Source organism: Candidatus Nitrotoga sp. BS (genome assembly GCF_927797785.1).
In the GTDB taxonomy this organism is placed as follows: domain Bacteria; phylum Pseudomonadota; class Gammaproteobacteria; order Burkholderiales; family Gallionellaceae; genus Nitrotoga.
Window position 1 is genome coordinate 1 of sequence record NZ_CAKMLL010000056.1, and the last position, 86,721, is coordinate 86,721.

The 86,721-nt window shown below is 49.2% G+C and carries 75 protein-coding genes and 3 pseudogenes; 42 read left to right on the plus strand and 36 right to left on the minus strand.

Annotation, left to right across the window (positions count from 1 at the left end):
* Nucleotides 1-353: 353 nt before the first annotated feature.
* Both MJ769_RS05980 and mutM read right to left on the minus strand, forming a co-directional pair.
* A complete protein-coding gene (locus MJ769_RS05980) occupies nt 354-758 on the minus strand; it encodes a hypothetical protein (RefSeq protein ID WP_239235197.1) in 405 nt (134 codons plus the stop codon).
* Between the two features lie 407 nt (nt 759-1,165).
* On the minus strand, nt 1,166-1,981 hold the full coding sequence (mutM, locus tag MJ769_RS05985; protein ID WP_239235198.1) for a bifunctional DNA-formamidopyrimidine glycosylase/DNA-(apurinic or apyrimidinic site) lyase: 816 nt from the start codon (nt 1,979-1,981) through the stop codon (nt 1,166-1,168).
* Nucleotides 1,982-2,208: 227 nt separating this feature from the next.
* Between mutM and MJ769_RS05990 the strand changes: the two genes are divergently transcribed.
* Both MJ769_RS05990 and MJ769_RS05995 read left to right on the plus strand, forming a co-directional pair.
* Entirely contained in the window at nt 2,209-2,433 is a 225-nt protein-coding gene (locus tag MJ769_RS05990) for an Arm DNA-binding domain-containing protein (RefSeq protein WP_239235200.1), read from the plus strand.
* Nucleotides 2,408-3,148, plus strand: a complete 741-nt coding sequence (locus MJ769_RS05995; RefSeq protein WP_239235201.1) for a hypothetical protein — start codon at nt 2,408-2,410, stop codon at nt 3,146-3,148. Before MJ769_RS05990 ends, MJ769_RS05995 begins: the two co-directional genes overlap by 26 nt.
* A gap of 314 nt (nt 3,149-3,462) precedes the next feature.
* Here MJ769_RS05995 and MJ769_RS06000 read toward each other — a convergent pair whose 3' ends face one another.
* The 8 genes and pseudogenes from MJ769_RS06000 to MJ769_RS06035 all read right to left on the minus strand — a co-directional run bounded on the left by MJ769_RS06000 (nt 3,463) and on the right by MJ769_RS06035 (nt 10,093).
* Nucleotides 3,463-3,669, minus strand: coding sequence for a hypothetical protein (locus MJ769_RS06000; RefSeq protein WP_239235203.1), 207 nt, complete (start codon nt 3,667-3,669; stop codon nt 3,463-3,465).
* Between the two features lie 197 nt (nt 3,670-3,866).
* A pseudogene (locus MJ769_RS06005) lies at nt 3,867-4,313 on the minus strand (transposase-like zinc-binding domain-containing protein); the annotation flags it as partial.
* Nucleotides 4,314-4,484: 171 nt separating this feature from the next.
* Nucleotides 4,485-5,099, minus strand: coding sequence for a shikimate kinase (locus MJ769_RS06010; RefSeq protein ID WP_320412149.1), 615 nt, complete (start codon nt 5,097-5,099; stop codon nt 4,485-4,487).
* Between the two features lie 18 nt (nt 5,100-5,117).
* Entirely contained in the window at nt 5,118-7,238 is a 2,121-nt protein-coding gene (pilQ, locus tag MJ769_RS06015; RefSeq protein ID WP_239235205.1) for a type IV pilus secretin family protein, read from the minus strand.
* A 17-nt stretch (nt 7,239-7,255) separates the two neighbouring features.
* The gene (locus tag MJ769_RS06020) at nt 7,256-7,768 is read right to left on the minus strand and encodes a pilus assembly protein PilP (RefSeq protein ID WP_239235207.1); all 513 of its coding nucleotides are present in this window, start codon (nt 7,766-7,768) and stop codon (nt 7,256-7,258) included.
* Nucleotides 7,765-8,298: a type 4a pilus biogenesis protein PilO gene (locus tag MJ769_RS06025; protein WP_320412150.1), complete on the minus strand. Its 534-nt coding sequence runs from the start codon at nt 8,296-8,298 to the stop codon at nt 7,765-7,767. The genes MJ769_RS06020 and MJ769_RS06025 overlap by 4 nt, the downstream gene beginning before the upstream one ends.
* 101 nt (nt 8,299-8,399) lie before the next feature.
* Entirely contained in the window at nt 8,400-8,996 is a 597-nt protein-coding gene (locus MJ769_RS06030; RefSeq protein WP_239235211.1) for a PilN domain-containing protein, read from the minus strand.
* The gene (locus tag MJ769_RS06035; protein WP_239235212.1) at nt 8,993-10,093 is read right to left on the minus strand and encodes a pilus assembly protein PilM; all 1,101 of its coding nucleotides are present in this window, start codon (nt 10,091-10,093) and stop codon (nt 8,993-8,995) included. Before MJ769_RS06035 ends, MJ769_RS06030 begins: the two co-directional genes overlap by 4 nt.
* A 594-nt stretch (nt 10,094-10,687) precedes the next feature.
* Here MJ769_RS06035 and MJ769_RS06040 point away from each other — a divergent pair.
* Entirely contained in the window at nt 10,688-11,206 is a 519-nt protein-coding gene (locus MJ769_RS06040) for a transposase (RefSeq protein WP_445083075.1), read from the plus strand.
* Nucleotides 11,207-11,387: 181 nt separating this feature from the next.
* On the opposite strand, the pseudogene MJ769_RS06045 reads toward MJ769_RS06040, so the two are convergent.
* Nucleotides 11,388-12,688 (minus strand): annotated as a pseudogene (locus tag MJ769_RS06045) (IS110 family transposase).
* Between the two features lie 685 nt (nt 12,689-13,373).
* On the opposite strand from MJ769_RS06045, the gene thrS reads away from it, so the two are divergent.
* The 17 genes and pseudogenes from thrS to efp all read left to right on the plus strand — a co-directional run bounded on the left by thrS (nt 13,374) and on the right by efp (nt 32,226).
* Entirely contained in the window at nt 13,374-15,287 is a 1,914-nt protein-coding gene (thrS, locus tag MJ769_RS06050; RefSeq protein WP_239235214.1) for a threonine--tRNA ligase, read from the plus strand.
* A 20-nt stretch (nt 15,288-15,307) separates the two neighbouring features.
* Entirely contained in the window at nt 15,308-15,826 is a 519-nt protein-coding gene (gene infC, locus MJ769_RS06055; RefSeq protein ID WP_239235347.1) for a translation initiation factor IF-3, read from the plus strand.
* Nucleotides 15,827-15,994: 168 nt separating this feature from the next.
* A complete protein-coding gene (rpmI, locus tag MJ769_RS06060) occupies nt 15,995-16,192 on the plus strand; it encodes a 50S ribosomal protein L35 (RefSeq protein ID WP_239235216.1) in 198 nt (65 codons plus the stop codon).
* Between the two features lie 10 nt (nt 16,193-16,202).
* Nucleotides 16,203-16,562, plus strand: coding sequence for a 50S ribosomal protein L20 (rplT, locus tag MJ769_RS06065; RefSeq protein WP_239235217.1), 360 nt, complete (start codon nt 16,203-16,205; stop codon nt 16,560-16,562).
* 189 nt (nt 16,563-16,751) lie between these two features.
* Nucleotides 16,752-17,771: a phenylalanine--tRNA ligase subunit alpha gene (gene pheS, locus MJ769_RS06070; protein WP_239235224.1), complete on the plus strand. Its 1,020-nt coding sequence runs from the start codon at nt 16,752-16,754 to the stop codon at nt 17,769-17,771.
* Between the two features lies 1 nt (nt 17,772).
* Nucleotides 17,773-20,124, plus strand: a complete 2,352-nt coding sequence (pheT, locus tag MJ769_RS06075) for a phenylalanine--tRNA ligase subunit beta (RefSeq protein WP_239235226.1) — start codon at nt 17,773-17,775, stop codon at nt 20,122-20,124.
* Nucleotides 20,125-20,134: 10 nt separating this feature from the next.
* A complete protein-coding gene (locus MJ769_RS06080) occupies nt 20,135-20,440 on the plus strand; it encodes an integration host factor subunit alpha (protein WP_239235231.1) in 306 nt (101 codons plus the stop codon).
* Nucleotides 20,421-20,792, plus strand: coding sequence for a MerR family transcriptional regulator (locus MJ769_RS06085; protein WP_239235233.1), 372 nt, complete (start codon nt 20,421-20,423; stop codon nt 20,790-20,792). The genes MJ769_RS06080 and MJ769_RS06085 overlap by 20 nt, the downstream gene beginning before the upstream one ends.
* A gap of 310 nt (nt 20,793-21,102) precedes the next feature.
* Complete coding sequence (rimP, locus tag MJ769_RS06090; RefSeq protein WP_239235235.1) at nt 21,103-21,528, plus strand: ribosome maturation factor RimP; 426 nt, start codon at nt 21,103-21,105, stop codon at nt 21,526-21,528.
* Nucleotides 21,529-21,770: 242 nt separating this feature from the next.
* Nucleotides 21,771-23,243 carry a transcription termination factor NusA gene (gene nusA / locus MJ769_RS06095; RefSeq protein WP_239235237.1) on the plus strand — a complete coding sequence of 491 codons (1,473 nt, stop codon included), beginning with the start codon at nt 21,771-21,773 and terminating at the stop codon, nt 23,241-23,243.
* A 251-nt stretch (nt 23,244-23,494) separates the two neighbouring features.
* Nucleotides 23,495-26,125: a translation initiation factor IF-2 gene (gene infB / locus MJ769_RS06100; protein ID WP_239235239.1), complete on the plus strand. Its 2,631-nt coding sequence runs from the start codon at nt 23,495-23,497 to the stop codon at nt 26,123-26,125.
* Nucleotides 26,118-26,465: pseudogene (gene rbfA / locus MJ769_RS06105) on the plus strand (30S ribosome-binding factor RbfA); the annotation flags it as partial. The gene infB and the pseudogene rbfA, both read left to right, overlap by 8 nt.
* A 112-nt stretch (nt 26,466-26,577) precedes the next feature.
* The gene (gene truB, locus MJ769_RS06110; protein ID WP_239235241.1) at nt 26,578-27,492 is read left to right on the plus strand and encodes a tRNA pseudouridine(55) synthase TruB; all 915 of its coding nucleotides are present in this window, start codon (nt 26,578-26,580) and stop codon (nt 27,490-27,492) included.
* A gap of 362 nt (nt 27,493-27,854) precedes the next feature.
* Nucleotides 27,855-28,124 carry a 30S ribosomal protein S15 gene (gene rpsO, locus MJ769_RS06115; protein ID WP_173052917.1) on the plus strand — a complete coding sequence of 90 codons (270 nt, stop codon included), beginning with the start codon at nt 27,855-27,857 and terminating at the stop codon, nt 28,122-28,124.
* A 111-nt stretch (nt 28,125-28,235) separates the two neighbouring features.
* A complete protein-coding gene (gene pnp, locus MJ769_RS06120) occupies nt 28,236-30,347 on the plus strand; it encodes a polyribonucleotide nucleotidyltransferase (RefSeq protein WP_239235243.1) in 2,112 nt (703 codons plus the stop codon).
* Between the two features lie 94 nt (nt 30,348-30,441).
* Nucleotides 30,442-31,659 carry an elongation factor P maturation arginine rhamnosyltransferase EarP gene (earP, locus tag MJ769_RS06125; RefSeq protein ID WP_239235245.1) on the plus strand — a complete coding sequence of 406 codons (1,218 nt, stop codon included), beginning with the start codon at nt 30,442-30,444 and terminating at the stop codon, nt 31,657-31,659.
* A 6-nt stretch (nt 31,660-31,665) separates the two neighbouring features.
* The gene (gene efp, locus MJ769_RS06130; RefSeq protein WP_239235247.1) at nt 31,666-32,226 is read left to right on the plus strand and encodes an elongation factor P; all 561 of its coding nucleotides are present in this window, start codon (nt 31,666-31,668) and stop codon (nt 32,224-32,226) included.
* A 182-nt stretch (nt 32,227-32,408) separates the two neighbouring features.
* Here efp and MJ769_RS06135 read toward each other — a convergent pair whose 3' ends face one another.
* The 4 genes from MJ769_RS06135 to tsaE all read right to left on the minus strand — a co-directional run bounded on the left by MJ769_RS06135 (nt 32,409) and on the right by tsaE (nt 36,950).
* Nucleotides 32,409-34,133 carry a bifunctional sulfate adenylyltransferase/adenylylsulfate kinase gene (locus MJ769_RS06135; protein ID WP_239235249.1) on the minus strand — a complete coding sequence of 575 codons (1,725 nt, stop codon included), beginning with the start codon at nt 34,131-34,133 and terminating at the stop codon, nt 32,409-32,411.
* The gene (locus MJ769_RS06140) at nt 34,126-35,091 is read right to left on the minus strand and encodes an acetyltransferase (RefSeq protein ID WP_239235251.1); all 966 of its coding nucleotides are present in this window, start codon (nt 35,089-35,091) and stop codon (nt 34,126-34,128) included. The genes MJ769_RS06135 and MJ769_RS06140 overlap by 8 nt, the downstream gene beginning before the upstream one ends.
* Before the next feature lie 117 nt (nt 35,092-35,208).
* A complete protein-coding gene (locus tag MJ769_RS06145) occupies nt 35,209-36,483 on the minus strand; it encodes an N-acetylmuramoyl-L-alanine amidase (RefSeq protein WP_239235253.1) in 1,275 nt (424 codons plus the stop codon).
* Nucleotides 36,459-36,950: a tRNA (adenosine(37)-N6)-threonylcarbamoyltransferase complex ATPase subunit type 1 TsaE gene (gene tsaE, locus MJ769_RS06150; RefSeq protein ID WP_239235255.1), complete on the minus strand. Its 492-nt coding sequence runs from the start codon at nt 36,948-36,950 to the stop codon at nt 36,459-36,461. The genes MJ769_RS06145 and tsaE overlap by 25 nt, the downstream gene beginning before the upstream one ends.
* Here tsaE and queG point away from each other — a divergent pair.
* Complete coding sequence (gene queG / locus MJ769_RS06155; RefSeq protein WP_239235257.1) at nt 36,945-38,015, plus strand: tRNA epoxyqueuosine(34) reductase QueG; 1,071 nt, start codon at nt 36,945-36,947, stop codon at nt 38,013-38,015. The two genes, tsaE and queG, sit on opposite strands and share 6 nt — an antisense overlap.
* Nucleotides 38,016-38,120: 105 nt before the next feature.
* The gene (locus tag MJ769_RS06160; RefSeq protein ID WP_239235259.1) at nt 38,121-38,354 is read left to right on the plus strand and encodes a hypothetical protein; all 234 of its coding nucleotides are present in this window, start codon (nt 38,121-38,123) and stop codon (nt 38,352-38,354) included.
* Between the two features lie 10 nt (nt 38,355-38,364).
* Here the strand turns inward: MJ769_RS06160 and MJ769_RS06165 are convergent, their stop codons facing one another.
* From MJ769_RS06165 to MJ769_RS06175, 3 genes are all read right to left on the minus strand, one after another.
* Nucleotides 38,365-39,090 carry a c-type cytochrome gene (locus MJ769_RS06165; RefSeq protein ID WP_239235261.1) on the minus strand — a complete coding sequence of 242 codons (726 nt, stop codon included), beginning with the start codon at nt 39,088-39,090 and terminating at the stop codon, nt 38,365-38,367.
* 359 nt (nt 39,091-39,449) lie between these two features.
* A complete protein-coding gene (locus MJ769_RS06170) occupies nt 39,450-39,989 on the minus strand; it encodes a DUF2147 domain-containing protein (protein WP_239235263.1) in 540 nt (179 codons plus the stop codon).
* Nucleotides 39,962-40,726, minus strand: coding sequence for an aspartyl/asparaginyl beta-hydroxylase domain-containing protein (locus MJ769_RS06175; protein WP_239235265.1), 765 nt, complete (start codon nt 40,724-40,726; stop codon nt 39,962-39,964). The genes MJ769_RS06170 and MJ769_RS06175 overlap by 28 nt, the downstream gene beginning before the upstream one ends.
* A 713-nt stretch (nt 40,727-41,439) precedes the next feature.
* Between MJ769_RS06175 and MJ769_RS06180 the strand changes: the two genes are divergently transcribed.
* The 5 genes from MJ769_RS06180 to MJ769_RS06200 all read left to right on the plus strand — a co-directional run bounded on the left by MJ769_RS06180 (nt 41,440) and on the right by MJ769_RS06200 (nt 51,802).
* Nucleotides 41,440-42,606, plus strand: a complete 1,167-nt coding sequence (locus MJ769_RS06180; protein WP_239235267.1) for an N-acetyltransferase — start codon at nt 41,440-41,442, stop codon at nt 42,604-42,606.
* A 262-nt stretch (nt 42,607-42,868) separates the two neighbouring features.
* Nucleotides 42,869-44,122 carry an MdtA/MuxA family multidrug efflux RND transporter periplasmic adaptor subunit gene (locus MJ769_RS06185; protein WP_239235269.1) on the plus strand — a complete coding sequence of 418 codons (1,254 nt, stop codon included), beginning with the start codon at nt 42,869-42,871 and terminating at the stop codon, nt 44,120-44,122.
* A 27-nt stretch (nt 44,123-44,149) separates the two neighbouring features.
* A complete protein-coding gene (locus MJ769_RS06190; protein ID WP_239235271.1) occupies nt 44,150-47,296 on the plus strand; it encodes an MdtB/MuxB family multidrug efflux RND transporter permease subunit in 3,147 nt (1,048 codons plus the stop codon).
* A gap of 10 nt (nt 47,297-47,306) precedes the next feature.
* Entirely contained in the window at nt 47,307-50,432 is a 3,126-nt protein-coding gene (locus MJ769_RS06195) for an efflux RND transporter permease subunit (protein WP_239235273.1), read from the plus strand.
* A complete protein-coding gene (locus MJ769_RS06200; protein ID WP_256445692.1) occupies nt 50,429-51,802 on the plus strand; it encodes an efflux transporter outer membrane subunit in 1,374 nt (457 codons plus the stop codon). Before MJ769_RS06195 ends, MJ769_RS06200 begins: the two co-directional genes overlap by 4 nt.
* 37 nt (nt 51,803-51,839) lie before the next feature.
* Here the strand turns inward: MJ769_RS06200 and MJ769_RS06205 are convergent, their stop codons facing one another.
* Nucleotides 51,840-52,382, minus strand: a complete 543-nt coding sequence (locus MJ769_RS06205; protein ID WP_239235277.1) for a phosphatase PAP2 family protein — start codon at nt 52,380-52,382, stop codon at nt 51,840-51,842.
* 186 nt (nt 52,383-52,568) lie between these two features.
* Between MJ769_RS06205 and MJ769_RS06210 the strand changes: the two genes are divergently transcribed.
* Together MJ769_RS06210 and MJ769_RS06215 are read left to right on the plus strand one after the other, a co-directional pair.
* On the plus strand, nt 52,569-53,255 hold the full coding sequence (locus MJ769_RS06210) for a phosphatase PAP2 family protein (RefSeq protein ID WP_239235279.1): 687 nt from the start codon (nt 52,569-52,571) through the stop codon (nt 53,253-53,255).
* A 35-nt stretch (nt 53,256-53,290) separates the two neighbouring features.
* Nucleotides 53,291-54,172, plus strand: coding sequence for a hypothetical protein (locus MJ769_RS06215; protein WP_239235281.1), 882 nt, complete (start codon nt 53,291-53,293; stop codon nt 54,170-54,172).
* Between the two features lie 120 nt (nt 54,173-54,292).
* Here MJ769_RS06215 and MJ769_RS06220 read toward each other — a convergent pair whose 3' ends face one another.
* From MJ769_RS06220 to MJ769_RS06250, 7 genes are all read right to left on the minus strand, one after another.
* Nucleotides 54,293-55,390 carry a glycosyltransferase family 4 protein gene (locus MJ769_RS06220; protein WP_239235282.1) on the minus strand — a complete coding sequence of 366 codons (1,098 nt, stop codon included), beginning with the start codon at nt 55,388-55,390 and terminating at the stop codon, nt 54,293-54,295.
* A 124-nt stretch (nt 55,391-55,514) separates the two neighbouring features.
* The gene (locus MJ769_RS06225) at nt 55,515-56,615 is read right to left on the minus strand and encodes an SGNH/GDSL hydrolase family protein (RefSeq protein WP_239235284.1); all 1,101 of its coding nucleotides are present in this window, start codon (nt 56,613-56,615) and stop codon (nt 55,515-55,517) included.
* Entirely contained in the window at nt 56,602-58,437 is a 1,836-nt protein-coding gene (locus MJ769_RS06230) for a carbamoyltransferase family protein (RefSeq protein ID WP_239235293.1), read from the minus strand. The genes MJ769_RS06225 and MJ769_RS06230 overlap by 14 nt, the downstream gene beginning before the upstream one ends.
* Before the next feature lie 7 nt (nt 58,438-58,444).
* Complete coding sequence (locus tag MJ769_RS06235; protein ID WP_239235295.1) at nt 58,445-58,594, minus strand: DUF5989 family protein; 150 nt, start codon at nt 58,592-58,594, stop codon at nt 58,445-58,447.
* A gap of 9 nt (nt 58,595-58,603) precedes the next feature.
* Nucleotides 58,604-58,999, minus strand: coding sequence for an SxtJ family membrane protein (locus tag MJ769_RS06240; protein ID WP_239235297.1), 396 nt, complete (start codon nt 58,997-58,999; stop codon nt 58,604-58,606).
* A gap of 98 nt (nt 59,000-59,097) precedes the next feature.
* Complete coding sequence (locus MJ769_RS06245) at nt 59,098-59,826, minus strand: thymidylate kinase (protein ID WP_239235299.1); 729 nt, start codon at nt 59,824-59,826, stop codon at nt 59,098-59,100.
* A 400-nt stretch (nt 59,827-60,226) separates the two neighbouring features.
* The gene (locus MJ769_RS06250; protein ID WP_239235301.1) at nt 60,227-60,367 is read right to left on the minus strand and encodes a hypothetical protein; all 141 of its coding nucleotides are present in this window, start codon (nt 60,365-60,367) and stop codon (nt 60,227-60,229) included.
* Nucleotides 60,368-60,518: 151 nt separating this feature from the next.
* Between MJ769_RS06250 and cfa the strand changes: the two genes are divergently transcribed.
* A complete protein-coding gene (gene cfa, locus MJ769_RS06255) occupies nt 60,519-61,691 on the plus strand; it encodes a cyclopropane fatty acyl phospholipid synthase (RefSeq protein WP_256445693.1) in 1,173 nt (390 codons plus the stop codon).
* Nucleotides 61,692-62,206: 515 nt separating this feature from the next.
* On the opposite strand, the gene MJ769_RS06260 is transcribed toward cfa, so the two are convergent.
* Entirely contained in the window at nt 62,207-63,622 is a 1,416-nt protein-coding gene (locus tag MJ769_RS06260; protein WP_239235304.1) for a cytochrome c, read from the minus strand.
* A gap of 271 nt (nt 63,623-63,893) precedes the next feature.
* Nucleotides 63,894-65,276: an SLC13 family permease gene (locus tag MJ769_RS06265; RefSeq protein WP_239235306.1), complete on the minus strand. Its 1,383-nt coding sequence runs from the start codon at nt 65,274-65,276 to the stop codon at nt 63,894-63,896.
* Nucleotides 65,277-65,640: 364 nt separating this feature from the next.
* Here MJ769_RS06265 and gldC (MJ769_RS06270) point away from each other — a divergent pair, with 364 nt between their 5' ends.
* The 4 genes from gldC (MJ769_RS06270) (at nt 65,641) to MJ769_RS06285 (ending at nt 67,796) form a co-directional block, all read left to right on the plus strand.
* A complete protein-coding gene (gldC, locus tag MJ769_RS06270; protein WP_239235307.1) occupies nt 65,641-65,997 on the plus strand; it encodes a gliding motility protein GldC in 357 nt (118 codons plus the stop codon).
* A gap of 313 nt (nt 65,998-66,310) precedes the next feature.
* A complete protein-coding gene (gene gldC / locus MJ769_RS06275) occupies nt 66,311-66,652 on the plus strand; it encodes a gliding motility protein GldC (protein WP_239235309.1) in 342 nt (113 codons plus the stop codon).
* 81 nt (nt 66,653-66,733) lie between these two features.
* Complete coding sequence (locus MJ769_RS06280) at nt 66,734-66,955, plus strand: hypothetical protein (RefSeq protein WP_239235311.1); 222 nt, start codon at nt 66,734-66,736, stop codon at nt 66,953-66,955.
* 22 nt (nt 66,956-66,977) lie between these two features.
* A complete protein-coding gene (locus MJ769_RS06285) occupies nt 66,978-67,796 on the plus strand; it encodes an undecaprenyl-diphosphate phosphatase (RefSeq protein ID WP_239235313.1) in 819 nt (272 codons plus the stop codon).
* 38 nt (nt 67,797-67,834) lie between these two features.
* Here the strand turns inward: MJ769_RS06285 and MJ769_RS06290 are convergent, their stop codons facing one another.
* A complete protein-coding gene (locus MJ769_RS06290) occupies nt 67,835-68,287 on the minus strand; it encodes a rhodanese-like domain-containing protein (protein ID WP_239235314.1) in 453 nt (150 codons plus the stop codon).
* Nucleotides 68,288-68,681: 394 nt separating this feature from the next.
* Here MJ769_RS06290 and glnA point away from each other — a divergent pair, with 394 nt between their 5' ends.
* The 5 genes from glnA to MJ769_RS06315 all read left to right on the plus strand — a co-directional run bounded on the left by glnA (nt 68,682) and on the right by MJ769_RS06315 (nt 74,748).
* A complete protein-coding gene (glnA, locus tag MJ769_RS06295; RefSeq protein ID WP_239235316.1) occupies nt 68,682-70,103 on the plus strand; it encodes a type I glutamate--ammonia ligase in 1,422 nt (473 codons plus the stop codon).
* Nucleotides 70,104-70,384: 281 nt separating this feature from the next.
* Nucleotides 70,385-71,920 carry a 2-isopropylmalate synthase gene (locus MJ769_RS06300; RefSeq protein ID WP_239235318.1) on the plus strand — a complete coding sequence of 512 codons (1,536 nt, stop codon included), beginning with the start codon at nt 70,385-70,387 and terminating at the stop codon, nt 71,918-71,920.
* A 225-nt stretch (nt 71,921-72,145) separates the two neighbouring features.
* Nucleotides 72,146-72,337, plus strand: a complete 192-nt coding sequence (locus MJ769_RS06305; RefSeq protein ID WP_239235320.1) for a hypothetical protein — start codon at nt 72,146-72,148, stop codon at nt 72,335-72,337.
* A gap of 246 nt (nt 72,338-72,583) precedes the next feature.
* On the plus strand, nt 72,584-74,029 hold the full coding sequence (gene glgA, locus MJ769_RS06310; RefSeq protein ID WP_239235322.1) for a glycogen synthase GlgA: 1,446 nt from the start codon (nt 72,584-72,586) through the stop codon (nt 74,027-74,029).
* Nucleotides 74,030-74,235: 206 nt separating this feature from the next.
* Nucleotides 74,236-74,748, plus strand: a complete 513-nt coding sequence (locus tag MJ769_RS06315) for a hypothetical protein (protein WP_239235324.1) — start codon at nt 74,236-74,238, stop codon at nt 74,746-74,748.
* Between the two features lie 280 nt (nt 74,749-75,028).
* On the opposite strand, the gene MJ769_RS06320 is transcribed toward MJ769_RS06315, so the two are convergent.
* Together MJ769_RS06320 and MJ769_RS06325 are read right to left on the minus strand one after the other, a co-directional pair.
* Nucleotides 75,029-75,679: a protein-L-isoaspartate O-methyltransferase family protein gene (locus tag MJ769_RS06320; RefSeq protein ID WP_239235326.1), complete on the minus strand. Its 651-nt coding sequence runs from the start codon at nt 75,677-75,679 to the stop codon at nt 75,029-75,031.
* Nucleotides 75,680-75,915: 236 nt separating this feature from the next.
* The gene (locus tag MJ769_RS06325) at nt 75,916-76,650 is read right to left on the minus strand and encodes an OmpA family protein (RefSeq protein ID WP_239235328.1); all 735 of its coding nucleotides are present in this window, start codon (nt 76,648-76,650) and stop codon (nt 75,916-75,918) included.
* Nucleotides 76,651-77,881: 1,231 nt separating this feature from the next.
* Here MJ769_RS06325 and MJ769_RS06330 point away from each other — a divergent pair.
* Genes MJ769_RS06330 through greB form a run of 3 tightly spaced genes read left to right on the plus strand, consistent with a single transcriptional unit; the run spans nt 77,882 to nt 80,609 of the window.
* Nucleotides 77,882-78,706 (plus strand): glycosyltransferase family 2 protein, encoded by an 825-nt coding sequence (locus MJ769_RS06330; RefSeq protein ID WP_239235330.1) that lies wholly within the window; start codon nt 77,882-77,884, stop codon nt 78,704-78,706.
* Nucleotides 78,707-78,747: 41 nt separating this feature from the next.
* On the plus strand, nt 78,748-79,998 hold the full coding sequence (locus tag MJ769_RS06335) for an O-antigen ligase family protein (RefSeq protein WP_239235331.1): 1,251 nt from the start codon (nt 78,748-78,750) through the stop codon (nt 79,996-79,998).
* 41 nt (nt 79,999-80,039) lie between these two features.
* Nucleotides 80,040-80,609: a transcription elongation factor GreB gene (greB, locus tag MJ769_RS06340; protein WP_239235333.1), complete on the plus strand. Its 570-nt coding sequence runs from the start codon at nt 80,040-80,042 to the stop codon at nt 80,607-80,609.
* Nucleotides 80,610-81,104: 495 nt separating this feature from the next.
* On the opposite strand, the gene MJ769_RS06345 is transcribed toward greB, so the two are convergent.
* The 5 genes from MJ769_RS06345 to MJ769_RS06360 form a co-directional block, all read right to left on the minus strand.
* Nucleotides 81,105-82,640, minus strand: coding sequence for a hypothetical protein (locus MJ769_RS06345; RefSeq protein ID WP_239235335.1), 1,536 nt, complete (start codon nt 82,638-82,640; stop codon nt 81,105-81,107).
* Between the two features lie 112 nt (nt 82,641-82,752).
* Nucleotides 82,753-82,884, minus strand: coding sequence for a hypothetical protein (locus tag MJ769_RS14430; RefSeq protein ID WP_256445695.1), 132 nt, complete (start codon nt 82,882-82,884; stop codon nt 82,753-82,755).
* Nucleotides 82,885-83,426: 542 nt separating this feature from the next.
* On the minus strand, nt 83,427-83,708 hold the full coding sequence (locus MJ769_RS06350) for a type II toxin-antitoxin system RelE/ParE family toxin (protein ID WP_239235337.1): 282 nt from the start codon (nt 83,706-83,708) through the stop codon (nt 83,427-83,429).
* On the minus strand, nt 83,705-83,971 hold the full coding sequence (locus MJ769_RS06355) for a CopG family ribbon-helix-helix protein (RefSeq protein WP_239235339.1): 267 nt from the start codon (nt 83,969-83,971) through the stop codon (nt 83,705-83,707). Before MJ769_RS06355 ends, MJ769_RS06350 begins: the two co-directional genes overlap by 4 nt.
* A gap of 581 nt (nt 83,972-84,552) precedes the next feature.
* Complete coding sequence (locus MJ769_RS06360; protein ID WP_239235341.1) at nt 84,553-86,424, minus strand: RCC1 domain-containing protein; 1,872 nt, start codon at nt 86,422-86,424, stop codon at nt 84,553-84,555.
* Nucleotides 86,425-86,721: the final 297 nt, after the last annotated feature.

The window sequence follows — 86,721 nt, forward strand, 5'->3', positions numbered from 1 at the left end:
AATGAGACAGGCACCATTGTTATTAGTTCCGTTAATTACGGTTCTCTACACTAGCGAATAAGGTTATATCGTGCGAGCGAAGCGAAGTCACTGACTGAACCGTTTGTTATACAAACACAGTCCCTGAATGTGGGTCAGCCCAACCGGGCTAATGTACTGAAAAAAGAAGGGCAAGTCTTGACCTCACCGTTATTGTCGAATGGTATCTACTCGCCTCCGATTTCACCAGCCAAAGCCATTTGGATAGCGATCATGGGACTCACCCTCCTGTAAGGAATGGTTTGCAGGATTTAGGTGGCAAGCTAATCTTCGTTTACTTTATGAAAGTGATCCTTTCATATAATTCCAACTTTTCACTTTAGCACCACCACAAATATTAAGGCAGATAGAGTGATGCCCAATAAAAAACACACATAGATTAACATCTTGATTCGAACTCGAAAAACTTCGATCACATTAACTACGCGTGCATTTTGTTCGGCAAGTGATTTGATTAATGTGGCTGATGAGTTCTGTTCTGAATTCAGTTCAACTATCTTCGCCTGAAGATGACGAACGCGACCGTCCAAATTTGCGAGTCCTTCAGCATCGAATGAAGCAGTTTCTGGTGAACTGTCAGCGGTAGGCTGGCTGTTTGTGTTAGCTTTTGCCGCAGTAAAAAGGCGCTTTGCGCCTTTCACCATGCCCGGTGCAGCTTCTAACACATCTTTCCATGGTACAAACTTCAGCGCGCTAATCCAACTTATCGCCAAAATCATTCCTCCTGTTTTTATATATCAACGGCACTACCAAACATGCCATCAGTTATGGAACTTCCAAAGAAGATACTCCGCTGCAGGTAATTTTTCCAATTTTTATTAAAATCACAATACGTGATTGACCCATAAATTAAAAAACGTTTCATGCAAATTTGTTCTCCTTTGATGATCTGAAGGTAGTATTTCGACGTGAGAACGAATTCTGTCAGGAAGCACAGGCTACGGTCATACTTATTATTTTGGCGTTATATCAAGAGCCGGACGCCATTGGTTGCGCGCTAATGATCGACTTGATGTTGAGCGCAGCAATGGAATTTCGATACGCCATTACTTGAGAAAACAACTCAAAATTTAAAGTCTTGCTTCGAAATTTAGGTGACAACGGAACGATAGGGGGAAGGTGTTGATTATTTTTGGCATTGTGGGCAATAAAAACTGGATCGCTGCCCTTGCCGAATCTGCTTGATAGTTGAGTTGCATGCACGGCAATTCTCGGTCGCGCGGCCATATACCCAGTAGTGCTGCTGGAAATAGCCAGGATTGCCACTGCTGTCCACGAAGTCGCGCAGGCTGCTGCCACCCAGCGCAATGGCTTCCGTCAATGTTTCTTGTATCGTTTTTACCAATCGGGCGCAGCGCGGTCGACTAAGTTTCGCGGCGGGTAGTTGCGGGCGGATACCAGCGCGGAATAGGGCTTCATTGGCATAGATGTTGCCTACGCCTACTACTAGATGATGATCCATGATGATCAACTTGATCGCGGCATTGCGTTTGCGTATCGCACGATAAAGATATTCGGCATTAAAGGTATTCTCTAGCGGTTCCACTCCAAGCTTCAGCAACAATGGATGCTGTGCGGGGTCGCCTTCATTCCATAGCACCGCGCCAAAACGTCGCGGGTCACGTAGCCGCATAAGCATTCCGTTTGCCAGCTTTAAATCGAAGTGATCGTGCTTTTCTGCTGCTATGTCTGCGGACAAAATACGTAAGCTGCCGGACATGCCGAGGTGGAGGATGAGCGTGCCGCTATCGCATTTGATTAACAAATATTTGGCACGGCGATACAGTGCGTGAATTATTTGGTTGTGCAAGATGGCGGCCAATTGCATGGGGATAGCCCATCGTAGATGAGATGTGCGAATGATTACGTCCGCGATGCGTTGTCCGACCAACTGTGGCTCAAGTCCGCGCAGGGAGGTTTCGACCTCGGGTAGCTCAGGCATGGTGTATTTTAGTGTTGATTGTCATTCTAATAATCCATTAATTTAATATAAAATCAATTATATGGTGTGTTCTATCCTGTTTATTGTGTTGATAAGTATTCCCCTATATAGAGAAAAACTGGTTACATGAAATTAAACCACGGGGACAGCATGGCAAAATCGATATCGAAGCGGCAAAGGTAAAATTAACAGTTGGCAGGATAGCAGCTTTCCAGTGCAAAGAAGGTGTGGCACTGTCATTCCTTTGGTGCGATGAACCTTTGGGGCTGGTCGTTCGTGCTACCGCTGCCGGTACGAAATCATACATATACCAAGCCAAGGTTAACGGTCAATCAATGCGAGTGACAATTGGCAAAGTTACAGCGTGGAGCATACCCGCTGCACAAGAGGAAGCACGGCGACTGCAAGTCCAGATTGACCTCGGCCATGACCCGCGCCAAGTTAAAGGCTGACGATGCAGAAGCTAGAGCACACGCTCTACAAGCCAAAGCAGACGCAAAGGCCGCACGAGAAAAACAGCTAGCCAGAGAATTGGTAACAATAGGCAAAGTATGGCCCGAATATGTGCAAGACCGCAAATTAAAATGGGGAGCGCATTCACTCTGCAAACACGAACGCGCCATGCAGAAGGCCGGACAGCCACAGAAACGCGGCAAAGAATTGACCGTGGCGGATGAACTGGAATCGCTGGCCGATGTGCGATTGGCAGACCTTACGCCTGAACGAGTTGATGAGTGGGCAAAAGCTGAGACGCTAATTCGTGAAGTATCCGCACGGCTTGCTTTTAAAATGCTGAGAGCGTTTCTTAACTGGTGTGGAAGACACCAAAACTACAAATTGATTGTAACGAGCAATGCCGCCGCGAGTAGCAAAGCTCGTGAATTACTGGGCAAGGCCAAGGTCAAGGATGACGCGCTCCAGAAGGAACAACTGCCCGTCTGGTTCTCCGCTGTTCAACAAATTCAAAACCCTGTAATTAGTGCTTATCTGCAAGCCCTGTTGCTGGTCGGTTCGCGCCGTGAAGAACTCGCATCATTGCGCTGGGAAAATGTAGACTTTAAGTGGAAGAGCATTACCGTCCAAGATAAAGTGAGCGGCTTGCGAGTTATACCCCTGACGCCTTATGTGGCGCACCTGCTGGCCGTCCTACCGCGCCGCAATGAATAGTATTCAGTAGTCCGGCCTCGCTTTCCGGCTATCTTGCAGAGCCTTCCGACAGGCATAATGAAGCATGTTTAAAGGCTGGGGTGGGCTTGATGAACTTGACGTACAACCTAAAGCGCATTGAGACGCTGATTCGGTTGAAGGTGTTTGACTTCGACAGGATCGGTGCGCCTGTCGCGCAGGCAATGGCATAAAAGGAGGGGATGACCACTCAAAATAGCCGACATTGGCTGGGGGAAATGAACAGACCGCCGTAGATGTTGTAGGTCTTACCGGAACATCATCTAAAAATGAAATGTGATGACGGCGGGTGGAAATTAACGGGATTTATAGAAGTGCCCCAAAGATAATTCTTGAGGGCGGAACGGACGCACACCACGGTGAAACGGGATGAGAGTTTGCTGTTGCCACTCACCCGTCAAGAGACCGTGCGCCAGACTTCCTTCGGCAATGCCTGAGCCAATGCCTTCAACGCCACCGGTTCCTTGCTGGGTTCCCGATGCTACTGCATCTCGCCCCATCATTCTGTTAGAAAAAGTTGCACTTCGTTGTTGAATCCGCGACTTTTGAATAGTTGACGCACCACAAACTAGTTCAATCTTGGCTATGTTCGCAATCCATGTTGTTAGACCGTTTCACCGGTCGCCATGGCCAGTTTCGATCCATTACCTTCTTCACGGTCGAGGGCATGAAACTAGCCGAGATAGTTGTCCAAGTAGCTGGTGGCCACACCGCGATACTTTTGTACCTCGCAATCCAAACCGCTCCGCTTTCCTTTGAACGACAACAAGAACATCGTTTCGTCAGCCTCGGCAATGACAGTCAGTACCGAGGCTGGACGGTTTTGGGCGCTGCCAGCAAACGATGTCGCCAGCGGTGTGCGGTGCTGTTGTGAATTCGCAAAGGACGGGCAATCTGTCGTAGCGTCTGACCGTCTTGCAGCACGCACGACAAAGATAGCATTGCAGTCTGTTTGCGTGGCCGTTCTGAATTACGTGCATAGACTGGCAGTGCAGGCACATCGCGCCAAATGCGAAGCGCTCCTCGATAGAACAGTCGATGCCAGTTGCGCATCCAGTGCTGCCAACTCAACCGCTACACGCTTGCGCTTATCGCGTGTCAGTTTTCTCAATGCGGCAGTGATTCGTTTTAACACAGGCCTTCTCATTTTTGCCTCCTGCATGAACTAGTGTGCATGCACCGGGGGACACAGTATGCACGTCAGAGTGGCTCATCAGATAAGCTGCCAGCATGATTTACGAATACAGCCTAATCTTCTATACCTGACAAAGGTAAGATTATCAGGCTGACTGTGCGGAATGATTGTTATTGTCTTGAATTAGATTAATTTAACTGGTTGAGATGACTGAATGTCTAAAAATCGGTTTAGCTCTTGCTGCAAATGTAAAGTTAGACTTTGCGCGCTTTGTTTGCCGGTAGGCATAACTAAATTAGCCACTTGTGCATATAGTGGATCGCGCTGCTCATACATATGTTTTAGTTTTGCATGTGGGTCGGCTGTCTGCAATAAGGGACGATTTCGGTCATGGCGAGTTCGATGCCAGAGGTCATGAACTGTACTTTTTAGATACACCACTACGCCATTGCAGCATAATGCATTGCAGTTTTTTTCATTCAATACCGCACCACCCCCAGTCGCTAAAACGATGTTGTCGAGCAGTACTAAGTCTTGAATTACGCTTGCTTCGCGCTGCCGAAACCCAGCCTCACCCTCAATATCAAAGATGTGCGGAATAGTTACGCCAGAACGCTGCTGAATTTCCTCATCACTGTCAACAAAAGCTTTGCCCAGCTGCTGAGCAAGCAATTTCCCTATGGTGGTTTTTCCTGCCCCCATCATTCCCACAAGAAAGATGTTGCCGGAATGGCGCTTGGGCTGCATATTATTAATATGATACATGGTCGGATTGTAGCTGAAAAATGCATTGTGCATCACCGATGCACTTACTGCTTATCGCAGGTTCAAGCTATCACTCAGGATTTTGGGGGAAATGAAAACCAACAGCTCTCTTTTGTTATTTGTATCAGTTTGACTTTTAAATAACCATCCAATTAAAGGAATATCACCTAACAGTGGCACCTTAGGCGTAGATTTCAGCTCATTTTGAGTATAGACACCACCAATTACAACAGTCCCTCCATTATCAACCAATACTTGTGTACTGATTTTTTTGGTATTAATGCTGGGTACTCCCCCTGCCGACGTGTTAATTATTGTGCCAACAGAATCCTGAGTTACTTCTACTTTCATGTTGATATTATCATCTGGTGTGATTTGAGGCGTTACGGTAAGGCTTAAAAGTGCCTTTTTAAACAATATGGTTGGTGCTATTGTCGCGCTGGTTGTTGTCTGATAGGGTATTTCCACGCCTTGTTCAATTGTCGCCTCAGTTCCATTTGCAGTCACCACACGAGGGCTAGAAATTTCTTTGGATATTCCATTTAGTTGTGATGCCTGCAACTCAAGTCCTAATATTTTTGTCACCGATGAGTTGAAAAGCATCGCTGATACTACGCCAGTACCAATCAGTCCAGGGGTTCCGGGCAGATTAACTGGCCCACCACCAGCACTTCCGCCAACAGAACCACGAAGTCCGCCCACAGAAAATCCGCCTCCAGGTGGTGGTACACCGGTATAGCTTAACCTTCCGCCTAAGGTTCGAGTAAAGGTATCGCTCGCCTCAACAAAACGTGCTTCAATCATCACTTGGCGCACCGCTACGTCGACTTTCTTGATCAGCTTGCGTACTTCCTCCAAACGCGATGGCGTATCTTGAACGAACACAGTATTGGTGCGTGCATCTTCCACTGCGCTCCCGCGTTTTGATAGCATGCGCTGGGCAGAATTCTGTAACAAAGCGACAATTGCTTTTCCTTTTGAATAAGCTAGTGGGTAACTTTCCGTGTGGAGAGGTTCAAGGTCGAAGATTTCTTGATTTGCTGCTAAATTAAGCTTTTCCTTGACCGCCAATTCTTCGCGTGGGGCAACCTGGATTACGTTGCCGTTTTTGCGCATGTCCAAGCCGCGCGAGTCAAGAATGATTTGTAGTGCTTGATCCCACGGCACATCCTTAAGGCGTAATGTCAGATTGCCGCTCACGGAATCGCTGATCACCATATTCAAATTTGTAAAGTCAGCAATAACATTCAGTGCTTCACGCACTGCAATATTCTGGAAACTTAACGTCAATTTTTCGCCCTTGTAACCTATCTTGCTATTCGTAGATAGTTTATCGGGATCATCCGCTACTGCTTTAATTTCCAGGATAAACTTGTTATCCGTCTGGTAGGCGACGTGCTCCCATAACCCCTTGGGTTCAATGACCATGCGCACATGGTCACCCTGCATGAATGTATCGACCCCTTGTATTGGCGTGCCGAAATCCACTACATCAAGTTTACGTTGCAGGTTGCTCGGTAGACTGGTATTCATGAAATCCACGATCAAGCGTTTACCTTGCTGCTTAACGCCTATACCTACACCAGGGTCCGATAGGTCTACCTGAATGCGTCCTCCTCCATTGCCGCCGCGACGAAAAGCAATATCACGCAGGCTATATTTCTGAATACCTTGCTTTGTCTCAGTAAACCGTGCAGCGGGTGCCACCGCTGATTCCGCAGGAACTTTGCCATGCAGGGTAATTAGCAGGTTAGCTCCCTGTGTCTGTGCGTCATAAACCAATGTTTGATTAAGGTTAACCACCAGACGGGTGCGATTACCTGATTGCACGATATTGGCGCTACGTAATTCACCTACGCCAAATTCCTGCTTCGATTTGCCCAGCTCATTCGTTGTATTGGGGAAATCAAATACAATGCGCGCCGGATTGCTGATGGCAAAATTCAAAGGCGGATTGGTAAGCCTATTCTTCAACCCCATTTTAAGTACAAGCTTACCACCTGTTGCAGTGCTGGCGCTGAGCGACTGTATGCTATTCTCCGCGTCAGAATTTTGTCTGCTAGCGTTTAATCCACTGGTATTGTCTTGCGCTTGGGCAGTTAGCGCGCAAACGGCAAATGCCGCGACAACGAGCAGAACAAAGTTGTTGACTACGTTTTTATAATGACTCATGTTTCACTCCTAATCATTCATTCCATCAATGGCAAGCTACTTATACGTTCCGCCCAGTCTCCTGCACTATCTTGCACGACTTCCTTGATTTTTATTTCGGTTTCTGTCACGGAAATAATTTGACCAAAATTTGATCCTAGATAATTGCCTGTTTTGACTCGGTGGAGCTTTCCATCCGCTGAGCGGACGATAGCATGAGCAGCTTTAGCCTGATAAAGAAAACCGACCATCTTCAAATTTTCTAATGGTGATTCTTCCAGTTCTTCGCGACGTCGCGTCATATCCGGTTGATTGAGGCCGGGAAGATCGCCACTTTTCGCTTCGGGTTTGCGAGGTTTGAATGGATCCGGGAGATTTGTAGCGTTATCATAAACAAATGGCTCATAAGGCTTAATCTCAGGAGGGGGATCCACCTTGCCGCGCATTCCACTGCCAGTGACTTTGACGAAATCGCGCAAATCTTGAAACTCTTCGCCAGCGCAGGCAGATAGCAGTAAAGATGTCGACAGTAGCAAACAAACCGATCTCATTTGTGTGCTCCAGCTGTTTTGGATGATTGCCTCTGGGCAGTTAATTCTTCTTCATCTAAATAGCGATATGTTTTAGCTATAGCATCCATAGTCAGATACCCTGCCGTTGGATTAATATTAATTTCGCTCAATGATACGATACGCGGTAATTGAGCAATATCGCTAGCAAACTTACCAAGGTCATCATAATTACCCGTTACTTTAATGGTGATTGCCTGCTCAGCAAACACGCCGGTGATAATCTCGTCGCCCGGTCTAAATAATTCAAATTGTAGGCCGCGGCCCAAGCCAGCTTGATTAATATCGGTTAGCAACGCATCCATTTCTGACTTGCTCGGTAATTGTTTCAGCAGTGCATCAAACGATTGCTTGGTTTCCATAAGTTTTTTATTGATAACATCCAGATTGATGGCTATTGCCTTTTTGGTCTTGAACTCCGTTTTTAATGTAGTCTCAATCTCCTTGGCTGTGCTCAGAGCTTCCCAGCGATCCTTCCAGTCAAATAAGGCACCCGAAATTGAAATGGTCACGAATATTGCCACAAATGCGCTGAGCTTCACCAATAATGGCCAGCCACCCGGATCTTTGGGGTTAATGTCCTTTAGTTCGTCTAACAGTCTCATGAGATTACCTAACCTTTCGTGCCAGCTGACTGCGCCGGAGCAGCAGGAATTGTCGGCACCTGAGTAGTCAAGTCAAATTTCAGATTAAACTCATTCAAGCGTGGCCCATTGTCCTTCGTGGATATCGCGGAAATTTGAACCAGCGTAGGTGATTCCAGCCATTGAGAGCCATCAATGGAGCGCATCAGAGTGGATACCCGCGCATTAGACTGAGTTAAGCCAACCAAGTTGATTTTGTTACCAGTTTGCTTAATCGATTTTAAATACACGCTTTTTGGCATAATATTCAACATCTGATCCAGCAGGTGCACCACATCTGAGCGCGTACTTTGCAGTTTTTCAACCACTGTTTTTCGCTCCATTAGAGCTGCGATTTCCATTTTTAACCGTTTTATTTCAGCGATCTGCTTGTCTAGCAGGACGATTTGATCTTTCAAATATTGGTTGCGGCGTTCTTGGTATTCAATCTGCGTAGTTATGACAGCATGCACGATACCAACAAACATTGCTGCCAACACTAGCGAGATTACGCTGAGTGCATAGAACTGAATCTGCCGCGCTTTGCGCTTTTCAGCACGATGCGGTAATAAATTAATACGTATCATGAGGGATCAAACCTCCGCATCGCAAGACCACAAGCAATCATTAGCGCTGGCGCATCAATCTGTAATTGGCGCTGTTTGATGCGCCCAGACAAAGTCATCTGAGCAAATGGATTCGCCACAAGTGTTTTTACCTGCGTACGTGTTGCTACAGCATCATCCAAATTAGACAGTGCTGCGCAACCGCCAGCTAACACGATGTAACTTACTTCATTGAACCGGGTAGAGGTAAAGAAAAGCTGAATGGCACGAAACACTTCGCCCGCCATACTTTCACGGAACGGTGTCAGTACGTCACTTTCGTAGTTCTCTGGCAATCCGCCATTAAGTTTGCCTGCTTCTGCCTCCTCGGTGGATAAGCCGAAAGCATTTTGGATATGTTGTGTTAATTGATCGCCACCCATTTGCTGATCGCGCATGTACACCGATTGTCCGTTGTGCAGAATATTTACATTCATTACATTTGCACCTATATCGATCAATGCTACGCATTGATCCGCTGCACCTCCCGGCAACTGCATGCGAATCTGGTCAAACGCCATTTCGGTGGCGTAATGCTCTACATCCATCACCACGACCTTGAGCCCCGCTACTTGTGCAACAGCAACTCGGTCTTCCACGTTAACATTACGTGAGGCAGCTAACAATATTTCGATTTCCGCAGTATTGCCAGGTGCTGGGCCTATTACTTGAAAATCTAGGTTAACTTCGTCAATAGCAAATGGAATGTACTGATTTGCTTCCGCCTCCACCTGAGATTCCATATCTTCTTCATTCAATCCGCTGGGCAGAAAAATTTTTTTACTAATCACGGCGGCAGCAGGAAGCGCAAGGCTAATGTTTTTTATACGCGTTCCCATTCTTTTCCAAGCGCGTCGCAGACATTCCGAAACTGCCTCCAGATCATTGATATTGCCGTCACTCACTGCGTTTTGAGGCAGTGCTTCTATTGCGTAATGCTCAATAACATAGCCGTTTTTCTTCGCTAATTCGCTTAGCTCCACAATTTTGATTGAAGACGAGCAAATATCGACCCCGATTAAAGGGGGTGTCTTGGTATACAAGAAATCTAACGGAATATTTAACTTGTCTTTGATCATAATTAATGATTAGAGCTTTATGTGTTGAGTGGTTTAAATAAAAAACAACGAATTGTTGAGAATGTAAATAATTTTCATTAGGATATAAAATTGCATTGCACTATTAAACTACGACAGTAAATCAAGATGACAATATTCATTAAAATAATGATCAAACACTTTTTAATTTAAAAGTTTCACCTTGTAATTTTGCGCATTGTTACATTTTACTTTACGACAAGTTGCAGAAATACTTTAGGGCGCCCCTACAAATCTCGACCAATCCCGTCAAGCTTAACTCTTGTCGGGTATCCAGCTATTTGCGGGTAAATATAAACTCGGCAATTAAATATTAAACTTAATCGATAATGCCTTGTCAGATTGAACACGGAACGACAAGTCGGGAGGACACTTTCGATACAGGCATTAGGGTACTTCTATCAACCCCCCCAATTTTCACAAGCGCCGAAAGTCCACTACGCCTAAAACAGACATAGCCGTATTCGACGACCCCCACCCCATGCAAACGGCCTGTTTGACCTTCAAAACCGTTACGCCAGCCTGTCTGAAGCAGGCGACCCTCTGGAGCGGCTCAACGCCGTCATTGACTGGGAGATGTTTCGCTCCATTCTCTCCCGCATCGACCCCACAGAGCGCAAAAGCGCAGCCGGACGCAAGCCCACCTGCCGTGTGCTCATATTCAAGATGCTCATCCTTCAACGCCTGCGCAACCTGTCAGACGAGCGCTTGCAATACCCAGTCAGCGACCGTCTGTCTTTGATGCGTTTCCTCGATCTTGAACTGGCAGGCAACGTACCCGATGACCGCACCTTGTGGGCATTCCGTAAAGCACTCAAACAGCACCCACTGACTGATGCCTTATTCGAACGACTGAATCAAGCACTGAGCAACACAGAGAAATTGCACGTTCGTGCACAGGTCGAGCATGTCTTGGGTGCGATGGAAAACGACATGGTCGGTATCTTCCTGCGCAGTATGGGTGCAGCGCGCGCCAAGGTGGGGGTGGGCTTGATGAACTTGACGTACAACCTAAAGCGCATTGAGACACTGATTCGTTTGAAGGTGTTTGACTTCGACAGGATCGGTGCGCCTGTCGCGCAGGCAATGGCATGAAAGGGGGCACTCAAAATAGCCGACATTGGCTGGGGGAAATGAACAAACCGCCGTAGATTTTGTAAGTCTCACCGGAATATCATCAAAAAATGAAATTTGATGACGGCGGGTGAAAATTAACGGGATTTATAGACGTGTCCTTAAGAAACACCTCCCAACCAACTGGTTTTATAAAGCGGAATTAAGAGGGCTGTTCATTGACGACGAGTTTCATCCCCATTTTTTCAGCACGTTGTGCCAGTTGTCGCAACACTCTTTCGCGATAGCGTTCTTTATAGTAGTCCTGCCCCTGATCGGTATACGCTTCACCTTTGGTAAGCATGCTGTAGATAAGACGAGCCAGTTTGTGCGCGGCGGCGGATACGGCTTTAGGTTTGTCCATGCGCCCGCACATCCTGCGGAAATATGCGCCCAGCGCCGACTGGCTGCTGCGCAATGCTGCTGCGGCCAATCTCAAGGCTTGGGCTGCCCGGTTGGCTTCGCGCTTGGTCTTACCGCTCATAACGACGCCTCCGGTAATCTTGGTGCCGGGGCATAGCCCCAGCCAACTCGCGAAGTGCCCTGCCGTGGCGAAGCGTGACATGTCCGCCCCGGTCTCGGAGATCACCGCAAGTGCGGTGGTGAGGTCGATGCGCGTAAGATCAACTCCGCACATCCTGAACAATTGCGTGCGCAGATCAAACTTCGGCGCATGCGGGGGCGACCACGCTTCTTTCCCTTCGCCGGTTCGCCATCATGAACTTGCAGGCTTTGCAATTGCCCCTCGATCTTATGGTCGGACTCGACTAGCTGTGTGCCGAGGAAATCGAACATATCCAGCGCTTGCTTGAGCGCAAACAGATGCTCCGCGCCAGTTGCCTTGCAGGCTTTTTGCGATTTCATCAACGGTAGCGCGAATGCGCTCATTCTTTATCGCGGCCAGCACTTGACCATCGCGCTCCCCAGCGACAATGGCGCACAAAATCTTCTGCCCCGTCTCACCGACCACGCCCGAAATGACGTTGGTGAGCTGGATGTTCATCTGCGTGAGCGCCTTTTGCATGCGCTGCACATGCGTGCTTGGCATATCAAAAGCATCCCGCGCTGGCGCCACAGAGAGCGCAATACGCACACAGCTTCGGTCGGGCGAAATGCGCCGCGAAGCAAACCGTAGGTCATGAGTTGCTGCAACCATTGGTAGTCCAGCACGTCAGACTTGCGGCCAGAGACATTTTTGACGTGGCGCGAATTGACCAGAAACACTTTGAAGCCGCGCGATTCCAGAAGTTCGAACAAAGGGATCCAGTACACGCCCGTGGATTCCATCGCGACCGTGTCCACGCCGCAAGCGTCGAGCCAATCGGCCAAGGCGTTGAGGTCAACCGTAAAGCTTTGAAATTCCCGGACAGGCTCGTCGTCCCTGTCCGGTGGCACAGATACGTAATGGGACGAACTACCGATATCGACTCCAGCCGCATGGGGATGGGTGATCGTTAAAGGCACTCTATGATTGGCCGGGTTTGATACTGATTTTCTGCTTGCGTTGCACCATGATTGTCCCCATCATTCGTTTTGGAATGGGGTGCCACATCGGGTACGTCGTCAAGCTCACTCTCTGAAACGGGGTATCGGCCAAGCGTCCCAACAACGCCAAGCCAATTCACCTATGTCGATGACGTCACCCATGAACACGCTAACCCTCGGGCAATATGCACCATTGCTATTCCGGTCTTCCGTGGCACCGCATTCCACTTTGACACAGTCGGAAAGCAGCGTGTTTCTTCGGCGCGATTTGAGGCACAGAGCCGATTACTACGCTAACATATCGCCCAGTTTTTGGTAGCCATTCCATTTCCAAATAAATATGGAAATGTGTACTGCATCTGCAAATTGAAACAGAGCATAGAATGCATCACATAGTTATTCCCGCTTAAAATACAAATGGAATCAGTTAGTAGTTTGGTCAATTAATCAGATTGCGAGTCTTTCCAGTGTCGGCTATGTTAATGCCATTTGAAAATCAGGTAGCCTCTTGCCATATGGTCATTTATACAAAATTATTCACGTTCTAACCAAAATATAAATATAATCAATGCGGCTCTAGCCGCACTTGCTGTATATAAGACGTGTTTTGCGGTCTGTTAGTGAGTGCGGGTGCGTCATTTTTATTTTAATTATAGAGATATATATGCCTTGTATTACATTGCCAGATGGCTCGCAACGCAGTTTCGCGCAGCCAGTTACCGTGGCCGAAGTTGCGCAGAGTATAGGCGCGGGCTTGGCGCGTGCGGCGCTGGCCGGTAAGGTTGATGGGCATCTGGTTGATACCTCCCACCTTATTCTCTCTGATTCAGCATTGTCTATCGTTACCGATAAGGACATGGACGGGTTGGAGATTATTCGCCATTCCACTGCGCATCTTTTGGCTTACGCAGTCAAGGAGTTATTTCCTGAGGCTCAAGTGACTATTGGTCCGGTGATTGAAAACGGGTTCTACTATGACTTCTCTTATGCACGTCCGTTTACCCCAGATGATTTAGTGGCGCTTGAAAAACGCATGACGGAATTAGCTAGGAGCGATATTCCGGTAACTCGAAAAGAGTTGCCGCGCGACGAAGCGGTGGCCTATTTTAAAAGCATAGGTGAGCATTACAAGGCGGAGATTATCGAATCCATCCCCGTCGAGCAGGGTGTATCACTTTATACTGAGGGTGATTTCACCGATCTGTGTCGTGGGCCGCATGTGCCGTCTACTGGCAAACTCAAAGTGTTCAAATTGATGAGTGTGGCTGGCGCATACTGGCGCGGCGATCAACGCAATGCCATGTTGCAGCGTATTTATGGTACCGCCTGGGCAAAGAAGGAAGATCTTGACGCCTATTTGCACCGCTTGGAAGAAGCGGAAAAACGTGATCATCGAAAACTTGCGAAGCAGCTTAATTTGTTCCACATGCAGGATGATGCGCCCGGCATGGTATTTTGGCATCCGAATGGTTGGACCATCTGGCAAGTAGTTGAGAGCTACATGCGTGGCAAGTTCCGCGAGTATGGTTATCAGGAAGTGCGCACTCCAACCATGATGGATCGTTCGATGTGGGAGAAATCTGGGCATTGGGAAAATTATCACGAAAATATGTTCACTACCCATTCAGAGGCGCGGGATTTTGCGGTGAAGCCGATGAATTGTCCTGGGCACGTGCAGATTTTCAATTACGGCCTGCGCAGCTATCGTGAGCTGCCCCTGCGCCTGGCCGAATTTGGATCCTGTCATCGTAACGAGCCGTCCGGCTCTCTGCATGGCTTGATGCGCGTGCGTGGTTTTACCCAAGATGATGCACATGTATTCTGTACTGAATGTCAGATAGAAAGTGAAGTGGCGGATTTCATTGTGATGTTGCAGAAGGTGTACGCAGATTTTGGTTTTAATGATGTTTTGGTAAAACTTTCTACTCGTCCAGAGAAACGTGTTGGTTCTGACGAAACTTGGGACAAGGCGGAGGCGGCACTGGCTGCGGCATTGCGTCAGAATGATCTGGAATATGAATTGCAACCTGGTGAAGGGGCGTTCTATGGACCGAAAATAGAGTTTTCTCTGAAAGACACGCTGGGGCGTGTGTGGCAATGTGGCACCATTCAGCTGGATTTTAATCTGCCGGTTCGCTTGGGTGCGGAATACGTGGACGAGGACAATACGCGCAAAGTGCCGGTGATGCTGCACCGTGCTATTCTTGGCTCGTTAGAGCGTTTTATGGGGATTCTTATCGAGCACCACGCTGGAGCTTTCCCGCTGTGGTTATCGCCCGTGCAGATGGTGGTGGTGAATATCTCGCAGGATCAAGATGGTTATGCTACTCAGGTCGCAGACATTTTGCGAGTAGCTGGATTTCGCGTGCACTTGGATTTGCGCAATGAGAAAATTACCTATAAAATACGGGAATATAGCTTGCAGAAATTACCTTATCAACTGATAGTGGGTGCTAAGGAGATGGCTGCTGACTTGGTTTCTGTGCGAACCCGAAAAGGTGAGGATCTTGGGCAGATGTCGATTGCGGTGTTGTTGGAACACCTGCAATTGGAGCTGCAAGCGGGTAGTACGGTTTAATTTTTTGTGGAGAAACTGCAATAGCTCAGGATAAAGAACAACGCCTCAACGAGCAAATAACAGCACCTCAGGTGCGGCTAGTTGGTGTAGAAGGGGAGCCACTCGGTGTTGTGGCAATCGGGGAAGCGTTACGTTTGGCCGAAGTGGCTGACCTGGATCTGGTGGAAGTTGCGCCGATGGCGGAGCCGCCTGTTTGCCGGATTATGGATATCGGTAAGTTTAAATATGCCGAGAGCAAGAAGCAGCACGAGGCTAAACTTAAACAAAAACAGATTCAGATTAAGGAAGTTAAATTCAGGCCCGGTACGGATAGTGGTGATTACAATATCAAATTGCGTAACTTAACCCGATTCCTAGGGGAGGGTGACAAGACCAAAATTTCGTTACGTTTCCGAGGGCGTGAGATTGCGCATCAGAGCATTGGTATGCAAATGATGGAGCGTGTAATGGTTGATCTTGGGGAGCACGGTACCGTGGAGCAGTATCCTAAAATGGAAGGTCGTCAGATGGTGATGGTGCTGGCGCCGAAGAAAAAATAATTTTAATGAATTAAGGCCCCCGGTTTTGTCAAGGGTGTTTTTTCGACGTTACTCGGATTAAGGAGCTGGTTCGAGTAGCTGTACAATAAGCGGTTTCAGATAAGTGGTCTCGGGTTTTTAAGTGTTCCTGTCAGGAACCTCCTGGAGTCATAAAATAAAGGAGTTGTTATGCCTAAAATGAAAACAAAAAGTGGTGCGGCAAAGCGCTTCAAAGTGCGTGCAGGTGGCAGCATCAAGCGCGCACAAGCGTTTAAACGCCACATCCTGACCAAAAAGACTACCAAGTGCAAGCGTCAATTGCGTGGTACTGCTGAAGTTCACGCAAGCAACACGGCGTCTATTCGCGCCATGATGCCCTACGCATAAGGAGTAATTCATGCCAAGAGTTAAACGTGGTGTAACGGCGCGAGCGCGCCATAAGAAAATCTTAGATCTGGCCAAGGGTTATCGTGGTCGCCGTAAAAATGTCTATCGTATCGCCAAAGCTGCAGTAATGAAGGCTGGTCAGTACGCCTACCGTGATCGTCGGCAACGTAAACGCCAGTTCCGCACATTATGGATTGCACGTATTAATGCGGCGGCACGTGAGCAAGGCCTTAGCTACAGTGTGTTCATGAACGGTTTGAAGAAGGCCGCGATTAGTATCGACCGCAAGGTGCTGGCAGATATTGCCGTATTTGATAAGCTTGCCTTCATACAGATTGTTGGACAGGCCAAAGCAAGCCTCGGCGTTTAAACGCAAGCTAACCACATTTTAAGAGGCGTTCGGCGCCTCTTTTTTGTTTTTTTAAAGTTGTTCTGGTTGTCTGCTTGACTAGCAATTAACTTTTGTGATTGACTTTCGGGCGATTCGCGATTTCGGCTCAATTACGCCGCTAACCTCTCTGTCTCCTCTGTCAGGGTAGATAAATAATAAATAATTGTCATGCAAGAACTTGAGAAAATTCTCGATGAAGCACTAAAGCAGTTTGCCGCCGTTGATCAGGCAGCGGAATTGGAGCAGGTTAAGGCGCGCTATCTGGGTAAAGAAGGTCGTTTAACGGTGTTGTTGAAAAGTCTTGGCAAGCTGTCCGCCGAAGAACGCCCGGCAGCAGGGGTTCGGATCAATCAGGTTAAGCAGGGTATCGAAAGTGCGTTGCAGCAAAGACGCGAGGCCCTGCAGTATAGCCAGTTACAGCTTAAACTTAAGGCGGAGTCGCTGGATGTTACTCTGCCAGGCAGAGGGCTGGGTTGTGGTGGTTTGCATCCGATCACACGCACGCTTGAACGTATTGAAAGTCTATTTCATTCACTCGGTTTTACTGTTGCATCGGGTCCAGAAATCGAGAGTGATTTTTATAACTTTACAGCGCTCAATATTCCAGAAAACCACCCAGCACGAGCCATGCATGACACGTTTTACGTCGATAAAAAGCATGTATTACGCACCCATACTTCGCCGGTGCAGATCCGTTATATGGAAAATAATGCCCCTCCACTGAAAATTATTGCGCCGGGAAGGGTTTACCGCTGCGATTCAGATGTGACCCATTCACCAATGTTTCATCAGGTGGAAGGGCTGTGGATTGATGAGGATGTGAATTTCTCTATGCTCAAGGGTGTACTGTCGAATTTTATGCAATGTTTCTTCGAGCGCGATGATTTGCAGGTTCGTTTTCGTCCTTCATTCTTTCCATTTACCGAGCCGTCGGCAGAGATGGACATTCAGTGTGTGCAGTGTAACGGCAAGGGTTGTCGCGTGTGCAGTCATACTGGATGGTTAGAGGTGCTAGGCAGTGGGATGGTGCATCCGAATGTGTTACAGCACGTCGCTATCAATAGCGAAAAATATTTGGGTTTTGCCTTTGGCCTTGGAGTCGAGCGATTGGCGATGTTACGCTATGGTGTGGCTGATTTGCGACTGTTTTATGAAGGTGATTTACAATTTTTGAAGCAATTCAACTAGCATGAAATTTTCCGAGAATTGGTTAAGATCCTGGATCAATCCCGAGCTTTCCAGTCACGAGCTGGCTCATGTATTGACGATGGCTGGGCTCGAAGTGGAAGCTTTGGAATCAGTCGCGCCTGCATTTAGCAATGTAGTGGTGGCAGAAGTGCTGGAGGTGATCAAACATCCTGTTGCGGATCGGCTAAGTGTGTGCCAGGTTAATGTGGGCGAGACAGCATCTCTGAGTATCGTTTGCGGCGCACCTAATGTTGCCGTAGGTATGAAAGTGCCTTGTGCGCGCATCGGTGCAGTATTGCCAGGTGACTTTGTCATTAAGCAAGCCAAGGTGCGCAATGTAGATTCCTTCGGCATGTTGTGTTCTGCCAAGGAGCTGGGATTGGCCGAAGAGAGTCAAGGATTGTGCTCGTTGCCTGAGGATGCGCCGGTGGGGGTGGGGTTACGCGAATATTTAGAGCTAGACGATATGCTGTTTACCTTGAAGCTGACTCCCAACCGTAGTGATTGTTTAAGTATGGCGGGCGTGGCGAGGGAAGTGGCGGCGATTGCCGGAGGTGCATTGAATGCGTTGCAGGTAGATCCCGTTCTGTCGAATTTGACTGAAACCATAGCAGTAAATATTGATGTTCCCGAAGCTTGTCGGCTATATTGCGGTCGTATTGTGCGCGGTGTGAATTCCGCTGTTGCGACTCCGTCATGGATGATGCGCCGTCTGGAACGTGGCGGGCTGCGTAGTATCAATGCAGTGGTAGATATAGCCAATTACGTCATGCTTGAGCTTGGTCAGCCTCTTCATGCCTACAACTTGGATCAGCTCGCCGGTGGCATTACAGTGCGTTATGCAAGAGCGGGTGAGGAATTAGCTTTGCTCAATGGACAAAACGTCATTCTGCAGGACGACATGCTGGTGGTTGCAGATGATACGCGATTGCTGGCATTGGCTGGAATTATGGGAGGCATTGCAAGCAGCGTGGAAACGGCCACTCGTGATGTTTTCCTAGAGAGTGCCTTCTTTGTACCCGATGCAATAGCTGGGAAAGCGCGTAGACTGACCATTTCCACTGATTCTTCATATCGTTTTGAGCGCGGCGTAGATTTTTCTGAGACACGCGTGGCGCTGGAACGTGCAACACAATTATTACTGGAAATTTGTGGTGGACAAGCTGGTGCAATCAGCGAGGTGCATGGAAAATTACCGGTGCGTAATGCTATAACGTTACGTACTGGTCGAGTAAAGCGCGTGCTGGGCATTGTACTGGATACCGCCCAAATCACCGTCTTGCTGAAACGGCTGCAATTTAAATTCGAACAGCAGGGTGAAGATTTTCATGTAATGCCACCCAGTTACCGCTTTGACTTGATGCTGGAAGTGGATTTGATTGAGGAAATCGCACGGATAGTCGGCTACGATAACATTCCCGCACAGCCGCCACAAACTACAGTTATGATGGTTCTGCAAGCAGAAACACAGCGTTCAGTGTCTCGCCTGAGTCAAATGATGGTGGCGCGTGACTATCAGGAAACGATAAGTTATGCTTTTCATGAGGCGGAGGTTGAGCGTGATTTGTGCGCTAATACCACACCCATTACTCTGAAAAATCCAATCTCCAGTCAATTGGCGGTGATGCGTAGTAGCCTTTTAGGTGGTTTAATAGGTGCTTTACGTACAAACCTTGCACGCAAGCAGTCTCGTGTGCGATTGTTCGAGACAGGAGCGTGCTTTACTGGTGAAAATTATTCGCAGAGTGAGCGATTCGCTGGATTGAGCTACGGAACTCAGCTCCCTGAACAATGGGGTGTGGCGGCGTGCAGCGTGGATTTTTACGATGTAAAGGCAGATATAGAAGCTTTGTTCGCTCCAGCTGCATTAAGTTTTTTGGCATTGCCGCATCCCGCTTCGCACCCTGGGCGCTCGGCGCAAATCTTGCTTAATGGGCAGGTGGTGGGTTGGATAGGTGAGTTGCATCCGCAGTGGCTGCAGCAGTATGGAATTTCCCAGGTAGTGGTGTGGTTTGAGGTTGAGCTGGATGCTTTGAAATCAGCCGATGTACCGCATGTCAACGAGGTTTCTAAGTTTCTGCCGGTGCGCCGCGATCTTGCCGTAGTCGTGGATGAAAGTGTAACGGTTCAATCTTTACTGGATGTCATGCTAGGTAGTAATGCATCTTATGTGATAGAGCTAGCACTGTTTGATCAGTATCGTGGTAAAGGTGTGGGGGATGGGAAAAAAAGCCTTGCTTTCCGTGTGTTATTGCAAGATACTAAAAAAACATTAATTGATAGTGAAATCGAACTAAGTATCGCGCGCCTGACAGAAGTTTTGCAACAGCACGGTGCGGAGTTACGAATATAAGAGGTGATCAATGACATTGACCAAAGCAGAACTCGCGGATTTACTATTTGAAAAAGTTGGCTTGAATAAACGTGAAGCCAAGGACATGGTTGAGGCCTATTTTGAGGAAATTCGTGCTCAACTAGAACATGGTGATAGTGTTAAGCTATCCGGTTTTGGTAATTTTCAATTACGTGATAAGCCCCAGCGTCCTGGGCGCAATCCAAAGACAGGCGAAGACATTCCCATAACGGCGCGCCGCGTAGTGACGTTTCATCCCAGCCAGAAACTTAAGAGCATGGTAGAGCTAAACTATCATGGAAAACCACAAGCTTAAGTCCATTCTGCCATCGATTCCGGCAAAGCGTTATTTCACTATAGGTGAAGTAAGTGACTTGTGCGGTGTGAAGGCGCATGTGTTGCGTTATTGGGAGCAGGAGTTTACCCAGCTGAAACCAGTTAAGCGGGGTGGTAACCGGCGCTACTACCAGCATCATGAAGTTTTACTCATTCGTCGTATCAGGCAATTGCTGTATGAAGAGGGTTTTACTATCAGTGGAGCTCGCGGCCGCCTGAATAGTGCTGTCGAGCAAACTGTAGCAGATTCGCAGCCGCAGATACTTCAGTCGTCCGCAAATTTGTCAGAGTTACATCGAGAAATCCGAGAAATACTCGCTTTGCTAGGGTAGTGCTTCATTTTCTTCAATCAAGCTTACGATAGATACGAAGCTTTCTGGATAGCACTTGCCTTGATGCCGCCAGAGGTATCGATCAAGCTAAAAATGCAATGAGGTCAGCTGTTACAACTCGTGTTGCACTTCGAGCTTGAATCCGCATAATTAATGATTTAATGATGGTATAGCCAAATAAATTGCCTCCTTCGGTACTTGCAAAGTGAAAGTCGTGGCGAGGTCAATTTCCACTAACAGATTATTTTTGCTATAATCCGCGCAGATTTCCAGATGGGCCTAGGCCCGTTTTTTATTTGTGGGCATGATTATGGATGTAGCGAGATTGGTGGAAACGACGGTGACTGGCTTGGGTTATGAGTTAGTTGACTTTGAAGTGTCTGGCAGGGGTTTGATGCGAGTGCTGCTTGATAACCTGGCGGGGATTACGGTTAAGGATTGTGAGTTGGTCAGTCACCAGTTGACGCGCTTGTTTGCGGTAGAGGGGGTAGATTTCGGGCGCCTAGAAATCTCATCTCCGGGATTAGACCGGCCAATTAAGAAGGAGGCAGATTTCGTACGCTTTTGCGGCAAGAAGGCGCAGCTAAAATTGCGTATCCCATTGGCAGGCCGTAAGAATTTCATCGGTATTCTTGGTAACCTTCAAGATGGTGTATTGCAATTAGACGTGGATGGTAAGCTGGTGCTGATTGAGCTGTCCAATTTGGATAAGGCGCATTTGGTGCCGACATTTTGACGTTTGCTTATGGCGAACGATTTGCTTGGGCTAAATTTTAAAATTCGTTTTACGCGTTATCGTTGCAATATTTATGACAATAATTTTTTGTTTATCTGACCTCGTAATATGAAAGGACAATGTGGTTGCACATTTGCTTGGGTGAAACAAAATTTAATATGGCTATTACCATGCATATAAAATAAAAAATATGCGAGTAAACGCGTTAATTTAAAAAACATTCGGGTTGGTTGGAGGCTGTTATGAGTCGTGAAGTTTTATTGTTGGTTGACGCCTTGGCGCGTGAAAAAAATGTGGACAAGGGCGTCGTCTTTGGTGCGCTAGAGTCTGCTTTGGCGTCTGCTACCAAGAAGCGTTTTGCCGAAGAATCTGATGTGCGTGTCAGTATTGACCGTAACACTGGTGAGTACGAGTCATTTCGTTGCTGGCAAGTAATGGATGATGAAACTTTTGAAACGCCAGATCTGCATATCAAGCTTGGCGAGGCTCAGAAACGTAATCCGGATATCCAGCTGGAAGAGTTTATCGAAGAGCCACTTGAGTCCATCGACTTTGGGCGCATAGGTGCACAAGCCGCTAAGCAGGTGATATTTCAGAAAATTCGTGACGCTGAGCGCGAACAAATTCTGAGTGACTTCATGGAGCGAAAAGAGCATTTGGTGTCTGGTACGGTGAAGCGCATCGAGCGTGGGAATGCCATCATCGAATTCGGCAAAATTGAAGCATTGTTGCCGCGTGATCAGATGATTCCAAAAGAAAATATGCGCGTTGGTGATCGTGTGCGCGCGTATTTATTGTGTGTGGATCGTTCAGTACGTGGGCCGCAAATTACGCTGTCTCGCATTACACCTGAATTTTTGATTAAATTATTCGAGCTTGAAGTGCCGGAAGTGGAGGAGGGGTTATTGGAGATAGTTAGTGCTGCGCGCGATCCTGGAATTCGCGCAAAAATATCGGTACGCTCCCACGATAAACGGATAGATCCGATCGGCACTTGTGTGGGCATGCGCGGCTCGCGTGTGCAAGCAGTAACCAATGAGTTGGCGGGAGAGCGCGTTGATATTGTACTTTGGTCGGAAGATCCAGCTACAAGTGTTATTAATGCCTTGGCTCCGGCTGACGTGGCCAGCATTATGGTGGATGAAGATAATCACAGCATGGATGTGGTCGTTGAAGAAGAAAATCTTGCGCAGGCTATTGGACGAAATGGCCAGAATGTACGCTTGGCTAGTGAGCTGACCGGATGGGAGCTTAATATTATGACTATAGAGGAATCTAGCCAGAAGAATGAGCAGGAGTTTTCTAAAGTGCGTGATTTATTCATTGAAAAGCTCGATGTGGATGCAGAGGTGGCAGATATTCTAGTTCAAGAAGGTTTTAACACATTAGAAGAAGTGGCCTATGTGCCACTGAGCGAAATGTTGGAAATAGAATCACTTGATGAGGCTACAGTGAATGAATTGCGCAGTCGAGCACGTAATGCCCTGTTAACTGCAGCAATTGTAAATGAAGAGCAGGTGGAGCATAACATTGAAGATTTAGTTAAGCTCGACGGTATGGACGAGCATACTGCACGTGTTCTGGCAAGCAAAGGAATCTGCACACAAGAGCAAGTTGCCGATTTGGCCGTGGACGAGCTGGTTGAGCAGGCGGGAATGGATGAAGAGCGCGCAAATCGATTAATTATGGCTGCACGCGCTCCTTGGTTTGCTTAATGGGGTTGGCTAAATTTAGTTATATTGACCAGCGTTACCATAAAAAATTGCATGATTTATATATCCAAGTTTTATTGGATATATAAGCTTCGTATTGGGTCAATGTGGTCATTTATGCATATCCTATAGAACAAAATATTGCCTGGCCAGACTTAACATGAGCGAATTTAATTTATATACTATTTTGGCAAATGGTTTTTGTTGCGTATTGAGTGCTATAAGTCTCAAATTATTGGGGTTAAGGGGTTGTAATGGGAAAAATGAATGTAGCGCAGTTTGCGGGTGAGCTTGGCTTGCCAGTTGAATTGCTGCTAGAACAGCTACAGGCTGCCGGGGTTGCCAGACAGCAGGAATCAGACAGCATATCGGAACAGGATAAGGCGCAGCTACTGGAGCATTTGCATAGTACGCATGGCAGTGGCAGTGCCAATAATAAAAAAATTACATTGACTCGCCGTGAAACCTCAGAGATCAAAAAATCGGACAGTACGGGCAGGGCTCGTACCATTCAGGTTGAAGTGCGCAAGAAGCGCGTAGTTGCTCCAGTCACAGCTGTCCATATAAAACAATCAGTTGCTGATGTAGTAAAGGTTGTCCCCCCAGCGCAAGCAATATCAAAGACTTCAAGGGCGGACATATTGGGCGAGCAAGAAATTGCTCTGCGTAATGAAGAGGCGCGTAATCAGGCAGAATTAGCCTCACGCCAGGCCGCTGAAATCCAAGCCAAGAAAGAACACGCCAAACGCAAAGGGACGCTAGTTGTCGAGCCTGTGGTGCTCCCCATTCAAGAGCCAGAAACCAAGGTGGTTTCAATTCCAGAAGTAGAGGCGGCCTCTGTTGTAAAGCCTGATTTGGCCGAAGGTACATTACATAAGCCTATGCCCAAGCCTGGTGACAAGGTTGCTCGGCCTGCGGCCAAAAAGGGTGTTAAAGCCGCAATCCCAGACAAAGGCAGTCCATGGACTGAGGCTGGTCACAAGAAGCGCACCCCCGCAGTCGTAGAAGCGCGACCTGGCGGCTGGACGGCTGGCCGTGCAAAAGTTAGCCCGCGTCATCACACTAAACATGTCAAACAAGAAGAAACCGCCCAGCATGCTTTTTCCTTGCCGACAGAGCCAGTTGTGCATGAGGTAATGGTGCCAGAAACGATAAGTGTCGCAGAATTGGCGCAGAAAATGTCAATCAAAGCCATCGAAATTATTAAGGCACTAATGAAATTGGGTTCCATGGTGACCATTAATCAGGTGCTGGATCAGGAAACTGCGATGATTGTAGTGGAAGAGTTGGGACATATAGCCAAACCAGCCAAAGCGGATGATCCTGGCGCTTACCTGGCAGAATCTGAAGAGCAAAAAAATGCACCTCTCGAACCGCGCGCTCCGGTAGTTACTGTAATGGGTCACGTTGATCATGGTAAGACATCATTGCTAGATTACATTCGTCGAACCCGTGTAGCCAGCGGCGAGTCGGGCGGCATCACGCAGCATATCGGTGCTTACCATGTAAATACTCCGCGAGGAATGATTACTTTTCTGGATACGCCGGGCCATGAGGCATTTACGGCAATGAGAGCACGCGGCTCAAAAGTGACCGACATAGTGATATTAGTGGTGGCAGCTGACGATGGGGTAATGCCTCAGACCAAAGAGGCAATCAACCATGCAAAAGCAGCCAACGTACCTATCGTGGTAGCAGTGACTAAGATTGATAAAGCCGATGCTAATTCCGAACGTGTAAAACAAGAATTGGTTGCAGAGGGCGTGGTGCCAGAAGACTGGGGTGGTGATACCATGTTTGTTGAAGTATCTGCAAAGAGCGGACTGGGTGTAGACTCCTTGTTGGAAAGTGTGTCATTGCAAGCTGAATTGCTGCAACTCACCGCACCAAAGCTAAGCTTGGCCAAGGGTATTGTGATTGAAGCTAGGTTGGATAAAGGTAAAGGGCCGGTAGCGACTATACTGGTGCAGTCAGGTACTTTGAAGCGAGGTGACGCAGTGCTGGTCGGCGCTGTATCCGGACGTGTTCGCGCCATGCTGGATGAGAATGGCAAGGCAATAAATGAGGCCGGGCCATCGATCCCAGTGGAGATTCAGGGATTATCCGAAGTGCCTATAGCGGGAGAAAGTGTGCTGGTACTTTCAGATGAGAAGAAGGCACGTGAAATTGCTTTGTTCCGTCAAGGCAAGTTCCGTGCTGTGAAACTAGCCAAGCAGCAGGCCGCTACGCTGGAAAATATGTTCGAACAGATGGCTGAGGGCGAAGTGCGTATGCTGCCATTAATTATCAAGACTGATGTGCAGGGATCTTGTGAAGCGATTGCACATGCCTTACAAAAACTATCCACCGATGAGGTGAAAGTTAATCTGATTCACAGTGCTGTTGGTGCGATCAGTGAATCTGACATTAACCTAGCACTGGCTTCTAAGGCCATCGTGATTGGTTTTAATACTCGCGCCGATGTTGCTGCGCGCAAGCTGGCGGAATCTGCTGGCGTAGATGTGCGTTACTACAATGTCATTTACGAAATGGTAGATGTTATTAAAGCGGCTTTGTCAGGTATGCGGGCTCCAGAAAAAAAGGAAGTAATCCTCGGTATGGTGGAAGTACGCCAAGTATTCGTCATCTCAAAGATCGGCACCGTGGTCGGTTGCTACGTGACCAATGGCATAATCAAGCGTAATGCGCAGGTGCGAGTGTTGCGTGGCAACGTGGTTATTCATGCTGGCGAACTGGATTCGTTGAAACGCTTCAAGGATGACGTCAAGGAGGTGCGATCAAATTTTGAGTGCGGTTTGTCGTTGCGTAATTTTAATGACCTTGAAGTGGGCGATCAGGTTGAAGCATTTGAAATAATTGAAGTGGCACGTCCTCTAAATGCCTAAAGGCTACACTAGAACAGACAGAATTGCTGGACAGATTCAGCGCGAAGTGGCTCAGTTGTTGCGCCTGGGTGTGAGAGATCCTCGAGTGCGTATGATCACCCTAACAGGAGTTGAGGTGACCAAGGACTATTCTCACGCCAAGTTGTTTTACACTGCCCTGGACGGAGGAAACGCTGCAGTGCAGCAAGGTTTGGAACGTGCTAGTGGTTATCTACGTAGTCAACTCGCACATGCGATGAAACTGCGCATCATGCCGCAACTGCATTTTATTTACGATCCGTCGATTGAACGTGGCGCGCATTTGTCGCAATTAATTGATCAAGCTGTTGCCAGCGACAAAACATCTCACAGCCCTTCCATAGCTCCTTTGGATTTCTTGTCAAAAGAGGGAGCAGATGACCACTCACTTCCTGCTGATAATGTGGTAAAGAAGGATGCTTCGAGAAGCTAATATGAACCGTATAAAGCGTCCGTTAGATGGTGTTCTGTTATTCGACAAACCTCTAGGACTTAGTTCCAATCTCGCTTTGCAAAAGGTGCGCCGCCTGTTTCAAGCAGAGAAGGCGGGTCATACCGGTACGCTGGACCCTCTGGCGACTGGATTGCTACCTGTTTGTTTTGGTGAGGCAACTAAGTTCACCAGTTCGCTGCTGGAGGCTGATAAAACATATTGCGCATTGATTCGGCTTGGGCAAACGACTGCCACGGGAGATGCCGAGGGCGAAATCACCAGTACCTGTGCTGTAGAGCTGGATGAAGCAGAGGTACGTTCGGTATTAAGTAAATTTATCGGTGTAATTCAGCAGATACCGCCTATGCATAGCGCTATCAAACATCAAGGGAAGCCACTATATGAGTACATTCGTAAGGGTGAAACTGTAATACGTGCAAGCCGTAGTGTGATCATACACGAACTGGTGCTGGAGCGTTTCGCTGGTAACGAGATGGAGATTACAGTGCGTTGCAGCAAGGGTACTTACGTGCGTACGCTAGCCGAGGATATTGGATCGACTTTGGGGTGTGGTGCACACCTGCAAGGATTACGCCGCACAGCTATTGGCCGATTTTGTCTTGAAGGTGCGCATAACTTGGCTCAGGTGGAGTCGGTAACTATGCTAGAACGAGAGGCATACATTTTGCCGTTAGATAGCTTGCTGCGAGAGCTACCTGTGCTTGATTTGGATGCGGCGCAAGTGACCCGCATTGCTCAGGGACAGCGGTTCGTCATTGATACAGCGATGCTGGACGGCAAAGTTCGATTATATGGAGCAGGGCGTTTCATCGGAGTGGCCGATCTGCTGGAACAACGGCTGACCCCTGTAAGATTATTGTCCAGTGTGGCGAAAAGTGCTGCTTACGTAGTATAAGTTTCTGTTCTATTTTTAAAGTGCTTCTGATATGAAGTGCTAAAGAAAATTAATCTGAGCGGGGAGCTTGCGAAGCTACATTGATGAATTTTATGCTTTAAAGTTAGGATTGTAAAAGTGGGGTACTTAATGTGTTAGTGGGATACTTAATGAGCAAATGATGCCTACACTAGTTTAATGCCAGATAGATCGAAACTTTGCATATTAACTGTTTCAAAAATAGGCAAAGATTCGCATTAATTTATGAAGCTGTCGGACTAGTTAACGTAATATTGGATTACGTTCTTGTCCGAATAGACTTGAGCAACCGCCGCATTCGAGAGTAAAATGCGGCACTTTTTATTTAGTGGAGTGTGAATAATATGTCTATTACGGCAGCGCAAAAAGCGCAAATTGTGACTGATTACCAACGCATCAAAGGTGATACTGGATCACCAGAAGTACAAGTTGCATTGATGACTGCTCGTATTAATTACTTGACTGGTCATTTTAAGGAGCACATAAAGGATCACCATTCTCGTCGCGGTTTACTGCGATTGGTGAGTCGTCGCCGCAAGCTCTTGGATTACCTTAAGGGCAAAAATGAGGGCAGCTACCGAGCATTGATTCAGCGTTTGGAGTTGCGCAAGTAATAATACCGAGTGGGTCGCAGATGCGGCCCGTGTTGTTTTTGTTGAATTTATCCCGATTATAGCTTTACCCCATGGCGCAATAGCGCCACGTCATGCACAGAGAGGCGCACTTTGAGTCACTACAAGAAAACATTAGCGTATGGCAATCATCAACTCACCTTGGAAACTGGGGAAATCGCACGTCAGGCAAGCGGAGCAGTCGTGGTCAGCCTGGACGATACGGTTGTTCTGGTAACCGTGGTAGGCAGGAAAGATGCCAAACCGGAACAGGATTTCTTCCCATTGACTGTGGATTATCAGGAACGTACCTATGCTGCAGGCAAGATTCCAGGCGGTTTCTTCCGACGTGAAGGGCGTCCTAGCGAAAAGGAAGTCTTGACATCTCGTTTGATCGATCGCCCGTTACGCCCGCTGTTCCCGGAAGGTTTTTATAATGAAGTGCAAATCGTTGCTACGGTGATGTCTTCCGATGACCAGATTGACTCTGATATTCCTGCCTTGATTGGTGCCTCTGCTGCCTTGGCGCTGTCCGGTATTCCGTTTGATGGCCCTATAGGTGCGGCGCGCGTTGGTTACCTAAATGGTGAATATGCACTTAACCCGACCGCAGAGGAACTTACTCTCTCCAAGATGAATCTGGTAGTCGCTGGTACGGAACAGGCGGTTTTGATGGTGGAATCAGAAGCACAAGAATTGTCTGAAGAAGTGATGCTAGGCGCGGTAATGTTTGGCCACCAGCAGATGCAGGCAGTGATTCAGGCAATAATCGAAATGGCGGATGTAGTCGGTGCACCAGATTGGGATTGGAATGCGCCTGTGCATGATATTCCGTTGAGCTCTAAAATTGCCGAACTGGCCGAAAGTGATTTGCAGCAAGCTTATGCTATTCGCGAAAAACAGTCACGCACCAATCAAGTGGACGCGATTCGCGCACGAGTTCTGGACACCATGTCCGCATCTGAAAATGGTTCGGTGCCGAAAAATCATCTTAATGATTTGTTTCAAGCACTGGAATCTAAGATTGTACGCGGCCAGATACTAAGCGGTGAACCTCGGATCGACGGGCGTGACACACGTACCGTGCGTCCGATTGCAATACGCACTGGCGTATTACCTCGCACGCATGGTTCAGCGCTGTTTACCCGTGGCGAAACTCAGGCACTGGTAGTGGCCACTTTAGGCACTGCGCGCGATGCGCAGAAAATTGATGCTTTGCAAGGTGAATATTTGGATCGCTTCATGCTTCACTACAATTTCCCTCCATATTCTACCGGTGAAACAGGTCGCGTTGGTACACCAAAGCGACGTGAAATTGGACATGGTCGTTTAGCCAAGCGTGCCCTGGTTGCATCGTTGCCGAGTGAGGAAGAGTTCGGTTATTCCATACGCGTGGTTTCTGAAATCACCGAGTCGAATGGATCTAGCTCAATGGCATCAGTATGTGGTGGTTGTTTGGCGATGATGGATGCCGGTGTACCTGTTAAGACTCATGTGGCAGGTATTGCCATGGGTTTGATTAAAGAGGGCAATCGCTTTGCTGTACTGACCGACATTCTTGGCGACGAAGATCATCTGGGTGACATGGATTTTAAGGTTGCAGGGTCAGAGCAGGGAATTACTGCACTACAAATGGACATCAAGATCAATGGGATAACGAGTGAAATTATGCAAGTAGCCTTGAGTCAAGCACGAGAAGGGCGCATGCATATTTTGGGTATTATGAAGCAGGCCATGCCTACAGTACGTGAAGAAGTGTCGGCTCATGCGCCACGCATGATTAAACTTAAGATCAACCCTGAGAAAATCCGTGATGTGATTGGCAAGGGCGGCGCTGTGATACGCGCGTTAACTGAGGAAACTGGTACTACTATCGATATTGACGATGAAGGTAATGTAACCATCGCCAGTATTAGTGGTGAAGGGGGAATGTTAGCAAAAAAACGTATTGAAGATATTGTAGCGGAAGTTGAGGTAGGAAAAATTTATGAAGGCTCGGTCGTAAAGCTGTTGGATTTTGGCGCGATCGTAAATATCATGCCTGGAAAAGATGGTTTGCTTCACATCTCGCAAATTTCAAACGAGCGCGTTAATATTGTATCGGATATTCTGAAAGAAGGTCAGATTGTAAAAGTCAAGGTGCTTGAAGCAGATGAGAAAGGTCGCTTACGCTTAAGCATGAAGGCTCTTATTGTGTCAGAGCCTGAAGCGCCTGTTGCAGAGTAAAGGTTGAAAATTTGGTGTAATAAAAAAGCCCCTTGGTATGGGGCTTTTTTATTTATAAAATAAAAATGCATTGTAAATGCACTTGGTGAATGGGATGAATAAACCGATTACCTGCGATATTTTTTGCGCCGTGATAGACAATTTTGGCGACATTGGCGTTTGCTGGCGTCTGTCTAAACAACTGGCGCACGAGCATGGGATGATAGTGCGACTATGGGTGGACGATTTGTTAAGCTTTCGCAGGCTGCAGCCGACAATCTCTTCAGATATGCTAATACAGTATTGTTTTGGCGTGGAAATCAGGCATTGGAGTTCAGCATATTTAGAGCTTCCCCTGTCAAATATTGAGCCGGCGCAACTGGTAATTGAGGCGTTCGCATGTCAATTGCCAGAGCACTACGTGGTAAGGATGGTGGCGCTAGAGCGCAAATCGATCTGGATTAACCTAGAATACCTCAGTGCGGAAGAGTGGGTAGCTGGCTGTCATTGCCTACCTTCCCCCCATCCTTCTTTACCCCTTAGTAAATATTTCTTTTTCCCAGGGTTTACCCCGCAAACTGGTGGAATACTGCTGGAGCGAGATATCATTGCACGACGCGATGCATTTCAGAGCGAGCTGCACTCGCAGGCTGCATTTTGGCGGGCACTTGGTGTGCCAATACCTAAGCCAGGCGAACTGCGCGTGTCGTTATTTTGCTACGAAAACAGCTCACTGCCGGAATTATTTTCTACTTGGGCAAAGTCTAATATCCCAATGCTGTGTTTAGTACCGGAAGCCGGTGCGTTGTCCCAGGTTGCATCCTTTTTCGGGCGGGAACTTGTTGATGCGGGCGACATATTACAGTACGGTAATTTGGAAATTCGTGTTTTGCCGTTTATCGAGCAAGAGCGTTATGACGAACTGTTGTGGATCTGCGATATTAACTTTGTGCGAGGAGAAGATTCATGCGTGCGCGCGCAATTGGCAGGAAAGCCATTTGTTTGGCATATCTACCCGCAACAGGATAATGCGCATGTCAATAAACTAAGCGCTTTCATGGAGTTGTATTGTGCCGGGCTGGAGTCTGAGGTAGCACAAGCATTAAATAGGTTGTGGAAAGGATGGAACATTGGAATAAACGAAGGCCAAGCAATCTCGACAAACTCAAAAATCGCTTGGAACGAATATTTGGTTCATACAGCTTCATTGCAAAGGCATGCGCGCGAATGGTCGCAATATTTATCCGGCAATAGCCTCATTTTGAATTTGCTGAATTTTATTCAAAAAATTGATAGAATGCGCAGCTTGGAATGTAAATCAGATTTAAGGTAAGCAGACATGAAAATAGCACAAGAACTGCGGGTAGGTAATGTCGTCATGGTCGGCAGTGACCCCATGGTGGTTTTAAAGGCTGAATATACCCGCTCTGGCCGTAATGGTTCGGTAGTCAAAATGAAATTCAAAAACTTGTTGACAGATGCGCCAAGCGAGACAATCTACAGGGCAGACGACAAATTTGAAATAGTTTTGCTTGATCGAAAGGATGCCACTTATTCCTATTTCGCCGATCCTATGTATGTGTTCATGGATGCTGATTACAATCAGTATGAAGTAGAAAAAGAAAACTTGGGTGAATCGCTCAACTACCTTGAAGACGGTATGGCCTGTGAGATGGTTTTTTATAACGAAAAAGCTATTTCGGTTGATCTGCCAAATACTGTAGTACGCGAAATTATCTACACCGAACCGGCAGCGCGTGGCGATACCTCCGGCAAAGTAATGAAGCCTGCCAAAATTGGTTCTGGCACAGAGTTACAGGTGGCCGCATTTTGCGAAATTGGTGATCAAATCGAAATTGATACACGCACTGGTGAATTTAAGCGTCGTGTAAATGCTTGATGATCTTAAGAGAAACTCAAGTCACTGCTAAAAGTCTGTCAATATCTCTGGCCTAATGAACTGCCGTTGCGATCAAGAAGGTTAAGCAGTGTCGCATGTTCCCTTAAGACCCAAGAAATGTGTTTGAGAAAGTAGCAGGACAAAAAATATATGGGTTATAAAAATCATATATGGTTCTTACATTAACGCACGTATCCTTCGCGTTCTAGTTTGAGCAAGATTTGTTGCACCGCCTCTTCCACGCTAATATTTGTGGTGTCAATTACTAGTTCTGGTTTTTCCGGAGTTTCATAGGGATCACTGATGCCGGTGAATTCCTTAACAATGCCAGCCCGAGCTTTAGCGTAAAGTCCTTTTCGATCACGACCTTCGCATACTTGCAGCGGCGTCGCCACGTAAATTTCGAAAAAACCGCCTAATGGTTCGATCATGATCCGTACGTCTCGGCGCGTGGCATAATAAGGCGCTATCGGCGCGCAAATCGCGATACCATGGTTCTTGGTTATTTCGGAAGCTACGAAACCGATTCTCCGTACGTTGATATCGCGATGCTCACGCGAGAAGCCTAATTCGCTGGAAAGATGTTTGCGCATGATATCGCCATCCAGCAATGTGACTTGACGGCCTCCCATTTCCAGTAATTTGGTCATAAGAACTTTGGCCAAAGTTGATTTTCCGGCGCCAGACAAGCCAGTAAAAAATATCGTAAGGCCCTGTTTGTCGCGGGCTGGATAGGCTACACGTAATTCATTCAGAACTTCTGGATAAGAAAACCACTCAGGAACTGGAAGCCCTTCCGTTAGGCGACGTTTTAATTCCGTATCGGTCAAACTAGTGCTATGTGCTCCTTCAGGCACTTCTTCAAGAGGTAGATATTTTGCCCGTTCTTCTACGTAAACCATGCGGGGAAAGGGAATCAATTCTATGCCTATAGCGTTGCGCTTCGCTGCATTGGTGGGCAAACAGTATTCCTGAAACAAATCTATGCCGCGTCGGGTACCCTCATTTTCCGTATATTCGCCGCCAACAATTAAATGAGAACAGCCATAATTACGTTGCACAATAGCTTGCCAAAAGACTTCTCGTAAGCCGGATCCGCGAGGGTATAAAGGAAGTAAGGAGATGGTCGTAGTCGTGGAAGAAAAACGCGGCATGATTGCCTGATAGCAACGAATCAGAGTGAAGTAATCGAGATGATCAGATTTTGCGTTACCGATGACAGGGTGGATTAACAAATTGGCTTCATAGGCCATGGCAGAACGCAGCGTTAATTCATATTGAGCACGATGTAATGGTTGATGTGCCTGAAAAGCAATGATACGGCGCCAGCCGCGCCGCGCGAAAGAATTGCGCAATTCTTCCGGTGTAAGGTGGAGTGTCGGGTAGTCGTGGCGTAAGGGCAAGGATAACCCCTCAAGACGCCCAGAAACAGCATACTGGCCTTTTTGCTGCAAAAGATGCGCGACACCAGGATGAGCGGGATCGTCAGAATTGAATAAAACTTGTGCTTCCACTGTTCTGTCAGGCTGCCAAAGCTCTTCCACTGTGATCACGGCCAGCATAAAGCCTTCTGGATCGCGTAACGCAAGGTGGCTTCCGGGTACAAGTTGTTGGGCAACTGATAAATCTGGAATATCCAGAGTAATGGGCATAGGCCAAAAGGTGCCATCAGCGAGGCACATGTCATTCAGAACGCTGTTGTAGTCGGCCTGGTTCATGAAGCCGCGTAATGGAGAGAATCCCCCGTTAAGCAGCAACTCCAAGTCTGATAATTGTCGCTGGTTAAGATCCAGAGATGGAAAATCTATGGCTTCACGGCATAAAATTTCCGCACGCTTTTGGTCGACATTCAGATTGATGAGGTCACCACCATATGGTGTGATTAATTTATCTATTACGTTAGGCATCGTGATTGAATGTTGAGTTGAATATTTGATTGAACCGGCCAAATTGATCTTCAGGCAGGCAATTAATGCCGGCTGCCCCTTTTCTTCCTCCGCCCGTTTCAAATTGCTCGCACACTTTATCGGCTCCGCTTTTTGTAGCCAATGGTGCGCGCACGCTGACTACGAACCCTCCATTGGTGCGTTTAGTTAAAATAGCATGGGCTTTTAAAGGAAAAGCAGTGGCCAGGAGATTCCCGAATACGCCAGAAATGCGTCGACTCCATGGTGCATCGGGAAGAAAGTAAATCGCCCCGGTGGTACTTTCCACTTCTGGTTTTAGTTTTTGGGCGAGTGCAATATCTTCAATATAGCCATTTTTCAAAGTTTCAAAGGTTGGCTCTTCATGGATAAAGGTAAATGGGTCGCGATGGTTGTGCATGACTTGATAAAGTTCAGCTGGATGAAAATATAAATCTTGTAATGATTCACCATAAGCATTGTAGTTGATGCATTCCCCCAATTCTTTCAACGCATCTAGCTGGGTAGAGGTAAGTTGCAGAGTTTTTGATGTGTGAATAGCGCTTTCAAGCATGTTGTCACCAAATGCGGCGACCACTGCCCAGATTGAAAATTGTCCGTTCAGGTAATTGTTAACCAGCAAACTAGTGCAGATGTTGGGGCAAGTGTTGATAAAAGTGGTTAGTTGAGGATGAACGGGAATGTCGCCAGAGGTATGATGATCAAAATATTGCACTTGCGCTCCACGCTCCAATGCTAGCATTAGCGCCTCCCGATTTTTGCTCATGGCAATGTCCAAAACGGTAATTTGGTCACCGACTTCAGCCAGTACTTGTGCCAGCAATGAAATGTCCCGCTTTACGCCCGTGACGAGAACGCTTTTAGCCGGATCAGCGAGACGAAGTTGATGCAAGGAACAAATACCGTCCGCATCCCCGTTAAATATATCGTAAATTGTCACATTGCTCGCTATCGTTATGTTTTATCTATCAGATAAATAGAGTTTGTATGGGTTGACGATTGTCGCTCAATATACAAATAGTGAGTTATTTATCACGCAAATTTATGGAAGCTTGAGTTACATGGAAATTAACTTATTCTGCACTAAACGGGGTTTCGAAAGCGCGGGTTTTGTCGCGAAATAGCCTTTGATACCACTGAGAATGGCGCGTGCCATTTCTCCCTGATAGCCCTTGTCATTCAGGCGAAGCTCTTCGCTGGGATTGCTGATGAAAGCGGTTTCAATCAATATCGAGGGAATATCCGGTGATTTCAGCACGGCGAAACCAGCTTGTTGAACAGAGCTGCCATGCAATTTATTGATGTTGCCCACCTCTCCTAGTACATGCTGGGCAAGCTTCATGCTGTCGCTAATGGTGGCTGTTTGTGAAAGGTCAAGCAGTGTGCGTGCGAGATCAGGGTCTTTTGCGGCGAGATTCACGCCGCCAATTAGATCAGCCTCATTTTCTTTTTTTGCTAGCCAGCGTGCGCTGGCGCTAGTAGCACCGCGTTTGGACAGAGCGAATACTGAGGAACCGCGTACATGGGGTTTAATGAAAGCGTCGGCATGGATAGAGATAAGCAAGTCGGCGTGCACTTGACGTGCTTTCTGTACACGCCCGTTCAGCGAAATGAAATAGTCGCCGTCGCGAATTAATACGCCACTCATACCTTCGGTCTCATCCATCAGCTCCTTCAGTTTGCGTGCGATGGCCAGCGTGACGGTTTTTTCGTGTGTGTCACGGTATCCTATCGCACCCGAGTCTTCGCCGCCATGTCCGGCGTCGATAGCAACGATGAGAGTACGTGCTGTCACCTCAGGTTGCCGACTCGATTTGGAGTTTGATTCAGTTTGTTGACGTAACTGACTTACGGTGGCTGGGTCAGATTCCAGCGTGCGAATTACTGGTTTTTCCTGTAATAGCGCCATCATCGGATCAAAGGGAATGGCGGGGTAGATATCAAGAACCATACGATGGCTGTATTTTGCCACCGGCATAAGGTTGAATAATTGCGGCTTAACTTGGGATTTAAGGTCGAACACCAAGCGTGCTATGCCAGGTTTGAAGCGAGCCACGCGTACACTCTTTATGTAAGGATCGTCGCTGTGAACGTTACTGGCGAGCTCATTTAGAATGCCATTTATTTCGACACCTTTCAGATCAATTACCAGTCGATCAGGGTTTTCAAGGGTAAATTGTTCATAGTGGATCGGTTTGTTTGATTCCAGCGTTACGCGAGTGTATTCAGGTGCTGGCCAAACGCGGGCAGCACTGATGGTGATAGCTGCCTGTGCGTGGGGAAGCCACAGCAAAAGGCAAAATACAACTAACTTTGCAGTGTTTCTAAGCATTCCTTACCCATCTGTGAAATTGCACGAACTTCAATATTGCGACCATTACACATTGTTTCAGTAGATAAAATTTTGATTGTAATTTCCATATCTGCCTGTGGCAGAAGGTCTTGCGCTTTTTCTGGCCACTCCACAAGGTGTACATTCCGCCCGTCAAATTCATCGCGGAAGCCAGCATCATCCCACTCATCCGCGTCGTGGAAGCGGTAGAGATCAAAGTGGCACAAGTGTAACCCACCCGCTTGATACAGCTCAAGTAAAGTATAAGTCGGGCTTTTTACCCGTCCAATATAGCCCATCGCATGCAGCAATGCACGAACAAAAGTGGTTTTGCCGACGCCTAAATCGCCGTGCAGATAAATAACCATGCCAGGCTTTATTCCCGGTGCCAAGCGTGCCGCAAAAGCAACGGTAGCGACTTCATCGTCCAGCGGCAGGCTTATTCGGCTATTATTCTGATTATGCAAATCGAAACACCTCAAATTGTGGATTACACCGCACTGGCCACCAAAATAAAGGAATGGGCTAGGGCACTGGGATTTCAGGCAGTAGGTATTGCTGATATAAACCTTCATGATGCCGAGGAGCGCTTGCTGGAGTGGATCGCGCGAGGCTTCCATGGCGAGATGGATTATATGGCAAAACATGGCGTTAAACGCAGCCGTCCGGCGGTATTAATTCCGGGAACACTGCGTGTCATCTCTGTACGTATGGACTATTATCCGCCCAGTGTAAAAGATTCTTGGGAGGTAATGGAGGATGGTAGCCGCGCTTTCATTTCACGCTATGCCTTGGGACGCGACTACCACAAAGTATTGCGCAACCGATTGGAAAAACTGGCAAAAAAAATCCGAACTGAGGTAAGTGGTTTCAGCTATCGCGTATTCACCGACAGCGCGCCAGTCATGGAAGTTGAGTTGGCATATAAAGCTCGGCTGGGCTGGCGTGGCAAACACACGCTGCTGCTGTCGCGCGACCATGGTTCGTGGTTTTTTCTGGGCGAGCTCTACACCGATCTGCCGCTTCCCATTGATAAGCCAGAATCGGATCATTGCGGCACCTGCATGGCGTGCATTCAAGTGTGTCCTACGCAGGCCATCATCGCGCCCTACAAGCTGGATGCACGGCGCTGCATTTCCTACCTGACTATCGAGCTTAAAAATAGTATTCCTGTGGAGTTACGCCCGCTTATCGGCAATCGCATCTATGGTTGCGACGATTGTCAATTGGTGTGTCCATGGAACCGTTTTGCGCATAAAAGTCTCGAACCGGATTTCGCTGCAAGACATGGATTGGATGATGTCGCATTAACCGAATTATTTGGATGGAACGAGGAAACGTTCCATCAGAAATTTTCTGGCAGTGCTATTTACCGCATCGGTCATGAGCAATGGTTGCGCAACATCGCTGTGGCGCTAGGTAATGCACCCAACAGCGTTAAAGTTCTGGCCGCGCTGCAAGCGCGTGCTCAAGATGCATCTCCGTTAGTGCGCGAGCATGTGGCGTGGGCACTTGAACGGCAAGGTAGCTGACCATTTGTTAGCTCAAATAATCCATTAAAGCACTTCTATAAATCCCGTTAAGCCTCACCGGAACATCATCTGAAAATGAAATTTGTTGACGGCGGGTGAAAATTAATGGGATTTATAGAAGTGCTCTTCAATTGCCGTGAAGCTGTCGCTGCGTTACGTGCAGCACTCCGCACTTTGCGACTTATTGATTTTCTATCAATTGGTAAATACCACCAGCTTTATATGAGTTTCATCACACGTTCTGTGAATATGGTTTTAGAGGAGTCCGCCACGGTTTGCCCACTTTTAGTGGGCGGCGGCCGGAGCCTCAACCCACCTACTTTAGTAGGTGGTAGTTGAGTTCCATAGCTTATAGGGACAGCACAAATGTCACCAACTTCTCGATATCTTCATCTGATACCCGAGGAGAGTATGGGGGCATTGGGATTCCACCGGTCTCCTTCGTCCAGTTGCCCTTGCCGCCTGTCTTTACCTTGGTAATAAGACGTGCCTTGGCGTCAGGATCACCTTTGTAGCGGTTGCTTACGTCTTGCCATGCGGGGCCAACTAGCTTGGCTTCGATCTTGTGACAGACTAGACAGCCATTTTGTCTAGCTAAATCCAGCCCCGCCTCTCGATTCAACGCCTCACCCTCCGCACCTTTATGCACTGTAAGTGGCATTTCGGTCATCGTCGGAGAGGAGGGTTTGGAGGCAGCAGATTCTAGCCCTTTCTTTTCCAGCACCTTTTCCTTTGTGGGTGTGAGCACTGGTTGCCCAGTAGTAACTGGAGAGTTTTGTTTTAAGCTGGGTGCTTTTTTAGGGCTAACCAACTCATTTTTTATGTCGTCATTCGTCTTTGGTAGTTTGCCTGTTTTTTCAGGCGGTGTTGGAGTAACAACCGTCGACGCGGGCAATGGCATTTCCGATACCTTGTCCTCCGTGGGGGAGGCCGTTGGCGGATCGGTGATAACGGGAGTGTTGTGCTCAACTACAGGTGGCGATACTGGGGCAACAGTGGGTTCTTTTTCACTCTTATCTCCGCAAGCCGATAACATCAGTACGGCAATGGCAATAACAATTCTAGACTGTTTCATAATCAACCTCATTTTTTGTGTATTCATTCCCTGTCTTTGGAAGCGGCGTTCGATAGCGGCTATTAGATGGCAAGGTGCATACTTTGAATATGAGCACAATTGATATGAATTAGCAATGGTTGCTGCCAATTACTACATCCTTGTGATCTTTAGTTGGCACTATACTTGTCGATACGGCCAAGTAAGGCTATGAACGCCCATTTCCCTTAACGGCATCTAAGCAAAAAAATAATAGTGGTATGAACTATCACTAACTCAGAGAAGAACCATCTGTCATGAAAATTGCGATAGTTGGCACCGATTGGGCAATGGAGGATTTGTTGTTGGCAGTGTGAACCGAACGCCACTTGAGAGAGCAATCAGACGCATCGCTCCATATTTTCTTGCGGACGTACCCATTTTACGGTTTTGCCAAAAAGTGATATGCCGACGTAACCTCGAATTTTGAGCGTGCCGTCGTTCTCCAGGCTGAGGGTGCCGTTGAAGGTGCGGCCGTCGCTCGGATTATAGATTTTGCCCGCGCTCCAAGTGTTGCCCTTCTCGCGCCGAAAGCTGTTCAGAATCGCCAACCCGCACAGTGGGCGGTCGCGCAGCGTAGCGTCAGGATTATTCGAGTCTCGCTTGGGGTGGCCGCTGGCCGACAGCAGCTTCTTCAGCCAGTAGATGCGCCCGCAAAGCAGGCCATTGCAATCTTCGATCCAGACGGCCACCATTCGTTTGTCATCTTCGACCCATGGACCGCGAATATCATCGCTGGTGATAAGCTCAGACGCGCCGACGGCGGGCGCTGTCAGCACAAATGCCAGCAGCAGCGCAGCCAGTGCACGAGCAAGTGAGCGCAGTACGTCCCGCTCAGAGTCGCCGTTCCGGGTCAACGCCGCGTGTGCTCGCGATTCCATGCGGCCAAGTTCTTCAGCGGTTGCTTGACGTAGGTGCTGGCCTGGATCAAGCGCACGATCAGGCGATTGACCAGCGTACCGACGCGATCCATCGGTCGGTCGATGTCGATGAACAGCACGGCGCGAGTCTCGTCGGTATCGTTGCGCACCTCGTGCTCGTAAGTATCATCAAATAGTACTACTTCGCCTTCTTTCCAATTCAGAATCTGGTCGTCCACTCGAATCCAGACGTTCTGCCAATCTTTGGGTACCTTAAGCCCGAGATGTGCGCGCACCACCGCGCGTGTGGGACCTTTGTGCGGTTCGATGTGATAGCGTGGCGCCAGGATCGAGAACATGGCAGTCCGCATACCCGGCAACGAATCGAGCACAGCGGCCGTGCGCGGACACAGTGCACAGTTTTCGTCCACGCGCCGGTCATAGATGTAAAAAGCAAAAGTTTTCCAGTTGTTGCCCTTGGAGATACGTTTTTGGTCTGGCGATAACTGATGAAAAGTGGGAATATCCTCAGGATGTTCAAGCAAGGCGTCGAGCTCGGCGCGAATATCGCGCCATGCGCCTTCGACTTGAGTCACCCAGGCAAACTCGGTGTTGGCAATCACTGGCGTCGTGCTAACCAGTGAATGGCGCGCCTGAAAGCGTCCCAGACAACGCAGCAGATGTTTGCCGCACTTGACAACCGGGCGACGCCACCAAGGCGCTGGATCCGGAATTGTGGTGGCGGTGGTCGTATTCATTGGAATTCCCGATCAAAGTGAGGTGACGACTCTTTATTCTCTCCGTAAATTGACCGTGGATCAAGACGAGTCCATGATTGAGCGCGATCTACTGTTGACATTAAAGATTGAAAAATACCCGCTTGATTATCCTGTTGAAGCATGTGGCCTGAAATATGCATAAATTACAAAGTAACAATTTGATGCAACACGGTTTTAAAAAAATTGTGCAAGAAATGACTGTTCGAACTCGCACTGCTGCCAATTCTACCCCAGAATAACTCTGATTTCCTGCTGCTGCACAATCCACGCCGACTTCACTGACTGGGATAAATACTTTGTGCCCAAGTGCATCACTACTTTCCGCCGTATCGCCATATTGGTCTGATTTGTCGCCTGACCAAGGTCATTAACTGCTTTCTGTCATCCCAGCCCCATCACACTCCCTGCGTGATTTACTGACGCTGCGCACTGTTAAATCTCTGAATACTGAAAAACTCTTCATTATTCTTCCAACGAAAAACAAAATTATGGGGGGTTGGTCAAAATTTCAGTCAAGCTTTATTAAAAAACAGGTGTTTTCTGTCAGACATTATATAATCGCCCGTCGTCAGATTAGCCGGTCAGTCGGCCAAAACCGATATCCCAGAGATGTATATAGAACTTCCCTTTACTTTTGATATGTACATGGAGAAATCGCAAGCATCATTTTTGCCAGTTGTCTCAAGTTTTCAATGACCGTAAACCACAACCCGAGCGAGGCTGCACCGCTGCGTATTATTCCGGTTTCCGGAAAGGCGGATTTAGACCAGTTCATCCGCATTCCAAATATTATTCTTGGATCCGACCCTGCATGGATCTCGCCGCTGTTGATTGAGCGTCGCATGCATCTCTCAGCCAAGAGCAATCCGTACTTCCAGCACGCTCGATGGCAGGCATGGATCGCCTGGCGTGGTGAGCAGCCAGTGGGACGGATCAGCGCCCAGATTGACGAGTTGCATCTGGCGCAGCATGGCGACGCGACCGGCTTCTTCGGGATGCTGGATGCCGAGAACCAGGGAGAAACATTCGCGGCACTGCTTAGTACCGCCGAACAATGGCTGCGCGATCAAGGCATGCGCTGCGTGCGCGGGCCTTTCAACCTTTCAATCAATGAGGAAATGGGGCTGTTGGTCGACGGTTTCGACACACCTCCGGCATTCATGATGGGGCATGCCTTGCCATATTACGGGGGGCGCATCGAACAATGCGGATACCATAAGGAAAAAGACACGTTGGCGTACATGATCGCTCCGAATTTCGAAGCGCCTGCCGTTATGCAGCGGCTGGTCGCAGCATCCGCGCATCGCGTGCGGGTGCGCCCACTTGATCGAAAACGCTTCGATGACGAAATCTCTCTGTTGCGCGACATATTCAACGATGCCTGGGCGGGAAACTGGGGTTTCGTGCCCATCACCGCCGCCGAATTCCACGATCTTGGCCAAAACCTTCGCTTTCTCATTGCCCCAGAATTGATACAAATTGCCGAAGTCGATGGCGAGGCCGCCGCCTTTATCGTCGCTCTTCCCAACATCAACGAGGCGATTCGCGGGCTCGGCGGCAAACTGCTCCCGACCGGCTGGTTAAAGCTCCTGTGGCGCCTCAAAGTGCGCTTTCCCAGCACTGCCCGTGTGCCGTTGATGGGCGTCAAGTGCAAATTTCAACGCACCCGTCTCGGACCTGGACTGGCTTTTCTCGTCATTGATGCGGTGCGGGCACAATTGCACAGCCGCGGCGCCAAGCAGATCGAGCTGTCCTGGATACTGGAAGACAACGCGGGCATGCGCAGCATCATCGAGTCGATCGGCGGCCACGCCTACAAGCGTTACCGTGTTTACGAGCGGCAACTTTGCGAGCACTGAGCAGCAGGTGGGACGTCATTGAGCTTGCCGCTTATCACCATCGGAACGACTAAACTATGGTCGCGTAGGGGCTCAATATTTTTATCCGGACATGAGTCTGACCTGCAGGATTTAATTAGAGTGTGCCCTAGGGAAGGCTGGCTCTTCTGGAAAACCGCAGTTCCTGCTATATTGTCGCGATTTACAATAACCTTCCTCCAGACTTTAGTGCGTCCAAGGGCCGGAAAAATTAGACTTCCAATTTATGCCTATCAACAACCCCGTGACAACAAATTCTGACCCCACCAGTCCGTCTTTAGGTAAGCCTGTCTCCAGATTAGGGCATCGGTGGTCGAAACGCTGGATCGTGATTACCTCGATTCTCTGTCTGGTAGTGGGGGGCAGCGCAATCTGGTATGCCAGTTCTCATCGGGGCGACTCCGCGACGACAGTCAATAATCGAGATGCGGGAAAGCCGGGGGGTAGCAGCAGTTCTTTGCCTCCCGCGACGCCTGTCGTTGTCGCTCCCGTGCGCCAAGGCGACCTCGACATCTATCTGTTCGCGATCGGCACCGTCACGCCGCTCAACGTTGCCGTGGTTCGCCCGCGCGTGGATGGCCAGATCATAAGCATTGCATTCAATGAGGGTCAGCTAGTCCAAAAGGGCGATCTGTTGGCTCAAATAGACCCCCGCCCATTCAAGACGCAGCTCACGCTCGCTGCTGGGCAATTGGCACGCGATCAAGCGCTACTTGGCAACGCGCGGGCCGATCTCAAACGCTATCGTGCGCTGCTTGCGCTGGATTCTATTTCCGACCAACTAGTCGATACACAGGCGTCACTGGTGCGGCAACACACGGCCACAGTGCAAGCCAGCCAAGGCGGAGTTAATAATGCAAAGCTGCAACTCTCGAATACCCAGGTTATCGCGCCTATCACTGGACGGGTAGGTTTGCGCCGGGTAGGCCCAGGCAACATCGTACACACATCAGATACTGATGGCCTCGTGGTAATCACGCAGTTGCAGCCAGTCGGCGTTATATTCGCGATTCCGGAAGATGCCTTGCCGCAAGTGATAAAGCGGCTGCGCACCGGTGATCTCATTCCGGTTGATGCCTACGACCGCGCCCAGAAAGAAAAGCTGGGCACGGGTCGATTGCTGGCTGCGGACAACCAGATTGACACCACAACCGGCACCATCAAGCTGAAGGCTGAGTTTCCCAATGCAGACGACACGCTCTTTGCCAACCAGTTCGTCAACGTGAGGATGCCCGTCGAGGTGCGTCGAAAAGCGACCCTGGTGCCGACGGCGGCGATACAGCGTGGATCGGCTGGGACGTTCGTTTATGTCGTCAAGGATGACCACACGGTCGCCGTGATTCCAGTGAAAACCGGACCCACGCAAGGTGAAGTTACCGTGATCGACAGTGGTGTGTCCTCAGGCGCAATGGTTGTGATAGGTGGCGCGGATAGGCTTCGTGCAGGAGTGAAGGTTGATATTGTCGCGCACAATTCACGTGCCAACAGTGGTGTCTGAGCGCCTGAATCGCGGCGTCGCTTGGCCATGAACCCTTCGCGTCTGTTCATCCTCCGTCCGGTGGCAACCTCGCTGCTGATGGTGGCTATCTTGCTCGTTGGCCTGTTTGCCTATCGAGTGTTGCCACTGTCGGCACTGCCCAAGTTTGATTACCCGACCATTCAAGTGGTGACACTGTACCCGGGCGCGAGTCCGGAGGTGGTTACCTCGACCATTACAGCACCGCTTGAACGACAGTTTGGTCGGATGTCGGGTCTGAATCAGATGTCCTCGACCAGCTCGGGCGGAGCCTCGATCATCACGCTGCGGTTCAGCCTTGATCTGGCACTTGATGTCGCCGAGCAGGACGTGCAGGCAGCCATTAACGCAGCCGCTAACCTGCTACCGTCGGATCTGCCCCAGTTGCCGATTTACAACAAAGTAAATCCCGCTGATACACCAATCATGACGCTGGCCTTAACCTCGCCCACGTTGCCGCTGCCAGAAATTCGGCGCCTGGTTGACACCCGGCTTGCGGCCAATATTTCGCAGTTGTCCGGCGTCGGACTCGTCAGCATCAACGGCGGACAGCGGCCAGCCATCCGCATTCAGGCTAATCCAAAAATTCTTGCCGCCTACAGGCTTTCGCTTGAGGATATGCGCATTGCGATCAGCAATGCCAACTCGAACCAAGCTAAAGGCAGCTTTGACGGACCCACGCAGGCATCCACCATTGATGTCAACGACCAGCTCAAATCAGTCAACGAATTCAAGGCCATGATCATCGCCTATCGCAATGGTGCCGCGGTGCGGTTGGCTGATGTGGCAGAAGTCTTTGATGGAGCCGAAAATGAACGTCTCGCTGCCTGGGCCAACGAATCGGCGGCGGTGATCATTAACATTCAGCGTCAACCCGGTACCAACGTCATCGAAGTAGTTGATCGCATCAAAAAGTTGTTGCCTCGGCTGAAGGCTTCGCTGCCTGTCGCGGTCGATGTCACGATTTTGACTGACCGCACCGAAACTATTCGCGCCTCGGTACATGACGTGCAGCTTGAGCTGCTGCTCGCAGTGGTGCTTGTGGTGATGGTCATTTTTCTATTTCTGCGCAATGTGGCCGCGACCCTGATTCCTGCCGTGGTGGTGCCGCTGTCGCTCATTGGCACCTTCGCCGTGATGCACTTGGCCGGTTTCTCAATCAACAATCTTACCCTGATGGCGCTCATCGTCGCCACCGGTTTCGTGGTGGACGATGCGATTGTGATGATCGAGAACATCATGCGTTACATCGAGGCTGGTGAGCCACCGCTAAAAGCCGCGATCAAGGGCGCGCGCCAAATTGGTTTCACCATTGTGTCGTTGTCGCTGTCACTGATTGCAGTGTTGATTCCACTGTTGTTCATGGGCGACGTGGCGGGTCGTCTGTTCCGGGAATTCGCGATCACTCTGTCGGTGGCCATCCTGATCTCAGCTGTGGTGTCGTTGACGCTGACGCCGATGATGTGCGGGCGGTTGCTGCGTCATATCCCCGCGCAACAGCATGGACGCTTGTTTCATGCCAGCGGTGCATGGTTTGATCGCGTGATTGCCCGCTATGGTCGCATGCTGAAGTGGGTGCTCGACCGCCAGAGCCTGACCCTGCTGGTAGCGCTGGCCACGCTGGCACTGACGGTACTCTTGTATATATTTATTCCCAAAGGTTTTTTTCCGATCCAGGATACTGCGGCAATTCAGGGCATTTCGCAGGCGCCGGCAAACATTTCTTTTGCCGCCATGGCCGAGCGTCAGCAGGCACTCGGCCGCGTGATCCTGAGCGACCCGGCTGTTCAAAGCCTCTCATCGTTCATTGGCGTGGACGGCAGCAACCCGACATTAAACAGTGGCCGTTTCCTTATTAACCTCAAACCTTTGTCACAGCGCGACGGCAACGCCAGCAACGTGATTCGGAGACTGCGGGTTGCGCTCGTCCAGGTTGATGGGATCAAGCTGTACATGCAGCCGATACAGGATCTCACCATCGAAGATCAGGTCAGTCGCACCCAGTATCAGCTTTCGTTGACGGATGCCGACGCCGAAGTGCTGCGCAAATGGGTGCCACGACTGGTCGAGCGGCTGCGTGGCAAACCACTGCTGGCTGACGTGATCAGTGACCAGCAAGAAGGTGGGCTGCAGGCGCACGTCGAGATTGACCGCGCCCTTGCAGACAGCTTTGGTATCACGCCAACGGCCGTGGATAACGCGCTATATAACGCGTTTGGCCAACGACAGGTGGCCACTCTGTTCACTCCTACTCACCAGCAGCGCGTCGTGCTCGAGGTCAAGCCCGAGTTTCGCAACGGCGTGGATGCCCTCGACAACCTTTACTTCAGCGCAGAAAATGGCGCAGCAGGGATACAAAACCCAAGCCAGTCGCGGCAAATTCCGCTGTCGTCAATTGCTCGGGTAAGCGAGCGCAGCGCACCGCTGATCATCACCCGCATCGACCAGTTTCCAGCGGCCACGATCTCGTTCAATCTCGCGCCGGGCGCGTCACTGGGCGAGGCGGTCAAGGTGATCGAGGCCACACAGCGAGAGCTTGGTTTGCCGGCCAGCGCGCAACTGAAATTTCAAGGCTCGGCACTGGCGTTTCGAGCTTCGCTGGCCAGTCAGTTGTGGCTAATCCTGGCCGCGATCCTCACCGTCTATATTGTGCTGGGTGTGCTCTATGAGAGCTACATTCACCCGGTCACGATCCTGTCGAGTTTACCCTCGGCCGGTGTTGGAGCATTGCTTGCGCTGATGTTGTCTGGGAACGAGCTCGGCGTAATTTCGATTATCGGTATCATCCTGCTGATCGGCATCGTCAAAAAGAACGCAATCATGATGATCGACTTCGCGCTCGAGGTTCAGCGCGAGCAGGGCCTGACGCCGCGCGAAGCGATTTTCCAGGCTTGCCTGCTGCGCTTTCGGCCGATCATGATGACGACCATGGCCGCGCTGCTGGGTGCGTTACCGCTGATGATAGGTTGGGGCGTGGGTTCGGACTTGCGCCATCCGTTGGGCATAACGCTGGTCGGGGGGCTGATCGTGAGCCAGGTGTTGACCCTGTTCACCACACCGGTCATCTATCTAGCATTTGAGCGGCTGGCGCATCCGGCATCAGCGCTGCGGCCCGACTTGCGCACGGTCGCAGCGGTCAAAGGTGATCGCGTATGAGGCGCCTGGCATGAATCTCTCCGCGCCGTTTGTCAATCGGCCCGTCGCCACCACGTTGCTCACTATTGGCCTGATACTGGTAGGTGCACTTGCTTTTCTGCTGCTTCCGATCTCGCCGCTGCCTAGCGTTGATATCCCGACCATCAAGGTTTCGGCATCCTTACCGGGGGCGAGTCCGGAAACCATGGCAGCGGCAGTGACCTTGCCACTGGAGCGCTCGCTTGGACGTATCTCAGGCATCACTGAAATGACATCAAGTAGCGTGCTCGGTTCAGCGCGCATCGTGCTGCAATTTGACCTTGATCGCGACATCAATGGCGCAGCTCGCGACGTTCAGGCAGCGCTCAATGCAGCCAGCAGTCAGTTGCCAGCAGGTATGTCAGCCAATCCGGACTACCGAAAAGTGAACCCAGCTGATGCGCCGGTCATGATCCTGGGTTTGACCTCCAATACCATGACCCAAGGGCAGATATACGACGCAGCCTCGACCATCATCGCCCAGAAACTGTCGCAGCTTAAGGGCGTGGGCGAGGTCGAAATCGGTGGCAGTTCATTGCCGGCGGTGCGGGTTGAACTCAACCCCCAAGCCCTGCATCAATACGGCATTGGATTTGACAACGTGCGCACGGCCATCGCTGCGGCAAACTCGAATCTGCCTCAAGGCGCGCTGGAAAACGGCGAGCGGCACTGGCAAGTTTCCAGCAATGGGCAGGCACGCAGTGCCGCCGAGTACCTGCCGGTAATCATGGGGTACAGCAACAGTGGCGCGTCTGTGAAACTTGCCGACGTAGCCAACGTTGTTAATTCAGTGCAGGATTTACGCAACGCGGGTTCGGCCAACGGTAAGCCTGCGGTACTGGTGATCATCAAGCGCGAGCCCAATGCCAACATCATCGAGACCGTCCGCAGCGTCACCAAGCTCCTGCCGACGCTGCGGACGTCGGTTCCGGCAGCGATTGACGTCGCGGTGATGATGGAGCGCACCTCCACTGTGCGCGCCTCGCTGCGCGATGCTGCTTACACGTTGGTGCTGGCGGTGATCCTGGTAATCCTGGTGGTGTTGCTGTTCCTGCGCAACGGCCGCGCTGCACTCATTCCCGGCGTTGCGGTGCCGGTGTCCATGATTGGCACTTTCGCCGTGATGTATCTGCTGGACTTCAGCCTCAATAACTTGTCGCTGATGGCGCTCACCATTGCCGTCGGCTTCATCGTTGACGACACCATCGTGGTTCTCGAAAATGTCTCGCGGCATATCGAGAACGGCGTCTCTCCCAAGCAAGCCGCGCTGATCGGAGCCAAGGAAGTCGGTTCCACGGTGTTGGCAATGTCTCTGGTGCTCATTGCTGTTTTTATTCCGATGCTGTTCATGGGCGGGTACGTTGGACTTTTCGTGCGTGAGTTCGTGGTCACGTTGGTGGTGGCCGTTCTGATCTCGCTGGTGGTTGCGCTCACCACCGCGCCGATGATGTGTGCCCGGCTGCTTAAATCAACGGAAACAGAAGGCCGGCATGGCCGTCTCTACCAATGGAGCGAGCGTGGGTTTGCGGCGCTGCTGCGCACCTATGAGCGCAGTTTGGTGTGGACGCTCGGGCATGCACCGCTCACGATGCTTATCTTGCTGGCCACCATATGTCTTAATGTCTATCTCTATGTCATTATTCCCAAGGGTTTCTTTCCAAATCAGGATACCGGCCAGCTCACCGGACGCATTCAGGGCGACCAGAGCATTTCCTTCCAGTTGATGCAGAAAAAACTGGCCGATTTCATCGACATCGTGCGCGCTGACCCCGCAGTCGAAAACGTCGTGGGCTACACTGGCGGCGCCCAGCGCAACACCGGATCTGTGTTCGTTACGCTTAAACCGCTATCCGAAAGAAAGGAAAGCGCCGACAAGATTGTGACCCGCTTGCGCGCCCGGCTCGCCAACGAGCCGGGCGCCACCCTCATCCTCAACCCGGTGCAAGATATACGCGTCGGTGGCCGCCAGAGCCGCTCATCGAATCAGTACACAATCCAGGCCGATGACCTCGACGAGCTGCGATTGTGGGAGCCGCGCATTCGCCAGGCGCTGGCGCAACAGCCGGAGCTGCTTGATGTTGACACCGACGACCAGAGCAAGGGACTGCAGACTTCGCTTATCGTTGATCGCGACGCGGCAGCGCGTCTGGGCATTAGCCCCAAACAGATCGACACGGTGCTCAACGATGCCTTTGCCCAGCGGTCAGTCTCAACTATCTACGTACCGTTAAACCAGTACCGCGTGGTGATGGGCGTCGCTCCCGAATATGGGCAGTCGGCCGAGGCACTCGATCGCCTTCTGATCAGCGGCCCGGAGGGAAAACAGGTGCCCTTGTCGATTCTGGCACGCCATACGCAAACCGAAACCTCGCTCCAGGTCAATCATCATTCCCAGCTCGCCGCCTCGACGATTTCGTTCAACTTACCCAAAGGGGTGTCGCTGTCGAAGGCAACGCAGGTGATCGAGCGCACCATGCGCGAAATCGGCGTGCCCACCTCGGTGCGTGGCGGCTTCCAGGGGTCGGCGCGTGCTTTCCGAGAGGTGCTTGACAACCAGCCCATTCTCATCCTCGCGGCCTTTCTTACCCTGTATATTGTTCTGGGCGTCCTCTACGAAAGTCTGATACATCCGCTGACCATCCTTTCGACGCTGCCGTCCGCCGGTGTCGGCGCGCTGCTTGCTCTGATGCTGTTCCGTACTGACTTCAGCGTCATCGCGATGATCGGCATCTTCATGCTGATCGGCATTGTCATGAAGAATGCCATCATGATGATAGACTTTGCGCTTGATGCTCAACGAAGTTCAGCGGTGGCGCCGCGCGAGGCGATATTCCAGGCATGTCTCATGCGCTTTCGGCCGATACTGATGACTTCCCTGGCGGCGCTGCTCGCCGCGATTCCACTGGCATTGGGCCATGGTGATGGTGCCGAGATGCGCCAGCCTTTAGGCATAGCGATCGGGGGCGGATTGATCATGAGCCAGTTGCTGACTCTTTACACCACGCCGGTCGTCTATCTTTATCTCGACCGCTTCTACATCTGGGCGCGCAGTCTGTGGCAACGCCGGTACTCACGTCCCGCTAAATCCTTCTCACCTGTTACTGACCCGATGCTATGACTATCATAAACAGAACCTCAATCCTGCATGCTTTGGCCCTTACCTGTTTCGCGACGATCAACACCGCCTGCACGGTGCTCGGGCCGGACTATGTGCGACCGCCCATGGACGTGCCTGCTGCTTACAAAGAGGCTTCCGGATTGACCGCACCGCAGGCGCGCAACGTTTCGGCCGACGAACACTGGTGGATACCCTACGATGACAGCCAACTCAATGAGCTGATCGTTCAGGTTGAGTCTCGAAATTACTCGCTCCAAGCCATGGAGGCACGGGTGCGGCAGGCTCAATCGCTCACCGATGCAGCACGGGCAGCGCAGTTCCCGACACTAAGCTGCTGTACCAACCTGAGCCCCAGGACTGTCGGAAGCACCAGCGATTTAGGCCTGTTTGCGGTCTGGGAGATCGACCTATGGGGTCGCATCCGGCGCAATATCGAGGCCAGCGGCGCGGCCGCCCAGGCGAGCGCGGCCGACCTCGCAGCAGCAACGCTGTCATTGCAGGCGCAACTTGCACAAAACCACTTCCTGTTGCGGGTGCAGGATGCTGAGATCCGTTTATTGCAAGACACAGTCACCTCCTACAAACAATCATTACAGATCACGCGCAATCAACACACGGAGGGCGTCGCCTCCCGAGGCATTATCTTGCAGGCACAAGCCCAGCTTGGCGCCGCACAGGCGCAGATGCTTGATGCACGTGTGGCACGAGCCCAGTTAGAACACGCCATAGCGGTGCTTATTGGGAAAGCACCGGCTGACTTTTCTTTTGCTGTTGCGCCTATCGTCGAAAAGGTGCCCGTAATACCGCCCGCGCTGCCTTCCGATTTACTGGAACGGCGACCCGACATTGCCGCAGCCGAGCGGCGAATGGCAGCGGCCAGCGCACAAATTGGCGTGGCCAAGGCGGCGGCCTACCCTTCGGTCAGCCTCCTCGCCGGCTTGAGTATCCATCGAGGTGTCGTGGGTCCAAATGTGTCAATACCGCTACTCGGCACTGGTGCTATCCGCGCACAGAGTACGAAAGCTGAAGCCGCCTACGACGAGGCCGTCGCCAACTACCGGCAGACGGTGCTCAACGGTTTACGCGAAGTGGAAGACAATCTGGTTGTGTTGCAAATTCTCGAAGAGGCCACGACAGCACAGTCTATAGCGGTTAAAGCGGCGCGCGAGTCGGCGGTGATCACGTATAACCAATATCGTAATGGCATCGTCAACTATCTATCTGTGATCGTGGCACAGACCACAGCGCTCGAAAATGAACGCGCCGCATTGAGCCTTCTTGGCCGCCGCCTGGTCGCGAGTGTGACCTTAATCAAGGCCTTGGGTGGCGGCTGGGGGTCAACCGCACCTAAAGCAACGGAAAAATTTTAATCTAACGCAGATTCACAAGCCGCAAATAGCCCAACCGTTACCACTGCATCCCCACCAGCACGCCGGCACTCTTGCTGTCGGCCCAGGGCACCAATTGCACTTTATTGTTGAACGCATCAGTGAAGAACCAGCCACTACTGGTGCCTATTACAGCGCCAGCGACAACATCGTACCAGTGATGCTTTCTGGCATCCACGCGAGCGTATGCGGTGAGAGTGGCCAGTGCGTAAGCGGGAACACCGGTCTGCCAACCGTAACGACGATACATGGTAGTCGCAGAGGCAAACGCCAAAGTGGCGTGCCCTGACGGGAAGCTGTTATTGTCGCTGTGATCGGGGCGCTGCTCATGTATTACCGCCTTGCCCAGGATTGCCACCCCCTGGGCAGTACCGAGACTATAGGCCGCCTGGCGAAACCCCTGCCAGTCATCGCGTACCGCCGGTAGCACCAGAGCAGCACCAGCCAAGGAGTAGACTCCAAAATCGCTGATGTTGCCCCATTGCTTATTGTTGACCGCCTGCGCCGAAGGAGTGAGGCCTAATATCAGTAAAAATATTGCCGCAAACAAACGAGCGTCCATGGCCGACTCCTTTTAAAATTGAAAGTGCCGAGCATCGCCGCCATCGGCAGCGAATCATACATAAAATTACTACGGAGGGCATCACGCAGATCTATGTATTTTGGCAACACCCGTACTTTATACTGCCGAGTAAAACACACTATTCTGACGAGCAGCTTTATGAAGGGTATGACCGAATGATGCTTTATGAAAACTGACTGCATCCGCGCAATGCGCCTGTGGTGGTGGCTGCCACTGCTTATGTTGATGGCCACCATCGCGTGCGGCATTGCGCTGACTCATTACGGCCCGGCCGGTTTTGATGAACCACTGCTGCTGTGGTTTCGTGTCAGCGGCGATATCGGGCAGCTGGCCGGTCCGCAATGGGCTGCTGCATTTTGGATAGGCTTGACCTGGCTGGGTGATACAGCGCCACGTATCGTCATCGCTAGCTTGACGATACTCGGGCTGCTGATTCTGCGCCGCTGGCACAGTGCTTTGTTCATGGCCGGTATTTTGCTCAGCGGCATCGCGCTGTCAACCACGCTCAAGTTCTGGGTGGGTCGGCCAAGACCGCAATTGGTCACGCATCTGGATCATATCAACTCTCTGAGTTACCCCAGCGGCCATGCCCTGAACAGTACGCTGTTCTATTTGACGGTGGCATTGATGCTGTCCCCACTTTTGTCACGGCGCGCGGCGCGCTGGACCCTGTACGCTGTTGCAACAATTCTGTCATTGGCGACCGGTGTATCGCGTATTGCCCTAGGTATTCACTACCCGACCGACGTGATTGCCGGCTGGGTCATCAGCGTCGCGTGGGTGTGGCTGTGGTTTGCCGTAGCCATGCATTATTGGCCAAAGGCGCTGCCCCAGTCATCATCCAACCCGTAGCCGCGCTCGGTCAGGATATAAAAATCAGGAGCGTGATGAAATTGAATCGCTGTGCCAATGAGGCCACAACCAAGACGAAGCTCGACGAGCCCCATTTTTCAGCAGAGCAATGCGACGCGCTCTTTGCAGCTGTGCTTGTGCATGATGATATTTACCCGGATGCCAAGCTGCCCGATGCGATTCACCTTGATTACAGCCAGGAGCAGCTAATACAGTGCTACAGGATATGTAGGCAGCTATGGAAAGACAGTGTAGACCGGGAAGACTTGATCGAAATCATTAAAAAAATTTATCGTCATCATACCCTTAGTACTGAGGATCAACTCTCGTTCAAGTATCTGCGCGCCAAGATCAAGCACCTGCGTTTTGCGTATGCGGCTTTTGATGAAAGGCACCGCTATCCCCGGATGTTTCATTGGATGACTGCCATCATGGGCAGCCTGCAGGACGCTTTCAAAAACAAACAGTATGCCAGCGTGAAACGAATAGCCATTCTTGTTCTTTTTTTCTTGGCACGATTTCCTTATTTTCTGATCAACAAAGAAATAGATAAATTTCAGCCAAGTACAAATGAAAGCTTCCACCAGTACCTTCTTGACGAGATTAGCTTTATTCGCTTAAATCTTGCTAAAAAAGCAATCACCAGCAAGGAGTTTCACGAAGTACGCAAGGTCATCAGTCGGCTGGTGGCGCTCTACGACAACCTGAAAATTCTTTACCCTTCACCCTATCACGTCAGTATCTCGCAATATCTCAGCACTATCAACGGCCTGATGGGGTCCATGCACGACGAACTGATCATTAAAAAGTTTAAAAAAACACAGGACTATTACGCCGACGCGTTTGAGATGCCGGTGGAAATCAGGCAGCGGCTGGTGACGCTAACTGAAAGATATAAGGTGCCTTGTCTTGTCTAGCAGCCTGTCGGACTTAAAGGAAATCAGCTACAAATCTGCCCTCGCCCAGCCGAATTTTCGCTTAGATTTTTCAAATCCGACAGGCTGCTAGAAGCTTGATATTTTAGAGGTGCCCTGTGGTCAGTCCGCTAGCACGCCACGTGTGCGCAGACGTTCCAGTATGGATTTTCCCGCACGTTTGAATGCATCTGCACTATATAGTGGCAATACCCGCGCACGCGCGGCTTGTCCCATGGCGGCCAGGCGCTCCGGATGGCTTAAGGCCTCAGCCAATGCATTCGCGAGAGCGTTGACGTCACCTGGCGGCAACAGCCAGCCGCTGCGCTCGTGTTCCAGAGAATAGGGGATTTGTCCCACCGCCGACGCGATGACCGGCAGGCTTGCCTGCATCGCCTCATGTACCGCGATGCAAAAACCTTCCACGCGCGATGGTTGCAGATATAAATGCAAGCCAGCCAGAAAATCCTGCGGCTGATCAACAAAACCAATCAGGTGAACCTCCGTTATGCCACTGCGTTGCAATGAAGCAGTTATCGCTTCGCGGTCTCGTCCGTCACCAGCAATCTGAATTTCGAATGGTGTAGACGATTTGAAGCCTCGTTGCTTCAGTAGCACCAGCGCCTCTATCAGGAGATCATATCCTTTTTGCCTATGCAAGCGTCCCAGACACCCGAATCGCAGGGTTTCTCCCGGCTGCCACGGGCGTGCCTGTGGCGCATCAGGATTGACGGAAAATAAGGGCCACGATGCCATACGTTCTGGTGGCACACCGAAGCGTTTTGCAGTAATTTCCGTAACCATGTCCGAATCCCCGACCCACATCACAGGGCGTTTGCGCAAAGCATAGAACGGCAGCAATCGGGTCCATTTCAGGGTGGCGTTATGCTGCCAGCACACTACGGGTACCGAATATTTTTTTCCGAGCAGCAAACCAATGATGCTGGCGCGCGCCACCGAGGTCCAGATCAAATCCGGTTTGTAGGTAGCGATTTCATGATCCAGCCAGCGGTAGGCTGCCCAATGGTCTCGGTTACCCCCTTCGCGCACATGTACCTGCAATCCGTCTGCCAGCATCGGCGGCAGGGCACGCCCATCGCGCCGGGTAAGGGCAAACACCTCGACGTGCGCGCCAGCGTTGCGCAAGACTCGAGTGATCGCTGGTATCGGTAGCGGACCGCCGCTGCCTTCAAGTGAACTGGTAACGTATGCAATTTTCATGTTGAAATCTGTAAGCAATTGGGCAGCGATGATCGTATTGTAGCGTCTGCTTCCAATTTTCTGATGAGGACTGGTGTGGTTGGTAGTGCGCTACCCAGACTTTTGCTCTGCTGTAGCGTATCGCTTAATTATTTTTGTAGGTTTTCAAAAAGTCAGCAGCGATTAGTTGATTTCCGTTTTCATTGAAATGCATGTCACCGTGAAAAAAATTGTTGTTAATTACTTCTTTTTTGCTGGTTGACCTAATCATGTCAAAGAACGTTGGAAATGAGTTATAAAAATTCGTGCACTTGTCGGTGCAAAAGTTTCTCCATATTTTTACCTGATTGGATTCTTCAATATCGTAAAGAATCTGGCTAGGCCAAGGATAAACGCCAATCGAAAGCTTTATGTTATTTGTTTTGCACAAATCATATAGTTTTTGCATTACTTCAATTGATTTAGCGATGGATCCCTTGACGCCCAACTTACCGTACCCCTCATTTCTGTCATCGAAAGTCCAGGCAGCTCTTCTAAAATCACTTTGATAAACTGGGTCAGATAAATCCAGATAATCCACATGGTAATCATGATGCATAATTCCGAAAGCGGAAATGAGTCTATCCTGTAACCCTTTAAGGCCAAAATTCACTAATGGAAACATTTTTTGTTTACCTGTGTTCTCAATTGTATCCACTACCTTTCCGTCGACGATCACATAGTTAGCCTCATCCGCAATGTCACTAATATCAATATATACAACTACTTCATTGAATTTGTATCCATTTTCAAGAAAGTCTTTCAATTTCAGGTAATAAATGCTTGGCGAATATGACGCAGCACCAAGGTTTGCAATTTTTTTCCCCGGCAGTTTTTCCGCAATCAACCCAACAAAAGTCTTCTCATAGGGCAAGCCTAGACCTTCCGTAAAGCTGTCGCCCAGAAATCCGATGTCGATTTCCTTGTTGTCACTGACTGCTCCACATTTGGATTTTAAACCGTCAGAATTTGTGCAGAATCGGTATTCAGACTGGTTTCGACCTAACCCGTCATAATTTGCAGAAAGGGTGTGGTGGTAAACGGGATGGCGAATTTTTATCCCTCTCTCTGCATTATTTCTGGAACTAATCGGAGCTTGTTTAAGAATGGTATACCCTAGAAAATAATCAACCAATAACAGAAGAATGATACTCACCACCAAAACAATGAGACTTTCTTTAGCTGCTCTTGATTTAATCCAACTCATACGCATTTTTGTAATCCTTTATCAAAGACATGTCTTGATTTTTCTTTTCAAGAATACAATTTCCCACAGCCAAAAACTCAATGCCTGTTCCCATTAAGCAATTAAAAGCATCTTCTGGTGTGCAAACGATAGGCTCCCCTCTGACGTTAAAAGAGGTATTCACTATCACCGGACAGCCGGTAATTTCCTTAAATTTTGAAATCAAGGCATGATATTTTGGGTTGGTTTCTTTGTGTACCGTTTGGATTCTTGCCGAGTAGTCTACATGGGTGATGGCCGGGATTTCTGAACGTGGCACATTGAGTTTCTCAATACCAAACAATTTTCTCTGTTCTTCCGTCATTTCCAGTTGTTTCTCTTTGGACACCTCCGCCACTAACAACATGTAGGGGCTGTCTTTATCGAGCTGAAACCATTCAGCAACATCTTCTCTCAATACGCTTGGTGCAAAGGGACGGAAAGATTCTCTGTATTTGACTTTAAGGTTTAATTGCTTTTGCACCAGGGGTGAGCGAGGGTCGGCGATAATTGAACGCCCTCCCAGCGACCGCGGCCCAAACTCCATTCGGCCTTGATGCCAGCCCACTGCCTTACCATCCGCCAAAGCTTGAGCAGTCAAATTAATTAACGCTGTGTCACTGACAATTTCAAATTTTGCACCGGCAGCAGTTAACCGCTGTTCAATATCAGCCTGACTGTACTCAGGACCAAGATATGCACCCTTCATACTATCCCGAGCATCCACCTTTCGCGGTTGTTTAAGCATCAAATAATGAGCCGCGAGTGCCGCACCAACCGCACCACCTGCATCACCAGCGGCTGGCTGAATCCAGATATTGTCAAAGATGTTTTCGCCAAGAAGCTTGCCATTCGCCACACAATTCAGCGCAACACCACCGGCAAGGCACAAATTCTTTAACCCCGTTGATTGCTTAATCCCCCGCGCAAGCTTGATGACAACTTCTTCTGTGACGACTTGAATTGAAGCAGCAATATCCATCTCACGCTGGGTTAGGTCAGACTCAGCTTTTCTGGGAGGTGCACCAAATAGTTTGTCAAATTTATCGTTAGTCATTGTTAGACCGATACAATAGTTGAAGTAACTCATATCCAAATGGAAGGAGCCATCTTCTTTGATATCAATCAGATTGTCTTTGATGAGGTTGGCGAATCTGGGTTCACCATAGGGAGCCAAGCCCATGACTTTGTACTCACCGGAATTAACCTTGAATCCGGTGTAATAAGTGAGGGCGGAATAAAGAAGTCCCAGGGAATGAGGGAAGTGAATCTCATTTTTCACGGTAAGCGTATTACCACGACCAATAGCCAACGATGTGGTCGCCCACTCGCCCACACCATCCATCGTCAAAACTGCAGCGTCCTCAAACGGGGATGGGAAAAACGCCGATGCAGCATGACTTAAATGATGCTCAGAAAATAAGAGCTTCTTCGACCAATCTATCTCATTTCCACAGCACTCTTTTAGCGCTTTCAGAATGACAGACTTCTGAAATAGTTTATCTTTTATCCATACAGGTAACGATGTTGCGAAGCTGGTAAAACCCTTGGGTGCAAAGGCCAAATAAGTTTCAAATATCCGCTCAAATTTCAGAAAAGGCTTGTCATAAAAAACAACGTAATCGATCCCGCCTGCCGACAGTTTTGCTTCAGTCAGGCAGTATTTAATCGCATTAACAGGGAAAGCAGAATCATGTTTTTTTCTCGTAAACCGTTCTTCTTGAGCTGCCCCGATAATTTCCCCATCAACCAACAGGCAAGCGGCAGCGTCATGATAGTAAGCCGATATTCCTAAAATATTCATTGATCAATTAAAACAGGGTGTAAATAAATGGGGCCAGAACAGAGCCTTGTCCTAAAACAAGCAAGCCACCCAATAAAATGATAACGAGAATTATCGGCGCAAGCCAAAGTTTCTTGCGCTTACGTAAAAAAATGAACATCTCTTTTAGAAAGCTCATATCTCCACCTCAAAATTGATTTTTAAATGATTCGCTATCCGTATTGGTATCTATTGGTCTAATCCAGTATGTTTCTGAATCGGATCTGCGAAGCTTTAATTCATCCCGACCAAATAACCTTGACATTAACGCAATGGGCGTTAAAAGTCCGAAGAAAATAATGCCTAATACGATCGGGCTTACTACCTTGCCCAATGCATGCCCCAGAAAAAACCACGCTCTGTTTAAGGGGGTTAGGAGAGACCAGTTTAGAAAGCTCGCGGCCAAAAAAAACAAGCTTATGAGAGAGAAAGAAATTGCCGCTATGGAATAGCCATGCTTAATGTAGCCATACAGAGCCAAAGCAAAAAAAACGCCTGTAAATAATAAGCCGAATTTTTTATTGGATGGGAGTTGAACGTTCATGTGCAACGTATTTCAGTTGTTAAATATGGTTGATTGAACTAACACGGGCATTATGTATTTCATTTATTAAGAAGCAGACTCCGGCTCGCGGTGCAGCGTCAAGTGGTATGGGACGTAAAGCCACGTGCGGTGAGTGTGCGGGTCACCGCTGCCTTGGCCGCCGCCAAGACTTCAGCTAATGGCAGAGTGGCATCTACATCGACAATTGGCGCGCCGTTGAACTTTAGCAGCGGTATGGCGGCTACCTTGTCGCGCAGTAATTCGCGGCGGTGATCGGGTTTGCGTGCACACGCGGTATCCAAGTCAACATTGAGGCGGATCACGAGATCAGGGCGAAAGCTGGTCATCCACTCATAGGCAGCCTGCTCGCGCCGTGCCAGCCAACGCACTACCGCACTGCCTGACGCTGCGGCAGACAAATCTGTGCTATCTGAAGCGCCAAGCAGATCCAATTGCGGGTAGCGGTCGGTCACGATGATCAGACCCTTACGCCGTAACGCGAGCATGCGCTTAAATCTATACAGTCGTCGTAGCAAAAAGGCCATGAGCACCAGTGCGATAAAAACCCCGGGGGCTTTCTTTCTGTCACGCTGGGAGCGGGTTTTGTCGGTCTTGCGCACGATTACGCGACCCATCCATGGTCCGACTAGTGGCCATCGGGCTATAGCACGGCCGATATTGCCCGATTGTTTGCCCAAGTGAGCCGTTGCCGCCGGACCATAGCCGCGCACCCAAGCCAGGATTTCCTCGCTCACAGTGGACTTACCCGATCCATCGCAGCCGATGATGGCAATCAGCGGAGCCAATTCTTTACGGTCAATCGGCATAATAAAATTTCATCGAAAGTCACGAAAATCGGCTGCCCGGGCCGTACTCAAAAAAGATAACTACCGCGCCAATGACGATACCGCAGATCTGATAATCGCGGTGCGCCTTAGGCAATTACTCATGGTCACACGCAAACTCCAACTGATACATGTTATTCATTGGAATGGGCGGCAGGATACGGGGATTCTCAACCGAACCGACCTCATGAGGCTGACCGGGGCGGCAAGCCGACCCGCATTTTAGAGCAGCATCGTTATCAGCATCAAGATTAAGATATCCTGAAGCTTGCATATTTCTTATTTTACTATAACTCAACTTTATAGGCGCCCTATAGCCATTCAGCATCAGCAAAAGCGGTTAATAGATATGCAAAAAACGTAACCACTCACCCCTTAAAAATTATTCAGAAAGTACTTGGCAGGTTTGGGGGGCGCAGCCGGGTTGAAAAATAAAAACAATTTCGAGCATTTTTGCATTGATGGCAGGATTGCGCGCAGTGTAGACCGTCATGAACAGTCCGCTCATGATGGTCGAACTCATACTTGCCTTCTTTCTGGAGCGCACCCCTAATAAGGAATACGGGAGAGCCCGCCATCATCGACAAGCCAGCCGGCAAACATGGCAAAATGGCCAAGTCAGACGCTCCATGATTGCTATCCAAATGGCTTCGGCTGGTGAGTAGTTGTCTTGTTTGTTCTTAATTTGTTCGATTAATCGAAGATCAAAAATAAAAAAAGGAAAAACGTTAATGAAAAAAGCCGAACAAGCTGTTCGTAATATTTTTTCCCTTGCGGATATAAATATTAATGGCGAACGAGTATTTGATATTCAAATTAGTCGCCCTGAATTCTATGAGCGATTTTTGGCGGATGGCGTTATTGGTTTCGGTGAATCTTACATGGAAGGCTGGTGGGATTGCGAGGCGCTCGATGTAATGATAGACAAGGTACTGCGCGCTGATCTCGAGCACGCAGTCTCTCCATATAAAATGATATTACCGTTTGTATTATCAAAAGTGATAAACCATCAGCGCCGTTCTCGCGCTTTTAAAATTGGTGAGTTTCACTATGATTTAGGCAATGACCTATATCAAAAAATGCTGGATAAACGCATGACCTACACCTGTGGTTACTGGAAAAATGCCCATGACCTGGAATCAGCGCAAGAAGCGAAACTGGATTTAGTGTGCCGCAAGATGGGGTTGCAACCTGGAATGCGAGTTTTGGATATCGGTTGTGGCTGGGGCAGTTTTGCCGCATTTGCAGCGGAAAAATATAAAGTTCAAGTATTGGGTGTAACGGTATCTAAGGAACAAATCGAACTTGGACAACAAATGTGTCATGGCCTTGATGTCGAATTGCGTTTGCAGGATTACCGAGATGTTAGCGGTCAATTCGATCGCATAGTTTCTCTGGGTATGTTCGAACATGTCGGGCTAAAGAACTATGCAACTTACATGCAACAGGTTCGCCGTCTGCTTGTCGACGACGGTTTATTTTTATTACACACCATCGGTACCAATACACCCAAGACCAGCGTCGATCCATGGACCGATAAATATATATTTCCTGGCGGAATGTTACCTACGATAAAACAGATAGCTACGGCCAGCGAAGGTGTTTTCGTAACGGAAGATCTACATAATTTTGGAACAGATTATGACCGTACGCTGATGGCTTGGATGGCAAACGTGGATGCCAACAAAACGGCATTGAAGCAAACGGGCTACGACGAACATTTTTACCGTATGTGGCGTTTTTTCTTACTCGGCGCTGCCGGTGGCTTTCGTTCGCATCGAAATCACCTATGGCAAATTGTCTACTCTAAGCGTGGTGTAGATAACGGCTATCGGTCAATACGCTAGTGGATAGGCGAACTACTTCCGCTATCGTAACTCTAGGTGCTAGGTAACGGGTCGAGTCGCTTGATTAATGCATTAAGCTTAAGGGTATCGAATTAGCGAATGAAATAGACGAGGTCTGTAGATTTAGTATTAATCAAGTAACTGGACCCATTATTTTTATTCAGCACAACAGCTGCGCAAAAATGTTTCAAATGAAAATTAGGTTGTTACTGTGATGTCCAGACTATATCTCGCTGCTCTGTTTTAAAACTTGCTTCTACCCCACATCAGGGCGGGAGCACTGAAATTAAACTAAGCCCCGGCTTCCCTTTAAGCTTGTGGCAGGTAGAGCATTGTTCTTGAACCAGCCACTTGCCGAATCCATTTCCCTCAACGGACAGTGCGGTCGATCAAAGGAAAACAAAGAAAACCACTATCAAAATTGAAAAGCAAGGAAAGCTAGATCTGCATGATCGTCAGATTTCGCATACCTTGCCCTTCAAATAACTATTAATAACGAAAACTCAGGAAATTGTTTAGTTCGAGAAACTCCTAATGTAATTAATCAATTGCCATGTTTCTTCATCTTTAAGGTTTTTGAAGGCAGGCATGGCGGTTCCTGGAGAGCCCCCCTTGATGACGCCAAACATTTGCCCATCGGAAATGTTCTTCATAGTCTCCGAGCAGGTGAAATTCCGGGGCGCAGGATTGAGGCCTGACCCTCCAGGTCCCTTGCCATCCCCACTTTTTCCATGACAAAGCGCGCAGGCCATGGGCTTAGCCGTTTTATTAAACAATGTTTCTCCCGCTTTCAGATTGGCGGGTATCGGCTGTAGGGGATTTTTCATACTCATGTATTCTGAGGAAACCGCTTTGGTATTGCGGTTTTGTGGACAGTCTCCAGATTTTTTCGTCCCCGCCGCTGCCACCACTTTTGCCTCACCTTTGAAGGTTTCCCTCATATAAGCTATGACATCAGCAACGCCTTGAGATTTTAGAGTAAGGCCCCAGTAAGGCATATAGTGGGATTTTCCAACCGCCTTGCCGCCGTAATAGACTATGTTGTAGAGATAATCCAGAGGATATTGATCTAAAGCCGTTTTGGCGTGAACAGCGGGTTTGGGTTCCAGGCCCGATGCCGCCGGCCCGTCGCCTTCTCCTTTGGGACCGTGACACTGCGAGCAATATTCTTTATAAATGGTCTTACCTCGACTGGCACTGGCGTTTTGAAAATGTTCGCTCTTCCAAGGCTCATAAAATTTAAAACTATCGTCCCCTTCTGTGGCTATAAAACCTGAAATGTAATAAAGCCCAAGTTCGCTCACATCGGCCACAAATTCACCACTATGAGGAACAAAGTCCGGCGGGTTGGAGTTAAAACGCAAGATCCAGTCCTTATTCAGCCGTTTTCCTACATTGACGAAGGTCGCGCTTTGCGGCCCACCCAGTTTTTTCCCGTCGTCCATGATCTGATGACATCCGGTACAAGAATGGTCAATGAACAACTGCCTGCCGAAGGCAGCATGCTGTTCCGTGAAATGAGATAGGTCGAGGGCGTCCTTTTTGACTCGCGGATCCATAAAATGCTTTTTAAAATAATCTGCCACCAATTCCGCGTTATCTTTGGACAAGACCACGTGTTTCTCGGCCTTGGCCGATTCATCCCACCGGTAATTTTTCGGATAGACGTTTTCTTCATTACCGGTCAAGAAGCTTACTAACCAGGGACGTTTGAATTTGACTCCACCCCACATTAAATCCGGCGCTTTGAGCTCAAATCGGGATTTTCCCTCTCCGGTAGTTCTATGGCAAATAGAGCATTGGTTTTTTATGATTTGTTCGGCGTTCTCTTCGCTACTGGCCGAAACTAAATTTGGCGTAATTGAGAAAATTAAAAGAAAATGGAAACAAAAAAATCCCACAATTTTTTTGATTTTAATTCGTTGAAACATAATGCCTCCTTATGTATAGAAATTTCACTCCGAAAAAACTCAATAATTCATTATTCATTTCTGAATAATTTTGTGACTTAATCTCCATCAAATTACGCCCACTCTTTGAGCCAATAGAAACTTCAACAAACAAGGAACGCCTGTTCAATCTGTGTAAAAGCGGTTGTCGGCTTACTTGTAAGGAAGTCCAGCGGGTAAACGCAGTTTGCGCGATGAACTTGAGGAAGTCAATTGTCAAGTCCCGCTTGTTTATAAACGCGAGACTTCGGGGTCAGGCGACCAGGGTAAAGTAACACACCGTGGTAATCACGAGCGCTCCAATAAGATTGAGCGCTAGCCCTTCTCGCGCCATTTGCTGAATGCTGACTTTGCCAGTACCAAAAATGACGGAGTTGGGGGCAGTCGCAACCGGCAACATAAAAGCGCAACTGGCACTGATTGCTGCTGGTACCATTAATACAGCAGGTTCAATATTTGCAGCGATTGCGGCTGCAGCCAGAATCGGCATGAGTAACGTTGTTGTTGCGGTGTTGCTGGTCGCTTCAGTAAGAAAAGTGATAAAAAGACAAATAGCGCCGATCATCAAATAAGGGTGTAAATCTGTCGGGCCGGTAAGCATTTGTCCCAATTGCCCGCTAAGCCCTGAAACCACGAATCCTTTAGCTAGACAAATTCCTCCTCCAAACAACAGCAGCACTCCCCAGGGAATTTTGACTGCAGTTTCCCAATTCAGCAATCGTTCACCTCGTCCATTGGGCACCAAAAACATAACGACAACCGCAATCAACGCTACAGATGCATCATTTGCCTGAGGTAAGTCTAACCATTTACTCCAGCCTCCGAACGGCTCAGAGCGTGTGATCCACGCAAGCGCCGTCAATGCGAACAACCCCAATACTCTTTTTTCCTCACTCCGCCAATTCCCAGGCTCAGGTAGTACGAGCGATTTTCTGTGGGTCAAGTTACGGGTCAACCAAAAACCCATTATGGGCAAGAACAACACGACGATCGGCAACGACCAGCCCATCCATTGGGTAAACCCAATCTCAGTACCCACATTCTCCGAATAAACCTGCATAAAGATAAGATTGGGAGGGGTGCCGATCGGGGTGCCAATTCCGCCCAAGCTGGCGGCATAAGCCATCCCTAGTAGCAGTGGCACCGCTAATTGCTTGTCTTCGGAGCGCTCCAGCACAGCCAGGGCAACAGGCAAGAGCATCAAGGCAGTTGCTGTGTTGGATATCCACATGCTCAGACATGCCGATGCCAGCATAAATCCAAACACGACTCTTCTACTACTGTGCGCCCCGGTAAGCCGCATAAGATGTAATGCTACCCGCCGATGCGCGCCACTGGAAGACATCGCCATAGAGAGCATAAACCCGCCCAGCAATAACAGGATTAGTGGGCTACCATAGGCTTCTCCTACCTGCTTTGGCGAAAGAACGCCAACTAGCGGTAAAATTGATAGCGGTAACAGCGAAGTAACCGGGATCGGAATGGGCTCAAATATCCACCAAATGATACAAACTACCGCAACCGCTGCGCACCAGCCAGCATCAGAATCGGCGCCTTGCTGTCCCAGCAGAAAAAATAACAGCGCGCCCAGCATTGGGCCTGCAAAAAGTGCGATTCTAGCAAGCTTCTTTCCCATGAAAATATTACCTGTCCGTAAAGCTCGATAGTTGGCTTATTCCGGCAATCGGAAACGTCAGTCAGTTTAATAGCTAAACAGGGGATATTCTAATGTGTGAGTAAAACTAATAGAGCGCTCACCAGATCGGAATGACGCCATCTTTGCGGTTTATGCGACGGGAAGTTATTCATTCCAGCAAATTGCCAAGCAATTCGGGGTACACTTCACAACGGTCGGTAGAGTTGTTAGGCAAGGAGGAGGGTGGTGAGGGTGGAAGTAAGTCCGGCAGGCTGCTAGAAGATCACCTGACCTGGCCACTTTCTTTTTAATTGCTTGAAAACTCTCCCACTGACATTCGACGACATCTTGAAATCCATGCCAAATGAAAAAATCTGAAATTAAATTCACCATCACCCGCGACGACAAAAAGGTACCCGAAAAAATCGACTGGAGTTCATCTGATATCCAGGAACTAACAGCCGCATCTAATGCAATAATGATTGCTCTTTGGGATGGCAAGGAGCGGAATACGCTGCGTATTGATCTATGGACTAAAAGCATGATGAAAGAGGATATGAAGAAGTTTTATCATCAAAGTCTTTTATTCATGGCAGATAACTTTGAACGTGCAACCGGAGATGTGGAAGCCTCACAAGCGATGCGAAATTTTGCGCAGATGCTGGGCGAAAAAATGAATCTGGTTATGGAAAATAAATTTTTTGCTCTAAAAAACGATTAAATCAACCAAAGTTTCCATTTCACTCCTAATAACATTCCAGCACCGATACTTCGTAGGGTTGTTACATATAGCGCCTGAATTTTTCTGTACATAATATTTTTATATTTCATTTTTTCAGTTAAGCTTGCAACCCTTTTTCTTCATCCAATGCTCACAATTTCATCAGTTCATGCTGTGGATAACGGTCTGGTTGGTGCAGGCTTCAAGTGGACAGGGAAATCGTATCAAGATCGCCCCGACAGGACATGCATTAGCGGGGAGTCATTGGCTTAAAAGCCTTTCAACCAACATTTCTTTTAGGAGTTAATTAAAAATGACGAAATCTGAAATTAAATTCACAGTCACGCTTGACGACAACATGGTGGCAGAAAAAATTGACTGGAGCGCTTCTGATGCAAATCAGCACAACACGAGCAAAGGGGTAATGATTTCAGTTTGGGATACTAAGGAAAACAATACAATGCGTATTGATTTCTGGACTAAAGATATGATGGTTGAGGAAATGTGTCAGTTTTATCACCAGACTTTTTTATCAATGGCTGATACTTTTGAACGTGCTACCGGAGAAACGGATGCAGCGCAATCAATGCGTAATTTTGCCCAGCAGTTCGGCGAAAAAGTAAATCTGTTCGCGAATAAAAAATTTGATTCGTAACGTCAAGATTAAGCAAAATGTGCAGTTATACATTATGTTACCGTTAAATTATATTATTACAATTAAAGAGGAAAGAATATTATGAAAACAATCGGCGAACTAAAACAAGCTCTTGAAGACCTGCCAGATGATCGTGTGCTGAAGGCGCAGGTAATAGCCAAAAACGGGAGCGGGTGGACATTGGATGTCGAACTATGCGCTTCGGTACCGGTTGGCTCAAGTGCGCCAGGTGAATCAATGGCGGTGCTAAAACTAACCCATCCTGACTTGGAAACCATGCCAGAGTGGCCAGCACCTATGTGATACGGCACCTACCTAAGTCATTATGGATACCACCCTGCTTATTGTTGCCTTCATTCTCGGTATTATTGAAGGTCTGACCGAATTTCTGCCTATATCCAGTACTGGTCACCTGATCATTGCTGGCGACTTGCTCAACTTTAATGATGAGAGGGGCAAAGTATTCATGATCGTAATTCAGCTGGGTGCGATTTTGGCCGTGGTATGGGAATTCCGAGCCAAGCTATTGGCGGTGACACGTGGCTTAGTGGTGCGCGAACCTGTAGCCTGGCGCTTTGCCAGCAACTTGTTGGTGGCACTTATGCCAGCAGTTGTGCTTGGGTTAGTATTTCACCACTGGATCAAGACCTATCTGTTTAATCCTTATACAGTGGCGTTTGCGTTGATAGGGGGAGGGTTAGTGATTCTGTGGGTGGAAAAACGAGCATTTCACCCGCGAATTAAAAGTGTCGAAGATATGCGTTGGCAAGATGCAATCAAGATTGGATTTGCACAGTCGGTGGCCATGTTTCCTGGCGTTTCTCGCTCCGGTGCAACCATTATGGGCGGGATGATTTTTGGACTTGAGCGACGAGTTGCGACCGAGTTTTCTTTCTTTCTGGCTATTCCTACCATGTTCGGGGCAACAGTACTCGACCTTTACAAAAACTGGCATCTGCTATCAGCCAGCGATCTGCCCATATTCGCAGTAGGATTTATTGGCGCGTTTGTTAGTGCCTATCTGGCAATAGCAGCCTTACTTAAGTTCATTTCCAATCACACTTTTGTCGGGTTTGCTTGGTATCGCATTGCATTTGGTCTGCTGGTGCTGGTTACTGCCTATAGCGGAGTTATAGAATGGTAGGCTCTCCAAGCAATGAGCTGCCGATAGCCATTTAGAACTTAGCGCTGTTCCCACGGTAATTTATTTGTCCGCCAGCCACCTAGCACATTACGGTGCTTGTTAGCGTCTTTGTCACCTTCAAAGCCTTCCAGTACGTTGTAGGACTCGGCATAACCAGCTTCGGCCGCAGCTACAGCAGCACTATGAGATCGGGCGCCACTGCGGCATATGAATAATACCAATGCTTCTTTGTCCACTTGCTGCTCAAGCTGCGTTACGAAATGCGGATTGGGTTTCATGCCGGGATAAGTAGCCCACTCAATTTCCGCTGCATCGGGGATATGCCCCACCCAGTCCAGCTCAGCCCGTGTGCGCACGTCAACCAGTTTGCTGCTGGGCGCAATTTGCAGTATTTCGTAAGCTTCATTTGGCAGCAGAGCGCCCTCGTAGGGTAAGTTCATGTCTTTGGCGCGTTTTTGCGCGGCGTTCAAAATTTCTGTGATTTTCCCCACGACATTTCTCCATTATTGTTCGATATACAACCCGCAAGCATGGCTCGCGGAGGACGATTGCATACTATACTCAACACAGAAAAAATCCTATCCGCGTGTACCCTGCAAACTGCCAGTATCGAGATAATATAATGCCAATTCGGTAAGATTTAGTACAGGCATATGCGAACCGCACCGTTTTTCATCGTTATCATCAATCAAGCACTGAAATAGTGCACATATGCGGTAAGCGCCCCGAAAAGGAGCGCATATTTATATCCATTTATCTTTGCGGATATGGCAAAATACTGATTTTAGTGCTGGAATATGACGTTGAACACTACATGCTTGATTCCTAGGTTTAAGTTTGTTTGATTTTTCAGTTTGGTTATTAACGATTATGGAGAAAATGATTATGTCGAAGTCGGTTGCTGATGTTCTTAAGTTACTTAAAGACAACGAAGTTAAATTCGTTGATCTACGCTTTACTGATACCCGTGGCAAAGAACAGCACGTTTCGATTCCGGCACATGTGGTGTCAGATAGTGATGACTGGTTCGAGTCCGGCCACGCCTTTGACGGTTCATCTATCGCTGGCTGGAAAGGTATACAAGCTTCCGACATGCAGCTGATGGCCGATCCCGCATCCGCTTTCCTCGATCCTTTTATGGACGAAACTACATTGGTGATGACTTGCGACGTAGTGGAGCCGTCAGATGGCAAAGGTTATGATCGTGACCCACGCTCTATCGCCAAGCGTGCTGAAGCTTATTTGAAATCCACCGGAATAGGCGATACATGCTACTTTGGCCCTGAACCGGAGTTTTTCATTTTTGATTCAGTAAACTGGCAAGTGGATATGTCTGGTTGCTTCTGCAAAATTAATTCTGAAGAAGCAGCCTGGTCTTCAGCAGAAAAATTTGATAGTGGCAACACTGGCCATCGGCCAACGGTTAAGGGTGGTTACTTCCCCGTGCCCCCTGTCGATTCTTTACAAGACATGCGTTCTGCAATGTGCTTAATACTGGAAGAAATCGGCGTTCCTGTCGAAGTTCATCACCACGAAGTGGCGACCGCAGGCCAATGCGAAATTGGCACCCGTTTTGACAGTTTGGTAAATCGTGCCGATCAAACCCAGAAGCTTAAATATGTGGTGCACAACGTCGCACATCAATATGGCAAGACAGCGACCTTCATGCCCAAGCCGATTGTCGGTGATAACGGCTCAGGTATGCATGTCCATCAATCAATCTGGAAAGACGGCAAAAATCTGTTTGCAGGCAATGGATATGCAGGACTGTCTGAATTTGCCCTGTATTATATTGGCGGTATTATTAAGCATGCCCGCGCGCTTAACGCAATCACCAACCCCGGCACTAACTCCTACAAGCGTTTGGTTCCCGGCTTCGAAGCCCCAGTAAAACTGGCTTACTCAGCTCGAAACCGCTCTGCCTCGATTCGCATCCCTTTCGTGCAGAGTGATAAGGCGCGCCGTATTGAAGTGCGCTTCCCGGATCCAACTGCCAATTCTTATCTGGCTTTTACCGCCATGATGATGGCTGGTTTGGATGGTATACAAAATAAAATTCACCCAGGCGATCCTGCGGACAAAAATCTGTATGACTTGCCTCCAGAAGAGGATGCAAAAATCCCCACTGTCTGTTCCAGCCTTGAACAAGCTCTGGAAGCGCTGAATAATGATCGCGAGTTCCTGACCCGCGGTGGTGTGTTCTCCAATGACTTCATTGATGCTTACATTGATTTAAAAATGGAAGAGGTAACCCGTTATCGCATGACAACGCATCCAGTTGAATTTGACATGTACTACAGTCTGTAACGTTAATATTTGCAACGGGCTTCTCGAAAAAGCCCGTTCGCTTTGTTTGCTACAGAATAGGGCGTGAATATTGCGTAAGCAAACAAAAGTCGTTATATTCCAACTATGCATTTTTCTCGCCACATCTCGCAATTGCATTCTACATCCAGCCTTCTGGCTGCGCTGCTGCTGCGCGTCGCGCGCTAAATATACTACCTCCCCATAGTTTTGAAGCAGGCGGCATCCGGTCGAATTCTATTCGTCTGGATCGCGCGAATTAAATAATTGCAATGGAGTTCAGCATGAAAGAAAAATTAATAATATTTGATACTACCTTGCGCGATGGCGAACAAAGCCCTGGCGCGTCTATGACCAAGGAAGAAAAGATCCGCATCGCACGGCAATTGGAAAGGCTGGGCGTTGATGTGATCGAGGCAGGATTTGCTGCAGCCAGTCCGGGTGACGCAAACGCCATTCGCAGTGTTGCACAGCTGATTGAAAAATCTACGATATGCTCGTTGGCGCGCGCCACTGAAAGTGATGTTCGCGCTGCCGGTGAAGCGATCAAGCCAGCCAAGTCTGGTCGGATTCATATCTTTATCGCTACTTCACCTATACACATGAAAATGAAGTTGCGTATGCAAGCCGACCAAGTGGTGGAAGCGGCCGTGAAAGCGGTGAAGCTCGCACTGGAATATACCGACGACATCGAATTTTCTGCTGAGGATGCGGTGCGCTCGGAAATGGATTTTCTCGTCCGTATTTTTGATGCAGTTATTCAAGCGGGGGCGAAGACGCTGAACGTGCCGGATACGGTCGGTTACAGCATTCCGGCTTTGTGGGGCGAGCGCATCAAACAGTTGATTGAGCATGTGCCGAATTCCGGGAAAGTAGTGTGGTCCACCCATTGCCACAATGATCTCGGTATGGCGGTAGCCAATTCACTTGCTGCCGTAATGAACGGTGCGCGTCAGGTGGAATGCACCATCAACGGCTTGGGTGAGCGTGCAGGGAACGCCAGTCTGGAAGAAATCGTAATGGCGGTTAAGACGCGACGCGATGTGTTCAGTTGCGATTCGCGTATAGATACCACGCAAATTGTGCCGGCTTCCAAGCTTGTGTCCAGCATCACCGGTTATCCGGTGCAGCCTAACAAGGCGATTGTCGGCGCAAATGCTTTTGCGCATGAATCCGGTATTCATCAGGATGGTGTGCTAAAACACCGCGAGACTTACGAAATTATGCGTGCCGAAGATGTTGGCTGGAGCACGAACAAATTAACACTGGGCAAGCTTTCCGGTCGCAATGCGTTCCGTACACGATTGCAGGAACTTGACATCGTGCTGGAAAACGAGGAAGTGGTGAACAATGCCTTTGCGCGTTTCAAAGAATTGGCTGACCGTAAGCGTGAAATTTTTGATGAAGACTTGCAAGCCTTGGTCAGTGAAAGCGTGGTGGCGCAAGTTAGCGAGCATTATCGCTTGGTATCATTGCGCGCGCATTCTGAAACTGGACTTCTGCCAGTGGCGCAGGTGCGATTGAATGTGGGCGGAAAGGAGTTTGTTGCCGATGCTCAGGGGGGTGGGCCGGTAGATGCGGCGTTCAAGGCCATCGAGCAGATCGTGCAAAGTGGCATTGAACTGCAACTTTATTCGGTAAACAATATTACCAGTGGTACAGATGCGCAGGGTGAAGTGACCGTGCGGCTATCCAAGGGTGGTCGCATAGTCAATGGCCAAGGTGCAGACACTGATATCGTGGTGGCTTCCGCCAAGGCCTATCTTAATGCGCTGAATAAATTGGATAGTAAAGCGGAGCGCACGCATCCGCAGGTGTGATTGCTGACTGGATTGATGCACGAGAGGCACGTCACTAGACGTGCCGTTTTCTTTCCTGCCCCCTGCATTCGCAACGGCTCAAAGTAATTTCAATAGTCACTCCCCCTTAAAAATATAGGCTCTATCGTAGTTATCAGTTGGTTCTGGGCACGCATTTAAATATGAAAATTTTTTAGTCGATCATAAAAACGAGTAGCCGGATAATTCACTAAATTGGGGGTGATCATGTTGAATCAGATCATGCGCCCCTTGAAAGCACGTTGGCACAAGCTTGCGTTGGAAGACGGATTGCAGGATGTGCAACAGTGTCAGCAATTCCGCAATGATTTATCAGCGCTGCAAACGCAATTAAAGAAATATACCGGCATGCTGGCAGACATGGCTGGTGTTGAGGATTTAAGCGAACTGGAAAGTTAGAGAATTATCCAGGCGCAGCAGCTACATCTGCGTATGCATCATCATGACCAGGTGCTGGCAGTAATTCCAAGTATAATTCAGGGGTGACACTGTTTTGGTCTTGGTTTTAATTTAAGAAATATTGCTTTCGCCACCCTGAGTGGCTAATCTTCATTACCAATGTTAGGCCTTCACTGAAGCTGAAGCTTTCAACCTCACTCCCTCGTCACAGACTTAATTTACCCTCGAATTGAAATTGGAATAACGATGCACGTATTGTTTGCTACTTCTGAAGTCGCACCACTCATCAAAACTGGCGGCCTGGCCGATGTCAGTGCTGCGCTGCCGACGGCGCTGCATGAAATGGGCGTGGACATACGCATATTGTTGCCGGGTTATCCGCAAGTTTTAAAAGCGTTACCGCATCTTCATGTCGCTGCCAGAATTGCTATCCAGCCCGGCTTCCCGGCAGCGCGACTGCTGACGGGTTCGTTGCCTAATGGTGTTCCTCTATTAGTGATTGAATGTGCCGAGCTGTATGAACGTGGTGGAGGGGCTTATCTGGATGAACATGGTCTCGACTGGCCTGATAACGCCCTCCGATTCGGGTTGCTGTCAAAAATTGCTGCATTGCTGAGCTGTGCGGATACGCCACTTAAATGGAAGCCTGATATCGTTCATTGCAATGACTGGCAAACCGGACTTACCCCGGCCTATCTGCATTTTGCTGAGGGTGCTGCTCCTAGTGTAATGACTGTGCATAACCTTGCGTTTCAAGGCGTATTTCCGTCGCAGATGGTCACGGAATTGGGGTTGCCCGCTGAGTGTTATCAGCTTAACGGTGTGGAGTATTACGACAACCTGTCCTTTATGAAGGCAGGTTTGTATTATGCCGATCACATCACGACCGTGAGTCCGTCTTATGCCAAAGAAATTCAAACCGATGCACTGGGCTTCGGTCTGCAGGGCCTGCTCGCCAGCCGTCGAAAAGTTTTGACAGGCATCCTGAACGGTATTGATACCTCAGAGTGGAATCCCGCCACCGACCCTAACCTTGTCGATTCGTATGATGTCACTGATATCAGTGGAAAGTCCGCCAATAAACGCGAGTTACAAAAACGCATGGGATTGCACATTGATCCCGACCTGCCGTTGTTCGGATTAGTGGGCCGATTTACCCATCAGAAGGGCGTGGACTTGGTGCTGAAAATAGCGCCAGAATTGATTGCCTTGCCGGCGCAACTGGTATTGTTGGGTAATGGTGATGCGGAAATGCAGCGGACTGCACTGGGGCTCTCGCATCGATATTCCGGCCAGATCAGTGCTTACGTTGGCTTTGATGAGCCCTTGTCACACCTGATTGAAGCAGGGATAGACATTTTTTTAATGCCGTCGCGTTTCGAGCCATGTGGACTCAATCAGATGTATAGCCAACGCTATGGCACACCGCCACTGGTACATGCAACTGGCGGTCTGATAGACACAGTATTGGATTGCAACGCAGCTTCACTAAAACAGGGTCTTGCTAGCGGGTTCGTATTCCACAGCATGGATACGTCTAGCTTGTTGGCAACGGCACGACGTGCCGCGAAAGCCTATCATGACAAAAAAATCTGGCGGGCATTGCAGCATAATTGCATGCTTAAGGATTTTGGCTGGAATCAGAGTGCCTCAGCCTACCATGACATCTATACGAATTTGATGCGGCGATAACTGCACTTGCGTGAGCTTTATTTAGCATTTTGCTTCCGTCAGGTTTGTCCTTCAGCACTCAATGCGCGATGCCTGCTCACTCACCTAACTCGATATATGCTATCAATGTTGCATGGTCGACTCTAAAGTTTGCGAATTCAAATGTGATAGAGACGGCTATACTAACGGTTCAATATTAACGATTCATTGTATAAAAGTTTATAACTATGATTGAAATAACGCTTGCCACGATTATCATCACGATTATCATCGTTCTCACGATCCGTAACACCAAACGCGCAGTGCTTGAAAATCCGGTCATTCTCAACCGCACGGGGCAGTATCACGCAATATTGGCACCCAAGCTCAATATCGCACAAACATTTATTGAAGCCATCGCTAAGCAGATACCCGGTCCGCGTGATGAAAGCCAAAACAGCTCAACGCAATGCTTTGAGGTGCGCGACCCGGAAGCCGCTAAAATTAGCCACGACCTCTATCTGCTCGCTATCACAATGCGTAACGGTATGCTGTATTTTCAGGCTATCATTCCTCGTCCATTGATTAATGATCAGGATAGCCATTTCAGCATGCTAATGGAATCAGCTGATGCTGCTCTTGCCCATAGCCCTGCTACGGGTGCGCATAACACAGAGACAGATGGATACATTATTGCGGCAGCGGGTACAGCGGCACGAAACTTGGGTATCGACATAAAACAGCAGGTGCTATCCAAATAGGATGCATAATTACGTCCGACATCCAGCGATGATTTGTATGGATAGTTCGACAATTATTTCAGCTTTGCTTGTCGATTAATTTCGCTGTACTCGCAATTTTTTCAGAATAATTCAGAATTAAATTCCGAAAGTGCTGGGTTGGGTAGGTTGCTTTATCCTGGATTCTTCAATAACTGCAGTTAAGATGAACTAACTGCATAACAAGTTACGCATTGTTGTAATCTTCAAGATTGCTCAAGTGCTGGACAGAGAGCAATTCAATTTTTAGCAAATAGTCGCATTAAAAAACGAAACGCTTCGGTTGTAGCGCGTTTTGCAGTGGTGCAATGCAGGTTTCAAACAGAGCGACTCTCTCAAATATTCCAGGTGCCGCACAAGTAATCAAATTGGCATGCATAGCCGGAGAGTCACCAACGATAGCAAACAGACGGCCATTTGGTTTCAAGCTGTTCTGGAATGCTTCCGGTAAAATTGGTACTGAGCCAGTCAACACGATGGCATCGTAAGTACCCGGCCAGCCTTGCGCCGCATCGCCCAGTGCTAAAGTTACGTTATTGATAAGATGCGCCGCTAAATTTTTTTCCGCAAAGGCATGTAATTCCGGCACGATTTCAACACTGGTTACATGCATCGCGAGATGGGAGAGCAAGGCAGTCAAATAACCACTGCCGCTGCCGACTTCCAACACACGGTCGTTACCTCCAAGCTTCAAAGCCTGTAATGCGCGTGCTTCCATCTTGGGCTGCCACATTGAAACGCCATGCCCCAGTGGAATTTCCATATCCATGAAAGCTAAATTTTTCCTTTCGGGCGGCACGAAACGTTCGCGTTTAACCTTGCTCAACAAATCCAGCACTCGCATATCCAGCACATCCCAAGGCCGAATCTGTTGTTCCACCATATTAAAGCGCGCTTGTTCCACGTTACCCATCTCCCTCTACTCCAAAATATGATCAATGTTTTATATTAACAGTTTACTAAGGTCACTGCTTGCGCTCAATAGACTGCCCAGAGAACCTAATCAGGCCATTTTGATGGCCATTATTTCTTTCATCGTGAATCTCTATCGCGTAGTCGAGATTGCAGATTCGCGCTCACCTAGGTATAGCTCCAACCTTTGTGAATCTCTCGTCAGAGCTGGAGTTTACCTCAATGAATCAATGAAGGTTATGGCTCCGTCTTGGTGCCAGTCATTTCAACCTCTACACGGCGATCAGGTTGCAGACACTCGATAACTTGAGGGGTCTTGTCGCCAGGGCATTGGTCTTGTTTCGTAATCGGCTGCGTACTACCCTTTCCTTCGGTATGCACTATATTGGGCGAGACACCTTTTCTAACAAGATACGCCCTCACTGTCGCTGCTCGTTGTTCTGAAAGAATTTGGTTGTACTGGGCACTACCAAGTCGATCGGTATGACCGGTTACCGTGATTGTTTGAGGGTTGGTATCGTTAATATCTTCGACAAAAGCATCCAGCTTGGACCGAGCTGACGGCCGCAATATCGGTTCACCAAAATCAAAAAATCCGCTTGAATCCAGTACTATTTTTTTAGTTGTTACAACTGGCAATGCGGCTACAACAGGCGGTTCCTCGATTTTAATTGGTGGAGAAATTGGAGTATGTGGGATGGTTGGAGCGGGTGCGACGATTGGAGCAGGTGCGACGGTCTTCGCTAACGGCATTGCATTACATTCGTCCAGTCCTGCTTGACCGGAATGAGCGTACCAACACAGCCCAGTCCCGCTACGCACTACCTGGCCTCTCGAGTCATGAACATTTACGTCTATTTGCTCCTTTTGATTGCGAGTTGTTTGTGCATCAACTGATGCGGTAATAATTCCCAATATCAAAGCAATTGACACAGATAATCTATTTTTTTTATCTGCAAATAATTTTTTCATGAGGCTCCCTCTTTAATTAAGTTAGGACTATTTTTCTGCGTTAAAACTTTCATTGTCCAATTCTAAATTTATAATATATTTTGTTTATTCTGAAACATATTTCAGCATAAACAAGCGTGCTATTTAAAATTTTGAGCGCGACATATCTGTTTGATATGTAAGTGATAGTTTTTTTCGAGCAACGCCGTATTGTGACGCAACTGGTTAAGCAGGCAAGCGGCCACTCGCAAAATTGGATTTTTAGAAATGCCCTCAAAGATATGACACCTTCTCCTTTTGTTAGCATATAACTAGTTACGCTGACTGTCCGTAGCCAAGCAATTAAACTCATCAGTTATTTATGAAAATTATGCAAACGGCATCACTAGTTAGTGTGTGACACGCGATCATAGTTCACACGCACGCGATCTCCAATGTTTAGATCACTAGCATTGCTTTGAGTGACTTTGTGAATTGTACCGTTATCAAACGAACACAGATATGATATTCCTCGCGACTTGTGGGGTTGGGAACGCTTTTCAATTTCATGATCGGCAATAGCACCGTCGACCGCACTAGCCATTCTGTGAATCACTGAAACTTTATGTATCGTTTTCATGTTAATTCCATTTGAGTTTTATCTAGGGCGCCTCTATAAATTCAATTTTCTAGACAAGACAAGGCGCGAGCAAAAAATTTGAGCGCGGCATATAGTTGATATGTAAGCGATAATTTTTTTCGAGTAACGCAGTATTGTGACGAAAATTGGATCTTTAGAGGTGCCCTCTAATCATTTTTGGCTGTGGGGCATTGAGATTGAGGCAATGCAGATGCGGCCGTCAATGTCACTCGAAATATTTTGATAAATGTGCTTTCATTAAGGAACAACTTCGTGATATCCAAGATCATAGATGATGAGTGTTTTAATTCTGAGAAAATTTCGCCCTTGTGTGGGTGGCTGATACGGAATTCAGGTTTTCTGTTGGAGTTAAACAAAAAAATATTGGTGTTGACCAGAGTGCGGTGGTCATGGATACTTCGATTCATACGGTTGAAATTCCTATTCTTTATCTTCCCCAGCACGCCCATTGGCTAACGAAAGTTTGATCATGAACAACGTTATTGTTGAAGTTTTAGCTAAAGACCTGAACGCCCAGGGTGGCGTGTTCTGACCGAGTTCCAAGGTCGACATGAATATCTGGAGCTTTCGTCGTCCCAAGGTCTCTCTGGATATGGCCCGTACGGGTCATTAATGGCGGTGCAGCCATTGCCTGTCCGCTTAGCTACGCCGCCACCGACGGTGACCGTGGCCGTGCTCACTAAAAATAATGCCTCTCGCATCGAGAATTGCCTGCGCAGCGCGGCCTTCGCCGACCAGATCGTGGTGGTGGACAGCGGCAGCACCGACAGCACCGTGGAGCGCGCCCGGACTCTGGGTGCCGAGGTTTGGGTGCATGATGACTGGCAGGGTTTCGCCGTTCAGCGTAACCGCCTGTTGGCGCACGCCAATGGCGATTACGTGTTTTTTCTTGATGCTGACGAAGTCATCACGCCAGCGTTGCAGGAAGAAATTCGTGTCAATGTCCGCTCCGGTAGCCGCGCAGTCTGGTGGATTCAGTGGCGCATGGTGGTGTTTGGCCATGAGTTAAAGTTTTTTCGTTCCCAATCGAAGGTAGAACGGTTGTTCCGTCGTGACATGCTGCGCGAATACGTGGGAGCCGTCCACGAACGAGCCGTGCTGCACCCCGCTCCTGGCGACGGCCATGTGCCACGGCATTTGATGCGGGCCAAGCTGCTGCATTACTCGCGCGATACCGTGCGTGGAAGCATGGAAAAAATGACGCAGTACGCCATGCTGGGGGCGGCCAAGCGCGCCGCGCAGGGCCAGCACGGGGGCGTGCTGCGCGGGTTGGTGTCGGCCGCGTCGATGTTCATCCGCCTGTACGTGTTCCACTTGGGCTTTCTGTGCGGCGGACCCGGTTTTGTTCATTGCCTGTTCGTGTCGGCAGAAGGATTTTTTCGCTATGTGGCGCTGGACTATGACCGGGAAAGCCTGACTTCGGATATCCCGCGTTGAGGCGGTGCCCGCAAGAAGCAACTGATGCCTGAACCATTCTGATGCAAAACACCCGATTTCGGACTTTTGCGGTGCGCATTTTGCTAGGCATTCTTTGGCTGGCTGTTGCGTTGTCGCCTCTACATTCATGGATTGCCGCATCGAGTTGGCTGATGCTGGGTCTGCTGGCATTGGCAGTGACCGATGGCACCGGGCAGCAAGGTACACCCGTTATGATGTCCGCTGCCACGGCTTGGCTGATGGGCACTATTATCTCTGCATCACTCTGGGCGACGCAATCCATCATCTGGCAGGAGCCCTGTTGCACGGTTTCGGTGGATCTTGACGCTGTGTCGCGGCTGATGCTGGCTGCGGTGTCGGTTTATGTTATTACCCGCGCACGTTCACTTGCACCCAACGGTCGGATGGGAGTGCGACTGTTGTACGCGATTGTCTTGGCCTGTGCTCTGGCTTTGGTGCTGGCCGCTGTACGGGGGCGCGATTTACCGGTCAACCCGATTCCCTGGGCTGTGGCTATGAGTTTTCTAGTTTGTCTGCTGCTGCCTCGGGTTTTTGACGCGCAAGAGGCCAAGGGCCGTCGGTGGCTTTGGGGTGCAGGCGCTTTTTTCGGCCTGAGCGGTATATTGTTGAGCCAATCGCGCGGCGCTCTCGGTGTGCTGTTGTGGACACTATTCCTCGCCATATGGATGCACCGTCGTCACCGGGCATCCACCCACCGAGTGGCGGCTGCGGCGCTGCTGCTGTCAGGCCTGTTGGTCACAGTTGCGCTGAATCTGCCTGGCGACCCCATGCGCTTGAACACTGCCTTGCAAGATATCGAAACGACAGTTCAAACCAAAGATTACAACACCTCGCTCGGTGCAAGGGTCGCTCTGTTCAGGTTGGGGTGGGAGGGGTTTGTCGAATCGCCCTGGATCGGCCTCGGCGCCACTGAGCGTGCGCGTCGCATTCGTCAAGCAGGAGAAGATCTTCCGGCTGACCAACGTGTTGCATTCACACATGTGCGCGAGATGAGACACGTCCATAACCAATATCTGAATAACGCGATCGATGGTGGTCTTGTGGGGCTGGCGGGCTTGCTGGCCTTGCAGGGTGGTCTGTGGGTTGCCGCTCACCGGCTCGGGCGTTTCAACCGGATGGCCGGACTGCAACTCTGGGGTGTGGGCTGGATGCACGCACTGGCAGGTCTGAGCAACGTCAATCTGGCCCACAACTACTATGTGCTCATGCTGGCGCTTTCCGTAGGGCTGGTGTTTGTTATGGCGTGGGCTGAACCCACCCCTGAGACATAGCTTTTAAAATTATAGAGACTATCCAAAAAGGGTGGGCGACCATGAGTAAAGCTTTTATTAAGGAAACGGATGAAAGTCCTGACGAAGAAGAAGGTCAGTCAATATCTCCACTTGCGCCAGGAGTAAAAAACTACATCACCCCTGTTGGTTACCAGCGTCTGAAAGATGAACTTGATCAGCTATGGAAAGTGGAACGCCCGGTATTGGTGCAAACCATTACCTGGGCTGCTTCAAACGGCGACCGCTCGGAAAATGGCGATTACATTTATGGCAAAAAGCGCCTGCGTGAGATCGACCGGCGCATCCGCTTTCTTTCCAAGCGTCTGGAAAACGCCGCAGTGGTGGATCCGATGCAGCGAGAATCGTGTGATCAAGTGTTTTTTGGGGCGACAGTGACAGTGTGCCGGGAGGATGGCGTAGATTACATCTACAGCATAGTCGGCGTGGATGAAGCCGATGCCGGGCGCGGATTGATTAGCTGGGTATCGCCGCTAGCCCGGGCACTGCTAAAGGCGCGCGTCGATGATGTGGTAATGCTGCACATTCCCGACGGAGTGGAAGAGCTGGTGGTGGTGGAAGTTACTTATCAGGCGATAAGATTTGGCGATTAATAGGCAGATAAAATTCTCTTTTGAAGAAATCAGTCATGACCTTCATGGCACCTTCATTACTGTTTGAATGCCTTGTTGATAAGTTTCCAGCTCTTCTTCGTCTTGGTAGACGCCCATGTGGTCAAAACAACTTTTTGCCATACTGAATAACGGGTTAAGTCGCTTGATAACTACATATAAGAAAGGATCTCGCACAGAGGAATAGGGAGCGGGTCTTGCAATCTTATATTTTTGAGCGAAGTTTTATGGAGCGTTCTGCTCGTTGTCTCGCGAAGTCACATGATGCAACCCGCAGGCTAATTCAATTCTGAGTTTTCTTGCCATAAGCGCCAGCATTGAAATCTATTGATGCTGTAGTGCAAGACTTGAACCGGCACACGACCCTCGTTACCATTGATTTAATCGACCCCTAATTTTTCATGCTGGATTTCCGTCTGCGCGGGAATGACGGCTTAGGTGTCGTGCCTTCTGTAAAGATCAATAAATGCAGAGCAATCAGTCCAACCGGATGGCTGTATCGAAGTGCCAAGTCCGGCGGATCTCGATCACGTCAAATTCGCGGGCCAGTTCCGGCGGGAACGCCTGATAGTGCTCATGACTTTGCACGATGCGCCGTATCGCTTCATCGACTTCCGCCACACCGCTTGAAATAACGAAAATCACTGGCTCCACGGATCCGTCGCTTCGGATAGACACCGTCACCATGGGGTTGGTGTGTGGCCGCTTTGCCACTTCGCGGACTGTATCGACAGGCGTGTTGAACTGAATCTTCCGCGCCCACGCCTCCGCATATTTGACGAGTGCGGCGTTGGAGTCGGCACGCCCCCATAGCCTAGCCCGGCGTTCAGTGCTGAACGAGTAGGGGAGCGTGGAGGGCGAACGAGCGGCAGTCGATGCTGCTTTGCGCCGGGCAGCGTTCTCATTGAGCTGACGTCCTATGGCCCGCAGCCGCGCTTCCCGTTTTGCTTCTTCTTGTTCCGCCGAAACGCGCGCGGCCTGTCGCGCGGCTTCCAGGCGTTCAGCCTCTAGTCGTGCAGCCTCGATGTGCACTATTTCCTGACGAGCAGCCTCCTGACGTTGTGCCTCCAGCTTTGCCGCCGCCCGTCGCAAAGCTCCCAGGCGTTCGGCCTCCAATCGTGCAGCCTCGAAGCGTGCTGCTTCCTGACGAGCGATCTCCTGACGCTGCGCTTCCTGCTTTGCCGCTGATAGTCGTGCGGTTTCCAGCCGTTCAGCCTCCAATCGTGCAGCCTCGGTGCGCGCTGCTTCCTGACGAGCGATCTCCTGACGTTGCGCTTCCAGCTTTGCCGCCGTCAGTCTCACAGCTTCCAGGCGTTCAGCCTCCAATCTTGCAGCCTTAATGCGAGCTGCTTCCTGACGAACGATCTCCTGACGTTGTGCTTCCAGCTTAGCTGCAGTTAATCGCGCGGTTTCCACGCGTTCCGCTTCCAATCGTGCAGCCTCAATGCGTGCTGCTTCCTGACGAGCGATCTCCTGATGTTGTGCCACCTCCTGATTCACCTGTCGTTGCGCCTCACGCTCCGGAGGAACAAAGTTGTTCACTTTATCGGCTCGCTTCCGCACCTCCGGTGCGGCTTGATACTGCGCCACCTCGCTGGCATCTGGAGGTTCCGGCATCACGGTCCCCGGGATCGAAGCGCCTGGCGCATCTGCAGCAGGCTTTAGCCCCAGTATAGGGGGTGGCACAACCCATGTAGCCTCGTCGGCCCGCTCTATTGCGATCACTGCCGGAAAAGGGGGCTGCGTGGGTGCCGGTTTACCGGCAACAGCCTGCTCGTTCGATGCCTGCTGCAGCGGCGCCTTTACCGGCGTATTTGCCGACTTCGCAACTGCGACCTGTGCCGGCTTGAGCACGACGTACAGATCGGGCGCCGCTATCCGTCGTTCTTGCCAGTGGATGCCAAAGCCCGGCAGCCCAAACTCCTTGCCACCGAAGGTCAAACTCAACAGCAGTATGTGAAACAGGAGAGAAAAGAGGAGTGCGACAGCCAGCCGCCTGCTGTCAGTGCTCATGCGTCATTGCGCCTCATGGCCGCATCGAAATCGAGCGTTGTATCAGTTGAAGCAATGCGGTGTGTTTGCATGTGCGCCTCTCGCAGATATGTTCCCACCCCTAAATACATTTTTAAGTAACCGGCTGATCCAATTTAGTTAAGTGCATTTTCATCCGCTCCACCGTATGTCGCCACTTGGGGTTGAAGATAGCCAGCGGTGTTTTGATTTCCAAACATTGTAGTGGGTGGGAATAGTCTTTCATGGTGCTCTGCTAATCGGATTCAACATTATCTAGCAGGAAGCACGGGGTCTACCATTGAATTTGCTGATGACGACCGTCAATTGTAAGCGTAGCATAACTCACTAAAGGGGGGGCTCCTAGAGTCGGCGAACTTGGTAACGCGTTTCGCTTGAGTCTGAAATGCCGCCTCTGTCATCTGGTAAAACTCTGGGGACACATTGCTTAATTCCTTGCACAATTAAGCAATGTGCCCCCAGAATTATTTTGAATTAGCCAAGGGTAGGGAATAACCCGCGTATTCCACCCGCAATAAACTCCACCGAAATGGCCGCAAGCAAGCGTAGCCTGGGCTCAGTAGGTTGGCGCTAAGCTTGCGAAGCCCAACATTACAAGTACAACACAGGGCCAAGTCTAGGCAAGTAACACAATCCCTCTTGTTCTTCTTCAATAAACGAACCAGTGGGGTACAGGCCTAACATTCCAATATTTATTGGAATGTTAGGCCTGTCCCCGTGCGTTTCACCGGAGTGAGGAACAAAGCGACGAACGGCTTGGCCGATTTGTTAGAAGCGATCTTCCCTGTGATGCCAGATACGAAGCACATAGATTTCCGTTTCGTGTACAAGATAACGGGCCAGATAATTCCCGATCACCAAATCACGCACCGCTTCTGGATTCGGTGCTCGATCAACCTTGGTGCCCAGCAATGGAAACTGTTTCAGCTGAGCAATGCCCTTCAGGATAGTGGCGGCTGTTTTCTGTGCTGCATGAGGATTCTCAACTGCGATAAACTCGCGCAGGCGGCGCAGATCACCAACCGCCTCGCGGGAATAGCCGACAATCATTTGCCAGGAGGGCTCAGCTCTTCACCGGAACCCCAACTCTCTAGCCAGGCATTCACTTCTGCCTCAGGGACGCTCGAACCACCTTTAATGGAACTAAGCGCTTCAAGCGTTTCGGTCCATCTCACATCCTCGACCGACTGGCGCTCGATATATTCTTTAATTGCCTGATTAATAACGTAATTTTTGCTACGATCGAGTTTCGCCGCCAATTCCTCCAGCGGACTCTCGATTTCGGGCTGCAACCTGATGCTTGTTACTCCCATCGCCAAATCTCCCAATCTTAACTACGATGTAATACAGTGTAGCTCACAGATCAGGATGGAACAAATTTCAAGCTTATAACGTTTAGCTCAGCGGCGAATTTATGCGTCCGCTGGTTTCTTCAACCCATGTTGGTAGAAACGCATGTATTAAGAATAAAGGGATCAATTGTTGAATTAATATCTTTAAATGAAACGTTTAACCCTGACGTTCTTATCTAGCAGCCTGTAGGACTTAAAGGAAATCGGCTGCAAATTGAGCTGAACGGTTTATATTGCGCCGCTTTTTTGGGCAATAGAACAACTATTACTCTGCAAAATCATCAAGTGGGGTAAGCAGGCATTTCGCCGTAAGGCGAAAGCTCGCAAAATCTACCCTCGCTCAGCTCAATTTTCGCTGCGATTCTTTAAGTCCGACAGGCTGCTAGCACTAGCTTGTGCGAGTGGGTCTTGGCATATTGAGATGGCTACTATAGAAAAAAGTATTTTATCAATGCTTGACCCCTTTGTTTTCAACCGTTCCAACAATGTTTGCTTGCCCGAACGGTTCCAGTGCAGAGCTGCTCTACCCGTCACAACAGCCCCTAAAACAATTGTCTTGAAATCACCTTAACGCCACTCACCCCGTTGATGGTGTAAGTCAGAGTGCCAGCACTACTGTTTTGAAAGGTAAAGTTGACGGTGCCGACTTTCGTTACCACCTTAGCCGCGTCGTTCCATGCCACGGTGGGCGCAGACCCGCCGGTGACTTGGTATAAATCACCTGCGCAGCTATTACCAGACAAGGGACAACTGGAAGCAACGTACCAAACAGGATTACCACTGGCATCGTAGGTATACATGGTGGCGAAGATCATTCCAAACTGCTGTGTGATGGCTAACCCCCAGCCGGACTCGTTCTCATTCCACCAGAGTGCAGAATAGTCGACTGTCGGTTGAATGGCACCGGTTGCAAACATTTGCCGGGTAATCTGCTTGGTACCGTTTACGCCATTGACCGTGTAATTTAATGTCCCGGTATTGTTGTCAGAATAAGCAAAGGTGCCTGTTCCCACCTTGGTCACCACTTTACCGTTTCCATTCCAGGGCACCCCCAGCGGAGTGCCGCCTACCACACTGTAAATATCACCCGTGCAACCACTCCCTACCAGCGGGCAGGACGATATGACAAACCATGACGGTTGCCCGATTGAATCGTAGGTATACCACGCCAGAAAAGCCATCGCATCACGTTGGGTGATACTCATCCCCCAGCCGGATTCATTCTGGTTCCACCACAGACCGGTCAAGGGCGAGGCAGGTGCGACGGGGCCGGGCGGCAAAATAGGGTCGGGGGACACGCCGTCGCCAAGACCGACTACATCAACTGGGGTCGAACGATCCGTTTTGGAATTATCGCCGAGTTGGCCATACTCATTCCTGCCCCAGCATTTGACCCCGCCTGCTGTGGTGAGCGCGCAAGTATACTTCCAACCCACAGAGATTGCCGACACGCCACCGGTAAGACCTGTCACATCCGTTGGGATCGAACTATCAGAGTCGGAATTGTTGCCGAGCTGACCATAGTCATTAAAGCCTAAGCACTTGACCCCACCCGCCATGGTGAGCGCGCAGAAGTTAAGACCATCTGTATCGATGGCCACTATGCCGCTGGTAAGACCGGCTACATCTACTGGCGTCAAACTAGAGGGGAAAATATAGGAGGGAATATAAGCCAAGAAAATGTCACTATTACCCCAAGACTTTACCCCGCCGGCCTTGGTGAGTGCAAAGGTGGAATTGAACCCTGTAACGATAGCTGCTACACCGCTGGAAAGACCCGTTACATCCACCGGAACTGAACTTGCGGTAGTTGAATTATTACCGAGCTGACCCGAATAATTATTTCCCCAGCACTTTACCCCGCCTGCCGTGGTAAGCACGCAGGTATGGGTTGAAAATGAAGCAGCAATAACTGTCACGCCGCTGCTAAGCCCTAGATGATCTTCCAGTGTATAGGAGAACCAGGCGAGGAAGGGGATAAAAAAACATTTTACCCCGCCTATTGTGGTGAGCACGCAGGTGTCCGTACCATATGAAGTGATAGCTGTAACGCCACTGGTAAGCCCCGGTATATCTATCGGTATCAAATTATCGGCCCCCCAACACTTAACTCCGCCTACCGTGGTGAGCGCGCAAGTGAAATGAGCCACTGAGGAGATGGCCACTACGCCGCTGGAAAGACCCGTTACATCCACCGGAATCGAGCTATCGACTGTCGAATTGTTACCGAGCTGGCCATCTTTGTTACTCCCCCAGCACTTGACCCCGCCTGCCGTGGTGATCGCGCAGGTGTGATCAGATCCTGCAGAGATAGCCACCACTCTGGTCTCAGCTGCATATCCTGGAGTGCTCCCCAGACATCCAATAAAGACAAGTGGCAGCGCGTAAAAAAATCTTTTCAGCAATTGCGACACGGAATCTCCAGTAAGATAAGTATTTATTGAGCATTTATCTGTGCTTGTGCGTAAGTAATTCGCCATCTGGATATCCTGAATTGATAGAAACTGCCATACTTTAAAAACCTTGAGATGAGGTGCTGAAGTGCGCTAATGCATAAGGCCAGATACGATTACTGCATACGCAAATCCCTTGTTATACGTCTCTCATCAGCACGTTGAACAACGATCAAAAATATCAAGCATAAATCATACCTTAAGTGTAACTACTCACCCCTATAAATAATCAAGAAAACACTTGACAGGTTTTTAGGG

Excerpts from the sequence above, each read along its gene's own strand:
- MJ769_RS05980 (WP_239235197.1), bottom strand. The coding sequence starts at position 758 with ATGATTTTGGCGATAAGTTGGATTAGCGCGCTGAAGTTTGTACCATGG.
- mutM (WP_239235198.1), bottom strand. The coding sequence starts at position 1,981 with ATGCCTGAGCTACCCGAGGTCGAAACCTCCCTGCGCGGACTTGAGCCA.
- MJ769_RS05995 (WP_239235201.1), top strand. The coding sequence starts at position 2,408 with ATGACCCGCGCCAAGTTAAAGGCTGACGATGCAGAAGCTAGAGCACAC.
- MJ769_RS06000 (WP_239235203.1), bottom strand. The coding sequence starts at position 3,669 with ATGATGGGGCGAGATGCAGTAGCATCGGGAACCCAGCAAGGAACCGGT.
- MJ769_RS06010 (WP_320412149.1), bottom strand. The coding sequence starts at position 5,099 with ATGCACAATGCATTTTTCAGCTACAATCCGACCATGTATCATATTAAT.
- pilQ (WP_239235205.1), bottom strand. The coding sequence starts at position 7,238 with ATGAGTCATTATAAAAACGTAGTCAACAACTTTGTTCTGCTCGTTGTC.
- MJ769_RS06020 (WP_239235207.1), bottom strand. The coding sequence starts at position 7,768 with ATGAGATCGGTTTGTTTGCTACTGTCGACATCTTTACTGCTATCTGCC.
- MJ769_RS06030 (WP_239235211.1), bottom strand. The coding sequence starts at position 8,996 with ATGATACGTATTAATTTATTACCGCATCGTGCTGAAAAGCGCAAAGCG.
- MJ769_RS06035 (WP_239235212.1), bottom strand. The coding sequence starts at position 10,093 with ATGATCAAAGACAAGTTAAATATTCCGTTAGATTTCTTGTATACCAAG.
- MJ769_RS06040 (WP_445083075.1), top strand. The coding sequence starts at position 10,688 with ATGTTTCGCTCCATTCTCTCCCGCATCGACCCCACAGAGCGCAAAAGC.
- thrS (WP_239235214.1), top strand. The coding sequence starts at position 13,374 with ATGCCTTGTATTACATTGCCAGATGGCTCGCAACGCAGTTTCGCGCAG.
- rpmI (WP_239235216.1), top strand. The coding sequence starts at position 15,995 with ATGCCTAAAATGAAAACAAAAAGTGGTGCGGCAAAGCGCTTCAAAGTG.
- rplT (WP_239235217.1), top strand. The coding sequence starts at position 16,203 with ATGCCAAGAGTTAAACGTGGTGTAACGGCGCGAGCGCGCCATAAGAAA.
- pheS (WP_239235224.1), top strand. The coding sequence starts at position 16,752 with ATGCAAGAACTTGAGAAAATTCTCGATGAAGCACTAAAGCAGTTTGCC.
- pheT (WP_239235226.1), top strand. The coding sequence starts at position 17,773 with ATGAAATTTTCCGAGAATTGGTTAAGATCCTGGATCAATCCCGAGCTT.
- MJ769_RS06080 (WP_239235231.1), top strand. The coding sequence starts at position 20,135 with ATGACATTGACCAAAGCAGAACTCGCGGATTTACTATTTGAAAAAGTT.
- MJ769_RS06085 (WP_239235233.1), top strand. The coding sequence starts at position 20,421 with ATGGAAAACCACAAGCTTAAGTCCATTCTGCCATCGATTCCGGCAAAG.
- rimP (WP_239235235.1), top strand. The coding sequence starts at position 21,103 with ATGGATGTAGCGAGATTGGTGGAAACGACGGTGACTGGCTTGGGTTAT.
- nusA (WP_239235237.1), top strand. The coding sequence starts at position 21,771 with ATGAGTCGTGAAGTTTTATTGTTGGTTGACGCCTTGGCGCGTGAAAAA.
- infB (WP_239235239.1), top strand. The coding sequence starts at position 23,495 with ATGGGAAAAATGAATGTAGCGCAGTTTGCGGGTGAGCTTGGCTTGCCA.
- truB (WP_239235241.1), top strand. The coding sequence starts at position 26,578 with ATGAACCGTATAAAGCGTCCGTTAGATGGTGTTCTGTTATTCGACAAA.
- rpsO (WP_173052917.1), top strand. The coding sequence starts at position 27,855 with ATGTCTATTACGGCAGCGCAAAAAGCGCAAATTGTGACTGATTACCAA.
- earP (WP_239235245.1), top strand. The coding sequence starts at position 30,442 with ATGAATAAACCGATTACCTGCGATATTTTTTGCGCCGTGATAGACAAT.
- efp (WP_239235247.1), top strand. The coding sequence starts at position 31,666 with ATGAAAATAGCACAAGAACTGCGGGTAGGTAATGTCGTCATGGTCGGC.
- MJ769_RS06135 (WP_239235249.1), bottom strand. The coding sequence starts at position 34,133 with ATGCCTAACGTAATAGATAAATTAATCACACCATATGGTGGTGACCTC.
- MJ769_RS06145 (WP_239235253.1), bottom strand. The coding sequence starts at position 36,483 with ATGCTTAGAAACACTGCAAAGTTAGTTGTATTTTGCCTTTTGCTGTGG.
- queG (WP_239235257.1), top strand. The coding sequence starts at position 36,945 with ATGCAAATCGAAACACCTCAAATTGTGGATTACACCGCACTGGCCACC.
- MJ769_RS06160 (WP_239235259.1), top strand. The coding sequence starts at position 38,121 with ATGGGATTTATAGAAGTGCTCTTCAATTGCCGTGAAGCTGTCGCTGCG.
- MJ769_RS06165 (WP_239235261.1), bottom strand. The coding sequence starts at position 39,090 with ATGAAACAGTCTAGAATTGTTATTGCCATTGCCGTACTGATGTTATCG.
- MJ769_RS06170 (WP_239235263.1), bottom strand. The coding sequence starts at position 39,989 with ATGGAATCGCGAGCACACGCGGCGTTGACCCGGAACGGCGACTCTGAG.
- MJ769_RS06175 (WP_239235265.1), bottom strand. The coding sequence starts at position 40,726 with ATGAATACGACCACCGCCACCACAATTCCGGATCCAGCGCCTTGGTGG.
- MJ769_RS06180 (WP_239235267.1), top strand. The coding sequence starts at position 41,440 with ATGACCGTAAACCACAACCCGAGCGAGGCTGCACCGCTGCGTATTATT.
- MJ769_RS06190 (WP_239235271.1), top strand. The coding sequence starts at position 44,150 with ATGAACCCTTCGCGTCTGTTCATCCTCCGTCCGGTGGCAACCTCGCTG.
- MJ769_RS06195 (WP_239235273.1), top strand. The coding sequence starts at position 47,307 with ATGAATCTCTCCGCGCCGTTTGTCAATCGGCCCGTCGCCACCACGTTG.
- MJ769_RS06200 (WP_256445692.1), top strand. The coding sequence starts at position 50,429 with ATGACTATCATAAACAGAACCTCAATCCTGCATGCTTTGGCCCTTACC.
- MJ769_RS06205 (WP_239235277.1), bottom strand. The coding sequence starts at position 52,382 with ATGGACGCTCGTTTGTTTGCGGCAATATTTTTACTGATATTAGGCCTC.
- MJ769_RS06210 (WP_239235279.1), top strand. The coding sequence starts at position 52,569 with ATGAAAACTGACTGCATCCGCGCAATGCGCCTGTGGTGGTGGCTGCCA.
- MJ769_RS06215 (WP_239235281.1), top strand. The coding sequence starts at position 53,291 with ATGAAATTGAATCGCTGTGCCAATGAGGCCACAACCAAGACGAAGCTC.
- MJ769_RS06220 (WP_239235282.1), bottom strand. The coding sequence starts at position 55,390 with ATGAAAATTGCATACGTTACCAGTTCACTTGAAGGCAGCGGCGGTCCG.
- MJ769_RS06225 (WP_239235284.1), bottom strand. The coding sequence starts at position 56,615 with ATGAGTTGGATTAAATCAAGAGCAGCTAAAGAAAGTCTCATTGTTTTG.
- MJ769_RS06230 (WP_239235293.1), bottom strand. The coding sequence starts at position 58,437 with ATGAATATTTTAGGAATATCGGCTTACTATCATGACGCTGCCGCTTGC.
- MJ769_RS06235 (WP_239235295.1), bottom strand. The coding sequence starts at position 58,594 with ATGAGCTTTCTAAAAGAGATGTTCATTTTTTTACGTAAGCGCAAGAAA.
- MJ769_RS06240 (WP_239235297.1), bottom strand. The coding sequence starts at position 58,999 with ATGAACGTTCAACTCCCATCCAATAAAAAATTCGGCTTATTATTTACA.
- MJ769_RS06245 (WP_239235299.1), bottom strand. The coding sequence starts at position 59,826 with ATGCCGATTGACCGTAAAGAATTGGCTCCGCTGATTGCCATCATCGGC.
- MJ769_RS06250 (WP_239235301.1), bottom strand. The coding sequence starts at position 60,367 with ATGAGTTCGACCATCATGAGCGGACTGTTCATGACGGTCTACACTGCG.
- MJ769_RS06260 (WP_239235304.1), bottom strand. The coding sequence starts at position 63,622 with ATGTTTCAACGAATTAAAATCAAAAAAATTGTGGGATTTTTTTGTTTC.
- MJ769_RS06265 (WP_239235306.1), bottom strand. The coding sequence starts at position 65,276 with ATGGGAAAGAAGCTTGCTAGAATCGCACTTTTTGCAGGCCCAATGCTG.
- gldC (WP_239235307.1), top strand. The coding sequence starts at position 65,641 with ATGAAAAAATCTGAAATTAAATTCACCATCACCCGCGACGACAAAAAG.
- gldC (WP_239235309.1), top strand. The coding sequence starts at position 66,311 with ATGACGAAATCTGAAATTAAATTCACAGTCACGCTTGACGACAACATG.
- MJ769_RS06280 (WP_239235311.1), top strand. The coding sequence starts at position 66,734 with ATGAAAACAATCGGCGAACTAAAACAAGCTCTTGAAGACCTGCCAGAT.
- MJ769_RS06285 (WP_239235313.1), top strand. The coding sequence starts at position 66,978 with ATGGATACCACCCTGCTTATTGTTGCCTTCATTCTCGGTATTATTGAA.
- glnA (WP_239235316.1), top strand. The coding sequence starts at position 68,682 with ATGTCGAAGTCGGTTGCTGATGTTCTTAAGTTACTTAAAGACAACGAA.
- MJ769_RS06300 (WP_239235318.1), top strand. The coding sequence starts at position 70,385 with ATGAAAGAAAAATTAATAATATTTGATACTACCTTGCGCGATGGCGAA.
- MJ769_RS06305 (WP_239235320.1), top strand. The coding sequence starts at position 72,146 with ATGTTGAATCAGATCATGCGCCCCTTGAAAGCACGTTGGCACAAGCTT.
- glgA (WP_239235322.1), top strand. The coding sequence starts at position 72,584 with ATGCACGTATTGTTTGCTACTTCTGAAGTCGCACCACTCATCAAAACT.
- MJ769_RS06315 (WP_239235324.1), top strand. The coding sequence starts at position 74,236 with ATGATTGAAATAACGCTTGCCACGATTATCATCACGATTATCATCGTT.
- MJ769_RS06320 (WP_239235326.1), bottom strand. The coding sequence starts at position 75,679 with ATGGGTAACGTGGAACAAGCGCGCTTTAATATGGTGGAACAACAGATT.
- MJ769_RS06325 (WP_239235328.1), bottom strand. The coding sequence starts at position 76,650 with ATGAAAAAATTATTTGCAGATAAAAAAAATAGATTATCTGTGTCAATT.
- MJ769_RS06330 (WP_239235330.1), top strand. The coding sequence starts at position 77,882 with ATGGCGGTGCAGCCATTGCCTGTCCGCTTAGCTACGCCGCCACCGACG.
- MJ769_RS06335 (WP_239235331.1), top strand. The coding sequence starts at position 78,748 with ATGCAAAACACCCGATTTCGGACTTTTGCGGTGCGCATTTTGCTAGGC.
- greB (WP_239235333.1), top strand. The coding sequence starts at position 80,040 with ATGAGTAAAGCTTTTATTAAGGAAACGGATGAAAGTCCTGACGAAGAA.
- MJ769_RS06345 (WP_239235335.1), bottom strand. The coding sequence starts at position 82,640 with ATGAGCACTGACAGCAGGCGGCTGGCTGTCGCACTCCTCTTTTCTCTC.
- MJ769_RS14430 (WP_256445695.1), bottom strand. The coding sequence starts at position 82,884 with ATGAAAGACTATTCCCACCCACTACAATGTTTGGAAATCAAAACACCG.
- MJ769_RS06350 (WP_239235337.1), bottom strand. The coding sequence starts at position 83,708 with ATGATTGTCGGCTATTCCCGCGAGGCGGTTGGTGATCTGCGCCGCCTG.
- MJ769_RS06355 (WP_239235339.1), bottom strand. The coding sequence starts at position 83,971 with ATGGGAGTAACAAGCATCAGGTTGCAGCCCGAAATCGAGAGTCCGCTG.